This is a genomic window from Trichocoleus sp. Lan (assembly GCF_039961855.1).
GTDB lineage: Bacteria > Cyanobacteriota > Cyanobacteriia > Cyanobacteriales > FACHB-T130 > FACHB-T130.
In genome coordinates this window covers 1-89,388 of the sequence record NZ_JAMPKA010000025.1, presented here as the reverse complement: position 1 = coordinate 89,388, position 89,388 = coordinate 1, and the positions used below count along the sequence as shown (strand labels likewise).

Genomic DNA, 89,388 nt, shown 5'->3' with positions numbered 1-89,388 from the left:
TTTGAGATTTTCAGCATTATCCCCCTCCTTTTCCTTTTGACTCATGAGATAAATTGGCTGCAAGCCTTGCTGGGCAAGAGATTTAGCTTTTTCCTTATCCCGTACTGACGTTATCGAGAAATGGCATCAACGCCTCCATCTCCTGGGGAGGTACTGCCATTCTCACTACAATTCGCCCGTAATCGGCGCTGTTGTTGCAGTAGCGACTTCAGTTCTTGTCAAACCCATCTCCCGGCTGATTTCGGTAGTTAGAAAGGTTTTATTTATACTTAGTATAAAAATTTCCTATATCTTTTTAGCGGCTCAATTGCCATACAGTGGTTCTACGCAACATCTGATGCGTAGAACCACTGTGTCACTTCAGTCATGATTAAAACCTTTTTCAAATTCTTGGTTATCCAGGATGGGGAGTAGATATGGATACAAGCCTGATCGTTTCTAATATCCTAAATCCACCAATCCTATTCTTCTTTCTAGGTATGGTGGCAGTTTTTGTTAAATCGGATCTGGAAATTCCGGCTCCTTTCCCCAAGTTACTGTCACTTTATCTACTATTTTCCATTGGCTTTAAGGGAGGAGTAGAACTGATTAAAAGCGGCTTAACCCAGGAAGTGATATTCACCATGCTGGCAGCCGTATTGATGGCGTGTGCCGTCCCAATCTATACCTTTTTTATCCTGAAGCTGAAGCTGGATATCTACGATGCAGCAGCGATCGCCGCGACTTATGGCTCCATCAGTGCCGTAACTTTTATCACGGCAGGAGCTTTTTTGACCGAGTTGGGGATTGATTATGATGGTTATATGGTTGCAGCCCTAGCGCTTATGGAATCTCCGGCTATCATCGTCGGGCTGATTCTGGTCAATCTATTCACACCCAGCCAGGGAGATCGGGACTTTTCCTGGCCCGAAGTGTTGCAAGAAGCCTTCCTGAATAGCTCCGTATTTCTGCTGGTTGGTAGCCTGATCATCGGAGTCCTAACTGGAGAACGCGGTTGGCACACTTTGGAACCCTTTACTCAGGGATTGTTCTACGGTATCCTGACCTTCTTTTTGCTCGACATGGGGTTGGTTGCGGCTAGAAGGATTAAGGACTTGCAAAAAACGGGCGTTTTTCTCATTTCTTTTGCAATACTAATCCCAATCCTCAATGCAGGCATTGGAATTTTGATTGCAAAATTCATCGGAATGCCCAAGGGGGACGCGCTCTTATTTGCGGTACTTTGTGCAAGTGCTTCTTATATTGCTGTTCCCGCCGCTATGCGTTTAACGGTTCCTGAAGCGAATCCTAGCTTGTACGTTTCTACCGCACTAGCTGTAACGTTTCCTTTCAACATCATTGTCGGAATTCCCGTATATCTGTACGGCATTGAGATGCTTTGGAGATAACATCATGCATTCAGTTAAACGAATAGAAGTCATCGCAAATTCAGTTGAACTTGGCAAAATTTTAGACAGTTTAAAAAAATCAGGTGTAACCGGGCACCTAGTCATCCGAAATGTTGCCGGACAGGGGCTTAGAGGGGGTTCTGAAGATTTAGATATGACGATGCTGGATAATGTCTATGTCATCGCATTTTGTGCGCCAGAAAAACTTAAAGGTGCTGTGGAAATTATTCGACCAATCCTCAACAAGTTTGGAGGCAGCTGTTACATTTCTGATGCGATGGAAATTCGCTCGACGAGATGCGTTGCTTCGTTGTAAGGCGACTGTTTCTATCTTCTGTGAAATCTGAAGAAACTAAAAAACAAAAATAAAGTCTAGCTTCGGCTTTGAACTTTGAATCGTTTATTCTGCAACTTTTACTTCTTCAATAGCGATGAATCAAAACAATGGGTTGATGGGGCGGCGCAATTTCTTGAATTTAACGGGAAATGGCGGAATAGCACTGATGGCGGCTGTGGCGGGAAGTGCATTCTGGGGCGTGCAAGCAAACCGAGCGATCGCAGCGACCGTTGAGCCTCCCAGCCCTGATGCCGCCCTAAAACGGTTGATGGAGGGCAATCAACGGTTTGTGCAACACAAGGCTAAACATCCCGATCAATCAGAGGCACGGGTTAAAGAAATTGCCCAAGCACAACACCCTTTTGCAACGCTGCTAACCTGCGCGGATTCGCGGGTATCTGCGGAAATTTTGTTTGACGAAGGACTCGGTGACTTATTTGATATCCGGGTTGCCGGAAATATCGTGACACCGGAGGTGCTTGGCAGTCTGGAATATGCTGTAGCTGTCCTCAGCACTCCTGTGATTATGGTTTTAGGTCACGAACGCTGTGGTGCTGTCACTGCCGCAGTCCAGGGGGAACGTCTCCCTGGAAGCATGAATTCTTTTGTTAAAGCCATCAAACCTGCGATCGCTAAGACAAAAGATGAATCAGGCGATCCGGTTGATAACGCTGTAGTTGCAAACGTTCGGTATCAAATTGAGAAATTAAAACAAAATTCAACGATCGTTTCGGAACGATTGCTAGATGACAAGCTCAAAATTGTCGGAGGTCGTTACGATCTCGATACCGGAAAAGTCACGTTAATTTAGGATTGCGTACAGCAGGCATCTGAATTTCCGGCAACGCTGATTCCACTGCTGCGAACATTCGCTCTGCTAACGCTGAGACTAGATGAATTCGTCCCTACTCTCTCTGCTAAATGATGGTTGCAATAGATGGGTAGGGGCGTTTGCATAGCCTGGTAGATAAACCCCGCAGGGTAAAGTAGACCGAGAATTACATCCTAAGGTTGGTTGGCAGGCTGAATTTTGAGCAAATCGGATGGAGTTGCAATCCAAGTTTGGATAGGTCAAGGGGCAGATGCAGTCGAACTCTATGTCCTACGCTCCATAAAACTAGATGACCGATCGCGATATGATAAGTGCGATCTGCGCTTCGCTATCGCTAGCAAGAAATAGATACGTGCTAGTAAACTATGGCAACCGACCCTCTCCACCTGCCTCCGTTTGACTCAGATGATGCCGAAACGCTCAACGTCATCATTGACACGCCCAAGGGCAGCCGTAACAAATTTGAGTGGGACAAGAAGTACGGGTTGTACAAGTTGGGCGGCGTACTGGCAGCAGGCGCATTTTTCCCATACGACTTCGGTTTCGTGCCCTCGACTCTAGCCGACGACGGCGACGCTATCGACGTGCTGGTATTGATGGAGGAGCCTGCCTTCGTCGGCTGCCTTGTCCCATCGCGGCTCATTGGCGGCTTTGGCGCTTTTCAAACCGAGGAGGGGAAAACCGCACGCAATGACCGCTTGCTCGCTGTTGCCGCCAACTCCCGCAACCAGCATGACGTGAAAACGCTCGACGACCTGAATCAGAACCTCATCCACGAGATTGAACACTTTTTCGTGTCGTACAACGCGGCTAAGGGCAAAACGTTTGAGCCTCAAGGTCGCTTTGGACCGGAGCAAGCCCGCCAACTGGTTATTGAGGCTGCGGAGCGTTTTCGTGAGTGTTAGCAAGTTGTCGGATTCATCAAAATCGTTGAGGCAGTTTAGGCGGCGTAATAGAAACGCTCGTGGATTACTTTGCCATTTTTCCATCTCTGCACAGAGACTTGATCGTGCGTAACTTTGCCCCATTCAGAATGAGTGTAATCGACAAACCACTCAGAAATAATCACATCTTCGCCATAAGCAACCGCTTTCAGTTCTGCTGCCCGAAATTTAGTCACTTTAGAAAAGAAGTCCAGTTCTCTAGCGCGATTCGCTGCTTTCCCCACAGTGGCAGGCGTTTCATTTTCCTGCATCACTACATCCTCTCCATAGTATTTCTCAAAGGCTTCCATCGCTTTCCCTTGTAAAACCAGGGTCTTGATGTCTTCAAAGTTGGCTTTCAGGTCTGTTGCTGTAATCATGATTTTTGTTCTATTGGTTAGCTCAGAGTTGTCAGGTGAGAAACTTGATTTGGCTCACAACATTAATCATGTTTCATTCCTTCGGGTTTGAGAAGACTGCAAAATGGAATATGATTTATTCCGTTTGAGAATCAATCCCCATGTCAGACCTGATCGCCTGCATCAAGAGTTTTGTGCGAACAGTGGAAACAGGCAGTTTCTCCGCCGTCGCTAGAGAGATGGGTACTACTCAACCCACGATTAGCAAACAGATTGCTGCACTGGAAGACTATCTGGACGTGCAATTACTGCTGCGATCGACACGCCAAGTGAGTTTGACCGATGAGGGAATGCGCTTTTATGAGCGTTGCCAATCCGTTCTCGAAGCACTCTCCGAAGCCGAATCTAGTGTGGGAAAACGGCAGAACCCTTCTGGACTATTACGGCTCAATTGCTCGGTTGCGTTTGGGCAGATGCAGGTACTCCCTCGCCTGAAACGATTTCTCGATCGCTATCCAAATATCAAGATTGACCTAACGATGTCTGACCACTTTGTCGATTTAGTCGGAGAGGGCATCGATCTAGCGATCAGAATTGGCAAGTTTGTTGATCCCAACTTAATCTCACAGCCACTCGGCACATACCGATTTGTCGCAGTCGCGTCGGCAGCCTATTTGGAGAAGTTTGGTGAGCCACAAGTACCAGCCGACCTTTTGCACCACAACTGCATTGTTTATACCAGGCAGTCTACGGGTAATGAATGGCATTTTCGAGGCACGACAGTAACAGTGAGTGGAAATCTGCAAGTCAATAACTCGATGGCGCTACGTGAAGCCGTGTTGGCAAACATTGGCATTGGCACCTCCCCCATATGGGCGTTTACTGATGAACTCCAAAATCAATCGGTCAAAGTCATCCTTGCAGAATACGAACCTGACCCAATACCGATTCAGGTCGTTTACCGTCGAAGACGCTTTCAGTCGGCGAAGATTAAATGCTTTATTGACTTTCTCATAGATGAGTTTAAGGCTGGACTGTCTTGATACAATAGACCTCTTGCTCTCATTCCCTGCTGGGATACTATGGGGTCTGAAATTAGGCGATAGCGAAGCGAGAAGAGCGAAGCGCAACTTGATTGATGCGTCGGCACAGATGCCTTCACCGCTGATGCCTTCACCGCTGATGCCAATGTTAGAAGCTGCTTATATAGATTCAATGACCCTAAGAATATCTTCATCAGTAGCCGGACTATTATTATCAATAACCGCATCCCATTGATGGTTAATGGTTGCTGCTATCTTATTGTATTCTTCTACTTTCTCATCTGATACGAGTATGTGTTCTGAATTGTCTCTGTTTCTCACTCTTCTCAAACACTCTTCTAAATCAGCATAGACTTTTATTAACTTGACTTCGTATTTATTTCTTAATGACGAATGCATCTGATTGAATCCGTCTCCTGCCCCTAAACTTTCAATCATCACCTTACTATGCTGCTGAAACTCCTTATCGATTTCCTTCTCAACTGTTTCCCAACCATTTTCACCCGGCGCTAATTTCAGCCAGATCGGCTCTACTCTTAAGAACTTTATGTCTGTATTTTTATTGACTTGACTTCCAATATAGGTTTTTCCTGAGCCTTTTGGACCAATGAGTATGTATAGTATTTTCCTCATCTTGTTATTACCTCTAACGGCTCTACTTGTATTGCAAACATGACGACAGGAGTTTACCCCCTAGTTCACACCGTTAACTGTATCTGCGTTACCCCTTGGCGCAACTGGCGCTGCCTTTGTAACCAAGAGTGGCGCACGCCCTTGCCCAGCAGGGGTGCTAGCTGACTCACCGCCCAACGCAACAGTGCGCTTTTACGTAGTAGCTCAGCCTGAGCCGCTTCCTGACTTTGAAGCTGCTGCGCTCGAATAATCTCCGGCTCTCGCTCAGCTTGAATCTGTGGTAATACCGCATCAATTGCCGCATCTGTTGCTCCCTCACGCAACAGGGGAACTAGATGATTTGCTGCAACGATCGCATCCCGCAATGCCATATTGATGCCTTGGGCGCGAATCGGTGACATTGGGTGAACGGCATCGCCCAGTAACAGTAAGCCTGGTGCATACCAACGCGGACAACGCCCGACGACAACGGATAACAGAACAGGACGCTCAATACTTTCCGCATGAGTCCGGATATGCTCGGCTAACCACGGGGGCGAGGCTTCTGCCAAAATATCAGGCCAATCGGCTTGCTTCCAGCCCATTGGGGCATCTTCATGAAGTGCCCAGCCTATCTGAAGATTCCCCTCGGAAGAGCGAAACAGCCCAAATGCATTGCGATCGCGAACAATTGAATAAAATACGTTCTCGGATTCCAAGCGATCGCTATCCGCCAATTTAAACCAAAGAATATCAAAGCTTCCCGACTGTTGCTCTAGAGGTAAGTTGGCTCGTTGCCGAACGACGGAATTACGACCATCCGCTCCAATGACTAGATTGGCAGAAATAGAGCGATCGTCACCCAGCTTCACGCCCGAAACTCGTTCTTCGCTCCACTGCAAATCTTGCACAGGCTCACCCTGCACAAACTCAAAGTTGGGATAAGTATTTGCCTTGTCAATTACTGCTTCTAGGAAAGCTGGCTGTGAGACGAGGGTGCAGGGCTTACCACCCGGTTCGATTGGCTCATCAACTCGAAACAAAAACCGATTCTCAATCAGAACTTCCCAGGCATCCAAAGGTCGATGAGGGATGCTCTCTAGCACAGACGACAATCCCATCTGCTCTAGAGCATCTAGCCCACTGGGCATCAGCCCCTCCCCGCGAAAAACTCTCCGGAAGTTACGGGAGGATTCAATCAGTTTGACGGCGATGCCACGTTTGACGAGAAGCAGTGCAAGCGTTGCACCAGCAGGTCCTGCCCCGACAATTACAACCTGAGTCATCACTTTAAAACTGCTTTGAATGATTTGAGAATACCAAAGTTATCTGTGCCATCTAACTCCTAGCAATAGCGTGGCACAGCCAAAATGAGGTAAGCAGCTCCAGGCTGTAGAGAAGATGCGATCAACAATCTGTATCCCTAATCAAAAGGAAGAAGCTGATATAGCTCTAAGATTAGAAAATTAATCAGGCTTTGGTCAGAATCACGGGGTAATCTTCGCTATGTCCAACAGCATTGGTGATGTTCTTGAACCCGAAGTTAAAGATTTGGGTGGATTTGAGGCGAGGCGCATCTTGCCTCACGCAACTCGGCAGATGGTTGGACCATTCATCTTTTTCGACCATCTCGGCCCAGCTACCTTTGCACCAGGTCAAGGGATGGATGTGCGACCGCATCCGCATATCAATTTAGCAACACTGACTTACTTGTTTGAAGGGGTGCTGCTCCATAGCGATAGTCTCAAGGTTGTTCAAGAAATTCATCCTGGAGCCGTTAACTGGATGACGGCGGGTCGTGGCATTGTTCATTCAGAGCGAACGCCCAATGCAGTTCGGAGTCGCGAAAGACGGCTACACGGTATCCAGACGTGGCTCGCACTTCCTTCGGAACACGAGGAGACCGAACCTTGGTTTCGTCACTACCCAGCAACTGACATCCCGGCTTGGCAAGATGGGGGTGTCTCAATCACACTAATTGCAGGGCAGGCCTATGGTCGCACATCACCCGTTCAAACGTTCTCGCCGATGATTTACCTCGATGTCCAACTGCCGAGTGGAACCCAGTTCACGCTGCCTCCGGACTATAGTGAGCAAGCCGTCTACAGCGTTACAAACGGTCTGAGCATAGATGGCGAACCGCTGGAGCCACAACGAATGATCGTACTGAAACCTAAGCAGACTGTGAGCATTAGTGCGAAAGCTGACGCTCGTTGCATTGTGGTAGGTGGTGAACCTGTCGGTGAGCGGCACAAGTGGTGGAATTTTGTTTCTAGTCGCCTCGATCGCATTGAGCAAGCGAAAGCGGACTGGAAGAACGGACGGTTTGAGCAGGTTCCACATGAAACCGAGTTTATCCCGCTGCCTGAAGAACCCCTCTCGCGACCTGAACAACCTCTTTAAAAGGCTACCTCAAACTTGTTTTAACGCTGTTCAGCCCTACCTGTTTAAAATTATCTTTCTTAGGTACAGGAGCTTATTCCTATTGAGGCGTGGCGGCAGCTTGTTGCATCCAAAAATCATTCCATCAGCGCTATGCTCGCTTATGCGGGATTGTTTAGCTCCGTGCAGGGAAGGAAGAAGATATGCGAAAACTCTTGCAAACAACGGCTGAATTGGCGATTCGCTATCTTGAAGGCTTAGACGCTCGTAAGGTTGCGCCAACGGAGGAAGCGCGAGCTAATCTCATCCAGTTTGATGAACCCCTCCCTAATGAGCCTGTCGAACCTGAACTCGTCTTGCAACTACTCGATAAAATTGGCTCACCCGCATCAGTGGCACAGGCAGGTTCCCGCTTCTTCGGATTTGTTACAGGTGGTTCTTTGCCTGCTGCCTTAGCAGCCAACTGGTTAGCCGCAGCATGGGATCAAAATTGTGGACTCTATCGCATCACTCCAGCTACAGCCTTACTGGAGCAGGTAGCTCTGCGCTGGCTCCTCGACGTACTGCATCTCCCCGCCGAGTGTGGTGGTGCCTTCGTTACGGGAGCAACCGTTGCTAACTTTACCGCATTAGCCGCCGCCCGCCACGCCGTACTCGAACGAGAGGGTTGGAATGTAGAAGCAGACGGGTTGTTTGGTGCGCCACCGATTACGGTTGCCGTCAGCGAGGAAGCACACCCAAGCTTGTTGAAAGCGTTGGGATTGCTGGGATTAGGTCGAAGCCGAGTGGTGAAAGTGCCTGTTGATGGACAGGGGCGGATGCGTCCGGATGCCATTCCCACCCTGACTCGTCCTGCGATTATCTGTACCCAAGTGGGAAATGTGAACACAGGCGCGTGCGATCCAGTTGGAGAGATTTGCGATCGCGCCAAAGAAGTAGGAGCCTGGGTGCATGTAGACGGCGCATTCGGACTCTGGGCAGCAGCAGCACCATCGTTGGCGCACCTCACGGCTGGTATGGAAGAGGCAGATTCTTGGGCGACAGATGCTCACAAGTGGTTGAACGTACCATATGATAGCGGATTGGCGTTTGTTCGCGATGCTAATGCGTTGCAAGCGGCAATGGCAATTACTGCCGAGTATTTACCCACCGTTAGCGACCAGCGCAACCCGTCAGACTATACTCCTGAATTATCGAGACGTGCGCGTGGTGTTGAAGTGTGGGCAGCTTTGCGATCGCTCGGTCGCTCTGGATTGGCAGATTTAATTGAGCGTACCTGTCGCCATGCCAGACACTTTGCCAAGGAGTTAAAAGCTGCTGGATACCAAGTTCTCAACGATGTGGTGTTGAATCAAGTCTTAGTGTCTTTTGGGGATGCAGAAACAACTCATCGAGTGATTGCTGATATTCAAACCGAGGGGACTTGTTGGTGTGGCAGTACGGTTTGGCAAGGGCAGACGGCAATGCGAATTAGTGTTTCGTCTTGGGCAACAACTGATGCTGATGTGGAAAAAAGTTTGGCAGCTATGCTGCGAGTAGCTGAGAAATATTGTTCTCGTGAATTCTAGGATGAGCGATCGCTTGACGATTGTAGAATGCGATCCCACAGATATTGCCTCTCACCGTTTGCATTAGATACTGCCAAGATAGCGACCCTCGTCATGTCCTTACCTAAGGGTCTCTTGCTCACAATTATAGAGTTTGTTAACTTAGTCCCTTTTATTAACTGACGAGATCTCTATCCTTAACAAATCAAACAAGGCATCTATTTCAGCACGATTTGAAAGGCTTGCCCCCGCCTGAGCAGCATCTTTTCTCTGCCGTAGTTTACTTTGCTCCTTCTCAGCTTCTTTCAATTCGGCAATACGTTCCTCTAAACTATTCAAGAGTTCATCTGATACCTTAAGTCGAAATAAATTTGCAACTTCTAGGGTATCGTTAAGCGTATCTTGTGCTGTATCTGAATCTTCAGCATACCACTTGATAAAATATGTTTGCCCCTCTATCCATTTTTCCAACAAAGAGAGATTAGCTAAGGAGCGAACACTTTCAAAAATTGGTAGAAAGTCCTTGGCAAATAAGCGCAAGCTGTCATAGTCGTCATAGTCGTACATATCGTCTAGGCTTGTCACATACCAGCGTGCTGCTGCTTTCAGAATTGCTTCCCTCTCTTCTGTATCCCAAATCTTCACCTTGATAAGTGAGTGTAGTAGTGAGAGTGTCCCTCTTTTATGTCCCTCTCCAGCATTCCAAGAGCGTGTAATTTTACTCATCATTTCACGCAACCATATTCCCTGCTCCTCACATTCCAATTCACAAACAACGTCAATAACCGATGCGAGACGGGACTCTAGTGATACTGTTTTCTTATACTTATAATTCTGACCTTCTCCACCAATCGTTACTAGCTGACATTCAGGTGATTCAAAGGTTCGTATCAGTGCATCTATAAGCAGACCAGACTTCGCTCGTAAAGATTCATGGATTCCCAACCGTTGCTCCTGCTTCGCCCATATTCTCCTGGTGCCAGTTGCATACAACCAAAGAATCTCACACTGATAGAAAAATTTTGCCCGTGTCAATATCTGAGAAATAAAACCAGAATGCTCATCTAAGTAGTCAAGCAGGAAATCTCGTAATGATGGATTATGCAGGCGAACCACTTGCATTTTTGAAGCTTTGACACCTCGTATTAAGAAGGTATCGAATGATAAGAAAGTTCCCTCTAAAATTCGTAAAGCATCTTCCCAGGTCTTTGAGGTTACATCTTGAGCAATGAATGACGAAAAACACGATTTTAGATCCTGAACGTCGAGTTCAGTCGGCAAGGTTACGATCAGTAAAATTAGGTTTCTCATCTCATCGTTGAGTTGTCGCTCGAAAGGATGCTGCCAGAGATGACGCGGATGATCAAGTATGTCGAGGAAAAAACGATAGAATTCCGATGGTTCGCTGCATTTTGTACGAGCAAACTCAACAATACCCTCGATCAATCTGGGATTGTAATTTAAGTGATAAATAATTTTCTTGTATGCGTGTTCCTCCGCAATGGTGGCTTTCCAGTCTTCAGGCAGGTTAGCGAAGTAAAGGTGGTTATAAAGGATTTCAGCGCGAGCCAAAGGTGCATACGCTGCGATGTCGAGAATGCACTTCATTGGCTCGATCTTAAATCTGTCGAGCTTCTCATACATTGTACGTGCCTGTGCCAAGATGTATTCTCGGGTCGTTAGTATGAAACGCTTATCTGGTGACTGCATGACCCAGCGAGCAAATCGTACAAGGCGATCATCTGCATTTTGTGAAAGTTTTTCCACAATACTTGTCTGACCCAAAAAGTCATCAAACAGGAAAATTTTGCGTCCTAAGTCGCTCAAAACCGGGTCAGCTTCCGCTACGTCGCTGCTTATATCAATTGGTTCATAGCCCAAAGTAAGGTAATGAAGAATTAGCATTTCGGCGAGACTAGTTTTCCCGATGCCAGGTATCCCTGTAATAATACAGACGTGTTGGTCTTCGAGAATCTTGTATGCTTGTTGAAAAGTCTCGTTTTGAACATAAACCCGAGCTTTCGATTGTGCTTCAAGAATACGCTGTTTGCTGCGATTGAAAAGTCCTGCATGAAGTATACGTTCGAGTACTGGTATACTCGTTAAGTAAAGTTTGAAGTGAGCCTTTTCAATACTAGGAAACTTTGAGAGGAGAGCGTTGATATCTTCACGGCTATAAATGTCTTGTGGGCTGAGAATAAATGGTTTAAATAGCTCTTGAATCTCTTTCTTATTACGCGGTGTTAATCCCAGAGATGTAGCAAGGATGTAGCGCCTCGGAACTAGTTTTTGTACCTTTGGAAGTTCAAGCCTTCTGAGACGACTGATTAAGTTGGCGTAACTCGATCCTGCAAAATGTTTGCATTGGACAACGAAAGACTTAGCAGCATCCCGACTATGGCGCAGATCTATGCCATCATCTCGCCCACTAGTGAAGCTTTCAAGTGAGCAGTTCAGCTCCTGCTGGAGCAGATCTCGTACAAGGCATTCAAAGTCGAACGGGGACAATCCCTTGAAGTCATAATCTGGCATATGGCTCGCGTGTAGATTTTCGCATTTTATACAGAGAATTGGTTTAAGAGTTGCACGACGAAAAGCCTAATTGCTTGAGTTCCATCGCCAGCTTTGCCCGTGACACCTTCACCTTTTCAACACCTTCATTTTTATAGGCTTGCTCGCGCCTTGTCACAGTACCGACAGTACAGGTGATCGCATACTCTGGATCTAGAGGATGAACAGTGAGAGAGATCGCATCTTCTCCCCTTTTCCAGCAATCCTCAAACTGGCTTTAGCTCCAAACTACGCCACAAGTACCACGAAGCGATACTGCAATAAGGCTTCCACTTTTGTCCGAAACGTTCTGTAGTTTTGCGGTCGGGAAGTGCCTCAAGATTGTAGAGTTTCCGAATGCCTGCACGTACACCCAAATCATCCACGGGCAGGACATCCCACCGATTGAGACGGAAAATCAATAGCATCTGCACAGTCCAGCGTCCGACACCTTTCACTCGCGTCAGAGTCTTGATAATCGCCTCATCGTTCATGACTTCCAACTCTTCAAGCGTGGGCAATCCGGCGATCGTATGACGCGCCAAGTCTTTGAGGTAAGAGATTTTGGGGCGCGAAATCCCTACGCCACGGAGGACTTCATCCGGCGTGTCGAGGACATCTTGCGCTGAAGGAAACAGAGTGTCCGGGTAAAGCTGGAGAAACCTTTGGTGGATGACTTTAGCCACCTTGGTGGAAAGTTGTTGGTGGAGAATTGACCGGGATAGGCAAAAGAACAAGTCTCCCTCCAGTTCGTACTGGTTCAGTTGACACGCACCAATTTGGTCAATGAGTCGTCCCAGGATAGGGTCGGAATCTTTGAGAAAGTCAATCGCGATCGCGTACATTAATACAAAAAGATTGAAACTGAAATTTAGTTTTCCGCTAATAGAACGATCGTATCTTGCGGGGCAAACGTAATCAGTCGATCTTTTTTGGGATTGATCGTCACCCCATAAGCTCTACCTGAATTATTAGCATCCGCTTTGCAACGATAGCCAATTGCCGATTCACCACGTTGCTTGGCGGCTTCAACAACTGTGTAAAAATTAACGGGATGATCGAGCGCAACATACTCACTGACAGGCTTAAGATAAATTTCTGAGCCTTCAGGACTAAAGAGATCGGCAAACACAGCATTGAGGCTTTTCTGTTCGGAAACTTGAGCCAGCAGCCGACTAACAATTTGTTCGCTGATGACAAAATCATCCGGGCGAGCCACTTGTGCCAAGGCTTGATTTCGCAAATCTAAAATTTCCGTGACAACCTGAAAATTGCACTTATAACGATCGGCAATATCCCGCAGATAAAGCAATGTAATCAAGATTTGAGCATCCGCTTGCTCTGGTTCTAAGTCAGTATTGCAGAGTACGAGAACATGGTTGTATTTAGTTAAGTCGAGGCTTTCTAATACCTGACGCTCGGTAGGATTTCCCTGAGAATACCGCACAGTCTGTTGTTGTAAGTTGAGCGATTCAGTTGATACGACCTTAGCCTCTGGAAACTCAGCAACGACTGTAACGCTGGAACCGGGAGCAACGTAACGATCGAGTAGTTGAATAATGGTAGAAATCCGGTCATTCCATCCCAAAATTAAGGTGTTTTCTGCGGCAGCGATCGCATTTTTCTCTTTAACTTGAATCGCTTGACGATCGATAGGGATATTAGATAGTTGAGACAGATGAATGGTACTGTCATCTTCGCTAATCAAAACAAGTTGTTCGTTGGGTTGTAACGACCTGTCGATCGGTGGATTAAGCTGGATCGTCTCATCAGCGTGTTTAATTCCCAGTACCGCAGAATCGTTGTAGGCTAAAAGCGCATCGCCGTAGGTTTTTCCTTGTAAAGTTGGTTCTGCTTTGATATAGATTTCATTCCCACTAAAGTCAAGTAGCTCCATGTAAACCGTTGATAAGCCTGATTGACGACAAGTTTGCACGACGATCCGCGAGATGAGATCGTTCGTCAGTAAAACCTCTATGTCGTTGCGTCCGATTAGACTAACAACGTCGGAACTCTTGGGGTCTTGAACTTGAGCAACGATGTGATAAGGCTGGGACACGCTGCGCGGAATACTGGTAATTGCCAGCAGAGTTTTTATGAGTTGAATATCAGCATGGGCATTGGATGAGCTTAGAATCACGATTGAGCGTGCCGTTTGGACGTTAACCATCCCTAAGTCAGTAATATTGCTGGGACTACCCGTGCGACAAACTAAGCGAATTTTGGAACGTTTACCCAAGATATTAGAAAGGGTATCTTCCATCTGTACTTTGTCCTCTTCACTGAGAATGACAATGCAAGTACCGGGTCGATTGGCATTAGCAAGGGTGAGTTCTGAGATGAGGGTAAATACTTGCAGCGACCAACCCAAAATTACAATGTGATCGGTTTCAACGACACGGGAACGTCCTTTCCGTAAGTCTTCTAGCTTCGTATCGATGCCGCTACTGAGAATGCCGATTAGGGTACTGATGATGAAGATACCGCCAAAGGTGACAAAGAGCATCGCAAACCGAAATAGCCAGCCTGTATCGCCGCCCATTGCGCCTGAGTCTAGAGTCCGCATGAAAACGCTCCAAATCGCTTCTAGAGGATGAAGGCGATCGCTTCCTTCCGGCGCAACTCCGGTGATGCTGACCAAGAATCCCATTAAAAAGATAAAGGCTAGAGAGGTCAAGGCTAATCCGCCAATCAGAGCAACAGTACCTCTAGCCATGAAATTATCGAACCCGTAGCGGACGCGCTCTGAAAGCGTAATTTTACTCATCTTGATGGAAGTTTCCTTGCTGCGATGACAAATAGTTTTAGGTGAGGGAGCGGAACTCCTAATTTTGGATGAATTTCAGGTTCCCTAGTACCTTTCGGTAATCTATATAAGTATTCCCAGATTTACTGGCACTACAGCTATTTTTTGAAAGTTTGTTACGAAGGGCTGAGCTGCGTACCTTTTTAGTAGAAGCGATCGCACGTTGCAAAGAATCAATTATTGACCGGATGAAACCCAGGAATATTATGAGGAGTTACTGTCGCTCGAAGACAAAATAGATAGTTTAGTGTACCGTCACAACTCACAAATGAAGCAAGCTAATTGCCTACGGAAACCAACTTCTGGTACACGATCAGATGCTGGGCGATCGCTCTCAGTTTAGGTACCGAACTGGGCGAGAGGTGTGAAAATGCGGCTAGCCTTCACTTTGTGAATGGGAGTGCGATCGCTCCATAACACCCTTATTAGGGGAGATAGACAACTGCGATCGCCACTAGCTGTCTCATTATTAGCTGATTCCAATCGCCCTTAGGATCTCGATATTCAGCTCTAGCTTCTCTCCCAACCACAGAGAACGATCGGTGTGGTCTCCCACATCATCGCCTGTTGAGGGGTGGACGAGAATATCCAATCCCTCACGATTGAGCATCAACCAGGGGACAACCTTGCCAAATTGCTCTGGTAAGAATGCAACTTGATACATCGCCTTTGGGTGTGGACCAATCGGTTTATCATGCCAACGTCCGAGTTGCACTTCAAAAGACGCGCCCAATTCTTCACGTACACGCACCGCCGCATCACGATTGGAGGTATCGAAGTAGATATGAGCATGAAAACCCGTAATCTGGGCAGTATCTTTCATAGCGCTTAGCTCCACTTTATCTAGGCGTCAACTAATCGTAACGGTAGATATTCCTCTGTGGCAGGCAATACTTGCATCATAACTAACACTCTTGTCCGTCTAGTGCGATCGCCCCTTGCCGTAGGTTGGGTTGACAGAAGGAAACTCAACCTACGGCAAAGTTTGATCCAATTCCATAATGAACAATCAGTGCGATCGCAATGAGTACACTGTGCTAGTAACTTAACAAACCTAATAGAGTTGCCATCTGCGCGACGCTTCGGTAACGCCTGCCGTAGGATGCAAGGGAGGGCTGTAGGGCGAATGCAGCAGCGCTGGACTACGTCCCGCTTCGCTAACGCGATCGCACTCTTGGTTTATTGGTAACTCACTAATTGTTGCAAATCACAAATTCATTGTTTCAAATCATAACGTTGATTATATTTCTCTTCGATTATTTGTTCATCGATTATTCCAGTAATTACTATGTGCTATTTGTTGGCAATACCCGCAGTACATCAAAAAATCGACCCACACATCTTGATAGGAAAATAGTATGAGCAGCGGAAGCGGATGCCCATTTACGGGCGGCGGTCAGAAATCTCAGCCTCGTCATATGCCGTCGAACCGAGACTGGTGGCCGAATTATTTGAATCTGAGCATCCTCCACCAGCACACCCCCCAAGCCAATCCTATGGGTGAGGAATTCAACTACGCTGAGGAATTCAAGAGTCTTGACTTAGCTGCCTTGAGGGCAGATATCTACGAGCTGATGACCACCTCCCAGGACTGGTGGCCAGCCGACTACGGTCATTATGGGCCGCTCTTCATCCGGATGGCTTGGCACAGCGCCGGCACATATCGGATTGGCGATGGTCGCGGCGGCGCGGGTTCGGGTAGCCAGCGGTTTGAGCCGCTCAACAGTTGGCCTGACAATGCCAACCTCGACAAGGCGCGCATGTTGCTTTGGCCCATCAAGCAGAAATACGGCAAGAAAATTTCGTGGGCCGACCTGATGATCTTCGCAGGCAATTGCGCCTTGGAATCGATGGGCTTCAAAACGTTGGGCTTTGCTGGTGGGCGCGTGGATGTCTGGCAGCCAGAAGAAGACATCTACTGGGGTTCTGAGAAAGCTTGGCTCGGCAATGAGCGTTACGAAGGCGATCGCGTACTCCTGAATCCCCTCGGCGCTGTTCAGATGGGCCTGATCTACGTCAACCCGGAAGGACCAGACGGCGAACCCGATCCGGTCGGCTCAGGGCGCGATATTCGCGAAACCTTTGCTCGGATGGCGATGAACGACGAGGAGACAGTCGCGCTCACCGCTGGTGGACATACCTTTGGCAAATGTCACGGTGCGGGCGAGGCGACGCACGTAGGTGCCGATCCTGGGGGTGCCACCATCATCGATCAGGGCCTCGGCTGGAAGAACGCCTTCAACACGGGTGTCGGTGTCGATGCGATCACCAGCGGTATCGAAGGCGCATGGACCCCCACGCCGACGCAGTGGGACAACAGCTATCTTGAAACCCTGTTCAAATATGACTGGGAGCTGACGAAGAGTCCCGCTGGCGCGTGGCAATGGAAGCCCAAGGGCGATGCTGGTGCGGGTACGGTGCCCGACGCACACGACCTGTCAAAACGGCACGCCCCCATGATGACCACGGCGGACATGTCCATGAAGATGGACCCCATCTACAACCAGATTGCGAAGCGCTACCACGATAACCCGGATGAGTTCGCAGAGCAGTTCGCCAAGGCGTGGTTCAAGCTGACCCACCGCGACATGGGACCGCGATCGCGCTATCTCGGACCAGAGGTTCCTCAGGAAGAGTTCTTGTGGCAAGATCCCATCCCCGCAGTCGATCATGAATTGATAGATGAGCAGGACATTGCCGCTCTCAAAGCTAAGATTCTGGCTTCGGGACTAACTGTTTCTCAACTGGTTTCAACGGCTTGGGCGTCGGCGGTGACCTTCCGTTGCTCTGACATGCGTGGTGGAGCGAACGGAGCGCGCATTCGTCTTGCGCCGCAGAAGGATTGGGAAGTCAACCAGCCAGCCCAGTTGGCAACGGTGCTGCAAACCCTAGAGGGCATCCAACAGGCGTTCAACAACTCGCAGTCTGGCGGCAAGCGGGTTTCGATTGCTGACTTGATCGTTCTGGGCGGATGCGCGGGCATTGAGCAAGCGGCGAAAAATGCCGGTCATGACGTGACGGTTCCCTTTACACCGGGACGCACGGATGCATCGCAAGAGAAAACGGATGTAGAATCCTTCGCTCCACTTGAGCCGACGGCGGACGGGTTCCGCAACTACACGAGCGGCAAACACAGCGAATCACTCGAAGAGTTGCTGGTCGATCGGGCGCAATTGCTGTCTCTGTCAGCTCCTCAAATGACGGCTCTCTTGGGCGGCTTGCGCGTCCTGGGTGCAAACTTTGGAGGCTCTAAACACGGCGTCTTCACCCATCGCCCAGAAACGCTGACCAATGATTTCTTCGTGAACCTGCTCGACCTGGGTACGACGTGGAAGGCGACCTCTGAAGATGAGTATGAGTTCGAGGGGAGCGATCGCAAAACAGGCGACCTGAAGTGGACTGCGACCCGTGTTGACCTGATCTTCGGCTCAAACTCTCAGCTCCGCGCCCTGGCGGAAGTCTATGGATGTGTGGACTCGCAGCAGAAGTTTGTCAATGACTTTGTGGCGGCGTGGGACAAGGTGATGAACCGCGATCGCTATGACCTTCGCTTAGTCTTAGCGAAAAGCTCTGCTAGGGGTTTCTAAGCGTAAATTCAACCGATCATCAGCTTGATGTACGTCGCTGCTGGTTCCGAAGCATAACAGCTCAAATCAGCGGCGGCAATAATCCCGAATTTAGAGCGAGTGACTCTTGACCGTCCGCTGCATTTAAATAGTTAGGCCTCATTCTTTCTGATTAATGGCACCAAGTGCAGCATGTAATCTCGTTTTCCAATTGGTACACCAGCCATGCGAAGAATATCGTAAGCTGTGACCATATGGAAGTAAAAGTTTGGAATTAGAAATTCATTCACGTAGGCATTACCAGATAACTCGACGTAGAGGTCCTGACTCAAGTTAATGCGCGTCACCTCAGCTAGCTTTGCATCTTCAGCGTTAACACCCAAAAGAAGTTCCTTAGTGTTTGCTATGTGTTCGTATGCCTGTGTGAGAGCTATGACGTCTGGCTCTAGATTATTCGCAGGTTTGCCATCACACCACAGAGCAAAGTTGCGTGGTTGATTGCAGGTGAAAGCAATCTGTGTACCGAAGGGAAACATATCAGCTGCAATGCGCTTTTGAAGGAACGACTCGTCATCACAAAAATGAGTCTGAGCTGACTTCAAGAGATGCTCAAGAGTCGCTAAGCGGCTTTGAAAGAGGGTTCGGATTAAATCTATATTCTGGCTTTGCATTTTGTGATCCCTCAAGTCTTTTCTATGAACTCTAGCTGTACTTAGAACAAATTTCAGCCGAACACTCTTGACCAGCGGTTGCCAACACTTTATTTAACTCCACAAGTGGCCGCTGCACTAGGGTTGTTATGTCGCGACCACTCCAACAGATATCAATCCTCAGTAGATTGCTTGCTGCTCCAAAAAAGTTGAAGCGCTGACTCATCAAATATGTAAGCTGACTCACCCTCCATAATTACTCGTTTACCAAGCCGAGGAAAAATGCCAACATCTAAGCGTCCTGCTTCTCCACCTATCAGGTACACAAGGTCTTCATCGAATGGATTACGAAGATGATGGGGTTGTTGAGGTAGCCCAAAGCCCATGAAGTCTCCTGGCTCGACTTCATACTCCACATCTCCAATTTCCGCAATACCTCGACCCGACAAAATGTAAACCCATTCTTCTTCATTCTGGTGAGCGTGGAAAATGAAAGATTCCTTGCCTGATGGTACGCGAGCAATTGTTACGCCAATGCGTTTAAGACCGACAGCACGCCCCAGGAAGCGTAAATAAATTTCTGAATTGGGATTAAGCGGATGATGAAACTCAAATGCATCCATTGAATTGATATCTGATGCTTTCAGCAGGGGATGTTGTTCATCAGTCACGTTGATGTCCTCCTATCAAGTTGGTAAAGGGTCTGAGCACCACAATAAAGCCTAAACCGCTCCGCAGATACCCTTCACCTGCCGCCCTACCGAAACCTCAAAATCATTCAATCCTGAACATCGACAGATAGCCCTTTGGTTGCCTCTTTACCGAAGACTCAGCAGCATAACGGTACAGTTGAGCCGATACAGATAACTTTGTGATTCCAACTAATCAATTTTGATGTTCGGCGGGTGCATGGGCGTTGTTGTACCGCGTAGTTATGGAACAAACCCAAACGAATCCATAGTTGTCGTGCTACTACTTGAGCAGGGCTATTCACCTCCAAATACGCCACAGTAACTTCTCCAATCGGAGTTCTCCCTAAAGCTTCACCAGATTCAATACTGGCCTGGAAATGCTCACTCCATTGGGATTAATTGGGACTATCCACGGTTTGCAGCTTGACTCAAAGCATTCATCGCACTGACAACTTGCTGAATTCCGCTCGACTGTTGTTTAGCCGTTAGAGAGATTTGCTGACTATTCACTGTAATCGTATTGACTGCATCTACGATCTCTTCCACGGTTTTACGGCCTTCATCGGATACTGCCACAGTAGCTTTCGTCGCTTTTTGAATACTGGCTACCAGTTCACTAATCTGTTCAGCCGATTTACGGCTTCTATCCGCTAGTTTTCGAATCTCAGCAGCCACAACAGCAAAGCCCCTACCATTTTCGCCTGCCCGAACTGCTTCGACCGCCGCATTGAGTGCCAACATGTTCGTTTGGTTAGCTAAATCACTAACTAAGTTAGAAATCGCATTGATTTGAGTCGTTTGATCTCTAAAGTGTAAGATTTGTTCTCCAATTTGTTCGACCTTCGCTTTTAAGCTAGAAGCAGTTCCAGAACCGTTCTTTTGCTCACTATCATCAATCAATATGAGAACTTGGCGCGCTCCAGTTGCAGCCGCTTCAGCTTGTTCAGCCGCTTGCCGAGAAGAGGTATTTAACTCATCCATTGTGGCAGTCGTCTGATTGACCGAAATAGCCTGCTGCTCCAGGTTTCTCTGTAATTCTGTCGTTTTAGCCTCCAATTCTGTCGTTTTAGCCTCCAATTCTGTCGTTTTAGCGGCGACCTCTCGGATCATTGTGTTGAATGCCTGTGCTAACCGACCTAACTCATCTTGGCTGCTGTCATCAAGAACCACCTGAAACTCTCCATTGGCAATTCGATTCGTTGCAACAGTGATTTCTTCTAAAGGAGTTGCAATGCGCCGACGTAAAACCCAAAACACAATTGCTACAACAATCATGAGGGAGCCAAAGCCTAGAAACAACGTAAAGCGAGCTAGCGAGATCGCTTTTTCAGCCAAAATTGCTTTGGGTAAAACAGTAACAAAGTACCAATCAGGTCCCTGTAGCGTAGTGACAGCTAAGTAATTGCTCTCGTTCGGATTATCGATGACGACTTGATCGGTTGCTTTATTTGTGACCGCCTCAAAAATACGTTTTAGCTGAGTGTCTCCTGATTCAAGAATTTTAAACTCACCTTTTTGTTGCTGAATTTGCTCCATCAATTGCGGATGAGCAATCAGGCGACCATCTTTTCGAAAAATTAGGTTATAACCGCCTTCAATGTGCTCCTCGATCGTTCGCTTAAATAAATCATTCAGTAATACATCCTGTCCAAGAGTACCGATGATTCTGTCATTAGAGTAGATAGGCGTTACACAAGAAAGAATCCAGATTTTAGCAACCCCATCGATTTGAGCCCCCGACCAAACCGTTTCTCTGGCTGGATTGTGCTTCTGGTCACCAACCCACACATATTCTTCCTTGGATAAGTCAAAGCCAACGGGGGCATCCTGTGCCCATGTTGGATAATCAGGCCAGTAAATAACAGCAATATTCTCTGGCATATTCAGGTAGAGATCCGGAAAGCGATTATGCCAGGGTGGACCATAGGCATTGATTAAATCGTAGGACGTTACTACGCGACGGCGAATGTCATCATTGATTAGAACTGGCTTATCAATGAACACGCCTGCTTGCCGTTTGCCATCGAACAAGTTGGGGCGATTGCGGGTTGCCCCATCGGGAAAACGCACAAATAGCTGATCGAAGCGAGCTTTTACGCCTTCGCTATCAGTATTTTCCAAGCGTCGTAGCCACTCCTCCTTAAAGATGGCATGGTTATCTTCTGCCATTAAAAAGATACTTTGTTCTCGTTGACCTCGCTCTATTACATGACTCTTGAGTTGGTCTAACGTCTGCGACTTGAGAGTAGAAACAATCTGAAAGTAGCTAATCGCTGTTGAGCCAACAATAACAGCCGTAACACTAAACGCAATTTGAATAAGTGTTCGACGAGCAAGTGATTTTTTCGTTTTAGCTTGAGAAGATAAGGATTTTTGACTCTGAGAGCCTTGTTTTGTAGGAGAATGAAAGTCAAACATTTATAGTTTTAAGTTAACAGTTATGTTTCAGCTTAATTAAGCTGCCCACAAACTATCTAAACTTAGTAAAAATCCTTACAATTTGAAATAATACTGAGAGTTGTGCTAATACTGAGTAAGCGGCACCTGAGACTGTAAATTATTTTGTGAAGCGGTCAAAATTAACTCAAATATTAGAAGGTCGCCTATGCCTCGCCGTCGTCGCGAAGATAGGCATTGCATAATAGAGGGCGGACATGCAGCATAAGGAGTGCTCCGCTGCTCAGCGTGCGATCGCAACTTCCATCGAGAGCATCGGCCCCACCCCTGTTTAGGGAACCCGCCCACCCCTCGCTGCTGTAAACAACGAGTACCACTCTTCCCGCGTCAAAGCGACTTCATCGGCTAAAGCGCACGCTGCAATCCGTTCTGGCTTAGTTGACCCCACAATCGGTTGAATGCCCGCAGGATGGCGCAACAGCCAAGCGAGAACAATGGCTTCACGACTTGTCTGCTTTGCTTCAGCCAACAGACTCACGAGCTGAACCGTCTTGCTCAACGCCGGATCGGCTTCTGCGTTGGATTTGAAAAGCTTGCCCCCTGCTAGCGGTCCCCAAGCCTGTATCAAGATGTTGTGGCTGCGGCAGTAGTCCAGCGTTCCGGTTGCCAAGGCCGAGCTGACGCCAGACATGTTTGCAACAATGCCCTCGTCAATCAAATACGAGTGCAACAGGCTTAGCTCCACCTGATTGATCAGCAGCGGTTGCCCCACGCTCTTTTGCAATAGCTCAATCTGCCCCGCTGTATGATTACTGACCCCGAAGTGGCGCACCTTGCCCGATGTCTGCAAGGCATCAAAGGCTCGCGCGACTTCCTCGGTTTCTACCAGCGGATCGGGGCGATGCAGCAGCAGAATATCGAGGTAGTCGGTTTGCAGTCTTTGCAAACTGCCTTCCACTGACGCGACGATGTGCTCATAGCTAAAGTCGTAGCGCTGGGGGTCGCTTGGCTGAGGATCTCCCGCGAAACGAATACCGCACTTCGACTGAAGCACAATTTGCTCACGCAAACCTGGCGAGGCTTTGAGCACATCACCAAACACCTGCTCTGACTTGCCCCGCGTGTAAATATCTGCATGGTCAAACAGGGTAATGTCTGTTTCCAGAGCTGCCTGAATAGCCCGATATGCACTTTCCCTCACATCTGTAGAAAGCGGTGTATCATCTCAAGTGCCGCCAATATTCATGCAGCCATAGGCAACTCGCGAAACTCTCAAATCAGTGCCCGACAGCGTGTAGGTATGCATCAGCGTCTAGAGCTAGGTGGAGCGATGAACAGGTCACTCTGTCCCCATCCTACTGGCGGTCACAGCATCTGCCCACTAATTAGGAACACACTTTTAGGTCAACACTAAACAACTGAGAAAAGCATCTTGATACTCAGAATGAGCGAGAGAACGGCGAATATCTTCTTCAAATGAGTCTCAGGTAAACGATGAGAGTAGCGAGCACCATAGGGAGCTGCAATCGAACTTGCGATCGCGATTACCAAAAAAGCTGGCACATAGATAAAGCCAATCGTATAGGGAACGCTCAATGTTTGAGACCAGCCAGTCATTATGTACCCAACAGTACCTGCGATCGCAATGGGAAATCCAATTGCAGATGAAGTACCAATCGCCTTTTTCATCTCCATATTCTGGTAGCTGAGGTAAGTGACTGCTAAAAAACCACCACCAACCGCAGCAAGAGCAGATACCGATCCAATGCCTGTCCCCGCTAGAAATAAGCCACGAAACTTCGCCGACTTGCGGCTAGCTTTCGGTCGCCAATTCAGAAACATCTGACCTGCGACCAGAGCCATGAACAGCGCAAAGAATATAGCGATGTAAGCTGAGTTGACCTTGGCGGCGATGCGGGTAATCAGAAAGGCACCCACCACAATGCCGGGTGCCATCCCGTAAACCACCTTCCACAATACAGTTCCTTGAGCAGCATGGGCGCGAATACTTGCGATTGAAGAAATGATCGTGCAAGCCAATGTTGTTCCTAACGCCAAATGAACGACGTTATCTGCACTGATACCCTGGTTACTAAAAATGGATACCAGCAAGGGAACGAGTATTCCACCGCCACCCACACCCAGTAAGCCTGCCATAAAACCGACAAAGAAACCCAACAGGATGTATAACAACATCCATTCAATACTCAGCATATCAACCTAACTTTTTAGAATTTTTGAAGCAACCAAATCCTCTCAATTGCTGCAACTTTTCCCTTTAATCCACCAGTGATTTCCCTGCTTTCAACAGAGTTCAATTGATAAGCAGACGCATAATGGTGTTTTACTTCTGCTTCACCGACTGAGAACGGGGGGCCATCCATGAGTTGTTGATTGTATTCGTAAGAAATCAGCAACTGCGGTGCCGCGTGGGTGATTTCCATCAAGTGTGACGTATATTGATGACGCCTATTTTCAGGCATTGCAACCAACGCTGCGCGGTCATATACCGCGTCAACCGGCCCAAGAACTTCAGCAGACACATCAAAAATATCGCCAACAAATATGTCGATATCCTTGGCGGAGTAGTGGGTTAATTTACCAACTCTGGAGATTTTTGGCTTGACTCCCAGGTCGTTAAACAATTCGTTAATTGCAAGTTCGCTTAACTCTGCACCAACCACTCGATGACCACAATTAAGCAACCATGCAAGATCGCGCGTCTTGCCACACAACGGTAGAAATACACGACCGCCCTTCGCCACATTTAATTTTTCAAAATGTTCGACAAGGAATGGGTTTGCCTCACTTTGGTGAAAACCAATATCTCCCGCTTCCCATTTTCGCTGCCAAAAACTTGCTTCCATATCAACGCCTCCATTGCTCAAGGTATCCATCATCTGCCACAAACCGATCGCGTCAGCCTTGTGCTTATTTGTGTTTGAATATACGATACAACTTCAAGTTGACTTGAAGTCAAGCAGTCGTTGCACCAAGAAAATCATGGATATCACTGAGGTCTCAAAGGCTTCTGGATTACCGACCTCAACGCTACGATTTTATGAGGAAAAAGGACTGATCCAGTCGAACGGCAGAAATGGCTTACGGAGGCTCTTTGATGCCAGTGTTATAGAACGGCTCGCTTTGATTTCCTTGGGGCGTAGCGCCGGTTTCTCCCTCGATGAGATTCGTGAAATGTTTACGCCTGAAGTCCCTGAAATCAATAGAACGCTGCTCTTAGCGAAGGCAGATGAGTTGGATAAAAAGATTAAAGAACTGACTGCGATGCGCGATGGTCTCCGCCACGCGGCAGCTTGCACTGCGCCTAACCATTTTGAATGTCCAAAATTCTTGCGGCTCCTGCGTATTGCTGGTAAAAATCGTTTTAGGCAACCCAATAAATTGAAGGACAATAAGCTTTAAGCAAGAGGCTCAGGAAAAGTAATGCAAGCGATATTAAATGCTTTTAGAAATGCTTAACCTAGCCCTTTACAATACGTTCAGTTAGACAATTTAGTTTAATAACGGCCTAAATGCTTGCTGGCTAACGGCAAAAGTGAGCGACGGTAGATACCAGTGAAACTAAGCATGAGATCCTTTACACTATCCGCTTCATTAAAGTGTTAGCTTGCTGTCGTCTAAACGTTATTCAAGCCAGCGAAAAGCACGCCGTAACTCAGCAGTACCGTTATTCTCATACCAACGACCGTGGGATAGGATAACTTTTTCAGGGTTCCACTGAAGTATTCGCTGTAAACAGCTACGTGCCTGTTCCTTTTTCCCGAGAAATGTCATTCGCAAATCCAATGGGAGTTTTCCATCCGGATCGGCAACACCCCCTAATTTAAGTAGCCAATGCAACTGCTGGCTCACTTTATTTAGTTCAAAGTTTTCGATGAGATCGGCAAGGATGAGAGTGGCACTCTTGCGGTGGAAAAAGACGACTTCTTCCATAAATCGACCGCCACGAAAGATTAATTGGTCTAGGTCTGCTACCCACTCACGTGGTGGTTCATCTTCCAAGTCAGCATCAAAATCCACGGCAATTTTCTGCTGCGCGGCACGATCGCGAACACCTGGAGATGCCCATGCTACAGCTTCTGGATAGGCGCTAGTCCAAGCACCGATATGGGCGTAATGAATTTTGTTGGGCGAAATGAGGTGGCGCAGTGAACCGAGGGAGTCAATTTGAGCTTTCAGTTCTGGAGTCAATTCTGTTGGTGAATGGCACCATAGGTCACCAGTGCTCAGTCGCACAATCGTCATTCGGGTTGGGAAGGGCACCTTTGCTCCATACATTGCCATCTGCACGATGGAACCATCTACGATCCAAATATCTTCGTCAACCTGTTTCAGAAGGTTGATTGGTTCATAAAGTGCGATCGCGTCGTTGCTCATAGCTATGAAAGGAAGGTAAAGGCTTACTGCTCTAGCGTGGGGTATAAAAGTAGGCTAGCAGTGCCCATCACCTGCCGCAAGTAACCTCTGCATCAAACCGATTATCTGTTGGTAGGCAGTGTGCCTGGGCGTTGTTAGCTTGTGACTTCCTTGCTAAAGCACTCGCAGTTTTATAATTGAGTGATGCAAAAGCTTACGATCGCCCGACCCGACGACTGGCATCTACATCTACGTGACGGTGCAGCGCTGAAAGCGGTTCTGCCCCATACGGTGCGTCAGTTTGCCCGCGCTATCATCATGCCGAACTTGAAGCCCCCAGTACGCTCGGTAGCGGATGCTGCGGCCTATCGCGATCGCATCCTTGCAGTGATTCCGGCTGGCAAACAGTTTGAGCCACTGATGACGCTCTACCTCACCGACAACACCAGCCCCGAAGAAATTATCCGGGCTAAAGAATCCCAGTTTGTCAAAGCGGTCAAGTACTACCCAGCCGGTGCAACGACCAACTCAGACTTCGGCGTGACGGACATTCGTCAGTGCGATCGCGTCTTTGAAGCGATGCAGCAGGTAGACCTGCCTTTATTGCTGCACGGAGAAGTAACCGATCGAGATGTTGATATGTTCGATCGCGAGAAAGTGTTTATTGAGCAACATTTGATCCCTCTCAAGCAGCGATTTCCCAACCTGCGCGTGGTGCTTGAACACGCTACCACCTCAGATGCTGTGCAGTATGTCCTGTCTGCCAACAATATCGCTGCAACGATTACGCCACAACATCTGTTATTTAACCGCAATATCCTATTTCAAGGTGGCATTCGCCCCCATTTCTATTGCCTGCCAATTCTGAAACGAGAGGATCATCGTCTGGCACTTTTGCAAGCGGCAACTTCTGGCAATCCTAAGTTTTTTCTAGGCACCGATAGCGCTCCCCATCCCCGCAATGGCAAAGAAAGTTCCTGTGGCTGTGCGGGTTGCTATTCGGCTCTGCATGCTATGGAGTTATATGCAGAAGCTTTTGAGAGCGTTGATGCACTCGATAAACTTGAAGCTTTCGCTAGCTTCTATGGGCCAGATTTTTATCAACTTCCGCGCAATACCGAACAGATTACCTTGACCAGAACGACCTGGCGCGTTCCCGATGAATTGCCATTTACTGAATCCGGACTTGTGCCCTTACGGGCAGGTCAGGAGATGACGTGGCAAATGCTTGACGCTAGCATGGCTGAAGCTAATTGATTTGGACGATCGTGTTATAGACACGCTATTCCTTAGGTTCGGAGCTGATGGGTAAAGGTAAGATAGGTACTGTGTCGAGAGGGAATTGCGATCGCATGATTGCGCTGTGCAAGGAAGGTGAAACCCTGCTCGCATGAAAAACTGCCAGACTGAGAATAGGATGAATTTCTGAGGTTCCCTGTGAAGCTAGAGAACATATTATTCCCCGTAGGAATCCTGGTAGTAGTTGCGATCGCATTTTTCGCCTACAGTGCTACCGCCGCTCCCTTGCCAGAAGGATTTCCACCTCCAACACCAGAAGGGCAAATTGAAGTCAAACAATATCCCGCATACCGTTCTGCCACAGTTCGCTATTCAGGAGAACTCTCAATGGCAGCTAATAGAGCTTTTGACCCTCTTTATCGCCACATCAGCTCTAACAATATCTCCATGACGGCTCCGGTAGAAACCCGTTATCCAGTTAACACCCTAGAAGCCAGTGAGATGGGCGCATCCAATGAACGGGGTGAAGCGCTTGTTTCATTCCTCTACCGCAGCACTGACATCTACCCTTCTGAGATTGCACAAAACATTCAGGTAGAAGACATCGCACCCATGACAGTCGTCAGCCTTGGGCTAAAAGGCAGTTACGATTACGTAAGCTACCAAAAGAACATAGAGCGATTACGGGAGTGGTTAGCGCAGCACCCGGAGTACACCGTTGTTGGCTCACCTCGCCGCTTCTTCTACGATGCTCCCTATGTCCCCGAACCTGCCAAGCGCAGTGAAATCCAAATTCCAATTCGTCGGGTAGATGGCTAGCGAAAAGCAACGACTTCATAGTGTTCCACTGTTGGGAACGGGTCATAGAAGTGATGCAACAAGGAACGCCACTGTTGGTACTCTGGCGATTGTCGAAACCCAATGGTGTGATCTTCTAACGTCTGCCAGCGCACAAGTAGAATATAGCGGTTCGTGGTTTCTAAGCAACGTTGGAGTTCATGAGAAATATACCCTGGCATGGAGGCAATGATGGTTGAAGCTGTTTTAAAAGCCGTTTCAAACTCATTAACCATACTGGGCTTAACATCAAGGATTGCAACCTCTAGTATCATGGGCTGGATGTTTTTAGCACGGATACTATAATACAAGGTGCTATCAAGTAGCGGTGGCTTTCACAGCATCGCTTTCTCTTCAGTAAGATTGGTGCAGTCGAGAGTGTATGAACGATACTCAATACATCATAAGTCCACTGAGGAAGGATTAACGTCATCGCAATTTCTTCTAGGGTGTGAATAATGCCCACTGCGATCGCAAGATTCAGCGTCAATCCTCCATAACAAAAGCCGAAGAGAGCGATCGCTCTAATATATCGCTCTTGTGTCACTCCAGGAAAATAAAAATAGTAGCCAATGGATGAAAGCCCTACTCAATGGACAATCTAGCGATCGCTTGCCTGATAGAAACTCATGTCATAGGCTCAAATGCTAAACCTAGCTTGGTGTAAGGGTTTCAGCTTTCGCTCAGGCGAGAGTGACAAAAGAGCGATAACAAGCGGTGAAAACGGGTATCATTCATCAGTAAAGAGACAAAGGCTGAAACCTATACATATCAATAATTCCAACTCAGAGTTGCCCTAGGTTGCACCAACCTTCTATTTTTGCCTAGTCCTAATCGGGTTGAGTGCAGCGCTGTTGATAAATTTGAGCTGCTTTATCTGTAGGATTGCGGCGCAGGCACTCAGCAAATAATCGCTCAGCATCTCTAAGCTTTTGCCAATGGTAGAGTATCAAAGCTTCTTCAAATAGCGTTCTCGTGGCTACCTTGCCCTCATAAGTCTCCGGCGGATCGGCATCGAAAACTTCAAACATCGATACCGCTTTTGATTTTCCCTTAACTTTTACGCGATCAATAAGACGGATAGCATACTGGTTAGAATCTGGCAAAGACTGGAAAGTTTGGTGGCTAATTAACAGCGAAATCCCATATTTTTTAGTCAAGCTTTCTATCCGCGATGCTAAATTCACTGCATCACTAATCACCGTGCTATCCATCCGGTTTTTTCCCCCAACCGTACCGAGTATTAAAGAACCTGTATTGATGCCAATGCCAATCTTAATCGGCACGTATCCAGAAGCGGTGCGATGTTGATTATAGTCGGTAAGACGATGCAGCATATCAATTCCTGCTTTCACTGCATTATCTGCCTCGCCACTAAATAGAGCCATAATTGCATCGCCAATATATTTATCAATAAATCCTTGATTTTCAATAATGGCTGGCTCCATGTAAGACAAATAGGAATTAATAAATTTGAAATTGTCTTGAGGGTTCATACTTTCCGATAAAGTTGTGAAGTCGCGAATATCGGAAAAGAGTACCGACATTTCCTGTTGAACTTGGTCGCCTAATTTAACATCAATAATACTTTCTTTATCCAATAATTGGAGGAATTGACGCGGGACAAAGCGCTCAAACGCGTGATTGAGTTCTGTCATGTTGCTGTAGAGACGGGCATTTTCAATGGAAATCGCCGCCTGAGAGGAAAGTAGATTTAAGACTTCTACGCGATCAGGAGTAAAAGCCTCTGTGGTTAGATTATTTTCTAAATAGATAATTCCTGCCAGTTTACCTTGATGTTGGAGAGGGAAACACAAAATTGATTTAGGCTTATGTACTTTGATATAGGGAGAATGAGCAAATTTAGGGTCATTAGCAGCATCGTTCAAGACTACACTTTCCTGCGTACGAGCCACATAGTTAACAATTGTGTGAGACATCAGAAGTTCATCATCAGGTTCCCATATAGACTGGACGGGGATTGACTGCAACACAGTCACGCCATCTTTATCCGCAGCTCCTTCAGCTTCAATTAGCAATTTTCCCTTCTTTTCCAGAATCAAAAAGCCCGTTTGCGCTCCGGCATTCTCAATAATAATCCGCATCAATTTTGCCAGTAATTTATCTAGCATAATTTCTTCAGATAGAGTTTGCGAAGCTTTCATGATTGCGATCAAATCCAGTTCAGAGGAAGTGCTACTTCCTGTTGTGGTAGGCGGCGTAGATAGCTTAGTGCTAAGTGTTCCCCTGTTCGAGGGCTTTCTTTGTAATAAGTGAGGATAGCGCGTATCTAAATCGTTAACTTTAGCTGTTGCACCCCAGCGGAGATAGCAATAACGGGCATCTTGCATATAGACTTGCGCGATTTTATCTTGATCTAAAGCGAGATAAAACTTAGCGGCGAGTTCGTGTGCTAGTGCTTCTTCATTGATGTATTCATGTTCTTTAGCAAGAGCAATAGCTTTTTTGTAATAGTCCATTGCCACAACCTCTGACCCTTGAAATCGGTGCCGTTCTGCTTCTACAAGATAAAATTTATGTAAATGATTCATTGGGGAATGATGCGCCCATTTTTTAAACTTTTTCTGGTTAGATTGCACCTTTCGAGATAGGCGTTTTTGCTGGGATTTTGAGGAGGAAGAATACACAGCAACTCTTGCAAGCGAATCGTAAAAGTAAAATAACGTAGTCGTCAACATCCCTGCTGCACTATCTATATATTTTTCCGCTAGTGCCGCATTGTCTAGCGCTTCCTCGTACTCTCCAAATAGGTAACAAAGTGTCAATTTTTCAAGATATGTATGAAAAAGTAGGGTTTGATCATTCGCCTCAATATCAAGGGGTAGTCTTTTCGATTCGTCATAAATATCACCAATTAAAAGGCAGGGATTTTTCGATTGCCCCATCAGATTCAGAACCCTCTGCCGATTTAGGTTAATGTAATGAAAGTTTCGCTCTTGCTTTAATTTTTGGATAGTATCACTGTATTTGGCTGCCTCCCGCTCAACAACAGCTAACTCCAGCCCCATGCAATAGGAATTGTAGGAGTTCCACAATATGGAATATGTCCCATATTCTAAATCTCCTGTTTCTAGTCCGCTCGAGTAGGCGAGCAGTAAAGGCTGTAATGTCTGCCTTCCATGCTCCTGCCAATGCCTGATAAAGTAATTAACAATAGCGACTGTTTTCGCTTTTACTTTCCTAGCATTGAGCCGCTCTAATAGACTTAAAGCTAGGTTGCCAAATTTGTAGCCTGGTTCAATGTCTCCTAATACTCCGCAAAGAATCAACCCATAAGCTGCATACATCACTGCTGAGAAGGAAGCATTACCGTATTTGACTGATATATTGATACCTTTCAAAATAACCAGCGGTAATAGGTTAGGAGCAGCTATATAGGAAGCAGAACTTACACTCGATAGAATACGAATTGCTGCCAACTTATCAGGATCAGTCATTTCCGGTAATTCGATTAAGTCCTCAATTCGTTTCCCTAGCAAGGCTAACTTTGTCCCCATCAAACCGAGTAAGACATCTAAGTTACTGGGCTTTTTAGGCAAACTTACTCCCAACAGCTTCAGAACTGTTAGTCCAGTATCCACTGCTTCTAATGGCTTGTTCTGCGTTAGATAAGCAGAGATTTTAACTTCATAAACTTTCACTTTATCCAGTAGTCCTTTGCCCTGTTGCAGCACGACTGGAACTAATCTCTCCATTTCATCGAATTGACCGCACAAATAGGCGGCTTCTGCGGCTTCTACATACAGAGCAAGTGTAGTATCGTACTGCGTCTGCCAACTTGACCCGCCTTCACTTCCGCCCTTGCTAAGGAAGGACTCAGAGGGGTTCAACAAATCTAAGCCGTTTGTTAGGTAGGTAAGGGCGGGTTGATAAGCGGCTGAGGCTTTTGCTTTCTTGCCAGCTATTAGGTTTAACTTTGCCAATTCATCTCGCTGCTGCTGGTTTTCAAGCAGATTGCTGCCGAAATTCAATTGATTAACAATGTCAAAGATTTTTTCCTCTTGCTGCTGGAGTGGGGTACTATTCAGGAGTAGTTGACCGATTTGCAGATGGCTTGCTTGCTTGCGGTGTGAGGGAATGAGAGAGTAGGCGGCTTGTTGGATGCGATCGTGGACAAACCTGTAAGCTACCTTGAATTCATCCCCATTTCGGTCTGTTTGCAGAAATTTGTAATCATCTCCCACTGGAACAATTAGACCTTCTCGCACGGCTGACCAGAGCTCGGAAGCCGTTTCTTTTTGCGGCTTTTCACCTACACTTGAGAGAGTTTTTAAATCAAATTGGTTCCCGATACAAGCAGCCGTTTTTAATACTTCTTGCGTCAGTTCTGGTAGTTTTTGAATCTTTTGAGTCATCAACTCAACGACATTATCAGTAATACCTCGTGCTTGAATTTGATCTAAATTCCACTGCCAACTGCTACTGATAAAATCGAAATCTAATAGGTTTTCTGTATAAAGCGACTGGAGAAACTCTTTCAGGAAAAACGGATTACCCTGAGTCTTGGCAAGCACTAATTCGGCTAATGGCTTTGCCCTTTCAGCGTCGCACTTAAGCGTATCAGCAATTAATTGATTGATACAAGTTAAATCTAACGGCGAGAGCAAGATAGAATTTACAGTTGCTCCAGATTTTTGAATGTCTGATAAGGTTATTTTTAAGGGATGGGCTGCACTAACTTCATTATCCCGATATGCCCCAATCAGCAGTAGATACGAAGTATCTACATCGGTCATCATTAGCTGCATTAATTTCAGAGTAGCGATATCTGCCCACTGTAAGTCATCTAGAAAGATAACTAAGGGATGCTGTTGTTGACAAAAGACGTGAATGAAGTTTTGAAAGACTAAGTTAAACCGATTTTGGGATTCACTTGCTGCTAGCTCTAGGACGGCTGGTTGCTTGCCAATAATCAGTTCGATTTCGGGGATAACATCAATAATAATTTGTCCGTTTACTCCTAATGCTGATACGAGTTTGTCACGCCATAGGTGCAGTTGTTCAGACGTTTCAGTTAGCAGTTGTCGAACTAATTCTCGAAATGCACTGACGATAGCACTGTAAGGAATATTTCGCTGGAACTGGTCAAATTTACCAGAAATGTAATAACCGCGTCGTTCAGTAATTGGTTTATAGATTTCTTGAACTAATACTGATTTACCAATCCCGGAATATCCAGCAACGAGCATAAGTTGGCTAGTACCATGAGTGATTCGCTCAAAAGCTGCGAGTAACGTTTCAATTTGAGTTGACCTACCATAGAGCTTTTGCGGGATTTGAAATTTATTAGAAATATCCTGTTCACCTAAAACAAAATCTTCAATTTTCCCATCTGTTTCTAGTTGCCTTAGACATATCACCAAATCATCTCTAATGCCTAGAGCATTTTGGTATCGTTCCTCGGCTGTTTTCGCCAGGAGTTTCATCACGAGTTCTGAAACGACCAGAGGAATTTCGGGATTAATTATATGGGGTGGGATGGGTTGTTTAGCAATATGACAATGAACCAACTCCATTGCATCGATAGCATCAAAAGGCAATTGATTTGTCAATATTTTATAAAAGGTAACTCCGAGCGAGTAAAAATCAGTGCGGTAATCGATTGCTCGATTCATCCTGCCTGTTTGTTCGGGAGAAATATAAGCTAACGTTCCTTCTAAAACATTAGGGCTTTTTAAGGCAGTGTTTTCCCTGGACAAGACTGTGGACAAGCCAAAGTCAATAATTTTTAATTCTCCGGTTTGAGGGTTTAAAACAATATTGGACAGGTTAATATCTTTATGGATAATGTTTGACTGATGAATTCTTCCCAGAGTTTCAGCGATCTGAATGGCAATTTGGAGAAATTCTAATAAGGTAAACTGTCTTTTTTCGAGTAATCTCTCTAAGGATTCTCCACCGAAATCCTCTAATAGTATTACCAGTGTGTTGTTATGTTTTCGTAGCTCGTGAGCCTTCACAACTCCCCCTAGTTCAAAGCTACGGGTGATTTCATATTCCTGCTGGTAACGGACAAGTTCGGCAGGGGTAGGATAGTCTTCTTTGAGGACTTTCAGGATCAGCGGTTGGTTATCTTGTTCTCTAATTCCTCGGTAGACCAGGGAATTGGCACTTTCGTAAATTTGGGCTAAAACTTTAATTCCAGGGAGTTTAATCATGTTTGGGTCTCCATTTTTGGCAGTCATGAACTTTACGGGCGATGGTCAACGACTGCTGATGGTACTCAATCGCCTTGGCCGAGTTGCCCAGGGAAGCGTAAACATTTCGCCAATTACCCAATGCTGACCCTTCACTTTAACGGTCTTTAATCTCTCGGTAGATAATCAATGTCTGTTGACAACACTCAAGGCTTCTTGAAATTGACTTGTCTGACTCTAGTGATTTCTTTGCTCCAACAACTTAGTATCGCAGCCAACAGGCTAGTATTTTTTCTAATATTCATCTAAGGATCGAGGATATATCGCTCTTTTATCACTCTCACCGGAGCGAAAGCTGAAACCATTACAGCAAGCTAGTTTTAGCATTTGAGCCTATGACATGAGTTTCTATCAGGCAAGCGATCGCTAGATTGTCCATTAAGTAGGGCTTTCATCCATTGGCTACTATTTTTATTTTCCTGGAGTGACACAAGAGCGATAACTGCGATCTCTCTTGAAAATAGGGGTCAAGGGAGATGTCAGCCTAACCTAAACAGGTGGATGAATCGGATAGTCAGGTTGCGACTGGAAATGTTCTTCTATTGCCGCCATCACCGCTAAAACAATATCTTCACGCCAGTGACGCGCTGCAACTTGTACACCCACAGGTAACCCAACACTCCCTTGTTCTACTTTGGAAGCTGTTTGCTCACTTAACTGTGTACTAAGTAAGCGATCGCTTTCTTCACCCGGACGCACCCGCGTGACGGATACCACCCCTGCGGGCATACCCAGTAAATTGTACGGGATAGTATAAGTCGCATCCTGGAGTAAATAATTACTACTGCCATGAGTCAGTGCTGGCAGAGCGCAAACTGGAGAGAGTATCGCATCCAATTGCTTAGCTTCCATTGCTGCCATAAAAGCTGCACGGTAGCGGTTACGTTCATCAATCGTTTGCCAATATTCGCTGACGGATACTTCGCCCATATAAGGGAAAAGCTTAGCGATGAGCGACTGACCCATCAATCCAGAAATTGCGGCAATAACTCTGAGTAAAGGTTTTGGCAGAGAAGCTGTTTGAATGGTCTGATTAATTTGTGGATGCCGTTTGCTGTTACCTAACTGCCTTTTCGAGGTTACTAAGCCATCTGCACCATAGAGTTGGAGGTATAACTGTAAAGCTTTAAGCAAGTCTGGAGGTGTCCACTCTTCGACGATCGCACCACGTTTTTCAAGCGAAACAGCAGCTTCTCTCACCGCACGTCGCACGGCAGGGGAAGGAGTAATGATGCCATTGTCAGTGAAAAAAGCGATTCGCAAATTCTCCACTTTGACATCAGACGGTTCGCGCCAAGGTACGGGAGGAATACTAGGGTCAAACGCTTCCTGTCCCGGTGCCGCCAGAACCTTCATCGCCAGGTTCAAGTCAGCGACACTCCGTGCCATTGGGCCGGGTTGTGCCAGTATCGCTTCTTGACCCGGCAACAGGGGTATGTGACCGACCATCGATAACCTACTCGATGTCGGTTTGAGGCTGCAAATCCCACAAGCATGGGCAGGCATCCGGACACTCCCACCAATATCACTCCCCAAGCCAAGACACGAACCCAAAGCTGCGATAATCGCCGCCTCACCGCCACTGCTTCCCCCTGGAGAGCGTTCCGGATTCCAGGGATTCAAGGTGCGACCGTAGACGGGATTATCCGATTCGTTCGATGCTAGCAACTGGGGGACATTGGTTTTGCCTAAAATAATCGCTCCTGCCTGTTGCAGTCTTTTGACCAGTGGCGCATCCTGCTTTGCCGTTTGACTGAGGGCGGAGACTCCCATGTTGGAGACAGTTCCCGCTACATCAAAGGACTCCTTGATAGTGATGGGAACTCCGTGTAATAGTCCGAGTGTTTCTCCCCTAGAACGAGCTTCATCAGCAGCTTTTGCTTGCGATCGCGCTTGCTCAAATAGAGGGATAATAACAGCATTTAAGCGAGGATTAACCTCTTCAATGCGTTGAATGTGCGCCTCAACGACTTCACTAGCAGAAAGTTCTCCAGCCGCAATTTTTTGAGTAATTTCTGTGGCGCTACTGCCAACAATAGCGGAAGGAATTTTAACGGTATCCATTTGCCGCTCACCTTGTAACTCTACATTACTCAGAATTACCTTTCTAATCCAGAGCGTCTTGTAGATTCGTCCAATTTGTTGTACGTTCTTGCTATCCTTGTCGGATATGTCTGGGAGTCACGCCTAGCAGACGTTTCAAGTGACGGTTGAGATGGCTTTGGTTGGCAAAACCAACGCTGTAGGCTACCTCTGCAATACTGAGTTCTCCGTTTAGGAGTAATTCTTTAGCCCGTTCGACTCGACGGCGAATCACATATTGATGCGGAGTCAAGCCCGTTGACTGTTTAAACAAGCGAGTAAAATAATGGGGACTCATCTGCACGATTTTCGCCAGTTCCGCTAAACCTAAATCTCGGTCGAGATGCCCATTAATGTAGTCAATGACTTGCCGCAATTGGTGTTTGGAAAGACCGCCATTATAGTCACGTAGAATAGGTTGGCGTGCTGAGTAGTTTTGTAACAGGTGAACCGCTAGAGCATTAGCCATCGTCTCAGCGTAGAGACGACTCCCTTGAGGATTGTTTTCTAACACTTGCTTAAGTGCCAGCCCAATTTGCAGAACTAGCCCGTCAGATATGGCGAACTGAGGCAATAGCTCAACGTTAGAAGATTCAGCCGATTCGTCAATAGCACGAGCGAAAACATCAGAAGCAATAGCCATAACGATAAAGTCATGTTCTGCATTCCAACAAGAACGATGACTAACTTGGGCAGGAGTAATGACTATATCCCCTTCAACGACTTGCTCATGCCGAATTTTTCCGTCTAGGGTTCGCCGTGCCTGAATTGGAGCATCGGTTTTTGGGAAAATGAGAAGACCATGCCAAAAGGGACTGCAAACTTCAGGAGATTCAAAGGCGGGTGTGCGGAAATGTCCCAGAAAAATGCCATTCCATCCCGCATGAAGACTTGTGAGAATTGGTGAGCGATCGCAGATTTGGATGAGATCGTCTTCCTTGGCGATCGCTCTAGGTTTGGCTTCTGGCATGGGGTGAACTCATCCCTACATGCTTAGTGTATCAATATCGATCTCGTAATTCATCGACACAAAAAGCCGCAGGCGCACAAAGATTCCATTAGAAAGATTGAGCAGCTTCTGCAATGCAACCAAAAGTCTTGTTTATTTGCATAGGAATTCATGAGAGCCAAACCGAAGGCTCCCGATCGCTCTGCGCCAGAAGAAGGCGTGGAAGACTAGGAGCTGTTGTGGATGTGGTTGCACGCCAAAAGCGATCGCACTCACCCAATACGAAACAAGTGCGATCGCTAGAGATTAAGAGAGGCAGTCCAATAGCTAGCCAGATTTTCTCTAGGCTGCGATCGTTTGCTGAGAAGTTTCTTGGAGCATTTGGGCGATCGCATCAGCGGGGACAGGACGGCTAAAGTAGAACCCCTGACCTTCTTCACACCCCCGTCTTTGCAGGTAGTCAAGCTGTTCTTGGGTTTCTATGCCTTCTGCTGTAATGTTCAACCGCAGGCTCTTTGCGAGGGCAATGATGGCATCGGTTACAGCGGCGCTATCAGGATTAGATGTCACATCCTGCACAAATGACCGATCGATCTTGAGCATGGTAACGGGAAAGCGCTTCAAGTAGTTCAGAGAGGAATAGCCGGTGCCAAAATCATCCAAAGCCAGCAAGATACCCAGGTTTCGTAATTGCTCTAAAGTGTTAACAGATCGCTGAACGTCCCCCATGAGGAGGCTTTCAGTCACTTCCAGTTCTAGGTAAGATGCTTTTAACCCGGTTTCCTCAAGGGTTTGGTTGACGACTTCGACTAGATTTGGTTGTTCAAACTGTCGAGCTGACAGATTTACCGATATCCGAATTGGAGGGAATCCGACAAGCTGCCAAGCACGAGTTTGGGCGCAAGCAGTTCGCAAAACCCATTCCCCAATTTGCACGATCGAACCATTTGCTGCTGCAATGGGAATAAACTTAGCTGGAGAAACCAACCCTAGCGTCGGGTGCTGCCAGCGAACCAGGGCTTCCATTGCCGTGATTTTTCTGGTATGCAAATCAATCAAGGGTTGGTAATAAACCACCATTTCGTTGCGCTCAACCGCTCCATGTAATTCATTTTCTAATACCAGTCGTTCCTGCAACTGAGCATTCACTTCTGGCGAATAGAACTGATATTGGCTACGTCCTTGTTGTTTCGCCTGATATAGCGCCAGACGAGCCTGTTGCAACAGTTTATCCACACCATTGCGATCTCCTAGGTCATTAATCGCGATACCAATACTGGCGGTAATCCGAATCGAGTTTCCCTCTAAAAAGAAGGGTTTTGCCAGCGTACTTACTAGCAACTGGGATAGCTTGATCGCGCTCTCAAAGCAGGGAATTTCCGTTAGCGCGATCGCAAATTCATCTCCACTCACATGAGCCAAAATCTCTGTTTGACCCATACAGGTTGTCAAACGTTGGGCAACTGCTCTTAACAGCAAATTTAAGGTTTCCCGATCCACTGTATGACTCATATCAGTGAAATCGTCGATACCCAACAAAAGCACTGCTACCAGCCGCTGGTTGTTTTCAGATTGGGATACTATCTGATGCAAGCGATCGCAGAATAAATCCCGATTGGGTAATCCAGTCAGTCCATCGTAGTTGCTGATGTAGTGAATTAATTCATCTAACTTATGAAGAGTTTGTGAGGTATCTGCCATTAATGTGCCTGCTTCATCGGCAAATTCTGTAGGCAGTTCGGGTAACTTTTTGGTATTCAAATAGTCTTGTAATGCAGCAGATGTCAAAATGACTGGGGCGAGGAGGTGGCGTAGTGCATACAGAGTAGCTGCTGTACCCACTAAGGTAGCCAACAGAGCAATCACCAGCACTCGCACTGTCATTTCCCAGGAATAAGAGTTTGAAATAACGAAAGTTATCAATAAGGTTAAAAGTGGTACGTGAGTGCCTAAAAATGCCACCAACATAATTTTGGCGGTATAGCTTTTCTTAAGCAGTCCGAACCGAGCTAGAAAGGAGTACAGGGCAAGCTTGCAATTGAGTTTCATAGATGCTGCTCAAGGGTTAAAAGTTGGCAAATTACTTACCAAGTAATATGGCAGAACCATATCTGGCATTTTGGAGCTATCGAGGATTACTTTCCTTTTAAATCAGCTGATGCAAGGTTACATTGATAACCTTAAATGTGGTATTTACCTAAACCAAATTTTAGAATTTTGATACATCTGACTACACAGTACATTTTTGAAATCATAAATGTTTACCGTACAATCACTGATTTATAAAAAAATTAAGAATAAATAAAGCTTTGATCTCCGAGAAATTAGGGAAAGTGAAAGCGATCGCCAGAGTTTAAGTTACTCAGTGTAATGCTTTGAGCGTGGGACGACCGGGAAAGATTGCGATCGCATATACAGCATTTTTCAGTTAGGTGGAGTAGATGGCGGTTCTAACGTTCGATAGAGGCTTTTTAATTGCTATGCCGCTATAGATGTATGGCACCCAAACGAGAATTGCTATAGATTTCCAGTGACTTCGATGAGGTGGGTAGATGAGGTATTGGCGTGGGTGGGTTTCCTCACATCTTGCAACCTGGTGGTTGAAACCGCACAGCGATCGCAAGCACACAAACAAAACCTGGCTACGCAGGTTATAAAATCCTTGATTCTCGGTTAGTCTGCGCTTTTAGGGCTGGAAATGCGATCGCCCCAGAATTCTATTGTGACGGCTTACGGCTTAGTGTTACGGCTTAGTGCAAGATGCGATCGCGACTTGTAGTGAGGCGTGAGGCGACGGTTATGCAAAGCAGCTTGTCCTTGAGGATTGCAGCTTTTTTCCATCGAATCTTAGTTAATCTTAGTCAGGAGAGACTTTTCTAAATACAGAAGGGTAAATTCTATTGGTTCAGCAATCAGAACTCCAAAACAAGTCATCGATGCAGCCGCTTCAGCGGGTGCTGGGAAGTTTAAGCGCCTACCGTTGGATCTCGATAGGGGCGTTGCTTAGTTCCTTGCTCTTAACGGCTGCTTATGCCGTCACTCCCCAACTGTTTCGTTGGGGAATCGATGAAGGGATTGCCCAGCGAAACCTCCAAATTGTGTTTTACAGCGCTGGATGGATGGTCGTTGCTGCGATCGCGCGCGGTTTGTTTAACTTCGGACAAAGTTTTTGGGCAGAAACCGCATCTCAGGGGGTTGCCTACGATCTGCGAAACAAGATTTTCAGCAAGATTCAAAACCTCAGTTTCAGCTATCACGACCAATCCCAGACTTCTCAACTGCTAACTCGCGTCACTAGCGATATTGAGCAAATCCGCACGTTCCTCAGTACGAGCCTGATGCAAGTGATCGGTGCAGTCATAACACTTGTCAGCATTGCCACCATCCTGCTGTTAATGAACTGGCAACTAGCGCTGATTACGCTAACAGTCGTACCCATCTCAGGGTGGTTGTTGGCGCAATTTCTCACCAAAAATAGCCGGTTGTTCGGGCAAGTTCAGGAGCAACTCGGTAATCTGAATACTGTATTGCAAGAGAACCTGCTGGGCGTGCGAGTGGTAAAAGCGTTTGTCCGAGAATCAGCAGAAGCAAAGCGTTACACGACGCTGAATGATGCGTTGATTGTGACCAACATGAAGACCATTCGCGCCATCCGCGATACTTTTCCGTTCATCTTTTTGCTCAGTAACTTGGTGACAGTCGTTGTCATCGGTTATGGGGGTGCAGAGGTCATTGAAAATCGGTTTTCAATTGGAGAATTGGTAGCGTTTAACTCTTACTTGCTGTTGATTCTTCAACCCGTTTTATTAATAGGATTTGCGGCTCCCGCGATCGCGCAAGCGGCAGCATCTGCCGAACGAGTCTATGAAGTAGTGGATGCAGAGATTGAAATTCGCGATCGCCCTGGTGCTGTCCCTTTTGAAACTTGCGGCGGTCGAATTACATTTGAAAATGTCTCGTTCCGCTATCCAGGAGCCACCACAGAAGCCCTGAAAGGTGTTTCTTTTGAAACTAAACCGAAAGAACTCATCGCCATTCTGGGGATGACTGGTTCCGGGAAAAGCACCATTATCAACCTGATTCCGCGCTTCTATGATGTTACGGCGGGGTCAGTTCGCATCGATGGACGAGATGTGCGGGACTTCACCCTAACAAGCTTGCGATCGCATATTGGCATTGTATTTCAGGAAACCACGCTGTTCTCTGGCACCATCCGCGAGAATATTGCTTATGCTAAGCCTGATGCAGACTTGGAGCAAGTCATTGAAGTCGCAAAAGCCACGCAAATGCACGACTTTATTACTAGCTTGCCCGATGGTTACGAAACGATTGTTGGAGAACGGGGTGTAGGCTTATCGGGCGGACAAAAGCAACGGATCGCGATCGCTCGCACATTGCTGACAGATTACAGCATTCTCATCCTCGATGACAGCACCTCTGCCGTAGATGCCAGAACCGCTGCCCAGATTCAGGAGGAACTCGATCGCCTGATGCGCCAAAAGGCTTGCACGACCTTTGCGATCGCTCAACGCATTAGTACCGTGCGGAATGCCGATCGGATTTTGTTGATGGATCAAGGACGACTAATGGCGCAAGGAACGCATGAAGAATTGATGCAAAATAGTCCACTTTACGGGGCAATTTTAGAATCGCAGGTAAAGCGAACAAGTTGATAAACACAATCATAATATGCGGTTCTCAGTTGAGTGGAATTGCGATTCTAGAAGAGTTATTTGAACGTCTGGAGCAGCAGCATTACTCCCACCATATGAGAAGAGAACTGCTATAATCGGGGCACAATTAATTCATCTTGCCGCCCGATTCTCTTGCTATTTAACTCCTATACCTTTATCTTCTGCTTTTTACCGATTACTCTAATTGGCTTTTTTGCCCTAAAAAAATTTCGCTTGATCTGGGTAGCGATCGCGTGGTTACTGCTAGCCTCCCTCGCGTTTTACAGTTATTGGAGCATCACCTTCCTACCCGTGTTGTTGGGATTGATCGCTGTTAACTACTCCGTGAGTAGGCTGATTAGGCAAGCGATCGCGACTTAGGTATCTGCCTCAACCTCGTGCTCCTAGGCTTTTACAAGTATGCCAGCTTTGCCATGACTGTGGTCAATCAACTGCTCAATACAGGCTGGAGTATTCCTGCAATTCCCTTGCCTCCAGGTATCTCCTTCTACACCTTTACCCCGATTGCTTATTTGGTGGACACCAATCGCGGCAAAACCCTAGACACCAACCCGATCGCCTACAGTCAATTTGTGACATTCTTCCCTCACCTCATTTCCGGTCCAATTCCCCGTGATCATGAGTTGATGCCCCAATTCCTCAACCTAAAACACTTCATTTTTTCCCATCGAAACTTGGCATTAGGATTGACATAGTTCACGCTGGGATTGTTTAAAAAAGTCGTGATTGTCGAGCATCTAGCTCCGTGGGTTTCCCAGTGTTCAGCCATGCCAGTGCTGTCACGTTGATTGAGGCATGGGTAGGAGTAATAAGTTATACACTCCAACTTTATTTTGATTTCTGTTGGTCCAGAAACAGGGTTTCTTTTGCACCTACTTCGGTGAATGAAACATCGCTGCTAAGCTAAGCTTCTATGTACCACCAAGATGCTAGAGCCTACGTATCCCTCCCCACACTGACGAAAGAACGTCGTAGAGCGGCATCTTGCCGGAAATTCGCCTGTAGGTGACATTCACGCAAGTGTGAATGCACATAATTTGCATTTGTCAATACTTATGTGCCAAATTTATCGAGTCTAAACACAACTTTTTACGTATTATGACGGATGAAAGCCCCTGAACATCAGTGTTTTGGCTGGATTTTAAGTCCTGTTAGCGATATTTCTATCTATCTTTAGGTATATTTTTTTGATGAAGATAGGCTCAAAACGTTGACTTCACCGATCGGGGTATGCCAATCTGTTCTCAGTGATGACACTCTAATGAGCGCGAAATTATCTAACTACAGTAAGTTTTTACAGATATTGATGGGTAGTTTCTACTAATCCGAAGGTTTTCGCGAATCGTACTTCTAGAGTAATTCTCACTGTCAACCTTAATTTGTTTGGAGAGATCGGAAAAATGGCTACCTCAACTATCATGACTGCAAACATTCTGAAGAAGTTAGTGTTAGGTGTCGCTGTTGGCGCTGTTTCCCTAGTTTCCATGAAAGCAAATCCAGCTAATGCAGCTTCTTTTAACTTCTCATTCGTATGGAATTATAATCAGCAGGAATATGGAACTGGAAGTGTAGAAGGCTTTGACAATGATTCAGATGGCCTTCTGACCAAAAATGAACTTACTTCTTTTAATACCTCTTTACCTTTGGAGGGGGCTTATCTTAATTTGAACGATTTATTTGGTTTTGGTAGTTTTGACTTAAATACAGGGGTGTGGAACGCAGACGCACCTGGCTGGGGTCAACCCAATTTGGCCTGGTTCAGTTGGAATGGGGGAGGCAACTCTGTGAATCCGCTGTGGGCTACTATGACAACTAATGATTATGTCCCGACACCGCCGACACCGCCTGCGACCGTCCCCGAACCCGCTTCTACCTTCGGCTTGCTGGCATTAGGTGCAATGGGTGCTGGTTCCATGCTGAAGCGCAAACAGCAACAAAAAGCGACAGTTAAAGCATAACTTAACAACCTAAACCGATTCAATAACAGAAGGGTTAGGCTAACAGTTGCAACAAACCTGTCAAACCAATTAAAGCACAATCCGTGTTTTTCCCAGTGGAAAGCGCGGCTATTTTTTTGGGGGGGATGATGCAATGGCGCTAGAAAGCGGGTTTCTGGGGTGGGATCTGAGCAAAGAATGTTTGGTGCGATCGCACCTCTACTTTAAGTTACCATTTCCTTGTCGCCATCAGCTAAACTTCCTCATGTTAACCCAAAGCAAATCCACCAAGTGCTACAGGCTCATAGCGAAGGCACCAGTTTACGAGGGATTAGTCGCATCAGTGGACTGGCTTACAACACGGTTGTGAGTATTGTTCGCTCATCGAGTGCCAAAGCTCAGTTGGTTCATAACAACCAAGTTGAACAGGTCACAACCGAGGCAACAAACAGGTCGGTGGCATCGTAGACAAAACAAATTTGGCAAAGTGTGGGAGCTTTCCGTCACTAACAACGCGACTCGTGGTGAGTTACTTCAACTGGATTTGGCAGCATAGTCGATTGAAGACAACGGCGGCTCAGCGAGCTGGACTGGCTGACCACCCTTGGAGTTGGCATGATCTTGCTACCTTCCCAACAATAACCTGATGCACTACCGTTGATTCTTATATCTCTCTACTCAGTAGCTTCTATGTAGTAGTAACACCCAAGTTTGCGAGTTATAATCTGACCATTCTTAATCAGGTCGTGAACTCGCTGACGAGTTACGCATAGCAGCAAAGCTGTTTGAGCTACAGAAAGTAAGTCAGGGCTGTCCTTTGAAGCAAGGTCTGTCATACGATAAGCTAAAAGGGTGCTTTGATCTCACAAATCCTTCGTCAATATTGCATTTGTGACTTCAACTATCTGTAAGCTCTTAATTTCGCTGAGAAATGCGATCGCGTATTGCTTGAGGCACATTCTCCCAGTCTTGGTCTGTCATTGGTGTTGCCGGAGCGAACTCTAACCCTTCCAGTAGCAGTGATTCCAGCCGTTCCTTCTTTTCGTGCCCGATCCTGACGGATTAACTTGCAAAAATACTCGCTGACTGTACTATAGCCACCGGGTCATAAGAATTCCTCCAAGCCTCACAGCCTACATAATGTCAAATTATGCCATAACAAACAGTGAGCTATGACGGATGTGGGTTTGAGAGAGTCCTTCCAGACGATACGATAGCGAAGTGAAAAAATAAGTCGGGAATAAAAGCATGAGAGTCCCAGGCCCCGTTGTCGCATCCGAGCAAAAAGCAACTCACCAACTCTCAACTCTGCGGCGCTTTTTACGATATCTCCGACCTTATCGGAAAGAAATTCCCATTGCTTTAACCTTAGTGGCGATTGGGGCTACAACGCAATCCATTGGCCCTTTTTTGATTGGTTGGTCTATTGACAATCTGATTGCGCGGGGAAATCTGCGGGGATTGTTATTGATGTTGGGGGTACTGGGACTGATCTACATCCTCGGTGTTTGGGCAATTCGAGGACAGATTATGCGCGTGGGTTCGATCGTGCAGCGCGTACTGGCTCAACTGCGGCAAGATATTTTTATTAAAATCCAAAGCCTTCCAATCAGCTTTTTCGATCGCAGCGAAGCGGGTGATTTGATGAGCCGCTTGCTGAATGATGTGAATACAGTGAATCAAGCATTTGGACAGACGATTGCCCAAATGTTGGGCAACACGTTCAGCTTAATTGGCATTATTATTGCCATGCTCTCAATCGATCTGAAACTTGGTTTGCTGAGCAATTTAGCGGTGCCATTGATGATTTTCACGACTGGCTTGTTTTCCCGCTGGGCAAGAGCGAGATTTCGCGTCACGCGGCAGACAATCGGCGATCTTTCCGCCAAGCTAGAAGAAGGTATCAGCAGTGTCCGGGAAGCACAAGCATTTAATCGCATCCAACTCAATATTGAAGAGTTTGATGTTGTCAACGCAGCCAATCGCGATGCCAACGTTGAAGCAGTGGCAATTACGGCTGCATTTTTGCCGTCGATTGATTTTCTCAATACATTAGCTACCGCCGCAGTGTTGGCGTATGGAGGATATCTGGCGGTGACAGGAGCCGCAACTGTGGGGGTTGTAACCTCCTTTTTACTATACGTTCAGCAGTTCTTTCGTCCTATCCAAATTCTCAGCCAATTTTATACGCAAGCTCAATCGGCGATGGCAGGTTTGGAGCGGATTTTTCTACTGTTAGATGAACCTTCGCAACTTAACGATGCCCCTAATGCGACTGAGATGCCGCCTATTCAGGGTGAGGTGCGGTTTGAAGCGGTGACATTTGGCTATACCCCTACTCAACTCGTACTCAAAGGGGTGAATCTGCACGCTCAACCGGGACAGATGATTGCATTAGTTGGACCAACCGGAGCGGGTAAAAGTACGATTATTAACTTAATTCTGCGCTTCTACGATGTGTCTGGGGGCGCAGTTAAAATTGATGGGATTGATGTACGGAGCGTGACGCAGGCGAGTTTGCGTCGTCAAATTGGCATTGTTTTGCAAGACAATATTTTGTTCAGCGGTACAGTTGCGGAAAATATTGCTTTCGGCTGTCCTCACGCCACGCAAGCTGATATTGAAGCAGCGGCGCAATTAGCTAATGTGCATGAATTTATCATTTCCTTGCCGCAAGGATACGCGACTCAATTGGGAGAACGGGGTGCGCCTCTGAGCCAAGGACAGCGACAGCTGGTAAGTATTGCGCGTGCTGTATTAATCAACCCCCGAATTTTGATTCTGGATGAAGCTACCAGTAGTATTGATACTCGCACAGAAGCGCTGGTGCAGGATGCGATCGCGCGTCTACTCCAAAGTCGCACAAGCTTTGTGATTGCCCACCGCCTCAGTACAGTAACGCAAGCCGATCAAGTGTTAGTGATTCAGCAAGGACAAATTGTGGAACGAGGTACTCACGCAGAACTCATCGCTCAACAAGGTGTCTATGCCAATCTCTATGCACTTCAACTGGGTGCAAATTCTACTCAATAGGGTGGTGCAAGGATGCTGGTTAAAACTTAGCGCGATCGCACTCTGCTCAATTACCGCCGATAACCAAAGAACCTGCGGTGAAAGTCGATACTACACCATTTCCTCTAGTTCTTTACCCTTGGTTTCTTTTATCAGCAGCAGCACGAAGAACAAGGAAATCGCCGCAGCAGTCGCATACAAGCCATAGGCAAAGCCTAAACCCACATCCTTGAGAGGGGGAAAGGTCGTGGACACCGCAAAGTTGGCAATCCACTGAGCCGCAGCAGCGACGGATAGTGCCGCCCCGCGAATCCGATTGTTAAACATCTCCCCTAGCATCACCCAAACGACGGGTCCCCAAGAGAAGCCGAAGCAGAAGACGTAGAGGTTAGCAGCTAGCAAGGCAATGATGCCAGAGTTTCCGGTTAGGGAGGGGTTCCCGGCGGCATCTAGGGGCGCACTGCCAAAAGTTGCCGCCAGCGTTCCTAGGGTAAGAGTCATGCCCAGAGAACCCAGGATCAGCAGAGGTTTGCGTCCAAACTTGTCCACGAAAGCGATCGCGACTAGCGTTGTCACAATATTGGTGATACTGGTAATCACCGTAATCCACAGCGAATCCTTCTCGGAAAAGCCTACCGCCTGCCACAGCACGCTGCTGTAGTAGAAAATCACGTTAATCCCTACCAACTGTTGTAGAACAGATAACCCAATACCAACCCAGACTATCGTGAGTAAGCCATGCCTACCCATGAGATCGGACAGTTGAGGTTTGCGTTCCCGCAATACCGTCTGCCGAATCTCCTGTACTTTCGCCTCAACATCTCCACCCAAAACCTTTGCCAAAACCGAAGCTGCTTCTGCTTCCCGTCCTTGAGCGACCAAGTAGCGGGGTGATTCTGGAATCCGCAGTGCGCCTACTGCATAGGCAATGGCAGCTGGGATCTCAGTCCAGAACATCCAACGCCAAGCCGGGACTCCAAACCAGAAGGGCGCTTCGGCGGAACCAGCAGCAACAGCGATGAAGTAGTCGCACAGCAAGGCAATGAATATCCCGGTAACGATCGCAAGTTGCTGGAGAGAACCGAGTCGTCCGCGCAGGTGTGCAGGGGAAACTTCGGCAATGTAGGCGGGGGCGATAACGCTCGCAGCACCAACTGCTACCCCGCCCACCAATCGCCAAACCATGAAATCCCAAATAGTAAAGGCAATACCGGAACCTACGGCGCTGATAAAAAACATAATAGCCGCGACGATCATCGTCTTTACCCGCCCATAGCGATCGGCGATCTGTCCGGCAAAGAAGGCTCCCACCGCCGAACCCAAAAGTGCGGAGGAAACAGCGAATCCCGTTGCCACACTACCGGCTTGAAAATCTTTTCCTAAAGCGGCTACCGCACCATTAATTACGGCAGTATCAAAACCAAATAAAAAGCCGCCAATCGCAGCTACCAGCGCCAGCATCAGCACATAGGATGTGCTGGCTTTAGGCATAACAGGTTTGTTGTGAATAGTCATTTGTTAATCCCTAAGTCAAACGCAAATGCAAAGCTAAATTGATTTCGATTTGCTCATCCATACAAACTTTGAAACGCAAAGCCTGCCAAGCGATAGCCAGCAACCTATCGTGGTAGCTTTCTATCGCTTGACGATTACCGCCAGTACGTTGCGCGATCGCTCATGTACTACGGCAGTTTTTACTTTTGTGAACTTTGGAGACAACGAGCGGATTTGTCTCCTGGCTTAGGTTCGATAGCTAGTCTGTGTTTAATGTGAGAACTGGGATAAACCGGGTTATCAGAAAGATGTAAATTTATTTCTCATCATGAGAACATTGTTTGATCCCACCTTCTGACTAGCATCAATCTTTAGGATTAAACCAAGGAAAACGTAAGGAAATGTAAGATTTAGCGAAGAAACTTAACATAATCCCCAGATTAGAGCAAATATGCCAAAATCCAGGAGCGTCAGGTTGTAAATATTAGTTGATATACGCGATCGCAAGGAGAGTTATCTAGAAGCAAATTGACAGACTACACGACCTGTGAAAACACATTCATGTACCGGATGCGATCGCAAGTGTCACCGAATCAAATTTCTCTTCACCATCAGTCCGTTCACCAGTGCGTTTTGCGGTAACATTAAGCACTCCCTAGCTTTCTGATAGATCGTTAATTTCAGTTTCATTTCATCCCTACTCACTCCAAAATCCGTTTGCTGAACTGAAGAGTGTTCCTCCACCTTACGCCAGTATCCAAGTTTAATTAATAACCTTTTTCAGTGAAGCTTACACAAAAATCCGGTAAATCTTGCGTAAAGCTACGCTTTCACTGGCAAATTTGGGGTATTTTTTGTCTAACAGATACAAGTCTAAATCTATGGGAGGAGCCTTATGAAAATTAAAATTTTTACATTTAAACCATTCATCAAGCTACTGAACCTGTCAGCTTTAATCACTTTAAGTACCGCTGCCATTTTAGACCTTGGAGCTTCTGGAGCAGATGCTGCCTTATTAATTGGTAATACTAAAACCAACAATGTAGTGCGTTATGACGATAAGACAGGAAAGTTTTTGGGTGATTTTATTGCCCCTGGTAGTGGTGGCTTATCTAACCCAGATGATTTAGTATTTGGTCCTGATGGAAATCTCTATATCAGCAGTGGTAGTAGTTCTACAGGACAGATATTGCGCTACAACGGCAAGACAGGTGCATTCATCGATATATTTGCTTCAGGGGGAAATCTCACTCGTCCCTATGGTATGGTATTTGGGCCTGATGGCTATCTTTATGTGAGTAGCTTTCTTACAGACACAATCCTACGCTATAACGCTACGACAGGCGCATTTGTAGATGTATTTGCTTCAGGAAATGGCTTACCTGGTGGTTTAAACGGCCCAAATGATTTGTTGTTTACACCTGATGGTAAGTTGCTCGTTTCTACTCAGGGTAGCGTTGCCATTCCTGGTGATGCTAACACAGATGGCATCATTTCACCTGGAGAGTTTGTTCCTGACTTTAGCCAGGGACTTCCCAGCCAGATATTGAGTTATGACATTAAAACGAAACAGTCTACTGTTTTAGTAGATTCAGCTACTCCACTTCCCAACAGTTTCAACTTCGTCAGCTTTTTGGGTCTAGCACTCAGCCCTAAGGGAGATTTGTTCACCACTGACTTCGCTAATGGACTTCGGGCTTATGACATTAATTCAGGTGCATTAAAAGCGACCATTCCAACGGACTATACTTCAACCCCTGGAGGTTTTAGTAATAACTTTATTGGCAATTTGACTTTCATTGGAAATACCCTTTTTACTGTTGGTTTTGACTTTACCAAAAACGATTATGGAGCGATTCTACGCTATGACAGCGTAACAGGGAATGCTCAACCTTCGGCAGGTAATCAAGGTGCAGTCTTTGTCTCAACTAACAGTAATCTTCAGCGTCCAATTGGCATTACATCGATTGCATCTGTACCAGAAGCAACCGCTACGATAAGTTTGTTTGCATTTGGTACATTCTGCGCGGTCTTTCTCCGGAAGTCTAATCGAAAAAACCGCTGCTTGCACGCAGAAGATACAGTTATCAGTTAACGAGATTATAGCGCTCGTGAAGGTATTACAACTGATTCCTTCACGGGCGAATTCAAGTGCCTTCATTTTACGCGATCGCCTTTATGGATGCTGTTGGGTTAAAAATGATTTGCATTTGCACCCAATGGAACTTCGTTTCGAGCATCTTTGAGCAATTCGGCAATTGCAGATAGGTGTTGGGAAGTTAGCGATCGCGCTTTGTGTAAAGTCAAAGTAAAGAACTGCCGTACCTTCATCATGGAAGACAAAGCAGTGAAAAAAATAGGTTTGTAATCAGTAGAGATTGTTATTCTATCCTTTGACTGTAGCTTTCTGTTGGTGTTTGCGCTTCAGTACAGAACCAGCGCCTAATCCACTAAGCACTAATAGACCCAAGACAGAACCAGGTTCAGGGACAGAGCTAGTTGGCTGGTTTAGACTGATAGAGTAACTGCCACTGCTTTCCCCATTATTGTTATAAGTAGGGCCAGAGCTGGCAAAGTTGGAAAAGGATGATATTCCTAAGAAGTAGTTACCAGCATCCAGAACCTCGTTGAGAGTGGACTGGAACAAAAATGACGGATAAATCGGCGCAAAAAAAGTATCGTCGTTCTGAACGAGTAGTGTGCCTGACGAATCAAACAGTTGCAGTATGGTATCGAAGATTGCACCACCAACTGTTGTAGCGTTGAATAACCCGCCGCTCCAAGAGAAAGAGAAAAGGTCGGCATCATTGGATGGAGAGATAGTTCCTTGGATGACATTAATGCCCTCGCCAACATTTTGGGCAGTATTTAAAGTCTGACCTGCATCGCCGGATTCAAAAAAAGTCGCAGCCTGTGCCGTTCCCCCTATTCCCACAATAAGTGCGGCTCCGACGGTAGTTATCGATAATTTATTCAGCAAAGTTGAGGTATTCATAAAATTCGTTACTTCAAAAAATTGAAGTTGATAGTGTAGATATTGATGTGAAATTTACTGGGGCGATCGCTTCATTCCGCTTGCAGCAATCCATGCGAACTCTTTCCTTACCTCCAAAAAGTTGTTGAAGGGTAAGGGCGATCGCCTGAATTTTCATATCTATCTATAGCCGATGAAAGTTATTTAAGTAGAGCTTTAACTTGCTCTTGAATATTGAGTTTTTGCTTGATTGCTTGTTGAGTAAACTATGGCGTACTTTCCCTAACAGCTGCAATGTTTTTCGCGCATCTTTACCGAAAAATTACATACTTGCATATAGGTTTTGACTATACACACGCGAATTATTTAGCCCAATGGTAAGCTCCACAAGGCTTTTATGCGTGTTAATATTTAGGACTTTGATAGGAAAATTTAAAGTTTATGTGAAGTCTCAGTAAAAACTCGTAGTTTAGGCAAGCGCACTTTAATGTATTTACTGAGCGGGGCGACCGCACATAAACCCTCACTCGCCTTTCTAGCGGGATCGTGTAAGGCAAGGATGATGTAAACAGCAGGCGCGATCGCACTTACGGAGCGAGTTAGAACAAAAACGATAGCTCCAACTGCCTCTGGGAAAGGATTTAGATGAAGGCGATCGCTAATAATAATGTTTGATAGAGCGTAGTCCGTAATTCTACTTAGGATATCCTGACGCTTCAGCTTTGCTAATACAACAATTCAAGATTACTGATTGAATGATTCCTGTTAACAATCAATTTTTCAGTAGATATAAATACCTGTAAACTATTAATCGTTCATTTCATCACTAGGCTAAGCGATCGGATAGCTAACTTATCATTCAAACTTATGAAATTGCATTTCATCCCTAGAGGTTGGTGGCGATCGCTCAAGAATCTCTTGTTACTGTTTCTGGCATCATTCATCACAGTATTGCTGGCTGGCAACCCCATCTCTGCGATCGCGCAAAGCCCAATGCCACCAGAAGCAATCGAGCAAATCTCAATCCCAGAAGCGACTCCTCAGAAACGTTTTCAGGAAATTCGCGGCGTTTGGATGACCAACAATGACAATAAAATCCTCAGAGATCGCCCCAAGCTGCAAAATGCTGTCAGTCAACTGGCGCAGCTAAACTTCAACACGATCTATCCTGTAGTGTGGAATTCTGGCTATACGCTTTACGAAAGTGCCATAGCACAACGGGAAGGCATTCAATCTTCTGTCAGCAAAGGCTTACAGGGACAAGATATCATCGCTGACCTGATTGCCCAAGCCCATCGCCAAGGCTTGCTAGTGATTCCCTGGTTTGAGTTCGGTTTCATGGCTCCCCCGCTATCGGAATTGACATCAAATCATCCGAATTGGATTACGCAACGGCGGGATGGTAGCCAAACTTGGATTGGCGCTGCGGGTGAGGTTGTGTGGCTTAATCCCTTCCATCCAGATGTGCAGCAATTTATCACCGATCTGGTGCTGGAAGTCGTCACTAAATATGATGCCGATGGTATTCAGTTTGACGATCACACCAGTTTGCCCAATGAATTTGGCTACGATCGCTACACGCTTGCCTTGTATAAACAGGAAACCAAGAAAGATGCGCCTTCCAATCCCAAAGATCCTGCATGGGTGCGCTGGCGTGCAGATAAAATTACGGCATTCATGACACAACTCAATAAAGCTGTAAAAGAGAGAAAAACCAACGCAATTTTCTCCGTTGCTCCTAATCCCTACGTCACTGCTTACAATACTTATCTGCAAGATTGGTTGAATTGGGTGCGAAAAGATATTGTGGACGAGTTAATTGTGCAAGTTTATCGTCCCAATCTGCAAAGTTTTCTCGACCAGCTGACCCGCCCGGAAATTCAAGAAGTGCAACAAAAAATTCCAACTGGAGTTGGTGTTCTCACTGGCTTGAGAAATAAGCCTGTTTCGATGCGACTGATTCAATCTAAAGTACGGGCAGCTCGCGATCGCGGCTTGGGTGTAACTTTCTTCTATTATGAAAGCCTTTGGGACGATGCACCAGAACCCAGAGCGGAACGGCAATCTAATTTTCAAAATCTCTTCAACTTCCCGGCTTCCCGCTTTGCGATCAGATAACTTGGGGATCTTTAACAAAGCGATAGCTTCGCTTGCGCCAAGGGCGAACGCGCGCTTCTCCTCTATGCACTAAAAATTCATCTATCTGAGCGATCGCTTGCTTCATTCACGCAAGCGATCGTTTTTTGCTGTCAACGTATCAATAAAACTGATTACTTAAATTGCTTATTCTTATGAATTAGAGGTTCCATTTTGAACGAGGAAAAGATAAGGTTGACCTAATGTTAAGATTTCATGACATTTGTTAACGCAGGAGAATATTTTTCATGTTAGATGAGGTTTTTTGTCATCCTTCTGCTTGTATGAAAGAGAATTATGGCATCTATACCTTCTTTCCCTAGATTGAATAACAGCATTTAAGTTTGCTATAGCAATACGGTTGAATTGCAGAATTTAGATATTTATCTGGTCATAGCTTGCAAATCCCTATAAAAATTTGCAAGCTGAGCAAAGCGATTTTTTATGACCAATTTTTCCGATTTTACTATCTGAATAAAAGTAAAAAAACGATGAGAAGTTATCTGCCTAAAGGGCGAAATTATCGCACCATTCTGCCTCAATTAAATTACAAAAGTATTCGTTTGAGAGTAGACAATTACTGCTTAAAAATACGCGGTAGTAAACGTGCAGTTCCTTTAGAGAGACCCGATCATAGGCATATTCTGTGGAGTTCGCTGGGTAGTTTCATCGGCATTGCAGCCACAGCTTATTTATCGGTGAAAACTGGCGCTCCTCTACTAATGGCTCCCTTTGGTGCTACCAGCGTCTTGATTTTTGGTGTACCTGATAGTCCCTTAGCACAACCGCGTAATGTAATCGGCGGTAATTTTATCGCGGCTCTAGTTAGCTTGACGATTTTGCATCTTTTTGGTGCGGAACCCTGGGCGATGGGAATGGCTGTGGCAACTGCTATTGGCATGATGCAGTTCACAGGGACATTGCATCCACCTTCGGGAGCTGTTGCATTAGTCGTAATGATGACGAAGGCACAGTGGCAGTTTCTGCTAACCCCGGCACTTGAAGGTTCTATTATTTTGGTACTCTGTGCAGTAGTTTTTAACAATCTTGCTCAAGACAGGACGTATCCTAAGCACTGGTTTTGAGCAGTCTGAATCTCTACATGAGTAGTGGTAGAAAGGGTCGGGTTAACTAAGGATCGGAGGTTGATTAACCTCCGATTTTTTGCGTAGGGGCTTTTCTTGTGCCATTCTTCTACTGTTTGACCCTGAGATAGCCTTCCCTAAGAAGGATCGTCTATAAATCAGCGCCGTCCCTCTGGCAGAGGATCTAGATGAAGGCGATCGCTAATATTTGTAGTGGGTTGTGGAAAGTCTGGGTTAGGTGAAATAGCACTTTACTTACTTCTGCTGGGTTGAGTAGTTTGGAGACTTGAAGCTATGCGCTGGGAATTCGGTCGTAAAAGCAGCAACGTTGAGGACAGACGCGGGGGTGGGGTTTCTGGCCCTCTAGTTGGGGGTGGTATTGGGACAATCGTTCTGGCGGTCATTGTTGCCCTCTTGGGGGGAGATCCGGGTGCAGTGTTGCAGCAAGGACAAGAACAAGTACCGAGCGATCGCACTTCTTCCCAGTCTCTCAAACACAATCATCTGCTGCGAACGATCGCATGGCTGATTTCGTTTCGGTTGTCTTGGCGGATACAGAAGATACATGGGGTACGCTGTTTCGTCAAAACGGAGAGAACTATGTCGAGCCTAAGTTAGTTCTCTTCTCAAATTCGGTACAGTCGGCTTGTGGTTCTGCCAGTGCGGCAGTTGGGCCGTTTTATTGCCCCGCCGATCAAAAAGTCTATATTGACTTAAGTTTTTATCAAGATTTGAAGTATAAGCTCAACGCACCAGGAGACTTTGCCCAAGCGTATGTAATTGCTCACGAGGTTGGGCATCATGTGCAGAACTTAATGGGAATTTCGAGTAAAGTTCGTACATTACAGCGTCAAGCTAGTCGCGCAGAGGCGAATCAACTTTCAGTCAGGTTGGAGTTACAAGCAGACTGTTTTGCTGGCATCTGGGCGCATCATGCTAATCGTTCCCGGCAAATCTTGGAAGCAGGCGACGTTGAAGAGGCGCTGAATGCTGCTAGCAGTATTGGCGATGATCGCTTGCAGAGTCAGTCCAAAGGGCATGTTGTCCCGGATTCTTTTACTCACGGTAGTTCAGCGCAGCGAGTCCGCTGGTTCAAGCGGGGGATTCAGACAGGGGAACCTGCACAATGCAACACCTTTGCAGCAGCAAATCCCTAAGAAAATAGGGTGTTGGAACTTTAGTAGGAAGCGATCGCAATCTCCACAGCGCGATCGCTTTTTTATTCATGGTTGCGATCGCGCTTTGGAGCTTATCGATGGCAAAGACGATAAAATTCTGTCATAGCGGCAACGATACCGAACTCAAGGTGATGACAACAGCGATTCCTTCATCCCTTACCCTCGAAGAATTCCTAAAACTGCCAGAAACTAAACCTGCCAGTGAATTTATTGGCGGTCGAATTCACCAAAAACCGATGCCTCAAGGCAAACACTCTCGCCTACAACTTAAATTTTGTGATGCTGTCAATGCAGTTGCAGAAACTCCACGAATTGCCTTAGCGTTTCCAGAATTACGCTGTACATTTGGTGGGCGCTCGATTGTTCCAGATGCTTCTGTATTCCTTTGGGAACGAATTCCTTTTGAAGCAGATGGCGAAGTACCGAATGCTTTTGAAATTTACCCGGATTGGACGATAGAAATTCTCTCACCCGAACAGAGAGCTACTAAAGTCATTAGTAACATTTTGCACTGCCTTAAATATGGCACTCAGTTAGGATGGTTAATCGATCCAGATGAGCGGTTAATTTTGGCATTTATTCCAGGACAGGAACCTGTCGAGTTAGCAGGAAGCGATCGCCTACCAATCCCAAAATTCCTCGCTTTGGATTTAACCGTTGATCGAGTCTTTGGATGGCTTAGAGTTGGTTGATTGGTACTGAACTCTGCATCATACTCAATTGACACTATACATAAGCGCGATCGCTTCCGGCACGTTACGCGATCCCAATCAGGTGATGCTGAAACCAACAGATACCATAATATTGAAGAGCTATGCGCCGTCTACTTTGAAAGATTAGGTTCCACAACATTTGGGAAATTTTGAAAATTGCGCCGCACCCAGTCCATACCCACTTCATTATTGAGTTTAATTTTCTGAGGCGTATTCGGATAAATTTTACCCAAAATATCAGCATCTTGATCAACTACCACCTTGCCAAACTCGAGATATGTCCTGCCAAATAGCTTAAAGGCAGGGTGCTTAGCTTGACCAAATAGCAAAATGTAAGTCCTTGTGCGGTTCTCGGCTTCTGGGATAAAGATGTGACACTGGACTACTTTACCTAATGGCATTTCACCATGAAAAATCACCAGAGATGGGAAGTAGTTTTCCAGGTGGGCTTTGATGCTTGTCGGGAGTAGGAATAAATCGAGTTTTCTCAGCTTTTCTGCCAAGCTGTAAGGGGCGGTGGGCATATCATAAAAGGCATGGGAATGATACCCATTGTCAATAAATTGATGAAATTCCACATTGGTAACTCGGAATAATTCCTGGTGAGTACCGTTTTGGTGATTATAGTCGTGCATATTCAGCAACATAGTCAGCAAATCGGTCTCTACACTTGTATCTGCGGTATGCCCGACAAAGTAGTAGGTATCTGCAATGTCATTCAAGAGTGCGGGAATCGGCACTTTTGGCTCGTATCCGCCGTAAGACCAGATGAAATCTCCTTGAATTGTTAACTCTAACGGTTTCAGTTGAGGCAACGTTTTCTTTTCCGTTCCCGGCAAAACGGTGCATCCTTCTGAATCAAACGGCAAGGCATGAAACGGGCAGACGACAGTACTCGTACCATCCGTGTGTGCTTCGCACCATCCTTCTGACAACATTGCTCCCATGTGAGGACAGGCATTGGGCAGGGCATGGATTCCTCCAGCAGCGTCTTTCCACATCACATAATCATTACCATACAGAGAAATCTTCCGAGGTTGGTTCACTACCAACATCGACTTGTGCGCCAACAACCAAGGCGCACCGAAAAGCATAGACTGCATAATGTTCTCCGGTAGAGATAAAATTGTGAATAATCCGTCGTGTTTCCAGGATATGACAGAATATTCACATTCGTCAAGAAGTCTGCGCCGTCAACCCAAACAGCAGCGAGGTAAAGAACGGGTCGAAAAAATCTTGGATGCAGCAGCGGCAGTGTTTGACGAAGTGGGCTATGAAGCGGCAACCACCCATCTGATTGCAGCCAAAGCGGGGACGGCAATTGGGTCTTTGTATCAGTTTTTTCCCGATAAAGCTGCCATTTTTAAGGCGATGGAATTACGCCATACCGAGCGCGTTAAGGCCATGTGGTCGAGGGCAGATACGCCAGAGATGGTTCGATTACCACTCCGACAGATGATTCATGGATTGGTCAGCGCGATCGCACAGATGTTTGAACAACCTGTGTCACGGGTGGTGTTTGTGCAGTTTTTTATATCCCGCGAGATTTTCCAGTCGATCGATGAAAGCATGACCCAGGAAGCAATTGACTTCATGGCTGGTCTCTTAAAGCAAAGAAATTCGGCATTAAGTAAGGCGCAATGTAGTCTATTGGCAGAGGTTTGCGTCCACAGCAGTAATGCTGTCATTCTGTCGGCACTTCGGAACCCAGATCAACAACATCGTCAAGAGTTGGTGCAGCAGATTGAGGACTTGTTGGTGTCATATTTAGAGCCGTATGTAGGGAACGCTCAGTTGGACAATGTAATGAAAGTAATGAAGTGTCCGCATTGTCAATCGGAGCAGTTATCTAAAAACGGGTATCGAAGGGGGAAGCAGTGCTATCTCTGTAAGGAATGTGGGAAACAGTTTGTGGAGAATCCCCAGGGTTTCTGATCCCCGTTCGGTAGCAGTATCAATCGCCCTGACTTCACACCCAAAAAAAGCGATCGCTTTCTTTATTCTTGGTTGTGAATTGCCACCAATCCCAAAATTCCTCACCGTTGATCCGGTCTTTGGATGGCTTAGGGTAGGCTGATGAGCGATGAATGCATCAGTATGGGCGATCGCACTAACAGACACCTACCATTAAAAGCAACCTACGGCAAAATAAGAGGGAGGTTAACACGGTCGCAGCTATGTCTAAAAGCAAAAAGCACAATCTCAAATGGCTCAAAGAAACCTTAGAGCTAAAAGAAGACCACAACTGGAAATCAAAGCCAGGAACTCGGATCTTCGTAGCAGGACGAGGAGCCTTGCGCTTCGATGTCCCTGAGGATTGGCATTTTGAACCGGATGAGAAGTCATTCCGGTTTTTAGACAAAAAGCCACCCAACGATGATGCTCGCTTAGAAGCTTCTTTTAATTTACTCCCACCTGGAAACTGGAAAGATTTTCCCTTGGTTCCGTTATTAAAGAAGGTAGTTAAAGATGATGAACGTCAGCCGATCGAGCGAGGGGAAATTATTCAACTCAAGCGTCAAACTGCCCGCATTGTTTGGACTCAGTTCAAATTTATTGACCCAGAAGAACACCGCGAAGCTTATTCCCGAACCTGTATTGGCCTAGGTTCTGGTGTTCAGTGTCTGATTACTTTTGACTACTGGGTGGACGATGCAGATCGCCTAATTCCTGTATGGGATACGGTTATGGATTCGTTAGTGCTAGGGCTTTATATCCGCGATCCTCGAACCGGACTGGCATTACCCGACTAGAGGTTGGGGGATCTAAATTCTCAAACTGTGATGGCAAGAAAAGTTTGCGATCGCTTTGTTCATTCCGAAGAGCGATCGCGCTGGTGCCTACGTGCAGCTAATAACCAACCTACAGCAGCTATCTATTAGGCTGTAGTCTGGGTGTGTACGACATTGTACAGATGAAATTCGTTTCGGGCTAAACCTTCCCAATACGGTTGCTCTGGGTTGAAACCAGGTTGCTTGAGAATTGCTTCAAACGCTTCCTTGCTCTCCCATTGACCGTAATTAAACATCCGAGTACCATCTAGACTTCGATGAAAGGTAGCTGAGAGTAACCCCGTTGAGTTACTCATCGCACGTTCTAATTCAGCAGAGGTTCGTCTAACCATCTCAGGTTGATTAATTGGCATCATGCGAAATTCAGCAAGGTGCGTCATGCGATCACTTTCAGCAATTTCAACTTCTGCCGATAGAGATCGACTGGCAGTTACTTCCAGTAAGAGTGAATCAGGCGGGAAGAATTCACTGAACACTGTTGGACGAGGCAAGCTGCGGTAATCAAATTTGGGATTCCATTGGCTATAAGTAAAAACTCGCACTCCATCTAAACTACGATGCACGCTGGCTGATACGAAGTAAGGATTGTCAATCCAAGATTTGATTTGCTCTTGGATAACTGCCTCAATCAAGGTTGACTGATGGCGCTCTGCAACAGTGTACAGGTCTAGCCCAACGATCGCAGTATTAGTCCGGTCAATCTGCACCATAGTTCTATGCTCTTAAACCATTCATTACATGATGATTTTGCTTCACTGCTATGAGTTAGTTGATTCGGTGAAGACTACCTCGTGAAGCGACATTTGAAACTCATTGTTGGCAAGTGAGCGCATCACCATGAGAGGCTCAGCCATCGGAGGATTCGCGTTCATCTTGGCATACAATTGTTGGGAACTCCACAGCCCATAATTGATAGCGCGGGCACCATCAAGACTTCGATGAAAGTGTGTGGTGATTAATCCGGCTTGTCCTGAGATTTGCTGTATTGCTTCTGCGGTCGCTTCTAAAAAGTGGGGCTGATTAGCAGGATCTTTCAATCTAAACATACCAAAGTTGATGAGTTCCCCCATGTTCGCTGTGATTTGCATTTGACTGTCTGCTGGCTCACTCATAAAAATGTCATAAAGATGGGAGTCTGGAGCAAAGAAGCCAGTAATCTTAGTCGCCAGAGCGATATCGCGGTTATTGATATAGGCTTCATAACTAGCTAGATTTTGCCACTGCACATAATTGACAACACGCAACCCATCCAAGCTGCGATGAATTGCATTTGCAATGTATCCAGGTTGCTGTTTAAGGATGTCGTGAGTGTAGGCTATCAAACTATCTATCAATAACCATTGTTGGTCGGGCTGGGTAACAAAAATATCTAGTTCTGCCAGAACTGGGTTGTCCTTGAATACGGTAAGCATTTAGATGATTCCTCTGTACTGACTAAGGCTGATTGGTCAAACCAAAACGCAGCGAATTGTCCAACCAATAATACAGAGTCTGCTTACTGACGTATAGTCGATTTTTGCAGCTTTAGAAGATTCTTGCTATTTCTGAAGAAATTGTTTCGGTGTAACTCCAGTGAGGCGCTTAAAGTGCCTGCCAAATTGACTTTGACTGGCAAAACCAACTTTCAAGGCAATATTTGCAATACTGTGCTGCTCCTGCATCATTAATTCCTGAGCGCGTTCAATCCGACGTTTAATCACATATTGGTAAGGAGAGTAACCTGTAGACTGCTTAAACAGTCGGGCAAAATGATACTGACTCATACCGAGTTCGGTGGCGATCGCTTCTAAGGAAACATCTTCAGCTAGATGAGCCTGGATATAGTCGATCGCCTGTTGCAATTTATGGCTAGGCAAACGACCTGAGTAAGATCGGATTTCTCGCCTTCGAGTTGAATAGTGCCGTAATAGATGAACAGCTAATGCATTTGCCATCGATTCTGCATAAAGGCGATCGCTTAACCCGTCTATTTCTAGTTCGGTTTTGAGTGCCAAACCAATTTGCTGGATCAAAGGATCGCAAATCTTAAGCTGTGGCGCAACTTGAGCATCGTCTGCATCAACCGATTCGTATAGGGCAGAAGTAAACAGCTTCGGTTCAAGGCGAAGTAACAAGAATTCCGCATCAGTATCCCAAAACAGTTTGCGATGTAGATAGGGAGGTGTAATCATAATGTCACCTTCAGCCAGACGATTGCTGCTGCGTCGCCCATCTATCGTTCGTTCTAACTGAATCGGTTGACCAAGATGAATACTGAGGAGATAATTCGGAAGGCAACACTCAGACTCCCTATTAGCAGGTTGATGATGGTGTTCAACCTGAAGAATATCTGAGACAATGTCTTGACTTCGCAACATTGGCAATCGCGGCACAACCTGTAAGACAGCATTTTTTTTGGTAGAGTCTTGGTTCATGCACTCTCTTCTAGCACTTGTGCCGTACTGTCATTGTCTAAATTTTAGTATAGGCGCTCGCATCGGCTAGATCGTTGTTGGAAAGCTTGCGATCGCACTCACATTTACTCATATGTTATACCGCTCAGCTTGCTCAGTCCGCCTCGCATCCCCTGAATACCGTTAGATAGCAGTGCTGAGTTGTTGACGGATGGGAATCTGAATCACAAACTCGGTTCCCTCACCAGGAGTGGAGAAGCATTCCAATTTACCGCCATGCTTTTCTGTGACAATTTGATAGCTGATGGACATCCCCATCCCCGTTCCTTTCCCAACCGGCTTAGTTGTGAAGAAGGGATTGAATATCCGTTGCTGAATGTCTTTGGGAATACCAACGCCATTATCCGCGATCGCGATTTGCACCCATTGCGAATCAATCACTGAAGTGGAGATAGTGATTTGATCGGGATGGTCTTTTTTCTCCTGATACGTGCAATTGGCTTTGGTTTCTTCGAGTGCATCAATCGCGTTTACCACGATATTCATTAAGACTTGGTTGAGTTGTCCCGGATAACACTCCACAAGGGGCAACTTTCCATAGTCTCTAATCACTGCGATCGCTGGGCGGTCTGGTTTGGGTTTTAGGCGATGTTGCAATATCAGCAGCGTACTTTCAATTCCTTCATGGATATCTACTTCCTTCATGTCCGCTTCATCCAATCGAGAGAACGTCCTTAACGATTTAACAATTTCTCGAATCCGTTCAGTCCCTAGTTTCATGGATGAGAGCAACTTCAACATATCTTCGTTGAGAAACTCTAAATCCATCTCATCAATTTTGGCTTCAATTGCAGGTGTGGGAAGGGGATATTCCTCTTGGTAAAGCTGCACTAACTCTAGAAGATTCTGAGCATATTCATCGACAAAAGTGACATTGCCATGAATAAAGTTGACCGGATTGTTAATTTCATGGGCTACTCCAGCCACCAATTGTCCCAAACTGGACATTTTTTCGGTCTGGATCACTTGTGCTTGAGTGCGCCGTAAATCAACCAGGGTTTGTGAGAGTTCTGCTGTCCTGACTTCGACTCGATTTTCCAATTCGGCGTTCGTCTGCGCCAGTTCGTTAAAGGAATCTTGTAACTGAGAAGCCATGTGATTGAAGGACTGTGCCACGGCATCTAGTTCTTTGATGTTGGTCGTTTCAACGGTTTGGTCTAACTGTCCAGTCGCGATCGCTTCCGATGCTTGGCTCAACTTTAAGATCGGACGAGTAATCCAGCGTGATGTATAGATTCCTAAAATCGTTGCCGCTGCCAATGCTCCCAGACACAGGAGGATAGTTGTGCGAGTGTTGGCATTAATTTGAGAAGTGAAATCAGATTCCGGCACGGTGACAACCACCAGCCAGTCTAAGCCAAAGCGATCGCGCCAGGGCGTGACTTGAATAAACTGACGCTGTCGGTTGAATGTTACCTGAAGTTCTTGAGTATTTTGAAGGGTTTTGAAATTCTGGAATTGTTGTTTGAGTTTTTCTGCTACGGTGCGAATCAAGGGATCTGGGCTGTCTAGGGCACTGTGGCGTTTTGTCTCATCCTTGACTTTGTGTACAACGGGTTGAGTACTGGAACTGCCAATCAGCAAGCCATCCCGTTCCATGATAAAGACTTGTCCGGAAGGGCTAACTTTCAAGTTCCTCAAGAATTCACTCACATTCGTGAGTAGCAAATCTACCATCAGAAGGCTGCGTAGCTTGCCCTTCTGGTCATAAATTGGGTATCTAGCAGGGACTGCAACATAGTAATTAAGACCAATGTCAGAAGTGCCGCTGTGGCTTTTTATTGCCTTACCTGCTTCAGTAATCTGTACCGTGTTCTCAAATGCGTATGTGTAGATACCAGCCCAGGCTGGCTTACCTGCTTTAATGATGTCTTTCACTCCTGGTGGTAAAAAAGGATCGGCCTGATAACTCTGCAAAAGGCTTTTCCGGTTGCCCCGTTGATCGGCGATGTAATCCGATGCCACACCGTTTCCAGGGAGATTTTCAAAAACCAGGAGATTCACGCCATTTACCCAACGCCCAGCACCTGATTCGGCACCATTCGGTAGAGCATAGCCAATGTAGCTGATTGTTTCAAATGCTCTAGCTTGACTCCAGAAATACTGTTCGCTAGCTTTAGGGTCATTCAGATTCAATCGTCCAGAAGCGATCGCATCTGCATTGACTTGGTTTAATTGCTGTGGCAGCGCCAGATATGTATCCAAGTGTTCATCAACCTGTTGACTCGCTTTGTCAATCAGTTGATTGGCTAGGTCATTGACTGCTTTCTGTCCGTTTCTAAATGACAGATAGCCAACTAACCCTACCGCTGCAAATATTTGTAATACAAAGGGAACGATAAGAATCAGACGCAAGGGAAACTGGTGCGTAGACTTAGCAGGACGAGCTGTTTTGATATTCAAGGGGGTCGCTCAGCAGAAGGTTTCAAGGAAGTACACAAAAGTATGGAATCTTACCTTATAGTTCCCGAATCTACTTTAGAAACATCATTTGAGCTTAAGTTTCAGTAGAAAGGCTTAAACGAGAGCGATCGCAGCTTAAGCCTTTGGGAGAATTGCGTGGTTTCGTTGCAGTCTGCGATTAAACAGCCTCGCTTGCGATCGGTGTAGTTAGGCGATCGCGCTAACCTTCGATGAAATTGAAACTATTTAAACCCATTGCACTGGATCTAGTTGATAGTAGCGTTGCAGTTGGTCATAAAGTGCTGGATGCTGCTTCAGCAATTGGCGGGGTTTTTCAAAAAAAGTCTCTGTTGCTACAGCAAAAAATTCGGCGGGATTCGTTGCACCATAACTATCCATTACGGTTTTTACGCCTCGTTGAATATCATTGCAGAGTTGTTGATATTCTTCTGTCATCACCTTTGCCCAAAGGTCATAGTCTGAATCTCGCTGCAAAATAGGAACACCCTCAGCTTTACCATCTTCTTGATCTAACTGATGGGCAAATTCATGAAGCACCACGTTATGTCCATCCCGCCAATTGTAGGTGTCTTGTTTCACCTGTTCCCAAGACAGTACCAGTTGGTCATTTGTCCACGATTCCCCCAATCTGGCTACACGTCTTTCTTCAACAATATAATTCCCGGTGTAAGCGGTTTCATTAACAAGATATGTGCTAGGGTAAACCAGAATCGAACGAAGTTTAGGAAAGTAGGTTTCTCGCTCGTTGAGTAAGAGTAAGCAGGCGACAGCCGCAATAATCACCTTCATTTCTTCCGTTACCGCTAATCCTCCACAACCAATAAATTGTTTTTCTGCTAAAAACACTTGAATATGCCCCTGAAGCCGTTTTCGTTCAGCGGGAGAAAGAAAAAGGTAAACAGGAAGATTATTCTCAACAATCGCATTCCATAAGGGTAAAAAAGGACGCTGTTGCAGGCGGTTCCGTCGTCGTTTAACTAGGACAGGATTGACTAAAATCCCAGTGATAATCAGTCCAACGATCAGAAAAACAATAATTGTTTCAACCATTGACTTTTAAGACTTTTATGCTTCCTGATTCACAGATAAGCTTGTGGATGAAATATCTCTGAATTACATTATAGGATTACGCCTTTGTTGCCTGCCTGAAAAACAGAGCGATCGCTCTAATGGTGGACGACTGACCATGAGAGCGATCGCTGATTCGGCTCCTTGCTCATTCAGCAGTTAGCAAATCTCGTCCAGATCGACCCACTTGTCATAAGATGAATCGTAACCAATGTAATGAATAAAGTATTGCTGGCCTTGGATCTTCTCAATCGTTGCAGAATACCAATCTTCTTCTTCATCATCCCAACCTTTTACCTTTGGACCCACCGTATATCCGTTGTCATCGGATGAGCCACTATTGGGAATACGAATGTCATCTTCGTCAATCCACTCATCATGGGATGAACCGTAACCGATGTAATGAACAAAGTATTGGTTATCTTTAATTTTCTGAAGCGTTGCTTGATACCAATCTTCTTCCTCACTATCCCAGACTTCTACTGTTTGACCTACTGCATACTGATAGGTATCTGATATTACAGTTGAGGAAACATCTTGATGGAGCTTTGGCTCCTCTTCCGTAACTTCCTCTTTTACCAAAGTATGGGCTTTTAAAATTAGATTGCGAGCCACACTTTGAACTCCTGTATGCTCGTAGTAATTGGTGGTTTGATCCAAAAAAGCTGCGACGAAGTCTAAGTTATCATCAGCAATCTGGATAAAATTACCCAAACTATTAGAAATAGATTGCGGCGTGACGCCTGTTTTGGATACTAAATTCTGCATCCAGCCTTGCACAGAATTGAAACCCTGAGTGAGAAAACCAAGTTTATCGGAGGGATTATTCCCTGGGAGAAAGTTCTGGACGGCTGAAAAAACCGGATTTTGAGCTAATACGCCAGTATCAGCGCCATTAATCACTCCCTGAATTTTGCTGAGAAAGTCAGGACCCAATGGCAGAATTCCATCTATACAAACTAAAGCCATCATCCGCGTTAGGGATGCATCTTTATAGTTGTTAGCGAGAGAAGTAGCAAATTCTTGTGGATTTGGTTGGGGAATGCCATTCAGTTTACAGAAGGCGATAATTTCGATAGCGATTTTTAGAACAAGGTCAATACTTTGAGTTACGTCTGCTTTGGGAGTGATGTTGCCCAAAAAAGAAAGAAAGCTTATTTTTTCACTAACTTTATTGGCTAAAGCCGCCGCTGCCATCGCTGTATCTGCTTTATCAATTGTTTGATAAAGTTTGATTGCGGTCTGATAGCCTTGTTGAGGATCGTGATATAAAGCAACAGCGCGATCGCGGATTTTTTGAATTACCTTGGCATCAGTTTCTCCAGTAATACTACGGATACTATTATCAAACCCTACTAAGTTATTCCACTGACTTGGCACTACATAATCAAGAGCCTTTAAAACTTTAACCGTGATATTATCAGTTGGTAGTTCATCAACCAACTGAATAATTGATTTTTCCATACGTTGCTTCCTTGAAAACTAAGGTTTTTCTTGAATTGTACTCGATAAAATTTTGAGCCTTGGATTTATTTATATTTCATAACTCTTTTGGATCAATTAACTTTTAGAGGCAGAACAAGCCTATAATTAATAGCTATGAAAGAATATTTATAAAATTATTGTTCAATATTATTGGAAATTGAAACAGATGTTTTGCTAGACCAAATGCAGTCTGCGTTTGATGAAAACAAGAGGGCATGGGAAGTGATTATTCCCATGCCCCTTGATGCTGTGTACTTGCTAGGTAAACTCTTTTCGAGCTACTTTTTCTTACAAAGCAATAGCAACGCCCCCGTTAAGACTGTGGTTGTTGACGGCGTTGACGCCATTGCTGGCGCAATTGCTCAAGTTGTTGTTTTTGCTCAGCAGTCAACACTGCTTCCATCTGGCTCTTGCTACTTTGGCGAACCGCTTGGAGTCTTGTTTTCTGGTCTTCAGTCAGGTTTAGATTCGGTCTTTGCCGTTGCTCTTTAGCAAGGCGCATTTGTTCCTTTTGCTCTGCGGTGAAAATAGCATCCATTTGCTGCCGCGTAGACTCTTTAATTTGCTGCATTTGGGCTTTTTGAGCATCAGTCAAATTCAGCTGGTCGTACTTCATTCCTGCGCCACCGCCACGACCAGGACCTGCAAAGGCAACATTGGTGAAAGCGGGAATCATTGGGGAAGCGGCAAGCATCAACGCGATCGCTCCTGGCAAGAAGAACAAAGGTTTCATCTTCATAACTGTGCAAATTCCGGGTTATTAATGTGTGGCAACAATGCATTTGATTGTTGTATTACCTTAGACCGGGCAAGAGTAAAGATGGTTCAGTCTTGGTTAAAAATCATTGTCTCCTATTCGCCCCATCTCTCAGATGCGTTGCCTATAGCCTTTACTACGCAATGAAATGGGCGGCTAAGAGATTCACTGAATTGTTGGCTTATGAAATGCGATCGCGTAGCGTACCAAAGGCGATCGCACTGCTGTCTATGTGCAGCCGAAACCAATGTGCGCGATCGCTATAACTGGGAGAGCAACTTGTCGTAGTCTGTATGTGTACCAATCCAAAACCACACAATACCATTCTCGTTTCTCACGCCGACAGCACGATAACTTTTACTAACACGAGCAGAATAGATAGGAAGGGTGGGATGGACTTGCTTGAAGCGAAGACTAGGATGCCAAGGATCTTGCTTGAACTGCCGATATGCGTCGCGTGCTTGTTGCTGAACCTGCTGAGAAATAGTGGCAAATGCTTTGCGAAACTGAGATGTTGTTCTAGATTTCACAGGGTTTCTGGATCTAACTCTTGGGTTTTGCCTGCCCGATCTTCAGCTAATGCCTCTGCTGCAAGTTTGGCAAGCATATCCTGAGACTGTGAAAACGCTCTATCCCAACAAGCTTCATCTTCAAGCTCTTCAAGGATAAATGCTGCGATTGCATCTTGTTCGGTTTCAGGAAGCTGCATGACTCTTGCGATCGCCTGTTCAAGTAGCTTGGTCATGGTTGTTGCATTGTTGCAGAAAATACTCTGTAATCATTGTACTGTTCTGTTCTAATCCAAGAGCCTGAAACTCACTTACAACCGAACTTGACGAGGCAATGTAATCTTGGTCGTTCCACAGATAACCTGGCGGTAACTTGACACGGTTGCAACTGCGATCGCGCTTCTACAGACAGCCAAAATTAACCTCCACGAGCGATCGCTTTCTTCATTCCTGCTTGCGATCGCGCTTATATAGCTTCAAGATGAGGATTGTGCCTAGTTACGCCTCAACTTTGCTTCCAGTTTCCATTGCTATACGCGGGATGGTGCTTACGCGAGAGATTGGGGTGTGGATAGTCCGATTGAATGGAATTGTTGTGTTGCTAGTGAATAATGGGATGTTGGGTTTCCTTGCGTTTTCTCAACTTACTAGCGCGTCTAGTCTAATTTAGTGGATACAGCAATTATCGAAATTCTGTCAAAAGGCACTTTTATGGATTTTTCTAACCCAGCATTTTAGCTTAGACGGGCTACTACGGCGAAGCGTGATCGCACGTGGCTTTGGCAGATTTAAATCTCCCTACTGGAGTCCACCATTAAGACTTTACCATCAGCGTCATACACAACCCCATCTTTTTGATGATATCGTCGGCCACTGTCTACAAGTTGACGGATCGCCTGACTCACTTTGTAAGGCTTACAACCTAGATGAGTAGCAATCTCAGCGTGAACACCAGGTTTCCAAGGCTGTTCAGGAAGAACTGCGTCTACAGCCTTGAGAAACTCTTCAGGTAAAGTTTTTCCTTTTGGTGGAAGATTATCATCAATTGTACGTCGCCCAACAACTTGAGGAAGAGCTATGCCATAAGTACTCGCAGCAGTTTGGCAACATTTCCTGACAAGCTCAGGACTCCGGAAATCTTTAGACTTTGGTTTCTCGCTGCGTTGGCTTTGAATCAATGCCCATGTTTCTTCAATCAACTCAGGAATAAGGGCTTTAACATCTAGTTGGATAAGATTCTGTGATGTGAATGTAAAGGTCTGAAAGATCCGGGACACCGACACTAAAGCAACCAAGCTTCTCCACTTTGCTAGAAAACGTTCTTCATCTGGACGAACTCGCTCTAGTCCCTCTTCAGTTCGCTTGATCACCTCAACGATGGAGACCCAAGCCTGTAAAGGTATAGAGTCTGAAAATACTTGTACATAAGTCTCGTCGCTTCGCATGAAACGTGCTCGAAGCCGTGCGGCCTTTGCAGGGTTTTTCATAAGCAAAGCAACCATTCCACTTGCAAGATACATTGGTGTCACAAACCTAGTCGATGGTTTTCCAATGTTGCGGTAGTAGTTTTTACGCCGTTCGTAAAACCATCCATGTCGCTCAAGTATCTCTTCGATGTCACGCTGAATTTTATCTGTTGCACGCAAAGAGGCAAGTTCAACAGGGGTTTGGTTATTTGTTGCACGGATAATACGATCTCGAACAGTTGCGTCAGAGGATACAAGAACTTTAACAAGAAGAGAGCGGTTATACGATTGAGAGCCAAGCGTTTGAAAGTGTTTATAGACACTCTCTGTAGTTTGGAGTCCATTGACAATCTGAATATCTTCAATATGAAGTTCTTTCCCATCTATAAATGCATGACTAGCAAGCATTGTAACGCCGTTATTAAGCCACCAGAAATCAGGTGCGGTAGGATCTGCAAGCGAAATTAATATATCCTCATTTACACCAGTTGATCCCAAGTAGTCTCGCACATTAGAGTCGAATAAATAGCGCCGGATAGCTCCGCTCTCATCAGTAACAAAGCGGCAATAATCTTCTATTTGTGTAAGCAAAACGTAACTAGCACGCTCTAGTGAAAGAATTTCTAGAAAGCGAAGTGACAGAGAAAACGATTTTATGCGACGATAAAGTGAGATAAGTTCCGCAGCACCTAGAAAGTCGAACTGAGCTTTACATGCACTAAATAAAGTTTTTGTAAGAGCAACAATCTGTTCGGATCTAGCACGAACGTTTTCTGCAACAGCATTAGAGTCTCCCCGCGAAACATAGGCAAAGCGTATAGTGAAGCTTGGATTAACTGCTGAGAGACGCCGATAAGCTTGATGAAGACGTTTTCGTGCATCTAACAGTTCATCAGAGTAGGCACCACAAAGGTTATCAAGCTCTATGCCTAAATCGAACAGTTCCTGAATGCTAGCAAGAAGCGCATTTAGAGGTGCTTGTTGAAATGTCTCATGAGATTTACAGGTAATAACGTACACAAGAATCTCGGCATTTCGCCTGGGCCAAACAAAGTCTTCTATTTCTAACAATAAATTGCCATTCACAAAGATAAAGAAGCCATCGACGCCACCATCGTCGCGACCATCAACCCAGCCAAAGTCAATTTCGTCAAAGGAGAGATCAAAGTCCTTAAGAGTCTGCTCAAAAGCAAAAAACTCAAATACTTCATCACGCCTGCAAGAGGGATAGCCTTCAGAGAGCCGTTGGTCTATTATTCCGTCAAGAAGAATGACATCGTTCTTCGCCATAGAGCTATACTACTTTGCTAAAGTGTTGCAATACTAGAGCTGGACAAAGGATTTTAACCTCGTTATATCTATCAAAACTTTAGCAATTTCGTATGTACGCTGACTATTTACATACAGTCCGCAGTTTAGCAAAGCGATCGCATCCTCACTTCCACACCTCAAAGCCACGAGTAAAGTAAAGTTGTCTTCCATCCGCCATCTGCCACCCCCTTCACCCCATGCTTTGCGACTACCTGGTACAAATCCTGACGGCTCGTGTCTGATGTCGTCCAAGAAACGCCCCTAGAATACGCCCCAAACCTCTCCGCACGACTGAATAAAAAACTTCTGCTGAAGCGGTAAGATATGCAGTCAGTCTTTTCCTTCAAGCTGCGGGGTGCTTACAACAAGATGGTGCAACTGCCGACTGCTAAAGCGATCACCTACAGTTAGACTGTCTCACTACTACTTGCTTGAGGCATCGCTTCAATGAGTGCCCGAAGCACCTTATTTACTGAGTCCGGTGTTGAGAAAACTTCGGCAACATCCTCATCCAAAACAACGACTGTTAGCTTTGGCTTTCCACTTCGATTTGTAAAGCGGTTAGGCTTTGCTTTTTTGTAATTGAAGCGGTACTCTGGCAAAAGCTCATCTTCAGAGTTTGAAGGTTGCTCAAAAGGCGTTTTGTTCATAATCTTCACGCTTCCTGCGAGTGGCGAGACTGACACTAGGGTTCTTAATTGTCCAATTCTGCAAGAGCCACCTTCACACAATCCCGAACACCTTGCCAATCACGTTCTGATAACTGCCCAATGCAAACCAAGTTGGCAGAGGGAGGCAACGTTACAATGAAACTCCGAAAAACAGACGCAACCCTTAAACCTGCTGCTTGCCAATCCTGAAGCACGTAATCGGTTATGCCTAATGCAGTTGTCTGAGTCGTAATCAGCCCGACAATTACATCAGGGCGATTTGCATGATAGGTTGCCGAGGACAACACGACAGCAGGACGACGTTTAACACCTGTGACACCAGGAAAATCAACGGTGACAACATCACCTGGATTAAAGCTCACTCAGCGAACTCCTCGCTCTCAGGGTCGTCCGTTGCAGCATATTGTAAGGAAAAGGTAACTAGATCGAGTTGATCTTGCTCTGTCCATGTATCACTTTGATCAACAACATCAGCATTGTGCTGTACTAGATCATTGAGAATCAGTGTTGCCAAGCGTAACCGCTCTGTTGGTGACAAAGTGCGAATAACCTGGGTATAAATTTCTTGGATGGTGGTTGGCATAACAAATCCTCCTGCCCCTCATCCTAATTTAAATCTATGGTTGTGCTCCCACCCTCACCCCCACACCTCAGAACCACCAGTGAAGTAAAATTGTCTTCCATCCGCCATCTGTAACCCCCTTCACCCCATGCTTTGCGACTACCTGGTACAAATCCTGACGGCTCGTGTCTATGATGTCGCCCAAGAAACGCCCCTAGAATACGCCCCAAATCTCTCCGCACGGCTGAATAATAAACTCCTGCTCAAACGGGAGGATATGCAATCAGTCTTTTCCTTCAAGTTGCGGGGTGCTTACAACAAGATGGCGCACCTGTCGCCGGATATGCTGGCGCAGGGTGTCATTGCTGCATCCGCAGGGAACCATGCCCAAGGAGTCGCCCTGGCTGCACGTCAGCTAGGAACGCGATCGCTTATCGTCATGCCAGTCACCACGCCTCAAGTCAAGGTGGATGCCGTTAAAGCGCGTGGGGGAGAAGTTGTATTGCATGGAGATACTTACGACGATGCTTATGCTTTTGCCCGTCAGATGGAAGCCGAAAAAGGCTTAACCTTTATTCACCCCTTTGACGATCCTCACGTTATTGCTGGACAGGGGACAATTGGAATGGAAATTCTGCGGCAGTGCCAGCAACCCATTCATGCTATTTTTGTGGCGATTGGGGGAGGCGGATTGATTTCTGGGATTGCGGCGTATGTAAAACGGTTGCGTCCCGATATTAAGATTATTGGCGTTGAACCCGTCGATGCCGATGCTATGTCTCAATCCCTGAAAGCAGGACATCGGGTGCGCTTGTCGAATGTGGGCTTATTTGCCGATGGGGTTGCCGTGCGGGAAGTGGGGGAAGAAACCTTCCGGCTGTGTCAAGAGTACGTCGATGAAATCATTTTGGTGGGTACAGATGACACTTGTGCTGCAATTAAAGACGTGTTTGAAGATACGCGCTCGATTTTAGAACCAGCGGGTGCATTAGCGATCGCAGGTGCGAAAGCCTACGCCGAACGGGAGCAAATCGAAGGACAAACGCTAGTTGCCGTTGCTTGCGGTGCTAACATGAACTTCGATCGCCTCCGCTTTGTCGCAGAACGAGCTGAGTTTGGCGAACGCCGCGAAGCTATTTATGCCGTTACAATTCCCGAACAACCGGGCAGTCTCCGCAAGTTTTGCGAATGTCTTGGCAGACGCAATCTTACTGAGTTTAGCTATCGTATTGCCGATGAAAAAGAAGCCCAGATTTTTGTCGGCGTGCAAATTCAAAACCGTGCCGATGCTGCAAAGATGGCAGAAAGTTTTGAAGCTTGCGGGTTCAAAACCCTTGACTTAACCGACGACGAACTGACCAAATTGCACTTACGTCACATGGTTGGCGGACGTTCTCCCCTCGCTTGCGATGAATTGCTTTATCGCTTCGAGTTTCCCGAACGTCCCGGTGCATTAATGAAGTTTGTCGGTTCTATGAGTCCCAACTGGAATATTAGTATGTTCCACTATCGCAACAATGGCGCAGACTACGGGCGAATTGTCGTAGGGATGCAAGTGCCTCCTCGCGAGATGGAAGAGTGGCAGGCATTCCTCGATACCCTCGGTTATCGCTATTGGGATGAAAGCAAGAATCCCGCCTACAAGCTGTTTTTGGGACAGGAAAATTGTATCCCGCTCTCGTCCTATCGCTAATACACCTAATACACAATAGGGCTTACGCACCAACCCGTTACGGTTGCATCTTTGTTTCCTTTTCGGCTTCTGCGTAAGTCCTGAATATCTCAAACCAAGTTTGAATTAACTCTAGAGTAGCCCAGGAATTATTGAAGCTTAAATCCTTTAGCTGCTAATTGCTTGCGAAGACTTTGAATAATTACAGAATCAAGGGTATTTTTGCTACTACTAGCACTAACCTTGCGCTGTTTTTCAACATATTCGCTACGTTTTTGATATAAGTCGCGGATCGTTTTTTGAATTGTCTCTCTTTCGGCCTTCTTCGCTGCTACATATTCTTGCTTTTTAGCTAAAGTCATCCCTTGCATAGCTTTCGGCAAAGCATTATTCGGTAATTTCTCAAGGCTAACGATTCCCTTATCGAGAGCATCAATCAAATCCCAAGAAGCATTGTTGTAATAGGCAGAAGCTTTGGAGTTCCCACGCATAGCCAAATTCATGCCGGAGTTACTATCTTCAATCGTCTGACGCTGTTGTCCAACTTCTCCTTCTGCACCATAGGGAATATAAGTTTGATTGAGCTTATCATTCCAAGTAGCAATTTGTTCATCGTAAGGAGACTTAATAAATTCAGTTTTTTCGTTTTGATTAATATTGAAGTGGCTACCTTGTGCTAAATCAGCTCCTGAAGCCCAAAGTTGTCGCTCCCGATCTTCTGATAAACCACAGTAGATAGTATTCACTAAAGTATTTCCCTTAGCAGCGAGATCGACTGCTTCACGCCAAACGATCGGGCCTTGATCGAATGATTCATTACCCGCAATAAAAATAACCCGAAAATCTGCTTTATCTTTACTCCAGTTTAATTCTTTTACGGCTGAGCGGATTACCCAGCCAGCATATTCTTGACCGCCGTTGGTTTGGATACTAAATAGCTTTTCTGAAACTAAATCTAATTCTGGAGTAAATCCAGTTAAAAGTCTGACAAAACCTTCTTCAGAGGGCAAATTATCATTTCCATAATGGTATAAAGCCACTTCTAATTCTGGGACTTCGCCATCTTTAGTTACTTTAGTTAAAGAGTTGACAATTTGCCAAAGTTGAGTACGAGTTTGGTCTATGAGTCCATCCATACTATTACTAGAATCTAAAAGGATGGCGATCTGAATCTTAGCTTTAGCAAATGCTTTGGTGGGAAAACATAGAATGCTCAAGGTTAGAGCTGTAGCGAATAAAATCCGAGTTATTTTCTGCATATATTTTTTAATTGCTGGATAAAAGAGTATTTTCTGCTAATCTCAGCTAAATTTAGCTTATTGATATCTCCGTTGCCAAAAATGTAACAACAAGTACACGCAAAATCTAGCGATCAAACCTTTCTGGAAAGTTAAAGCGCTGAGTAGCGATTAGGGACATCAACCACAAGCAACGTCAACCGTTATTGGACATCACGACCAAAGGCAAGAATGGCTGCTCGGATCTTAAAACGAACAGCCATTATGCTCCTGTGAGATGAGGGTTACAGACAAAGACGATTGCGGAACGGTTGGGGTGCAAGAGACAAACGTCAGTGTCTTGGGAAATTTACATTAAGCCTTTCCCAAAAAATGCTTTCTGACCCAGATGGGGATAACTCGCGCCTCGTCGAGCGCTTCGACGAACTCTTGGGCGATCGCGCGATCCGAGGCAAGATTCTGACCGGAGATCAGCTCTCTGTCCTGCACAACAAAGCTTTGGTCGCTCGAACCATGCTCAACCCGACCGCCAGCGCTGGCTAGCGCATCGGCGACGTAGAACGGCACCTGACTGTCGAGGATCTCCCGTTCAATCGGATACTCTTCTTCGTTCGAGAAGCTGGTCATGCGGTAGCCAGCATATTGCCAACCCGCAGCCGCCGCCTTCGCCGCCTCTCGATCGCCATCTACGAGAGCCTTCCGGTAGGCGGTGGCGTTCGGCAAAGCGGCTAGCGTTGCCACTGAGCCGTGGCACAAGAAGGCGCTTGGCTTCGACGTTTTATGGAAGTAGCGCAGTATCTGTCCGAGATACGGATCTTGTATTAAGTCATTCATCGGTGCATAACCACCGGGAACGTAGACACCGATGTAGCGATCCAATCCCTCTGACAACACTGCTTTTAATGTCTTCGGGTTCTGCATACTGGGGTAGGTGTCAAGGAATGCGATCGCGTGTTGTAGCGCTTCGGGATCGTTGTCGAAGCGGGAGTCGTTGGCATGAGCAAGAATGACGGGTTTTTTGCCATCGGGTGTGGCAATGACCACCTCGTAGCCAGCTTCAATGAACTGCTGGACTGGCACGGTAAGGTCTTCTAGGGAGTACCCTGTGGGAACGACGCGATAATTTTTCAGTTGCAGTGTGTTTGTGCTAGAAGCCACCAGTAGCACGCGACCTAGGCTTTTTGCCGAGGAGGGTTGCTCCGGTAGGCTGGTGAGAGCTTTTGAGAACAGAGCGGTCATCATATTCTTTGTGGAGTTCATGGATATTTCCTTCATCAGTGGGTTTGTTGAGTGCTGCACAGGTTGAAATCTAGAACCCCTATCCTGCTTGCGCGGGAAGTTACACAGGGGTTAGCACAGTGCAATCGGGGTTGAGATGATGGGGTAATAACCTTGACACAGCAAAATTGAGTTTTCATGTTCTCAAGAACATCGCTTACCGTATGGGCTTAGTCGCTGATGTTCCAGAGATTCGGTTGCGATCTGCGATAATGTCGTTCATCCAGCCAAATCGTCAATTCTTGCCTGTCGTCAAAGCGGATAGTGCGATCGCTTGCCGGATCGCAAACTCGCCAGTATTTGTTGCCAGCGCGATCGCTTTTTTGCTGGATTCGCGGTTCGCCAGCGGGTGTGTACCAGTAATTGACAAAAGCCTGCCACATCCCCTTTAGATTTAAACCGACTAACTCACCTACCTGGGGAGAAAGTTGTTCAAGCTGGTTGTAATTCCGTTTTTGTTGGAAGGTTCGCATAACTGAGACCGATTAACTTCAATAATTTCATCTTAGATTGTTTGTTTAACGAACAAACTAACTTATGATAGTTTGTCATTACAACAAACAACAGGGCGGATAGTTTCTTATGAAGACAAATGCCAACCAGAAAAAACTCACGACTGACGCCAGCCTGCTCAAGCAAATCAACTTCGCTCGGATTCTCAGTTTGCTACGCTATCACCCGCGCCTCAGCCGCGCCGAGATTGCACGCAGAACGGGCTTAACTCGTTCAACCGTCACCGTAATTACGGCAGAACTGATTGCAACTGGACTCCTGCGAGAAGGAAAGGAAACTGCATCTGGAACAGAAGGAGGGCGTCCTGGGGTGGAGTTAGAACTCGATCCAGAGGGAGCCTTTTTTATCGGAGTTGCCCTTGGGGATGAAAATATCCGCGTCATTGAACTCAACCTGGCAGCACAAGTGACTCGTCGAGTAGAAGCATCCATGACCGCAGACACCGATCCAGCAACCGTTACCCGGCAATTAGTCGAGTTGATTCAACAAGTCTGGCAGGCAAATCCAGACGGCGAAGCGAAATATCGGGGAATTGGCATCACGGTTCCAGGCTCCTTAAATCGGGAAGGAATTATCCTTCGTGCCCCTAGATTGCATTGGCAGAATGTGGACTTGCGACCTTATTTGAATCCTCATCTGGATGTGCCGTTGTTTATCGAGAATGATGCGAATGCAGGTGCGCTTGTCGAGACGTATTTGAGTGGCTCGATGCCCAGCCATAGCTTGCTCTACCTGTTTCTGGGTGTCGGGGTGGGGGCGGGAATGGTACTGAATAATCGTTTGTTACGGGGGGCGGGGGGCACTGCGAGCGAAGTTCGCGAACTGATGATTGACCCGCATAGTTCTCAGACATCCGTAGGGGGGCGTGCGGGGACGCTAGAAGCTTTATGCAGCAAGGTTGGGCTATTGAGTGCCTATCATCAACAAAGTGGAGAGTCGATCGACCTGAATACGCTGCTGTCTCGGTTGGAACAAGCGGATGCGATCGCGCAAGCGGTTGTGAAACAGTGGGGAACGTATCTGAGTTGGGGTGTACGGGGGTTAGTGGGTGTACTCAACCCGGAACGGATTGTCTTTGGAGGATCGCTAGCGGTGCTGGTGCCCTACGTACAAGAGCAATTGGATGAGATGTTGCAAAATTGTCTGCCCGATAGAAGCGGATATGGCTTTGACAGTGCAGCCCGATTCCGGTTAGAGATTTCCCAATTTGGAGAAGATTCGGCGGCGATTGGTGGTGCAGTACTGGTTTATGAATCATTATTTCAGATGCCGGATCTGCTGCTGCTGCACTAATTATTCTGGATGAAGCTGCTACCCAAGCCACTCTCGATCGCCTAAATGGGGTGAAACAGTCCTTATTTGCAAGCCTTGTTTAATAGTGGCTTGTGTCTTAGCAATTTGCGATCGCGCTTCCACCTCCTACCCCCTATACTGACGAGCAGAAAGATTGCAAGATTGGGTAAATACAAGGATAAGAAAAATTTTATGGAACCGAATGCAGAAGCGGATTCACTCAAGCGAGTGTTTGGATTGCCGACGCTGGTGATTTATGGGGTTGGGGATATTCTCGGTGCCGGAATATATGCAGTGGTTGGAAAAATTGCCGGACTTTCCGGCTCTTTGGTTTGGGTTTCTTTCCTGGTATCCATGACTGTTGCGGCACTCACTGCATTAAGTTATGCAGAACTCGGTAATCGAGTTCCCCAAAGCGGAGGAGTCGCTAGTTTCATCCACAGAGCATTTCGCCGGGATTGGCTCTCAATCTTGGTAGGCTGGTTGATGTTTTGTACCTGTCTGGTTTCAATGGCGACGCTATCAAAAGCGTTTGCAGGCTATCTCAATGCTTTTGCTCCAGCAATTCCAGATTGGTTGATTATCCTGGCGCTATTTGCGGGTCTTGCATTTGTCAATTTTAGGGGAATGCAGGAGTCCTCAGCCTTAAATATTTTTTGCACGTCTCTTGAGGTTTCAGGTCTTCTGATTGTTATCTTTGTCGCCACCGTTTTCCTCATCGGGAACCCAGCAGGCGCAGCGAATCCGGTTCCCATTCCCGTCCCCAACGCACCACCGATTGGTTGGATAGCCGTGGTTCAGGGAGCAGCACTCGCCTTCTACGCCTTCATTGGGTTTGAGGATATTGTCAATGTTTCCGAGGAAGTGAAAGATCCCCAGCGCAATGTTCCGAGAGCGATTCTGCTTTCCCTGGGGATTGCTGGTATCATTTATGTTCTCGTTTCCTGGCTTGCCGTTCAGGTAATCAGTTCGGCGGAACTTGCCGCCTCGAAAGCTCCTCTTCTCGAAGTCGTTCAGCGATCGCAGCCAAATTTCCCAGCAATCGTCTTTTCACTGATTGCGTTGTTCGCTGTTCTCAATACTGCTTTGCTGAATTTTGTCACAGCATCGCGCCTGCTTTACGGAATGTCCCGCGAAGGGCTGCTTCCATCTTGGTTAGGAAAATTACATCCACGCCGCGCAACTCCTTACCGAACGCTGCTGGTCATTCTGCCGCTCGTGATTTTTCTGGCGCTTTCAGGTACACTTAAATTCCTAGCTGGAACAACCGCAACCTTGATTCTGGCAATGTTCTCTCTTGTCAACCTCTCATTGCTGGTCATTAAACGGCAAGAACCCCGAATCTCCGGTTTTCAAGTTCCTTTTGCGATTCCAGCTTTAGCGCTAATCTCCAACTTAGTTCTGATTGCCTTTGCCTCTCGTGAAAGTCGCATTTTGGCGTTAGTGTTTACAGGTTTAGGCATTCTCATCATTTTAATTCGCAATGCTGTTAGCAGGCGATTACCCAGCGCTTAACTTTATCTGCGATATAGCTTGATCGCATTCAGTTGAAGGATAGAATGCGATCGCGAAATTAGATTTCAAACTGTATCTAGCGATCGCACTTCACTCTCCAAGCATTGGTCGTACCTGCAATCTCTAGAAGTTCCAGTTAGAACCTCTTACGATCCGCCTTTATTGGATTACGACCTTTAGCTTATGTCGGATACATAGCGATCTAATAGCAAAATGCAACGGCGGCAGACAACCTCGAACTCAGCATCAATAGATATCGACTGCCCGCTGCATTTGAATTGTTAGCCTGAACCTCATGAGGAAATATATTTGACTACAAACTTGACCAAGGAAGATACTATTAAGCTAAACAATACCCAAAAGGAACGACCTAGAATTTGATTCGTCAACTTCTTATTTGTTATTTCAAATTCTTCAGCCGCTTTTCTGTCGCCTCTTGTTATAGAAAATGTAGGATGTTTTTCAAATTTGTCAATTCGTTTATCTATAAATCTTTCAAACTTAACACCTAAAAAACTGCCAGTTGTGGATATGAATAACAGCAGAATTAGCAACGCCCCCAAGCTTTTGAGAGAAACTTGCTCTTGTATTCTAAGCAAAGGTATGCAGTAATCATAATATTGATAAAAGATTAGTAGTAAAACAATGGGCGAGGCATATCGAATTATTTCACTTAACAACTTACCTTGATTGCTGAGAAAGCTGTTGATGAAATTGCTTTTTGGTAAATCGCGCAATCCTTCATACCAGTTAACTACAATATTCATCAACTCAGCAGCAAGAATGTCATTTACAAAATCGACTTTGCATATACTTTGTGTTCGTGCCTCCATTAGCTCTGTAATATCGTCACTTGTGAGAATTAGTTGAAAAATATCCTTGGGTGGAATCTCGCTTCCAATTCTTACCTTCAAAGAATGTCTTTGGGGGAATTTATACTGAGGTAATTTAATTGCAACATCCCACTTAATAGTAACTGTGCGGACTTTTTCGTTGACTGTATCCCAATTTTCTCTTTCAAATTCAGCCCAAGTAGAATAGTCCTTTATTTTTCTGTTTGATAGTATAAAGTTGATCGAGGCAATTTCTGCAATTAAATCATGATTGCGAAGTTTATCTGATATCCGTTCGTTAATGCTTATAATATCCGCTAACTCTAAATTTTTATTACCACGCAACAAGCGAATTTCGGTATCTGGCTTTGCATTAAGTTGATAGAAGAGTGACTTAAATTCATCAAGAGGTACAAGTTGCCCAGATTGCTGCGAAATGATACTGGAGCCTTCAGGAGTTTGAAAGTCACTCATGTCAGTAAGAACACAAAAAACGAGTTTAAATTATAACACCTTTATCTTTAAGACAAAGTATTGGAACGAGTCCAATCGCCCCCCGCTGTAAGTTGGGTTGAGTCTGTCAAGTCTTTGCTTGTGAATCAGTAGGTAATGTGAAACCAAACACGACTCGATTGGGCGATCGCATTCAGTTGAAAGATAGAATGCGATCGCCCAACGTTTCGATGCAGCGCGGTTGTTAGGCAGTGCTATTAATATGCGCGACCATCTTTGTGCGTTAAAGCCCATTCGCCATTCGGCAATTGTGTTGCTTTGAGATCGTCATTTGGGAATACAACCTCATCTCCCTCAGTGCGATCGCCAACCTCAAGATAGGTTACGTTTTCTTCAGATCGATTAATCAGTTGATGGGCGATACCTGTGCCTGCCTGAAATCCATAGCAGTCACCGGGATGCAAAACGAATTCCTCTTCGCCGAGTACCAGCGTTGGGTTGCCTTCCAATACCAGGATAAATTCTTCTTGCTTTGAGTGGCTGTGAGCAAGAGCAGAAATTGCACCGGGTGAGAGATGGGTTAAATTAACTCCAAAATGAGTCAACCCAAAATACTCACCCAGTTTTCGCTTTTGTCGTCCCTGAACAAGGGAAGCATAAGGTTCTGGATATATCGTCTTACCGCTCGGTGCTGAAATCGATTCAGATGAAATTGGCGATTGCTTCATAACTCACCCTTCCTTGTGATGTTAATGGCGTAACAAGCCCAAGCTTGCTTTACTTTTCCCGTATCGTCAAACCATAGCACTTCAGTTACTATGCCCCGATACCCTCGGTAATACAGCGTGATGCTATCTACACAATGCTCATTTATCCACCCGTTATTTCCCTGGGCTTGCTATTAGATACCCCACGTATTATCCCAGCCATCGCACTCTTGAATCAGTTGATGTACCGCAGCATCTGCGGTTGAAAATGTACCGCAATTAGTTCTTTTTGTTCCAGATGCCGCATGACCCACATCTTGATACAACGCAAACTGACCGTTCTTAGAGTAAATAGAGAGCGTAATAGCAACGCCATTTGTATACTGTTTCCACAAGCTAACAAATGAAGCTCCTTGTGGTATCAGATTTATATCTTTGACATCACAAATCCATTGCCGTTGTTGCAAGTCTGTCCGCGTATTTTCCTCTATCATTACATTCCATGCTCTTATCGTATTTGAGTTGTACTATTGCCTAAACAAACACTAATTGAGCCAAAACTGCACTAGACACCGATTCTAAACAAGGATTTACAAGAACGAACAGGCGATCGCATTAAGTTGAAGGATACAATGCGATCGCGAAATCAACACATCTGCACTTAAATCTTCTTAAAGTATCTGGCAACTGGGAATAGCTCAAAGCCCGCCTTTTCATAGGTGTGACGGGCTGGGGCATGACCGGGATCGCCCCCAGTCTCAACCATAGCAATAGACATCCCAGCATCTTTCATCCAAGCCAGAGCGAATTCTATCAGCGCACTACCAATGCCGCGACCTTGAAAGTCCGGATCGACAGCAACCATGTAGATTTCACCCATCCTGTCCTCTGAGTGGAGTTTCACGGCTACAAAGCCCACAGCAGAATCTGCATCGATCGCAATCCATACACTCGTGTCTTCCGCAGCACAGACATCCTCGACCGCTTTTTGCTGACTCACGCGCCAGTGATTGGGATAAAATGCCTGGTACACATCAGCGTTCATCGCGTTCTGAATCGAATCAAAGACTGGAGTCCACGCCCGAAGCGAAAGACGAATAACAGCATCAAGGTGGCAAGGCTCGTATGGTTCAATTTGCATTCCCACATGAACTTTAGTTAACTCTGCAAGCTTCATCCAACATACTACAATATAGTACAAGCTCTGATAGCTTGGTTTTGAATGCTTACAGCAACTTGCCTCAATCGACGCCAATCGGTTTTCGCAAGTTTGAGAGTTCCGCTTCTAGATCGAGAATCTTGGCTTTTGCCGTCGCCCGTTCCTGGTGAAGCGTTTCCTGAAGATAGTGTAGAGATTTCTTCAACTGTTCAATTTTCTGCTGTGCATCAGTGTTTTGAAAGGCTCTCATCTGTGGTAAACCCTCAGCGTCTTGACCGGGAATACGACAGACAGCACCGCAAGTTGGGCAGTTCGCTCCCTCTAACATAACAACCTCCCGCTTACTGCTCTGCAAGCAGCTTGTAAATCTCACGCTTTACCTGAACAAGCAGATCGCGTACTCGATTGGCTTGCTCCACATTGCCACTTCGAGCAACTTGGGTGACAGCATCATTCAACTGGGTTAAAGTATGCCGCAATTCAATCAATTCAGAAGGCTTATTTTCCGTAAAACTGTCGTGAGGGTTTCTTGAATGAGAGTGCTGGTTGCGATCGCTCAAGAATTGTCTGCCACTCTCGGTAATCGTATAAACCCGCTTGCCCTCGACTTCCTCACTGGTCAAATAACCGCCTTCTTCCAGCATCTGAAGCGTTGGATAGACAGAGCCTGGACTAGGGCGGCGAAAGCCACCGCGACGTGCTTCTAGCTCTTTCATCAATTCATAACCATGCTGGGGACGCTCAGATAGAAGCCCAAGCAGAATGAACTTAATGTCACCGCGACGAGTGCGAGGCTCATCTCCCCATCCGCCACCCGACGAACCTCTGCGTCCATGTCGCCCACTCATAAAGAATGGATTGCTCAGTCCTTGTCCTTCTCCTGCCCATGCTGGTACAAAAAAACTGGGATGAAATTGTCTGTGTCTGAACATACTTTGCTCCTTGTGGTTGTGAGTTATCGCGATATATCGTTTAAATCTAAAACTAATCTATCGCGATATATCGGATTGGACCATCATAAGTTTTATATACCTGCTCAGTTGTCAATCACCCACTAACAATATTTATGTGATTCATTTGGCAGCATTGCGGTTGTTTGCCAGCACTTAGCATCACCGTTGTGCAGCCAAATAATATTTGGTCGCAATTGTCTTTGGTATGATTAGCGATATGAAATCGCCCAAAGAAGTTCTACACGACTGGGTTGCTGCCTATAACGCTCGCGATCCTTACGCACTCATCGAGCTTTATCACGATGATGCCATCAACCATCAAGTTGCTTTTGGTGCCCCACTTCAAGGGCGCAAGGTACTGCTTGAGAGTTTCATCGCCTTCTTCAATGCCTTTCCAGACAACTACACGCATCCGGAAAATATCTTCGAGGATGGTGAGTGGGTCATCATTGAGTGGAGCGGTGGCGGTACATTCTTGGGTGAGCTTGGCGGCAACCCACCAACCGGCAAGAGTTTTACACTACGCGGGTGTGGCTTCTTTCAGGTCATTGATGGCAAAATTCGTTTCCAGCGTGGCTACATAGACAAGTACACTTGGTTCACGCAAATTGGTTTACCAGTCTCATAGGCTTGTAAGTGTTGCACCACAACGAAGCTCAGCCGAGTGTCGGCAGCAAAGGCGGCTTAACTTTGCCGTGAGTCTTCTTAGTTTATCCGTGCGGACAGCACTAGGGCACACAGCACTATGGCACTATGAAGGTTATCTATTTGTGTTTAGGCTTAAGTTAGGGCAAGGTTGCCGGTAAGACACTGCTTTGAGCTGATGGGTAAAACAACGCTGCGCGTAGGTATCACTGCGATCGCTTATTCTCAAAACTCATGTGTAAGTGTCATAGCGATCGCTTTTTGCGAACAAGGAAAGCGGTGTCTGACGACAAGCTTCGAGCCTTCGGCAACGCTCCGCAAACGCATCTACGCGCATATTAAAATGTAGTCACTAACCACGCATGGCGATTATGACTGTTGAGCAAATTGAAGCTGCCATTCTTAAGCTTCCGCCTGACGAATTTCAGAAACTTCCGAGCAGTTAGAGAAAGACATTGCTAATGACTTGTTAGAAGATTTAGCTATTGAAGCGATCGCTGATTTTGAGGCGGGTCGCTATCGGGCAATTTGATGTATTACCTAGCTGTCCGGTGCAGTGAGGTGTTAGACAAACCTGCCTCTACTTGCCTTGATTGCTGGGAATCAATTCATGAGTAGGTGGTAACTTCATCAGATAGACCTGATGGAATAATCTCACTACTAGAAGGCTGATTCCGCCAGAAATCGTTTCAATAAACCATTCACCATCTGTACTTTGCATAAGACTCTGACGCATCTCTTTGTCAAGAACTCGGACAGGATTCTGGTTCGTATCAAATTTGACTATACCATACGGAGTCTGGAATGTTGCGATGTTTCCATTGATGCTGACATCCCCTGTCCCAATCGGAACAGGAACACTTGTGGGAAAATTACTCATTTTGATAACTTCAAATTTCTCATGTTTTTTATATAAACCCTGATTCGCTCAGGGCTTACTCTTTCTTAATTAACATACCTCTCATGTATCAAGTGCGATCTCAACCCAGCACAAATAGATCGCTCGCATAGGTTAGCTTTTGCTGCACGCAGATATCAGCCTGATCGCTGTAATTGCCATATCGATCGCCTTTCGCGAACCAATAGAGCGATCGCTTTTGTATCTCAAACTGAAACAAAGCAACCGATTCAATCGCAAACTTGCCAGACTGGAGACGACATCAAGATTAAAGAATACTTAAGCTAGCGATATGAAGCGCTCTATTGCAGTTGGACTACTGACATTTCTGGCTATTGGCTGTAGCACCAATCTTCCAACATCCTCCACTCAATCTCCCGCACCTGTAGCAATTGCTGCCAAACCTGCTGCCAACTCCTCAACCGTCCAAAGTCGGGATGTCTTTTACCTGAGCGATCGCTTTGGGTTTCGCTTCGTTTCCCCGCGTGGCTATGTCATCACGCCTACCGAAACGACTCAATCGACGAAGCCAAGTCCCCCGCTGAAAGTCCTAGAAGTCTGGCAGCAGAAAGATTTTTTGAACCGGGAGAATTTACCTGAAACTCCTCCGATCGTCAGCATCACTATTTACGACAACTCCAAGCGGTTGCCCCTCACCAGTTGGAAAGGCGAACTCAGCCAAAATGACGATCGCCCCCTCACCGTTGCGGGACAGAAAGCGATCGCTTACACTTCGACTGGACTCTACGAGTCTGATAACGTGCTATTCAGCAGTCCCGATGGTCGCTATGTATTTCGCCTACAAGGAGCCTACCTGCAAAAGAACGATTCCATCCGGCAGGTATATCAGGACACCGTTAAAAGCTTTACCTTCGATGCGATCGCTAGCACTTCTCCTAATAAATGGCGCATCAACTACAGCCGCCTCAAAAGCCTTTTAGCCGCCGGTGACTGGCGGGGTGCGGATGTGGAGACTCGCGCCATCTTCCAGCGATTGCAGAAACTCCAAGGACAGGGTGCAGACTTACTCTACGGCAGCAAAACTCTGCTCAATAGTCTTCCCTGCGAAGACTTTCGTACCATAGATACCCTCTGGTCGCAAGCCAGTAAGGGACGCTTTGGGTACAGCGCTCAAAAGCGCATCTGGCAGCAAACTGCCTCCCAGACGAAAAATCCGAAAGCACGAGTTGAGAAGTTCGGTCAGGCAGTGGGATGGTATAGATCCCAACCATTGCCGGAAAAGAATCCTTTTGGGGTAGTGTTAGCTGGAACCAAATGGCGGTTGGATTCAGAACTGAATTCTACTGCTACCGCACCAATCGGACAGTTTCCCTGGGCAGGAATTTCCTCAAACTTACTGAGTGACATGCTCAGCGAACCCGGTTGTGGCAGTTGTACCACGGATGCCATTTATCTTGCTAGCGATCGCTATTACGACTACGTGCCTGCTTTGTTTACCAAGCTCAATCAGTGTCAAGTTCGCTAGTTAGGCGAACTGACAAGTCAGCGCGAGGCGTTAGCCTCGCTTCGCTGTTTTCATGCCCAAAGGGCTGTACGCGATCGCCGTTTCAGCTTACTGATTGCCCCTTCTCCTGCCAGCAGAACTACAAGGTCATCGCGTTTCCCGCAACAACTGAAATTCAGCATCAACCTGTCCAAGTGAATCAGTGAGGCTTATGCTTGTTGATCAGCCAATTACTCGAAAGGTCAAATTAATCCGGGGAGGAACCGGGCGTTTAGTTTTAGGAATTTGATGCTGCCAGTAGTGCTGCGTTGTTCCTTGCATCAACAAGAAACTGCCAGAAGTTAAGTCTAATTGATGCTTCAAGCCTTTCTCACCTCGATGCCGGAGCCTGAACCGCCGTGTTCCGCCCAAACTCAGAGAACCAATGACTGGATTTTGCCCCAACTCAGGTTCATCATCGCTGTGCCACCCCATACTGTCGTTGCCATCTCGGTAGAGATTGAGCAACACACTGTTGAACACGACACCAGAAACCGCTTCAGCCTTTGCCTTGAGGTCAAGTAGCGTGCGTGTCCAGGGAGAGGGGTGCATCGTGATGCCAGAGTAAGTGTAGGATTTACCAGGATCGCCATACCAAGCCGTCAGTCTGGGTTGAGGCATTGAGCGCCCGTAGATGGTAATCCAGTCTTGTCGCCAGTCGATTGTTTCAGTCAGTTGTGTGAGCAAGCGATCGCTTTCCTGCCCATCCAGCAGAGACGGGTAGAATACGATATCTGCGTCAGGCAGTTGGAGAGGCGCACTGAGCATAATACAAACAAAACTGAGGGCGGCAAGAAATCAGTTTCATTATTACTTCATTGGGTTAGGTCGCGGGTAACAGTTGCGTAAGTCCTGGTACTTATATTTACGCTCTTTAAGGCTTCTGCTAACCATCTCAGACAATAACTTTGTTGTAAGCAGGAAGAATTTACCGTAGTTTTGGTTGAAAAAAACTGTACTCAGAAACAACGGAAGCACCTGTCGCTCTAACAGCGCTTTTCTCTACAATTGATGCCATGCCCATGCGTCAGGCAAAAATGCGCTCAAGGGCAATAGCTTGAATGGATGAAAATTGCTATGCGAACTCTTAAACTACCTTCTGGACAATTAATTCCGGTTCTTGGCATGGGCACCTGGCAGATGGGGGAAAATGCTAGGAATCGCCAGAGTGAAATAGATGCCTTACGCCACGGACTCGATCTAGGTCTAACTCTGATTGACACTGCCGAAATGTATGGCGAAGGCGGTGCAGAAGAAGTAATCGCCCAGGCGATCGCAACTCGTCGTGCAGAAGTCTTTCTAGTTAGCAAGGTCTACCCTCATAACGCCTCAAAACGAGGGACAATTGCTGCTTGCGAACGGAGTCTCCAAAGGTTGAAAACTGACTATCTTGACCTTTACCTGCTGCACTGGCGCGGTTCTGTGCCACTGGTAGAGACTTTGGAAGCATTTCAAACGCTGCAACAATCCGGCAAAATCCGCAGCTATGGGGTGAGTAATTTTGATGTCGAGGATATGGAAGAAGCCTTTGGGTTGAAGGATGGGAAAGGAATTGCTACCAATCAAGTCCTCTACAACCTGATGCGACGGGGAATTGAGTGGAATCTACTGCCCTGGTGTCGGCAACAAGGTATCCCAATTATGGCCTATTCCCCAATTGAGCAAGGGCGTTTGCTGAACAATCGGACACTCAAGGCGATCTCTCAACAGCGAGGAGTCACTGCGGCGCAAGTGGCGATCGCCTGGTTGTTGCATCAGGAAAATGTAATTGTAATCCCCAAATCCAGCCGCATTGACCATGTAGAGCAGAATTATGCTGCCCTGAATTTGAAATTGAGTGCTGATGAATTGGCTTCCTTAGATGCTGCCTTTCCAGCACCCACTAAACCTGTTTCCTTAGAAATGCTGTAAACACTTCTCCAAAGAACTCAACGGATTTATCTCGCGTTGGATAGTGTCTCAAATGAGCAAGAGTGCCTACCATGACGAGTTAACTTACAGAGCAAACGCATGGCTCAACGACCTGGAATCTTCCCCACCTTCTTCATCTCTGGCTTTGAGTGTTCGACGTTTCTCTGGAAGGACAAGCAACGGCGAAATCTAATTAAACGTCAGTACGGGTTAAGCAGCAGGGGGTAAAGCCCAGTCAATCTGGAGAGAAGGCTTCTTGGGCTGATGGCAATAAGCAATCAATCCACAGACGATATTGACCAAAAAATT

84 protein-coding genes and 7 pseudogenes are annotated in these 89,388 nt (G+C 46.2%); 40 read left to right on the top strand and 51 right to left on the bottom strand.

The features are described 5' to 3' along the window. Positions 1 to 416: 416 nt before the first annotated feature. From NDA03_RS20945 to NDA03_RS20930, 4 genes are all read left to right on the top strand, one after another. Entirely contained in the window at positions 417 to 1,388 is a 972-nt protein-coding gene (locus NDA03_RS20945) for a sodium-dependent bicarbonate transport family permease (protein ID WP_190412389.1), read from the top strand. A gap of 4 nt (positions 1,389 to 1,392) precedes the next feature. Further along, the gene (locus tag NDA03_RS20940) at positions 1,393 to 1,704 is read left to right on the top strand and encodes a P-II family nitrogen regulator (RefSeq protein ID WP_190412390.1); all 312 of its coding nucleotides are present in this window, start codon (positions 1,393 to 1,395) and stop codon (positions 1,702 to 1,704) included. Between the two features lie 115 nt (positions 1,705 to 1,819). Then, on the top strand, positions 1,820 to 2,536 hold the full coding sequence (locus NDA03_RS20935) for a carbonic anhydrase (protein ID WP_348239033.1): 717 nt from the start codon (positions 1,820 to 1,822) through the stop codon (positions 2,534 to 2,536). A 386-nt stretch (positions 2,537 to 2,922) separates the two neighbouring features. After that, positions 2,923 to 3,462 (top strand): inorganic diphosphatase, encoded by a 540-nt coding sequence (locus NDA03_RS20930; protein ID WP_190673147.1) that lies wholly within the window; start codon positions 2,923 to 2,925, stop codon positions 3,460 to 3,462. Positions 3,463 to 3,497: 35 nt separating this feature from the next. On the opposite strand, the gene NDA03_RS20925 is transcribed toward NDA03_RS20930, so the two are convergent. After that, positions 3,498 to 3,860 (bottom strand): SnoaL-like domain-containing protein, encoded by a 363-nt coding sequence (locus tag NDA03_RS20925; protein ID WP_190673150.1) that lies wholly within the window; start codon positions 3,858 to 3,860, stop codon positions 3,498 to 3,500. A gap of 140 nt (positions 3,861 to 4,000) precedes the next feature. On the opposite strand from NDA03_RS20925, the gene NDA03_RS20920 reads away from it, so the two are divergent. Further along, positions 4,001 to 4,882, top strand: coding sequence for a LysR family transcriptional regulator (locus tag NDA03_RS20920; RefSeq protein ID WP_348239032.1), 882 nt, complete (start codon positions 4,001 to 4,003; stop codon positions 4,880 to 4,882). A gap of 159 nt (positions 4,883 to 5,041) precedes the next feature. Here NDA03_RS20920 and NDA03_RS20915 read toward each other — a convergent pair whose 3' ends face one another. After that, the gene (locus NDA03_RS20915; RefSeq protein ID WP_348239031.1) at positions 5,042 to 5,515 is read right to left on the bottom strand and encodes a shikimate kinase; all 474 of its coding nucleotides are present in this window, start codon (positions 5,513 to 5,515) and stop codon (positions 5,042 to 5,044) included. A 65-nt stretch (positions 5,516 to 5,580) separates the two neighbouring features. Then, positions 5,581 to 6,780 (bottom strand): FAD-dependent monooxygenase, encoded by a 1,200-nt coding sequence (locus NDA03_RS20910; RefSeq protein WP_348239030.1) that lies wholly within the window; start codon positions 6,778 to 6,780, stop codon positions 5,581 to 5,583. Between the two features lie 220 nt (positions 6,781 to 7,000). On the opposite strand from NDA03_RS20910, the gene NDA03_RS20905 reads away from it, so the two are divergent. Further along, positions 7,001 to 7,897, top strand: a complete 897-nt coding sequence (locus NDA03_RS20905; protein ID WP_190525982.1) for a pirin family protein — start codon at positions 7,001 to 7,003, stop codon at positions 7,895 to 7,897. A 182-nt stretch (positions 7,898 to 8,079) separates the two neighbouring features. Then, entirely contained in the window at positions 8,080 to 9,444 is a 1,365-nt protein-coding gene (locus NDA03_RS20900) for an aminotransferase class V-fold PLP-dependent enzyme (RefSeq protein WP_348239029.1), read from the top strand. Positions 9,445 to 9,585: 141 nt separating this feature from the next. Here NDA03_RS20900 and NDA03_RS20895 read toward each other — a convergent pair whose 3' ends face one another. From NDA03_RS20895 to NDA03_RS20880, 4 genes and pseudogenes are all read right to left on the bottom strand, one after another. Continuing rightward, on the bottom strand, positions 9,586 to 11,955 hold the full coding sequence (locus NDA03_RS20895) for a restriction endonuclease (protein WP_348239028.1): 2,370 nt from the start codon (positions 11,953 to 11,955) through the stop codon (positions 9,586 to 9,588). Positions 11,956 to 12,001: 46 nt separating this feature from the next. After that, a pseudogene (locus tag NDA03_RS20890) lies at positions 12,002 to 12,103 on the bottom strand (histidinol-phosphate transaminase); the annotation flags it as partial. Positions 12,104 to 12,200: 97 nt separating this feature from the next. Then, positions 12,201 to 12,818: a DNA-3-methyladenine glycosylase gene (locus NDA03_RS20885; RefSeq protein WP_348239027.1), complete on the bottom strand. Its 618-nt coding sequence runs from the start codon at positions 12,816 to 12,818 to the stop codon at positions 12,201 to 12,203. Between the two features lie 26 nt (positions 12,819 to 12,844). Continuing rightward, positions 12,845 to 14,740: a potassium transporter TrkA gene (locus NDA03_RS20880; RefSeq protein WP_348239026.1), complete on the bottom strand. Its 1,896-nt coding sequence runs from the start codon at positions 14,738 to 14,740 to the stop codon at positions 12,845 to 12,847. Between the two features lie 321 nt (positions 14,741 to 15,061). Here NDA03_RS20880 and NDA03_RS20875 point away from each other — a divergent pair, with 321 nt between their 5' ends. Next, the gene (locus NDA03_RS20875) at positions 15,062 to 15,196 is read left to right on the top strand and encodes a hypothetical protein (protein WP_348239025.1); all 135 of its coding nucleotides are present in this window, start codon (positions 15,062 to 15,064) and stop codon (positions 15,194 to 15,196) included. Between the two features lie 52 nt (positions 15,197 to 15,248). On the opposite strand, the gene NDA03_RS20870 is transcribed toward NDA03_RS20875, so the two are convergent. Continuing rightward, positions 15,249 to 15,602 (bottom strand): DOPA 4,5-dioxygenase family protein, encoded by a 354-nt coding sequence (locus tag NDA03_RS20870; RefSeq protein ID WP_348239024.1) that lies wholly within the window; start codon positions 15,600 to 15,602, stop codon positions 15,249 to 15,251. Between the two features lie 535 nt (positions 15,603 to 16,137). Between NDA03_RS20870 and katG the strand changes: the two genes are divergently transcribed. Beyond that, positions 16,138 to 18,366 (top strand): catalase/peroxidase HPI, encoded by a 2,229-nt coding sequence (gene katG, locus NDA03_RS20865; RefSeq protein ID WP_348239023.1) that lies wholly within the window; start codon positions 16,138 to 16,140, stop codon positions 18,364 to 18,366. A 131-nt stretch (positions 18,367 to 18,497) separates the two neighbouring features. Here katG and NDA03_RS20860 read toward each other — a convergent pair whose 3' ends face one another. The 6 genes from NDA03_RS20860 to tmpT all read right to left on the bottom strand — a co-directional run bounded on the left by NDA03_RS20860 (position 18,498) and on the right by tmpT (position 24,951). Then, complete coding sequence (locus NDA03_RS20860) at positions 18,498 to 19,016, bottom strand: DUF1993 domain-containing protein (RefSeq protein ID WP_190531233.1); 519 nt, start codon at positions 19,014 to 19,016, stop codon at positions 18,498 to 18,500. Between the two features lie 152 nt (positions 19,017 to 19,168). After that, on the bottom strand, positions 19,169 to 19,666 hold the full coding sequence (locus NDA03_RS20855; protein WP_348239022.1) for a cupin domain-containing protein: 498 nt from the start codon (positions 19,664 to 19,666) through the stop codon (positions 19,169 to 19,171). A gap of 426 nt (positions 19,667 to 20,092) precedes the next feature. Next, positions 20,093 to 22,105, bottom strand: coding sequence for a methyl-accepting chemotaxis protein (locus tag NDA03_RS20850; RefSeq protein ID WP_190434248.1), 2,013 nt, complete (start codon positions 22,103 to 22,105; stop codon positions 20,093 to 20,095). Between the two features lie 310 nt (positions 22,106 to 22,415). Next, the gene (locus tag NDA03_RS20845; protein ID WP_348239021.1) at positions 22,416 to 23,285 is read right to left on the bottom strand and encodes an aldo/keto reductase; all 870 of its coding nucleotides are present in this window, start codon (positions 23,283 to 23,285) and stop codon (positions 22,416 to 22,418) included. 209 nt (positions 23,286 to 23,494) lie between these two features. Further along, positions 23,495 to 24,298, bottom strand: a complete 804-nt coding sequence (locus NDA03_RS20840) for a sulfite exporter TauE/SafE family protein (protein WP_348239020.1) — start codon at positions 24,296 to 24,298, stop codon at positions 23,495 to 23,497. A gap of 14 nt (positions 24,299 to 24,312) precedes the next feature. After that, positions 24,313 to 24,951: a thiopurine S-methyltransferase gene (tmpT, locus tag NDA03_RS20835; RefSeq protein WP_348239019.1), complete on the bottom strand. Its 639-nt coding sequence runs from the start codon at positions 24,949 to 24,951 to the stop codon at positions 24,313 to 24,315. Positions 24,952 to 25,087: 136 nt separating this feature from the next. Here tmpT and NDA03_RS20830 point away from each other — a divergent pair, with 136 nt between their 5' ends. Next, on the top strand, positions 25,088 to 25,507 hold the full coding sequence (locus NDA03_RS20830; RefSeq protein WP_190524816.1) for a helix-turn-helix domain-containing protein: 420 nt from the start codon (positions 25,088 to 25,090) through the stop codon (positions 25,505 to 25,507). A gap of 222 nt (positions 25,508 to 25,729) precedes the next feature. On the opposite strand, the gene NDA03_RS20825 is transcribed toward NDA03_RS20830, so the two are convergent. Next, positions 25,730 to 26,482 (bottom strand): DUF4336 domain-containing protein, encoded by a 753-nt coding sequence (locus NDA03_RS20825; RefSeq protein WP_348239018.1) that lies wholly within the window; start codon positions 26,480 to 26,482, stop codon positions 25,730 to 25,732. A 183-nt stretch (positions 26,483 to 26,665) separates the two neighbouring features. On the opposite strand from NDA03_RS20825, the gene pyrC reads away from it, so the two are divergent. Together pyrC and NDA03_RS20815 are read left to right on the top strand one after the other, a co-directional pair. Next, positions 26,666 to 27,718 (top strand): dihydroorotase, encoded by a 1,053-nt coding sequence (gene pyrC / locus NDA03_RS20820; RefSeq protein WP_348239017.1) that lies wholly within the window; start codon positions 26,666 to 26,668, stop codon positions 27,716 to 27,718. Between the two features lie 180 nt (positions 27,719 to 27,898). Next, the gene (locus NDA03_RS20815) at positions 27,899 to 28,519 is read left to right on the top strand and encodes a heme-binding protein (RefSeq protein ID WP_190683893.1); all 621 of its coding nucleotides are present in this window, start codon (positions 27,899 to 27,901) and stop codon (positions 28,517 to 28,519) included. On the opposite strand, the gene NDA03_RS20810 is transcribed toward NDA03_RS20815, so the two are convergent. From NDA03_RS20810 to NDA03_RS20800, 3 genes are all read right to left on the bottom strand, one after another. Beyond that, entirely contained in the window at positions 28,516 to 28,812 is a 297-nt protein-coding gene (locus tag NDA03_RS20810; protein ID WP_190412859.1) for an antibiotic biosynthesis monooxygenase, read from the bottom strand. The genes NDA03_RS20815 and NDA03_RS20810 overlap by 4 nt on opposite strands. After that, positions 28,809 to 29,084 (bottom strand): hypothetical protein, encoded by a 276-nt coding sequence (locus NDA03_RS20805; RefSeq protein ID WP_190667023.1) that lies wholly within the window; start codon positions 29,082 to 29,084, stop codon positions 28,809 to 28,811. The genes NDA03_RS20810 and NDA03_RS20805 overlap by 4 nt, the downstream gene beginning before the upstream one ends. 283 nt (positions 29,085 to 29,367) lie before the next feature. Further along, positions 29,368 to 34,716 (bottom strand): AAA family ATPase, encoded by a 5,349-nt coding sequence (locus NDA03_RS20800; protein WP_348239016.1) that lies wholly within the window; start codon positions 34,714 to 34,716, stop codon positions 29,368 to 29,370. On the opposite strand from NDA03_RS20800, the gene NDA03_RS20795 reads away from it, so the two are divergent. Beyond that, positions 34,715 to 34,843: a hypothetical protein gene (locus tag NDA03_RS20795; RefSeq protein ID WP_277877550.1), complete on the top strand. Its 129-nt coding sequence runs from the start codon at positions 34,715 to 34,717 to the stop codon at positions 34,841 to 34,843. The two genes, NDA03_RS20800 and NDA03_RS20795, sit on opposite strands and share 2 nt — an antisense overlap. Positions 34,844 to 35,244: 401 nt before the next feature. On the opposite strand, the gene NDA03_RS20790 is transcribed toward NDA03_RS20795, so the two are convergent. Further along, a complete protein-coding gene (locus NDA03_RS20790; RefSeq protein ID WP_348239015.1) occupies positions 35,245 to 36,819 on the bottom strand; it encodes an amidase in 1,575 nt (524 codons plus the stop codon). A 91-nt stretch (positions 36,820 to 36,910) separates the two neighbouring features. Continuing rightward, positions 36,911 to 37,807: an AraC family transcriptional regulator gene (locus tag NDA03_RS20785; protein WP_348239014.1), complete on the bottom strand. Its 897-nt coding sequence runs from the start codon at positions 37,805 to 37,807 to the stop codon at positions 36,911 to 36,913. 113 nt (positions 37,808 to 37,920) lie between these two features. On the opposite strand from NDA03_RS20785, the gene NDA03_RS20780 reads away from it, so the two are divergent. Continuing rightward, the gene (locus NDA03_RS20780; RefSeq protein WP_348239013.1) at positions 37,921 to 38,202 is read left to right on the top strand and encodes a hypothetical protein; all 282 of its coding nucleotides are present in this window, start codon (positions 37,921 to 37,923) and stop codon (positions 38,200 to 38,202) included. Here NDA03_RS20780 and NDA03_RS20775 read toward each other — a convergent pair. After that, positions 38,129 to 39,835: an EAL domain-containing protein gene (locus tag NDA03_RS20775; RefSeq protein WP_348239012.1), complete on the bottom strand. Its 1,707-nt coding sequence runs from the start codon at positions 39,833 to 39,835 to the stop codon at positions 38,129 to 38,131. The genes NDA03_RS20780 and NDA03_RS20775 overlap by 74 nt on opposite strands. A 490-nt stretch (positions 39,836 to 40,325) precedes the next feature. On the opposite strand from NDA03_RS20775, the gene NDA03_RS20770 reads away from it, so the two are divergent. The 7 genes and pseudogenes from NDA03_RS20770 (at position 40,326) to NDA03_RS20740 (ending at position 47,450) form a co-directional block, all read left to right on the top strand. Next, positions 40,326 to 40,463, top strand: coding sequence for a hypothetical protein (locus NDA03_RS20770; protein ID WP_348239011.1), 138 nt, complete (start codon positions 40,326 to 40,328; stop codon positions 40,461 to 40,463). A gap of 259 nt (positions 40,464 to 40,722) precedes the next feature. Continuing rightward, the gene (locus tag NDA03_RS20765) at positions 40,723 to 42,459 is read left to right on the top strand and encodes an ABC transporter ATP-binding protein (protein ID WP_348239036.1); all 1,737 of its coding nucleotides are present in this window, start codon (positions 40,723 to 40,725) and stop codon (positions 42,457 to 42,459) included. 153 nt (positions 42,460 to 42,612) lie between these two features. Continuing rightward, complete coding sequence (locus NDA03_RS20760; protein WP_190412421.1) at positions 42,613 to 42,840, top strand: hypothetical protein; 228 nt, start codon at positions 42,613 to 42,615, stop codon at positions 42,838 to 42,840. A 53-nt stretch (positions 42,841 to 42,893) separates the two neighbouring features. Further along, on the top strand, positions 42,894 to 43,175 hold the full coding sequence (locus tag NDA03_RS20755; RefSeq protein ID WP_190673222.1) for a hypothetical protein: 282 nt from the start codon (positions 42,894 to 42,896) through the stop codon (positions 43,173 to 43,175). Positions 43,176 to 43,880: 705 nt separating this feature from the next. After that, positions 43,881 to 44,438, top strand: a complete 558-nt coding sequence (locus NDA03_RS20750; protein WP_199302304.1) for a PEP-CTERM sorting domain-containing protein — start codon at positions 43,881 to 43,883, stop codon at positions 44,436 to 44,438. Between the two features lie 246 nt (positions 44,439 to 44,684). Then, positions 44,685 to 45,064 (top strand): annotated as a pseudogene (locus NDA03_RS20745) (hypothetical protein); the annotation flags it as partial. Between the two features lie 601 nt (positions 45,065 to 45,665). Next, positions 45,666 to 47,450 carry an ABC transporter ATP-binding protein gene (locus NDA03_RS20740; protein ID WP_190412423.1) on the top strand — a complete coding sequence of 595 codons (1,785 nt, stop codon included), beginning with the start codon at positions 45,666 to 45,668 and terminating at the stop codon, positions 47,448 to 47,450. Between the two features lie 90 nt (positions 47,451 to 47,540). Here the strand turns inward: NDA03_RS20740 and NDA03_RS20735 are convergent, their stop codons facing one another. Beyond that, positions 47,541 to 48,944 carry a sugar porter family MFS transporter gene (locus NDA03_RS20735; RefSeq protein WP_348239010.1) on the bottom strand — a complete coding sequence of 468 codons (1,404 nt, stop codon included), beginning with the start codon at positions 48,942 to 48,944 and terminating at the stop codon, positions 47,541 to 47,543. 49 nt (positions 48,945 to 48,993) lie between these two features. Between NDA03_RS20735 and NDA03_RS20730 the strand changes: the two genes are divergently transcribed. Together NDA03_RS20730 and NDA03_RS20725 are read left to right on the top strand one after the other, a co-directional pair. After that, positions 48,994 to 49,173, top strand: a complete 180-nt coding sequence (locus NDA03_RS20730; protein ID WP_348239009.1) for a hypothetical protein — start codon at positions 48,994 to 48,996, stop codon at positions 49,171 to 49,173. Positions 49,174 to 49,818: 645 nt separating this feature from the next. Next, positions 49,819 to 51,018, top strand: a complete 1,200-nt coding sequence (locus NDA03_RS20725) for a PEP-CTERM sorting domain-containing protein (RefSeq protein WP_348239008.1) — start codon at positions 49,819 to 49,821, stop codon at positions 51,016 to 51,018. 98 nt (positions 51,019 to 51,116) lie between these two features. Here NDA03_RS20725 and NDA03_RS20720 read toward each other — a convergent pair whose 3' ends face one another. Together NDA03_RS20720 and NDA03_RS20715 are read right to left on the bottom strand one after the other, a co-directional pair. After that, on the bottom strand, positions 51,117 to 51,266 hold the full coding sequence (locus tag NDA03_RS20720; protein WP_348239007.1) for a hypothetical protein: 150 nt from the start codon (positions 51,264 to 51,266) through the stop codon (positions 51,117 to 51,119). Positions 51,267 to 51,309: 43 nt separating this feature from the next. Then, the gene (locus tag NDA03_RS20715) at positions 51,310 to 51,918 is read right to left on the bottom strand and encodes a DVUA0089 family protein (protein ID WP_348239006.1); all 609 of its coding nucleotides are present in this window, start codon (positions 51,916 to 51,918) and stop codon (positions 51,310 to 51,312) included. Between the two features lie 846 nt (positions 51,919 to 52,764). Here NDA03_RS20715 and NDA03_RS20710 point away from each other — a divergent pair. The 4 genes and pseudogenes from NDA03_RS20710 (at position 52,765) to NDA03_RS20695 (ending at position 56,988) form a co-directional block, all read left to right on the top strand. Then, the gene (locus NDA03_RS20710) at positions 52,765 to 54,015 is read left to right on the top strand and encodes a glycoside hydrolase family 10 protein (RefSeq protein ID WP_348239005.1); all 1,251 of its coding nucleotides are present in this window, start codon (positions 52,765 to 52,767) and stop codon (positions 54,013 to 54,015) included. Positions 54,016 to 54,524: 509 nt separating this feature from the next. Next, positions 54,525 to 55,118 carry an HPP family protein gene (locus tag NDA03_RS20705; RefSeq protein ID WP_190412428.1) on the top strand — a complete coding sequence of 198 codons (594 nt, stop codon included), beginning with the start codon at positions 54,525 to 54,527 and terminating at the stop codon, positions 55,116 to 55,118. A 294-nt stretch (positions 55,119 to 55,412) separates the two neighbouring features. Beyond that, positions 55,413 to 56,275: pseudogene (locus tag NDA03_RS20700) on the top strand (neutral zinc metallopeptidase). Positions 56,276 to 56,427: 152 nt separating this feature from the next. Further along, positions 56,428 to 56,988, top strand: coding sequence for a Uma2 family endonuclease (locus NDA03_RS20695; protein WP_190412861.1), 561 nt, complete (start codon positions 56,428 to 56,430; stop codon positions 56,986 to 56,988). 131 nt (positions 56,989 to 57,119) lie between these two features. Here the strand turns inward: NDA03_RS20695 and NDA03_RS20690 are convergent, their stop codons facing one another. Then, the gene (locus NDA03_RS20690; RefSeq protein WP_190412430.1) at positions 57,120 to 58,112 is read right to left on the bottom strand and encodes a Rieske 2Fe-2S domain-containing protein; all 993 of its coding nucleotides are present in this window, start codon (positions 58,110 to 58,112) and stop codon (positions 57,120 to 57,122) included. A gap of 1 nt (position 58,113) precedes the next feature. On the opposite strand from NDA03_RS20690, the pseudogene NDA03_RS20685 reads away from it, so the two are divergent. The 3 genes and pseudogenes from NDA03_RS20685 to NDA03_RS20675 all read left to right on the top strand — a co-directional run. Continuing rightward, positions 58,114 to 58,767: pseudogene (locus NDA03_RS20685) on the top strand (TetR/AcrR family transcriptional regulator); the annotation flags it as partial. A 57-nt stretch (positions 58,768 to 58,824) separates the two neighbouring features. After that, positions 58,825 to 58,941, top strand: a pseudogene (locus NDA03_RS20680) (IS1 family transposase); the annotation flags it as partial. A 245-nt stretch (positions 58,942 to 59,186) separates the two neighbouring features. Next, positions 59,187 to 59,762 carry a hypothetical protein gene (locus NDA03_RS20675; RefSeq protein WP_190430493.1) on the top strand — a complete coding sequence of 192 codons (576 nt, stop codon included), beginning with the start codon at positions 59,187 to 59,189 and terminating at the stop codon, positions 59,760 to 59,762. Positions 59,763 to 59,887: 125 nt separating this feature from the next. Here the strand turns inward: NDA03_RS20675 and NDA03_RS20670 are convergent, their stop codons facing one another. From NDA03_RS20670 to NDA03_RS20640, 7 genes are all read right to left on the bottom strand, one after another. Further along, positions 59,888 to 60,511 carry an antibiotic biosynthesis monooxygenase gene (locus tag NDA03_RS20670; protein WP_348239004.1) on the bottom strand — a complete coding sequence of 208 codons (624 nt, stop codon included), beginning with the start codon at positions 60,509 to 60,511 and terminating at the stop codon, positions 59,888 to 59,890. Between the two features lie 48 nt (positions 60,512 to 60,559). Next, positions 60,560 to 61,213, bottom strand: coding sequence for a hypothetical protein (locus NDA03_RS20665; protein ID WP_348239003.1), 654 nt, complete (start codon positions 61,211 to 61,213; stop codon positions 60,560 to 60,562). 126 nt (positions 61,214 to 61,339) lie between these two features. After that, positions 61,340 to 62,215, bottom strand: a complete 876-nt coding sequence (locus NDA03_RS20660; RefSeq protein WP_348239002.1) for an AraC family transcriptional regulator — start codon at positions 62,213 to 62,215, stop codon at positions 61,340 to 61,342. A gap of 162 nt (positions 62,216 to 62,377) precedes the next feature. After that, complete coding sequence (locus NDA03_RS20655) at positions 62,378 to 64,651, bottom strand: ATP-binding protein (protein WP_348239035.1); 2,274 nt, start codon at positions 64,649 to 64,651, stop codon at positions 62,378 to 62,380. Between the two features lie 252 nt (positions 64,652 to 64,903). Next, on the bottom strand, positions 64,904 to 65,728 hold the full coding sequence (locus NDA03_RS20650; RefSeq protein ID WP_190412436.1) for a M90 family metallopeptidase: 825 nt from the start codon (positions 65,726 to 65,728) through the stop codon (positions 64,904 to 64,906). 177 nt (positions 65,729 to 65,905) lie between these two features. Next, the gene (locus NDA03_RS20645) at positions 65,906 to 67,210 is read right to left on the bottom strand and encodes an agenet domain-containing protein (RefSeq protein WP_348239001.1); all 1,305 of its coding nucleotides are present in this window, start codon (positions 67,208 to 67,210) and stop codon (positions 65,906 to 65,908) included. Positions 67,211 to 67,544: 334 nt separating this feature from the next. Further along, a complete protein-coding gene (locus NDA03_RS20640) occupies positions 67,545 to 67,970 on the bottom strand; it encodes a Spy/CpxP family protein refolding chaperone (RefSeq protein WP_190531128.1) in 426 nt (141 codons plus the stop codon). A 50-nt stretch (positions 67,971 to 68,020) separates the two neighbouring features. Here NDA03_RS20640 and NDA03_RS20635 point away from each other — a divergent pair, with 50 nt between their 5' ends. Next, complete coding sequence (locus NDA03_RS20635; RefSeq protein ID WP_348239000.1) at positions 68,021 to 68,254, top strand: hypothetical protein; 234 nt, start codon at positions 68,021 to 68,023, stop codon at positions 68,252 to 68,254. Here the strand turns inward: NDA03_RS20635 and NDA03_RS20630 are convergent. Then, on the bottom strand, positions 68,249 to 68,518 hold the full coding sequence (locus NDA03_RS20630; RefSeq protein WP_348238999.1) for a hypothetical protein: 270 nt from the start codon (positions 68,516 to 68,518) through the stop codon (positions 68,249 to 68,251). The genes NDA03_RS20635 and NDA03_RS20630 overlap by 6 nt on opposite strands. Continuing rightward, on the bottom strand, positions 68,515 to 68,733 hold the full coding sequence (locus NDA03_RS20625) for a hypothetical protein (protein ID WP_190412440.1): 219 nt from the start codon (positions 68,731 to 68,733) through the stop codon (positions 68,515 to 68,517). The genes NDA03_RS20630 and NDA03_RS20625 overlap by 4 nt, the downstream gene beginning before the upstream one ends. A 137-nt stretch (positions 68,734 to 68,870) precedes the next feature. Here NDA03_RS20625 and NDA03_RS20620 point away from each other — a divergent pair, with 137 nt between their 5' ends. Further along, entirely contained in the window at positions 68,871 to 69,167 is a 297-nt protein-coding gene (locus NDA03_RS20620) for a hypothetical protein (RefSeq protein WP_348238998.1), read from the top strand. 118 nt (positions 69,168 to 69,285) lie between these two features. On the opposite strand, the gene NDA03_RS20615 is transcribed toward NDA03_RS20620, so the two are convergent. After that, complete coding sequence (locus tag NDA03_RS20615) at positions 69,286 to 71,253, bottom strand: AIPR family protein (protein WP_190412441.1); 1,968 nt, start codon at positions 71,251 to 71,253, stop codon at positions 69,286 to 69,288. A gap of 218 nt (positions 71,254 to 71,471) precedes the next feature. Between NDA03_RS20615 and NDA03_RS20610 the strand changes: the two are divergent. After that, a pseudogene (locus NDA03_RS20610) lies at positions 71,472 to 71,658 on the top strand (threonine ammonia-lyase, biosynthetic); the annotation flags it as partial. A 23-nt stretch (positions 71,659 to 71,681) separates the two neighbouring features. On the opposite strand, the gene NDA03_RS20605 reads toward NDA03_RS20610, so the two are convergent. Genes NDA03_RS20605 through NDA03_RS20595 form a run of 3 tightly spaced genes read right to left on the bottom strand, consistent with a single transcriptional unit; the run spans position 71,682 to position 72,528 of the window. Then, entirely contained in the window at positions 71,682 to 71,924 is a 243-nt protein-coding gene (locus NDA03_RS20605) for a hypothetical protein (RefSeq protein ID WP_190412442.1), read from the bottom strand. Positions 71,925 to 71,968: 44 nt separating this feature from the next. Then, the gene (locus NDA03_RS20600; protein WP_190412443.1) at positions 71,969 to 72,307 is read right to left on the bottom strand and encodes a type II toxin-antitoxin system PemK/MazF family toxin; all 339 of its coding nucleotides are present in this window, start codon (positions 72,305 to 72,307) and stop codon (positions 71,969 to 71,971) included. Beyond that, complete coding sequence (locus NDA03_RS20595; protein ID WP_190412444.1) at positions 72,304 to 72,528, bottom strand: hypothetical protein; 225 nt, start codon at positions 72,526 to 72,528, stop codon at positions 72,304 to 72,306. The genes NDA03_RS20600 and NDA03_RS20595 overlap by 4 nt, the downstream gene beginning before the upstream one ends. A 127-nt stretch (positions 72,529 to 72,655) precedes the next feature. Between NDA03_RS20595 and ilvA the strand changes: the two genes are divergently transcribed. Next, positions 72,656 to 74,200 (top strand): threonine ammonia-lyase, biosynthetic, encoded by a 1,545-nt coding sequence (gene ilvA, locus NDA03_RS20590; RefSeq protein ID WP_348238997.1) that lies wholly within the window; start codon positions 72,656 to 72,658, stop codon positions 74,198 to 74,200. Positions 74,201 to 74,328: 128 nt separating this feature from the next. On the opposite strand, the gene NDA03_RS20585 is transcribed toward ilvA, so the two are convergent. The 3 genes from NDA03_RS20585 to NDA03_RS20575 form a co-directional block, all read right to left on the bottom strand. Next, entirely contained in the window at positions 74,329 to 75,438 is a 1,110-nt protein-coding gene (locus NDA03_RS20585; protein WP_348238996.1) for a vWA domain-containing protein, read from the bottom strand. A gap of 333 nt (positions 75,439 to 75,771) precedes the next feature. After that, a complete protein-coding gene (locus NDA03_RS20580; protein WP_348238995.1) occupies positions 75,772 to 76,677 on the bottom strand; it encodes a type 1 glutamine amidotransferase domain-containing protein in 906 nt (301 codons plus the stop codon). 188 nt (positions 76,678 to 76,865) lie between these two features. After that, positions 76,866 to 77,168, bottom strand: a complete 303-nt coding sequence (locus tag NDA03_RS20575) for a hypothetical protein (RefSeq protein ID WP_190432949.1) — start codon at positions 77,166 to 77,168, stop codon at positions 76,866 to 76,868. 109 nt (positions 77,169 to 77,277) lie between these two features. Here NDA03_RS20575 and NDA03_RS20570 point away from each other — a divergent pair, with 109 nt between their 5' ends. Both NDA03_RS20570 and NDA03_RS20565 read left to right on the top strand, forming a co-directional pair. Continuing rightward, positions 77,278 to 78,501, top strand: a complete 1,224-nt coding sequence (locus NDA03_RS20570) for an ROK family transcriptional regulator (protein ID WP_348238994.1) — start codon at positions 77,278 to 77,280, stop codon at positions 78,499 to 78,501. A 192-nt stretch (positions 78,502 to 78,693) separates the two neighbouring features. Then, positions 78,694 to 80,016, top strand: a complete 1,323-nt coding sequence (locus NDA03_RS20565) for an amino acid permease (protein ID WP_190673107.1) — start codon at positions 78,694 to 78,696, stop codon at positions 80,014 to 80,016. A gap of 293 nt (positions 80,017 to 80,309) precedes the next feature. On the opposite strand, the gene NDA03_RS20560 is transcribed toward NDA03_RS20565, so the two are convergent. The 6 genes from NDA03_RS20560 to NDA03_RS20535 form a co-directional block, all read right to left on the bottom strand. Continuing rightward, positions 80,310 to 81,323, bottom strand: coding sequence for a hypothetical protein (locus tag NDA03_RS20560; RefSeq protein ID WP_348238993.1), 1,014 nt, complete (start codon positions 81,321 to 81,323; stop codon positions 80,310 to 80,312). A 236-nt stretch (positions 81,324 to 81,559) separates the two neighbouring features. Next, the gene (locus NDA03_RS20555) at positions 81,560 to 82,030 is read right to left on the bottom strand and encodes a cupin domain-containing protein (protein ID WP_348238992.1); all 471 of its coding nucleotides are present in this window, start codon (positions 82,028 to 82,030) and stop codon (positions 81,560 to 81,562) included. A gap of 173 nt (positions 82,031 to 82,203) precedes the next feature. Beyond that, entirely contained in the window at positions 82,204 to 82,503 is a 300-nt protein-coding gene (locus NDA03_RS20550) for a hypothetical protein (protein ID WP_348238991.1), read from the bottom strand. A gap of 167 nt (positions 82,504 to 82,670) precedes the next feature. Then, positions 82,671 to 83,150, bottom strand: a complete 480-nt coding sequence (locus NDA03_RS20545; protein WP_348239034.1) for a GNAT family N-acetyltransferase — start codon at positions 83,148 to 83,150, stop codon at positions 82,671 to 82,673. A gap of 100 nt (positions 83,151 to 83,250) precedes the next feature. After that, positions 83,251 to 83,496, bottom strand: a complete 246-nt coding sequence (locus NDA03_RS20540; RefSeq protein ID WP_348238990.1) for a hypothetical protein — start codon at positions 83,494 to 83,496, stop codon at positions 83,251 to 83,253. A gap of 13 nt (positions 83,497 to 83,509) precedes the next feature. Next, positions 83,510 to 84,100 carry a PadR family transcriptional regulator gene (locus tag NDA03_RS20535; protein WP_190673094.1) on the bottom strand — a complete coding sequence of 197 codons (591 nt, stop codon included), beginning with the start codon at positions 84,098 to 84,100 and terminating at the stop codon, positions 83,510 to 83,512. A 238-nt stretch (positions 84,101 to 84,338) separates the two neighbouring features. Here NDA03_RS20535 and NDA03_RS20530 point away from each other — a divergent pair, with 238 nt between their 5' ends. Both NDA03_RS20530 and NDA03_RS20525 read left to right on the top strand, forming a co-directional pair. Beyond that, positions 84,339 to 84,749 carry an ester cyclase gene (locus tag NDA03_RS20530; RefSeq protein ID WP_190673092.1) on the top strand — a complete coding sequence of 137 codons (411 nt, stop codon included), beginning with the start codon at positions 84,339 to 84,341 and terminating at the stop codon, positions 84,747 to 84,749. A 195-nt stretch (positions 84,750 to 84,944) separates the two neighbouring features. Then, on the top strand, positions 84,945 to 85,115 hold the full coding sequence (locus NDA03_RS20525) for a hypothetical protein (protein ID WP_348238989.1): 171 nt from the start codon (positions 84,945 to 84,947) through the stop codon (positions 85,113 to 85,115). 231 nt (positions 85,116 to 85,346) lie between these two features. Here the strand turns inward: NDA03_RS20525 and NDA03_RS20520 are convergent, their stop codons facing one another. Both NDA03_RS20520 and NDA03_RS20515 read right to left on the bottom strand, forming a co-directional pair. Beyond that, positions 85,347 to 85,646 carry a hypothetical protein gene (locus tag NDA03_RS20520; RefSeq protein WP_190673086.1) on the bottom strand — a complete coding sequence of 100 codons (300 nt, stop codon included), beginning with the start codon at positions 85,644 to 85,646 and terminating at the stop codon, positions 85,347 to 85,349. Between the two features lie 100 nt (positions 85,647 to 85,746). Beyond that, a complete protein-coding gene (locus NDA03_RS20515) occupies positions 85,747 to 85,884 on the bottom strand; it encodes a hypothetical protein (RefSeq protein ID WP_190536348.1) in 138 nt (45 codons plus the stop codon). A gap of 72 nt (positions 85,885 to 85,956) precedes the next feature. On the opposite strand from NDA03_RS20515, the gene NDA03_RS20510 reads away from it, so the two are divergent. Next, entirely contained in the window at positions 85,957 to 87,150 is a 1,194-nt protein-coding gene (locus NDA03_RS20510; RefSeq protein ID WP_348238988.1) for a GUN4 domain-containing protein, read from the top strand. A 201-nt stretch (positions 87,151 to 87,351) separates the two neighbouring features. Here the strand turns inward: NDA03_RS20510 and NDA03_RS20505 are convergent, their stop codons facing one another. Further along, on the bottom strand, positions 87,352 to 87,936 hold the full coding sequence (locus NDA03_RS20505; RefSeq protein ID WP_348238987.1) for an alpha-ketoglutarate-dependent dioxygenase AlkB: 585 nt from the start codon (positions 87,934 to 87,936) through the stop codon (positions 87,352 to 87,354). A 309-nt stretch (positions 87,937 to 88,245) separates the two neighbouring features. Between NDA03_RS20505 and NDA03_RS20500 the strand changes: the two genes are divergently transcribed. After that, on the top strand, positions 88,246 to 89,079 hold the full coding sequence (locus tag NDA03_RS20500; protein WP_348238986.1) for an aldo/keto reductase: 834 nt from the start codon (positions 88,246 to 88,248) through the stop codon (positions 89,077 to 89,079). Between the two features lie 210 nt (positions 89,080 to 89,289). Here the strand turns inward: NDA03_RS20500 and NDA03_RS20495 are convergent. Further along, positions 89,290 to 89,388 (bottom strand): annotated as a pseudogene (locus NDA03_RS20495) (IS982 family transposase); the annotation flags it as partial.

Coding starts and splice junctions, on each gene's coding strand:
- NDA03_RS20945 (WP_190412389.1), top strand. CDS start 417: ATGGATACAAGCCTGATCGTTTCTAATATCCTAAATCCACCAATCCTA.
- NDA03_RS20940 (WP_190412390.1), top strand. CDS start 1,393: ATGCATTCAGTTAAACGAATAGAAGTCATCGCAAATTCAGTTGAACTT.
- NDA03_RS20935 (WP_348239033.1), top strand. CDS start 1,820: ATGAATCAAAACAATGGGTTGATGGGGCGGCGCAATTTCTTGAATTTA.
- NDA03_RS20930 (WP_190673147.1), top strand. CDS start 2,923: ATGGCAACCGACCCTCTCCACCTGCCTCCGTTTGACTCAGATGATGCC.
- NDA03_RS20925 (WP_190673150.1), bottom strand. CDS start 3,860: ATGATTACAGCAACAGACCTGAAAGCCAACTTTGAAGACATCAAGACC.
- NDA03_RS20920 (WP_348239032.1), top strand. CDS start 4,001: ATGTCAGACCTGATCGCCTGCATCAAGAGTTTTGTGCGAACAGTGGAA.
- NDA03_RS20915 (WP_348239031.1), bottom strand. CDS start 5,515: ATGAGGAAAATACTATACATACTCATTGGTCCAAAAGGCTCAGGAAAA.
- NDA03_RS20910 (WP_348239030.1), bottom strand. CDS start 6,780: ATGACTCAGGTTGTAATTGTCGGGGCAGGACCTGCTGGTGCAACGCTT.
- NDA03_RS20905 (WP_190525982.1), top strand. CDS start 7,001: ATGTCCAACAGCATTGGTGATGTTCTTGAACCCGAAGTTAAAGATTTG.
- NDA03_RS20900 (WP_348239029.1), top strand. CDS start 8,080: ATGCGAAAACTCTTGCAAACAACGGCTGAATTGGCGATTCGCTATCTT.
- NDA03_RS20895 (WP_348239028.1), bottom strand. CDS start 11,955: ATGCCAGATTATGACTTCAAGGGATTGTCCCCGTTCGACTTTGAATGC.
- NDA03_RS20885 (WP_348239027.1), bottom strand. CDS start 12,818: ATGTACGCGATCGCGATTGACTTTCTCAAAGATTCCGACCCTATCCTG.
- NDA03_RS20880 (WP_348239026.1), bottom strand. CDS start 14,740: ATGAGTAAAATTACGCTTTCAGAGCGCGTCCGCTACGGGTTCGATAAT.
- NDA03_RS20870 (WP_348239024.1), bottom strand. CDS start 15,602: ATGAAAGATACTGCCCAGATTACGGGTTTTCATGCTCATATCTACTTC.
- katG (WP_348239023.1), top strand. CDS start 16,138: ATGAGCAGCGGAAGCGGATGCCCATTTACGGGCGGCGGTCAGAAATCT.
- NDA03_RS20860 (WP_190531233.1), bottom strand. CDS start 19,016: ATGCAAAGCCAGAATATAGATTTAATCCGAACCCTCTTTCAAAGCCGC.
- NDA03_RS20850 (WP_190434248.1), bottom strand. CDS start 22,105: ATGTTTGACTTTCATTCTCCTACAAAACAAGGCTCTCAGAGTCAAAAA.
- NDA03_RS20840 (WP_348239020.1), bottom strand. CDS start 24,298: ATGCTGAGTATTGAATGGATGTTGTTATACATCCTGTTGGGTTTCTTT.
- tmpT (WP_348239019.1), bottom strand. CDS start 24,951: ATGGAAGCAAGTTTTTGGCAGCGAAAATGGGAAGCGGGAGATATTGGT.
- NDA03_RS20830 (WP_190524816.1), top strand. CDS start 25,088: ATGGATATCACTGAGGTCTCAAAGGCTTCTGGATTACCGACCTCAACG.
- NDA03_RS20825 (WP_348239018.1), bottom strand. CDS start 26,482: ATGAGCAACGACGCGATCGCACTTTATGAACCAATCAACCTTCTGAAA.
- pyrC (WP_348239017.1), top strand. CDS start 26,666: ATGCAAAAGCTTACGATCGCCCGACCCGACGACTGGCATCTACATCTA.
- NDA03_RS20810 (WP_190412859.1), bottom strand. CDS start 28,812: ATGATACTAGAGGTTGCAATCCTTGATGTTAAGCCCAGTATGGTTAAT.
- NDA03_RS20795 (WP_277877550.1), top strand. CDS start 34,715: ATGTTTGGGTCTCCATTTTTGGCAGTCATGAACTTTACGGGCGATGGT.
- NDA03_RS20800 (WP_348239016.1), bottom strand. CDS start 34,716: ATGATTAAACTCCCTGGAATTAAAGTTTTAGCCCAAATTTACGAAAGT.
- NDA03_RS20790 (WP_348239015.1), bottom strand. CDS start 36,819: ATGGATACCGTTAAAATTCCTTCCGCTATTGTTGGCAGTAGCGCCACA.
- NDA03_RS20785 (WP_348239014.1), bottom strand. CDS start 37,807: ATGCCAGAAGCCAAACCTAGAGCGATCGCCAAGGAAGACGATCTCATC.
- NDA03_RS20780 (WP_348239013.1), top strand. CDS start 37,921: ATGCAACCAAAAGTCTTGTTTATTTGCATAGGAATTCATGAGAGCCAA.
- NDA03_RS20775 (WP_348239012.1), bottom strand. CDS start 39,835: ATGAAACTCAATTGCAAGCTTGCCCTGTACTCCTTTCTAGCTCGGTTC.
- NDA03_RS20770 (WP_348239011.1), top strand. CDS start 40,326: ATGAGGTGGGTAGATGAGGTATTGGCGTGGGTGGGTTTCCTCACATCT.
- NDA03_RS20765 (WP_348239036.1), top strand. CDS start 40,723: ATGCAGCCGCTTCAGCGGGTGCTGGGAAGTTTAAGCGCCTACCGTTGG.
- NDA03_RS20755 (WP_190673222.1), top strand. CDS start 42,894: ATGACTGTGGTCAATCAACTGCTCAATACAGGCTGGAGTATTCCTGCA.
- NDA03_RS20750 (WP_199302304.1), top strand. CDS start 43,881: ATGGCTACCTCAACTATCATGACTGCAAACATTCTGAAGAAGTTAGTG.
- NDA03_RS20740 (WP_190412423.1), top strand. CDS start 45,666: ATGAGAGTCCCAGGCCCCGTTGTCGCATCCGAGCAAAAAGCAACTCAC.
- NDA03_RS20735 (WP_348239010.1), bottom strand. CDS start 48,944: ATGACTATTCACAACAAACCTGTTATGCCTAAAGCCAGCACATCCTAT.
- NDA03_RS20725 (WP_348239008.1), top strand. CDS start 49,819: ATGAAAATTAAAATTTTTACATTTAAACCATTCATCAAGCTACTGAAC.
- NDA03_RS20715 (WP_348239006.1), bottom strand. CDS start 51,918: ATGAATACCTCAACTTTGCTGAATAAATTATCGATAACTACCGTCGGA.
- NDA03_RS20710 (WP_348239005.1), top strand. CDS start 52,765: ATGAAATTGCATTTCATCCCTAGAGGTTGGTGGCGATCGCTCAAGAAT.
- NDA03_RS20705 (WP_190412428.1), top strand. CDS start 54,525: ATGAGAAGTTATCTGCCTAAAGGGCGAAATTATCGCACCATTCTGCCT.
- NDA03_RS20695 (WP_190412861.1), top strand. CDS start 56,428: ATGACAACAGCGATTCCTTCATCCCTTACCCTCGAAGAATTCCTAAAA.
- NDA03_RS20690 (WP_190412430.1), bottom strand. CDS start 58,112: ATGCAGTCTATGCTTTTCGGTGCGCCTTGGTTGTTGGCGCACAAGTCG.
- NDA03_RS20675 (WP_190430493.1), top strand. CDS start 59,187: ATGTCTAAAAGCAAAAAGCACAATCTCAAATGGCTCAAAGAAACCTTA.
- NDA03_RS20670 (WP_348239004.1), bottom strand. CDS start 60,511: ATGGTGCAGATTGACCGGACTAATACTGCGATCGTTGGGCTAGACCTG.
- NDA03_RS20665 (WP_348239003.1), bottom strand. CDS start 61,213: ATGCTTACCGTATTCAAGGACAACCCAGTTCTGGCAGAACTAGATATT.
- NDA03_RS20660 (WP_348239002.1), bottom strand. CDS start 62,215: ATGAACCAAGACTCTACCAAAAAAAATGCTGTCTTACAGGTTGTGCCG.
- NDA03_RS20650 (WP_190412436.1), bottom strand. CDS start 65,728: ATGGTTGAAACAATTATTGTTTTTCTGATCGTTGGACTGATTATCACT.
- NDA03_RS20645 (WP_348239001.1), bottom strand. CDS start 67,210: ATGGAAAAATCAATTATTCAGTTGGTTGATGAACTACCAACTGATAAT.
- NDA03_RS20640 (WP_190531128.1), bottom strand. CDS start 67,970: ATGAAGATGAAACCTTTGTTCTTCTTGCCAGGAGCGATCGCGTTGATG.
- NDA03_RS20625 (WP_190412440.1), bottom strand. CDS start 68,733: ATGACCAAGCTACTTGAACAGGCGATCGCAAGAGTCATGCAGCTTCCT.
- NDA03_RS20615 (WP_190412441.1), bottom strand. CDS start 71,253: ATGGCGAAGAACGATGTCATTCTTCTTGACGGAATAATAGACCAACGG.
- NDA03_RS20605 (WP_190412442.1), bottom strand. CDS start 71,924: ATGAACAAAACGCCTTTTGAGCAACCTTCAAACTCTGAAGATGAGCTT.
- NDA03_RS20595 (WP_190412444.1), bottom strand. CDS start 72,528: ATGCCAACCACCATCCAAGAAATTTATACCCAGGTTATTCGCACTTTG.
- ilvA (WP_348238997.1), top strand. CDS start 72,656: ATGCTTTGCGACTACCTGGTACAAATCCTGACGGCTCGTGTCTATGAT.
- NDA03_RS20585 (WP_348238996.1), bottom strand. CDS start 75,438: ATGCAGAAAATAACTCGGATTTTATTCGCTACAGCTCTAACCTTGAGC.
- NDA03_RS20580 (WP_348238995.1), bottom strand. CDS start 76,677: ATGAACTCCACAAAGAATATGATGACCGCTCTGTTCTCAAAAGCTCTC.
- NDA03_RS20575 (WP_190432949.1), bottom strand. CDS start 77,168: ATGCGAACCTTCCAACAAAAACGGAATTACAACCAGCTTGAACAACTT.
- NDA03_RS20570 (WP_348238994.1), top strand. CDS start 77,278: ATGAAGACAAATGCCAACCAGAAAAAACTCACGACTGACGCCAGCCTG.
- NDA03_RS20565 (WP_190673107.1), top strand. CDS start 78,694: ATGGAACCGAATGCAGAAGCGGATTCACTCAAGCGAGTGTTTGGATTG.
- NDA03_RS20560 (WP_348238993.1), bottom strand. CDS start 81,323: ATGAGTGACTTTCAAACTCCTGAAGGCTCCAGTATCATTTCGCAGCAA.
- NDA03_RS20555 (WP_348238992.1), bottom strand. CDS start 82,030: ATGAAGCAATCGCCAATTTCATCTGAATCGATTTCAGCACCGAGCGGT.
- NDA03_RS20550 (WP_348238991.1), bottom strand. CDS start 82,503: ATGATAGAGGAAAATACGCGGACAGACTTGCAACAACGGCAATGGATT.
- NDA03_RS20545 (WP_348239034.1), bottom strand. CDS start 83,150: ATGCAAATTGAACCATACGAGCCTTGCCACCTTGATGCTGTTATTCGT.
- NDA03_RS20540 (WP_348238990.1), bottom strand. CDS start 83,496: ATGTTAGAGGGAGCGAACTGCCCAACTTGCGGTGCTGTCTGTCGTATT.
- NDA03_RS20535 (WP_190673094.1), bottom strand. CDS start 84,100: ATGTTCAGACACAGACAATTTCATCCCAGTTTTTTTGTACCAGCATGG.
- NDA03_RS20530 (WP_190673092.1), top strand. CDS start 84,339: ATGAAATCGCCCAAAGAAGTTCTACACGACTGGGTTGCTGCCTATAAC.
- NDA03_RS20525 (WP_348238989.1), top strand. CDS start 84,945: ATGGGTAAAACAACGCTGCGCGTAGGTATCACTGCGATCGCTTATTCT.
- NDA03_RS20520 (WP_190673086.1), bottom strand. CDS start 85,646: ATGAGTAATTTTCCCACAAGTGTTCCTGTTCCGATTGGGACAGGGGAT.
- NDA03_RS20510 (WP_348238988.1), top strand. CDS start 85,957: ATGAAGCGCTCTATTGCAGTTGGACTACTGACATTTCTGGCTATTGGC.
- NDA03_RS20505 (WP_348238987.1), bottom strand. CDS start 87,936: ATGCTCAGTGCGCCTCTCCAACTGCCTGACGCAGATATCGTATTCTAC.
- NDA03_RS20500 (WP_348238986.1), top strand. CDS start 88,246: ATGCGAACTCTTAAACTACCTTCTGGACAATTAATTCCGGTTCTTGGC.